The sequence below is a fragment of the Floridaenema fluviatile BLCC-F154 genome (genome assembly GCF_041929135.1).
Taxonomy (GTDB): domain Bacteria; phylum Cyanobacteriota; class Cyanobacteriia; order Cyanobacteriales; family Aerosakkonemataceae; genus Floridanema; species Floridanema fluviatile.
The window spans coordinates 173,015-283,855 of sequence record NZ_JBHFNS010000092.1; the positions used below are offsets into that span (position 1 = coordinate 173,015).

The 110,841-nt window shown below is 39.5% G+C and carries 106 protein-coding genes and 2 pseudogenes (1 of these 108 running past the window's edge); 44 read left to right on the forward strand and 64 right to left on the reverse strand.

The features are described 5' to 3' along the window. Both ACE1B6_RS26425 and ACE1B6_RS26430 read right to left on the reverse strand, forming a co-directional pair. Positions 1-177, reverse strand: partial view of a hypothetical protein gene (locus tag ACE1B6_RS26425; protein WP_413260275.1) — the 5' portion only. The gene continues 60 nt to the left of window position 1, outside the view; the window shows 177 of its 237 coding nt (coding positions 1-177); the start codon lies at positions 175-177; its stop codon lies off the left edge, out of view. Further along, positions 134-1,396, reverse strand: coding sequence for a hypothetical protein (locus ACE1B6_RS26430; protein ID WP_413260276.1), 1,263 nt, complete (start codon positions 1,394-1,396; stop codon positions 134-136). The genes ACE1B6_RS26425 and ACE1B6_RS26430 overlap by 44 nt, the downstream gene beginning before the upstream one ends. 569 nt (positions 1,397-1,965) lie before the next feature. Here ACE1B6_RS26430 and ACE1B6_RS26435 point away from each other — a divergent pair. From ACE1B6_RS26435 to ACE1B6_RS26445, 3 genes are all read left to right on the forward strand, one after another. After that, entirely contained in the window at positions 1,966-2,250 is a 285-nt protein-coding gene (locus ACE1B6_RS26435; RefSeq protein ID WP_413260277.1) for a hypothetical protein, read from the forward strand. A gap of 65 nt (positions 2,251-2,315) precedes the next feature. Continuing rightward, positions 2,316-3,839 (forward strand): carboxypeptidase M32, encoded by a 1,524-nt coding sequence (locus tag ACE1B6_RS26440; protein ID WP_413260278.1) that lies wholly within the window; start codon positions 2,316-2,318, stop codon positions 3,837-3,839. Between the two features lie 120 nt (positions 3,840-3,959). Then, positions 3,960-6,380, forward strand: coding sequence for a sucrose synthase (locus ACE1B6_RS26445; protein ID WP_413260279.1), 2,421 nt, complete (start codon positions 3,960-3,962; stop codon positions 6,378-6,380). Positions 6,381-6,705: 325 nt separating this feature from the next. Here the strand turns inward: ACE1B6_RS26445 and ACE1B6_RS26450 are convergent, their stop codons facing one another. The 6 genes from ACE1B6_RS26450 to cax form a co-directional block, all read right to left on the reverse strand. After that, a complete protein-coding gene (locus ACE1B6_RS26450; protein WP_413260280.1) occupies positions 6,706-6,915 on the reverse strand; it encodes a peptidoglycan-binding domain-containing protein in 210 nt (69 codons plus the stop codon). Between the two features lie 203 nt (positions 6,916-7,118). Further along, on the reverse strand, positions 7,119-7,580 hold the full coding sequence (locus tag ACE1B6_RS26455) for a peptidoglycan-binding domain-containing protein (RefSeq protein WP_413260281.1): 462 nt from the start codon (positions 7,578-7,580) through the stop codon (positions 7,119-7,121). A gap of 199 nt (positions 7,581-7,779) precedes the next feature. Beyond that, the gene (locus ACE1B6_RS26460) at positions 7,780-8,241 is read right to left on the reverse strand and encodes a peptidoglycan-binding domain-containing protein (RefSeq protein ID WP_413260282.1); all 462 of its coding nucleotides are present in this window, start codon (positions 8,239-8,241) and stop codon (positions 7,780-7,782) included. A 225-nt stretch (positions 8,242-8,466) separates the two neighbouring features. Next, positions 8,467-8,730 (reverse strand): peptidoglycan-binding domain-containing protein, encoded by a 264-nt coding sequence (locus ACE1B6_RS26465; RefSeq protein ID WP_413260283.1) that lies wholly within the window; start codon positions 8,728-8,730, stop codon positions 8,467-8,469. A gap of 89 nt (positions 8,731-8,819) precedes the next feature. After that, on the reverse strand, positions 8,820-9,344 hold the full coding sequence (locus tag ACE1B6_RS26470) for a hypothetical protein (protein ID WP_413260284.1): 525 nt from the start codon (positions 9,342-9,344) through the stop codon (positions 8,820-8,822). An 88-nt stretch (positions 9,345-9,432) separates the two neighbouring features. Further along, positions 9,433-10,560: a calcium/proton exchanger gene (gene cax, locus ACE1B6_RS26475; RefSeq protein ID WP_413260285.1), complete on the reverse strand. Its 1,128-nt coding sequence runs from the start codon at positions 10,558-10,560 to the stop codon at positions 9,433-9,435. A 439-nt stretch (positions 10,561-10,999) separates the two neighbouring features. On the opposite strand from cax, the gene ACE1B6_RS26480 reads away from it, so the two are divergent. The 4 genes from ACE1B6_RS26480 (at position 11,000) to ACE1B6_RS26495 (ending at position 17,684) form a co-directional block, all read left to right on the forward strand. Beyond that, on the forward strand, positions 11,000-13,642 hold the full coding sequence (locus tag ACE1B6_RS26480; protein WP_413260286.1) for a DUF3536 domain-containing protein: 2,643 nt from the start codon (positions 11,000-11,002) through the stop codon (positions 13,640-13,642). Positions 13,643-14,159: 517 nt separating this feature from the next. Next, a complete protein-coding gene (locus tag ACE1B6_RS26485; protein WP_413260287.1) occupies positions 14,160-15,395 on the forward strand; it encodes a sedoheptulose 7-phosphate cyclase in 1,236 nt (411 codons plus the stop codon). Continuing rightward, positions 15,392-16,225, forward strand: a complete 834-nt coding sequence (locus tag ACE1B6_RS26490; RefSeq protein ID WP_413260288.1) for an O-methyltransferase — start codon at positions 15,392-15,394, stop codon at positions 16,223-16,225. Before ACE1B6_RS26485 ends, ACE1B6_RS26490 begins: the two co-directional genes overlap by 4 nt. 100 nt (positions 16,226-16,325) lie before the next feature. Continuing rightward, a complete protein-coding gene (locus tag ACE1B6_RS26495) occupies positions 16,326-17,684 on the forward strand; it encodes an ATP-grasp domain-containing protein (RefSeq protein ID WP_413260289.1) in 1,359 nt (452 codons plus the stop codon). Positions 17,685-17,693: 9 nt separating this feature from the next. Here ACE1B6_RS26495 and ACE1B6_RS26500 read toward each other — a convergent pair whose 3' ends face one another. The 7 genes from ACE1B6_RS26500 to ACE1B6_RS26530 form a co-directional block, all read right to left on the reverse strand. After that, entirely contained in the window at positions 17,694-18,716 is a 1,023-nt protein-coding gene (locus ACE1B6_RS26500; protein WP_413260290.1) for a D-alanine--D-alanine ligase family protein, read from the reverse strand. A gap of 108 nt (positions 18,717-18,824) precedes the next feature. Beyond that, positions 18,825-19,265 carry a hypothetical protein gene (locus tag ACE1B6_RS26505; RefSeq protein ID WP_413260291.1) on the reverse strand — a complete coding sequence of 147 codons (441 nt, stop codon included), beginning with the start codon at positions 19,263-19,265 and terminating at the stop codon, positions 18,825-18,827. 183 nt (positions 19,266-19,448) lie between these two features. After that, positions 19,449-20,822, reverse strand: coding sequence for a tRNA (N6-isopentenyl adenosine(37)-C2)-methylthiotransferase MiaB (gene miaB / locus ACE1B6_RS26510; protein ID WP_413260292.1), 1,374 nt, complete (start codon positions 20,820-20,822; stop codon positions 19,449-19,451). Positions 20,823-20,911: 89 nt separating this feature from the next. Beyond that, a complete protein-coding gene (locus ACE1B6_RS26515; protein WP_413260293.1) occupies positions 20,912-21,556 on the reverse strand; it encodes a Uma2 family endonuclease in 645 nt (214 codons plus the stop codon). A 55-nt stretch (positions 21,557-21,611) separates the two neighbouring features. Next, on the reverse strand, positions 21,612-21,839 hold the full coding sequence (locus ACE1B6_RS26520; RefSeq protein WP_413260294.1) for a DUF5678 domain-containing protein: 228 nt from the start codon (positions 21,837-21,839) through the stop codon (positions 21,612-21,614). A 204-nt stretch (positions 21,840-22,043) separates the two neighbouring features. After that, positions 22,044-22,436: a hypothetical protein gene (locus tag ACE1B6_RS26525; protein WP_413260295.1), complete on the reverse strand. Its 393-nt coding sequence runs from the start codon at positions 22,434-22,436 to the stop codon at positions 22,044-22,046. 45 nt (positions 22,437-22,481) lie between these two features. Then, complete coding sequence (locus ACE1B6_RS26530; protein WP_413260296.1) at positions 22,482-22,814, reverse strand: Tse2 family ADP-ribosyltransferase toxin; 333 nt, start codon at positions 22,812-22,814, stop codon at positions 22,482-22,484. A gap of 193 nt (positions 22,815-23,007) precedes the next feature. On the opposite strand from ACE1B6_RS26530, the gene ACE1B6_RS26535 reads away from it, so the two are divergent. Genes ACE1B6_RS26535 through ACE1B6_RS26550 form a run of 4 tightly spaced genes read left to right on the forward strand, consistent with a single transcriptional unit; the run spans position 23,008 to position 25,065 of the window. Continuing rightward, the gene (locus tag ACE1B6_RS26535) at positions 23,008-23,409 is read left to right on the forward strand and encodes a hypothetical protein (protein ID WP_413260297.1); all 402 of its coding nucleotides are present in this window, start codon (positions 23,008-23,010) and stop codon (positions 23,407-23,409) included. Further along, positions 23,406-24,419, forward strand: a complete 1,014-nt coding sequence (locus tag ACE1B6_RS26540; RefSeq protein WP_413260298.1) for a zinc-dependent alcohol dehydrogenase family protein — start codon at positions 23,406-23,408, stop codon at positions 24,417-24,419. Before ACE1B6_RS26535 ends, ACE1B6_RS26540 begins: the two co-directional genes overlap by 4 nt. A 24-nt stretch (positions 24,420-24,443) precedes the next feature. Further along, a complete protein-coding gene (locus ACE1B6_RS26545; protein WP_413260299.1) occupies positions 24,444-24,707 on the forward strand; it encodes a type II toxin-antitoxin system HicA family toxin in 264 nt (87 codons plus the stop codon). After that, the gene (locus ACE1B6_RS26550; protein ID WP_413260300.1) at positions 24,685-25,065 is read left to right on the forward strand and encodes a type II toxin-antitoxin system HicB family antitoxin; all 381 of its coding nucleotides are present in this window, start codon (positions 24,685-24,687) and stop codon (positions 25,063-25,065) included. Before ACE1B6_RS26545 ends, ACE1B6_RS26550 begins: the two co-directional genes overlap by 23 nt. Before the next feature lie 30 nt (positions 25,066-25,095). Here ACE1B6_RS26550 and ACE1B6_RS26555 read toward each other — a convergent pair whose 3' ends face one another. Next, a complete protein-coding gene (locus ACE1B6_RS26555) occupies positions 25,096-26,529 on the reverse strand; it encodes a carotenoid oxygenase family protein (RefSeq protein ID WP_413260301.1) in 1,434 nt (477 codons plus the stop codon). A 179-nt stretch (positions 26,530-26,708) separates the two neighbouring features. On the opposite strand from ACE1B6_RS26555, the gene ACE1B6_RS26560 reads away from it, so the two are divergent. Beyond that, positions 26,709-27,599 (forward strand): mechanosensitive ion channel family protein, encoded by an 891-nt coding sequence (locus tag ACE1B6_RS26560; protein WP_413260302.1) that lies wholly within the window; start codon positions 26,709-26,711, stop codon positions 27,597-27,599. A gap of 16 nt (positions 27,600-27,615) precedes the next feature. Here ACE1B6_RS26560 and ACE1B6_RS26565 read toward each other — a convergent pair whose 3' ends face one another. The 8 genes and pseudogenes from ACE1B6_RS26565 to purE form a co-directional block, all read right to left on the reverse strand. Then, positions 27,616-27,810 (reverse strand): hypothetical protein, encoded by a 195-nt coding sequence (locus ACE1B6_RS26565; RefSeq protein ID WP_413260303.1) that lies wholly within the window; start codon positions 27,808-27,810, stop codon positions 27,616-27,618. 57 nt (positions 27,811-27,867) lie between these two features. Then, positions 27,868-28,673 (reverse strand): annotated as a pseudogene (locus ACE1B6_RS26570) (Rpn family recombination-promoting nuclease/putative transposase). A gap of 141 nt (positions 28,674-28,814) precedes the next feature. Beyond that, entirely contained in the window at positions 28,815-30,020 is a 1,206-nt protein-coding gene (locus ACE1B6_RS26575) for a 4-hydroxy-3-methylbut-2-enyl diphosphate reductase (protein WP_413260304.1), read from the reverse strand. A 105-nt stretch (positions 30,021-30,125) separates the two neighbouring features. Further along, positions 30,126-31,049: a GDSL-type esterase/lipase family protein gene (locus tag ACE1B6_RS26580; RefSeq protein WP_413260305.1), complete on the reverse strand. Its 924-nt coding sequence runs from the start codon at positions 31,047-31,049 to the stop codon at positions 30,126-30,128. Between the two features lie 85 nt (positions 31,050-31,134). Next, positions 31,135-32,655 (reverse strand): ammonium transporter, encoded by a 1,521-nt coding sequence (locus ACE1B6_RS26585; RefSeq protein ID WP_413260306.1) that lies wholly within the window; start codon positions 32,653-32,655, stop codon positions 31,135-31,137. A 243-nt stretch (positions 32,656-32,898) separates the two neighbouring features. Next, complete coding sequence (locus ACE1B6_RS26590; RefSeq protein ID WP_459563109.1) at positions 32,899-34,500, reverse strand: ammonium transporter; 1,602 nt, start codon at positions 34,498-34,500, stop codon at positions 32,899-32,901. Positions 34,501-34,747: 247 nt separating this feature from the next. Beyond that, on the reverse strand, positions 34,748-36,034 hold the full coding sequence (locus tag ACE1B6_RS26595; RefSeq protein ID WP_413260308.1) for an RNA-guided endonuclease InsQ/TnpB family protein: 1,287 nt from the start codon (positions 36,032-36,034) through the stop codon (positions 34,748-34,750). A 508-nt stretch (positions 36,035-36,542) separates the two neighbouring features. Then, positions 36,543-37,067: a 5-(carboxyamino)imidazole ribonucleotide mutase gene (gene purE, locus ACE1B6_RS26600; RefSeq protein ID WP_413260309.1), complete on the reverse strand. Its 525-nt coding sequence runs from the start codon at positions 37,065-37,067 to the stop codon at positions 36,543-36,545. A gap of 49 nt (positions 37,068-37,116) precedes the next feature. Between purE and nagA the strand changes: the two genes are divergently transcribed. Next, entirely contained in the window at positions 37,117-38,316 is a 1,200-nt protein-coding gene (nagA, locus tag ACE1B6_RS26605; RefSeq protein ID WP_413260310.1) for an N-acetylglucosamine-6-phosphate deacetylase, read from the forward strand. On the opposite strand, the gene ACE1B6_RS26610 is transcribed toward nagA, so the two are convergent. Together ACE1B6_RS26610 and ACE1B6_RS26615 are read right to left on the reverse strand one after the other, a co-directional pair. Beyond that, positions 38,308-39,153 carry a GNAT family N-acetyltransferase gene (locus ACE1B6_RS26610; RefSeq protein WP_413260311.1) on the reverse strand — a complete coding sequence of 282 codons (846 nt, stop codon included), beginning with the start codon at positions 39,151-39,153 and terminating at the stop codon, positions 38,308-38,310. The genes nagA and ACE1B6_RS26610 overlap by 9 nt on opposite strands. Positions 39,154-39,171: 18 nt before the next feature. Then, positions 39,172-39,801, reverse strand: coding sequence for a type I restriction endonuclease (locus ACE1B6_RS26615; protein ID WP_413260382.1), 630 nt, complete (start codon positions 39,799-39,801; stop codon positions 39,172-39,174). 73 nt (positions 39,802-39,874) lie between these two features. Here ACE1B6_RS26615 and bchM point away from each other — a divergent pair, with 73 nt between their 5' ends. The 3 genes from bchM (at position 39,875) to ACE1B6_RS26630 (ending at position 41,696) form a co-directional block, all read left to right on the forward strand. Then, complete coding sequence (gene bchM / locus ACE1B6_RS26620; protein ID WP_413260312.1) at positions 39,875-40,567, forward strand: magnesium protoporphyrin IX methyltransferase; 693 nt, start codon at positions 39,875-39,877, stop codon at positions 40,565-40,567. A 73-nt stretch (positions 40,568-40,640) separates the two neighbouring features. Further along, positions 40,641-41,018 carry a DUF423 domain-containing protein gene (locus ACE1B6_RS26625; protein WP_413260383.1) on the forward strand — a complete coding sequence of 126 codons (378 nt, stop codon included), beginning with the start codon at positions 40,641-40,643 and terminating at the stop codon, positions 41,016-41,018. A 54-nt stretch (positions 41,019-41,072) separates the two neighbouring features. Next, positions 41,073-41,696 carry a hypothetical protein gene (locus ACE1B6_RS26630; protein ID WP_413260313.1) on the forward strand — a complete coding sequence of 208 codons (624 nt, stop codon included), beginning with the start codon at positions 41,073-41,075 and terminating at the stop codon, positions 41,694-41,696. A 51-nt stretch (positions 41,697-41,747) separates the two neighbouring features. Here ACE1B6_RS26630 and ACE1B6_RS26635 read toward each other — a convergent pair whose 3' ends face one another. Next, complete coding sequence (locus ACE1B6_RS26635; RefSeq protein WP_413260314.1) at positions 41,748-42,092, reverse strand: DUF6717 family protein; 345 nt, start codon at positions 42,090-42,092, stop codon at positions 41,748-41,750. A gap of 4 nt (positions 42,093-42,096) precedes the next feature. Next, the gene (locus ACE1B6_RS26640) at positions 42,097-42,351 is read right to left on the reverse strand and encodes a hypothetical protein (protein WP_413260315.1); all 255 of its coding nucleotides are present in this window, start codon (positions 42,349-42,351) and stop codon (positions 42,097-42,099) included. A gap of 328 nt (positions 42,352-42,679) precedes the next feature. Between ACE1B6_RS26640 and egtC the strand changes: the two genes are divergently transcribed. The 4 genes from egtC (at position 42,680) to ACE1B6_RS26660 (ending at position 47,073) form a co-directional block, all read left to right on the forward strand. Further along, complete coding sequence (egtC, locus tag ACE1B6_RS26645; protein WP_413260316.1) at positions 42,680-43,474, forward strand: ergothioneine biosynthesis protein EgtC; 795 nt, start codon at positions 42,680-42,682, stop codon at positions 43,472-43,474. Then, positions 43,443-44,732, forward strand: coding sequence for an ergothioneine biosynthesis protein EgtB (gene egtB, locus ACE1B6_RS26650; RefSeq protein WP_459563103.1), 1,290 nt, complete (start codon positions 43,443-43,445; stop codon positions 44,730-44,732). The genes egtC and egtB overlap by 32 nt, the downstream gene beginning before the upstream one ends. A gap of 187 nt (positions 44,733-44,919) precedes the next feature. Beyond that, complete coding sequence (egtD, locus tag ACE1B6_RS26655; protein ID WP_413260317.1) at positions 44,920-45,960, forward strand: L-histidine N(alpha)-methyltransferase; 1,041 nt, start codon at positions 44,920-44,922, stop codon at positions 45,958-45,960. 159 nt (positions 45,961-46,119) lie between these two features. Then, positions 46,120-47,073 carry a CPBP family intramembrane glutamic endopeptidase gene (locus tag ACE1B6_RS26660; protein ID WP_413260318.1) on the forward strand — a complete coding sequence of 318 codons (954 nt, stop codon included), beginning with the start codon at positions 46,120-46,122 and terminating at the stop codon, positions 47,071-47,073. A 24-nt stretch (positions 47,074-47,097) separates the two neighbouring features. Here the strand turns inward: ACE1B6_RS26660 and ACE1B6_RS26665 are convergent, their stop codons facing one another. The 4 genes from ACE1B6_RS26665 to ACE1B6_RS26680 all read right to left on the reverse strand — a co-directional run bounded on the left by ACE1B6_RS26665 (position 47,098) and on the right by ACE1B6_RS26680 (position 50,236). Next, positions 47,098-47,526, reverse strand: a complete 429-nt coding sequence (locus ACE1B6_RS26665; protein ID WP_413260319.1) for a hypothetical protein — start codon at positions 47,524-47,526, stop codon at positions 47,098-47,100. A 291-nt stretch (positions 47,527-47,817) separates the two neighbouring features. Next, on the reverse strand, positions 47,818-48,426 hold the full coding sequence (locus ACE1B6_RS26670) for a hypothetical protein (protein ID WP_413260320.1): 609 nt from the start codon (positions 48,424-48,426) through the stop codon (positions 47,818-47,820). A gap of 171 nt (positions 48,427-48,597) precedes the next feature. After that, positions 48,598-49,176, reverse strand: coding sequence for a thylakoid membrane photosystem I accumulation factor (locus ACE1B6_RS26675; RefSeq protein ID WP_413260321.1), 579 nt, complete (start codon positions 49,174-49,176; stop codon positions 48,598-48,600). A 37-nt stretch (positions 49,177-49,213) separates the two neighbouring features. Further along, positions 49,214-50,236: a M23 family metallopeptidase gene (locus tag ACE1B6_RS26680; RefSeq protein ID WP_413260322.1), complete on the reverse strand. Its 1,023-nt coding sequence runs from the start codon at positions 50,234-50,236 to the stop codon at positions 49,214-49,216. A 233-nt stretch (positions 50,237-50,469) separates the two neighbouring features. On the opposite strand from ACE1B6_RS26680, the gene ACE1B6_RS26685 reads away from it, so the two are divergent. Beyond that, positions 50,470-53,022, forward strand: a complete 2,553-nt coding sequence (locus ACE1B6_RS26685; RefSeq protein WP_413260323.1) for a sigma 54-interacting transcriptional regulator — start codon at positions 50,470-50,472, stop codon at positions 53,020-53,022. Here the strand turns inward: ACE1B6_RS26685 and ACE1B6_RS26690 are convergent. Next, positions 52,999-53,781 (reverse strand): HAD-IIB family hydrolase, encoded by a 783-nt coding sequence (locus ACE1B6_RS26690; protein WP_413260324.1) that lies wholly within the window; start codon positions 53,779-53,781, stop codon positions 52,999-53,001. The genes ACE1B6_RS26685 and ACE1B6_RS26690 overlap by 24 nt on opposite strands. A 33-nt stretch (positions 53,782-53,814) precedes the next feature. Next, the gene (locus ACE1B6_RS26695) at positions 53,815-54,333 is read right to left on the reverse strand and encodes an HPP family protein (protein ID WP_413260325.1); all 519 of its coding nucleotides are present in this window, start codon (positions 54,331-54,333) and stop codon (positions 53,815-53,817) included. 239 nt (positions 54,334-54,572) lie between these two features. Between ACE1B6_RS26695 and ACE1B6_RS26700 the strand changes: the two genes are divergently transcribed. Then, entirely contained in the window at positions 54,573-55,868 is a 1,296-nt protein-coding gene (locus tag ACE1B6_RS26700; RefSeq protein ID WP_413260326.1) for a tetratricopeptide repeat protein, read from the forward strand. Between the two features lie 59 nt (positions 55,869-55,927). On the opposite strand, the gene hcp is transcribed toward ACE1B6_RS26700, so the two are convergent. Beyond that, on the reverse strand, positions 55,928-57,565 hold the full coding sequence (hcp, locus tag ACE1B6_RS26705; RefSeq protein ID WP_413260327.1) for a hydroxylamine reductase: 1,638 nt from the start codon (positions 57,563-57,565) through the stop codon (positions 55,928-55,930). Positions 57,566-57,659: 94 nt separating this feature from the next. On the opposite strand from hcp, the gene ACE1B6_RS26710 reads away from it, so the two are divergent. Next, positions 57,660-58,364 (forward strand): Crp/Fnr family transcriptional regulator, encoded by a 705-nt coding sequence (locus ACE1B6_RS26710; RefSeq protein WP_413260328.1) that lies wholly within the window; start codon positions 57,660-57,662, stop codon positions 58,362-58,364. 104 nt (positions 58,365-58,468) lie between these two features. Here the strand turns inward: ACE1B6_RS26710 and ACE1B6_RS26715 are convergent, their stop codons facing one another. After that, positions 58,469-58,825: an Hpt domain-containing protein gene (locus ACE1B6_RS26715; RefSeq protein WP_413260329.1), complete on the reverse strand. Its 357-nt coding sequence runs from the start codon at positions 58,823-58,825 to the stop codon at positions 58,469-58,471. A gap of 448 nt (positions 58,826-59,273) precedes the next feature. On the opposite strand from ACE1B6_RS26715, the gene ACE1B6_RS26720 reads away from it, so the two are divergent. Beyond that, complete coding sequence (locus ACE1B6_RS26720; RefSeq protein WP_413260330.1) at positions 59,274-59,702, forward strand: response regulator; 429 nt, start codon at positions 59,274-59,276, stop codon at positions 59,700-59,702. Positions 59,703-59,742: 40 nt separating this feature from the next. On the opposite strand, the pseudogene ACE1B6_RS26725 reads toward ACE1B6_RS26720, so the two are convergent. Continuing rightward, positions 59,743-59,841 (reverse strand): annotated as a pseudogene (locus tag ACE1B6_RS26725) (DUF2243 domain-containing protein); the annotation flags it as partial. 69 nt (positions 59,842-59,910) lie between these two features. After that, on the reverse strand, positions 59,911-60,846 hold the full coding sequence (locus ACE1B6_RS26730; RefSeq protein ID WP_413260331.1) for a hypothetical protein: 936 nt from the start codon (positions 60,844-60,846) through the stop codon (positions 59,911-59,913). A 586-nt stretch (positions 60,847-61,432) separates the two neighbouring features. On the opposite strand from ACE1B6_RS26730, the gene ACE1B6_RS26735 reads away from it, so the two are divergent. Continuing rightward, complete coding sequence (locus tag ACE1B6_RS26735) at positions 61,433-62,596, forward strand: baeRF3 domain-containing protein (protein ID WP_413260332.1); 1,164 nt, start codon at positions 61,433-61,435, stop codon at positions 62,594-62,596. A 175-nt stretch (positions 62,597-62,771) separates the two neighbouring features. Continuing rightward, on the forward strand, positions 62,772-63,458 hold the full coding sequence (locus tag ACE1B6_RS26740; RefSeq protein ID WP_413260333.1) for an SRPBCC family protein: 687 nt from the start codon (positions 62,772-62,774) through the stop codon (positions 63,456-63,458). 118 nt (positions 63,459-63,576) lie between these two features. On the opposite strand, the gene ACE1B6_RS26745 is transcribed toward ACE1B6_RS26740, so the two are convergent. The 4 genes from ACE1B6_RS26745 to ACE1B6_RS26760 form a co-directional block, all read right to left on the reverse strand. Next, positions 63,577-63,819, reverse strand: a complete 243-nt coding sequence (locus ACE1B6_RS26745; protein WP_413260334.1) for a ChaB family protein — start codon at positions 63,817-63,819, stop codon at positions 63,577-63,579. 157 nt (positions 63,820-63,976) lie between these two features. Further along, a complete protein-coding gene (locus ACE1B6_RS26750) occupies positions 63,977-64,450 on the reverse strand; it encodes a TspO/MBR family protein (RefSeq protein ID WP_413260335.1) in 474 nt (157 codons plus the stop codon). Between the two features lie 147 nt (positions 64,451-64,597). Continuing rightward, entirely contained in the window at positions 64,598-65,386 is a 789-nt protein-coding gene (gene crtW / locus ACE1B6_RS26755; protein WP_413260336.1) for a beta-carotene ketolase CrtW, read from the reverse strand. 176 nt (positions 65,387-65,562) lie between these two features. Then, on the reverse strand, positions 65,563-68,490 hold the full coding sequence (locus ACE1B6_RS26760; protein ID WP_413260337.1) for a PAS domain-containing protein: 2,928 nt from the start codon (positions 68,488-68,490) through the stop codon (positions 65,563-65,565). Positions 68,491-68,790: 300 nt separating this feature from the next. Here ACE1B6_RS26760 and ACE1B6_RS26765 point away from each other — a divergent pair, with 300 nt between their 5' ends. Next, the gene (locus ACE1B6_RS26765) at positions 68,791-69,060 is read left to right on the forward strand and encodes a GlsB/YeaQ/YmgE family stress response membrane protein (RefSeq protein ID WP_413260338.1); all 270 of its coding nucleotides are present in this window, start codon (positions 68,791-68,793) and stop codon (positions 69,058-69,060) included. Between the two features lie 207 nt (positions 69,061-69,267). Here ACE1B6_RS26765 and ACE1B6_RS26770 read toward each other — a convergent pair whose 3' ends face one another. Continuing rightward, the gene (locus tag ACE1B6_RS26770; protein WP_413260339.1) at positions 69,268-69,486 is read right to left on the reverse strand and encodes a hypothetical protein; all 219 of its coding nucleotides are present in this window, start codon (positions 69,484-69,486) and stop codon (positions 69,268-69,270) included. A gap of 262 nt (positions 69,487-69,748) precedes the next feature. On the opposite strand from ACE1B6_RS26770, the gene ACE1B6_RS26775 reads away from it, so the two are divergent. The 3 genes from ACE1B6_RS26775 to ACE1B6_RS26785 are packed head-to-tail and all read left to right on the forward strand — an operon-like array spanning position 69,749 to position 71,533. Beyond that, positions 69,749-70,390 carry a DUF488 domain-containing protein gene (locus ACE1B6_RS26775; RefSeq protein ID WP_413260340.1) on the forward strand — a complete coding sequence of 214 codons (642 nt, stop codon included), beginning with the start codon at positions 69,749-69,751 and terminating at the stop codon, positions 70,388-70,390. Beyond that, a complete protein-coding gene (locus ACE1B6_RS26780; RefSeq protein WP_413260341.1) occupies positions 70,383-70,829 on the forward strand; it encodes a DUF488 domain-containing protein in 447 nt (148 codons plus the stop codon). The genes ACE1B6_RS26775 and ACE1B6_RS26780 overlap by 8 nt, the downstream gene beginning before the upstream one ends. Continuing rightward, entirely contained in the window at positions 70,817-71,533 is a 717-nt protein-coding gene (locus ACE1B6_RS26785; RefSeq protein ID WP_413260342.1) for a dual OB domain-containing protein, read from the forward strand. The genes ACE1B6_RS26780 and ACE1B6_RS26785 overlap by 13 nt, the downstream gene beginning before the upstream one ends. Before the next feature lie 73 nt (positions 71,534-71,606). Here ACE1B6_RS26785 and ACE1B6_RS26790 read toward each other — a convergent pair whose 3' ends face one another. The 4 genes from ACE1B6_RS26790 to ACE1B6_RS26805 form a co-directional block, all read right to left on the reverse strand. After that, a complete protein-coding gene (locus ACE1B6_RS26790) occupies positions 71,607-72,659 on the reverse strand; it encodes a M28 family peptidase (RefSeq protein ID WP_413260343.1) in 1,053 nt (350 codons plus the stop codon). A 166-nt stretch (positions 72,660-72,825) separates the two neighbouring features. Further along, positions 72,826-74,217: an asparagine--tRNA ligase gene (asnS, locus tag ACE1B6_RS26795; protein ID WP_413260386.1), complete on the reverse strand. Its 1,392-nt coding sequence runs from the start codon at positions 74,215-74,217 to the stop codon at positions 72,826-72,828. A 179-nt stretch (positions 74,218-74,396) separates the two neighbouring features. After that, a complete protein-coding gene (gene ggt, locus ACE1B6_RS26800; RefSeq protein ID WP_413260344.1) occupies positions 74,397-76,145 on the reverse strand; it encodes a gamma-glutamyltransferase in 1,749 nt (582 codons plus the stop codon). A gap of 154 nt (positions 76,146-76,299) precedes the next feature. Then, positions 76,300-76,683 carry a sll0565 family protein gene (locus ACE1B6_RS26805; protein WP_413260345.1) on the reverse strand — a complete coding sequence of 128 codons (384 nt, stop codon included), beginning with the start codon at positions 76,681-76,683 and terminating at the stop codon, positions 76,300-76,302. 30 nt (positions 76,684-76,713) lie between these two features. Between ACE1B6_RS26805 and ACE1B6_RS26810 the strand changes: the two genes are divergently transcribed. Next, on the forward strand, positions 76,714-77,001 hold the full coding sequence (locus ACE1B6_RS26810; protein WP_413260346.1) for a DUF6439 family protein: 288 nt from the start codon (positions 76,714-76,716) through the stop codon (positions 76,999-77,001). Positions 77,002-77,139: 138 nt separating this feature from the next. On the opposite strand, the gene ACE1B6_RS26815 is transcribed toward ACE1B6_RS26810, so the two are convergent. Next, positions 77,140-77,589 (reverse strand): ATP-binding protein, encoded by a 450-nt coding sequence (locus tag ACE1B6_RS26815; RefSeq protein ID WP_413260347.1) that lies wholly within the window; start codon positions 77,587-77,589, stop codon positions 77,140-77,142. Positions 77,590-78,275: 686 nt separating this feature from the next. Between ACE1B6_RS26815 and ACE1B6_RS26820 the strand changes: the two genes are divergently transcribed. Beyond that, positions 78,276-79,586 carry an ATP synthase subunit B family protein gene (locus tag ACE1B6_RS26820; RefSeq protein WP_413260348.1) on the forward strand — a complete coding sequence of 437 codons (1,311 nt, stop codon included), beginning with the start codon at positions 78,276-78,278 and terminating at the stop codon, positions 79,584-79,586. Positions 79,587-79,807: 221 nt separating this feature from the next. Here ACE1B6_RS26820 and ACE1B6_RS26825 read toward each other — a convergent pair whose 3' ends face one another. Then, on the reverse strand, positions 79,808-80,968 hold the full coding sequence (locus ACE1B6_RS26825; RefSeq protein WP_413260387.1) for a SpoIID/LytB domain-containing protein: 1,161 nt from the start codon (positions 80,966-80,968) through the stop codon (positions 79,808-79,810). Between the two features lie 225 nt (positions 80,969-81,193). Between ACE1B6_RS26825 and ACE1B6_RS26830 the strand changes: the two genes are divergently transcribed. Next, on the forward strand, positions 81,194-82,126 hold the full coding sequence (locus ACE1B6_RS26830) for a ribonuclease Z (protein ID WP_413260349.1): 933 nt from the start codon (positions 81,194-81,196) through the stop codon (positions 82,124-82,126). A gap of 116 nt (positions 82,127-82,242) precedes the next feature. Here the strand turns inward: ACE1B6_RS26830 and glgX are convergent, their stop codons facing one another. The 3 genes from glgX to cobU all read right to left on the reverse strand — a co-directional run bounded on the left by glgX (position 82,243) and on the right by cobU (position 85,869). Continuing rightward, positions 82,243-84,357: a glycogen debranching protein GlgX gene (glgX, locus tag ACE1B6_RS26835; protein WP_413260350.1), complete on the reverse strand. Its 2,115-nt coding sequence runs from the start codon at positions 84,355-84,357 to the stop codon at positions 82,243-82,245. Positions 84,358-84,609: 252 nt separating this feature from the next. Continuing rightward, complete coding sequence (locus ACE1B6_RS26840) at positions 84,610-85,080, reverse strand: hypothetical protein (RefSeq protein ID WP_413260351.1); 471 nt, start codon at positions 85,078-85,080, stop codon at positions 84,610-84,612. 228 nt (positions 85,081-85,308) lie between these two features. Beyond that, the gene (gene cobU / locus ACE1B6_RS26845; RefSeq protein ID WP_413260352.1) at positions 85,309-85,869 is read right to left on the reverse strand and encodes a bifunctional adenosylcobinamide kinase/adenosylcobinamide-phosphate guanylyltransferase; all 561 of its coding nucleotides are present in this window, start codon (positions 85,867-85,869) and stop codon (positions 85,309-85,311) included. A 252-nt stretch (positions 85,870-86,121) separates the two neighbouring features. On the opposite strand from cobU, the gene ACE1B6_RS26850 reads away from it, so the two are divergent. The 3 genes from ACE1B6_RS26850 to hpsU all read left to right on the forward strand — a co-directional run bounded on the left by ACE1B6_RS26850 (position 86,122) and on the right by hpsU (position 88,707). Beyond that, positions 86,122-87,039 carry a glycosyltransferase family 2 protein gene (locus ACE1B6_RS26850; RefSeq protein ID WP_413260353.1) on the forward strand — a complete coding sequence of 306 codons (918 nt, stop codon included), beginning with the start codon at positions 86,122-86,124 and terminating at the stop codon, positions 87,037-87,039. Between the two features lie 80 nt (positions 87,040-87,119). Beyond that, positions 87,120-88,103 (forward strand): glycosyltransferase family 2 protein, encoded by a 984-nt coding sequence (locus ACE1B6_RS26855; RefSeq protein WP_413260354.1) that lies wholly within the window; start codon positions 87,120-87,122, stop codon positions 88,101-88,103. A 58-nt stretch (positions 88,104-88,161) separates the two neighbouring features. Beyond that, positions 88,162-88,707: a hormogonium polysaccharide biosynthesis acetyltransferase HpsU gene (gene hpsU, locus ACE1B6_RS26860; protein ID WP_413260388.1), complete on the forward strand. Its 546-nt coding sequence runs from the start codon at positions 88,162-88,164 to the stop codon at positions 88,705-88,707. Positions 88,708-88,805: 98 nt separating this feature from the next. On the opposite strand, the gene ACE1B6_RS26865 is transcribed toward hpsU, so the two are convergent. Next, positions 88,806-89,225, reverse strand: a complete 420-nt coding sequence (locus ACE1B6_RS26865; protein ID WP_413260355.1) for a DUF3011 domain-containing protein — start codon at positions 89,223-89,225, stop codon at positions 88,806-88,808. A gap of 178 nt (positions 89,226-89,403) precedes the next feature. Further along, positions 89,404-89,985 (reverse strand): rhomboid family intramembrane serine protease, encoded by a 582-nt coding sequence (locus ACE1B6_RS26870; RefSeq protein ID WP_413260356.1) that lies wholly within the window; start codon positions 89,983-89,985, stop codon positions 89,404-89,406. A gap of 532 nt (positions 89,986-90,517) precedes the next feature. Here ACE1B6_RS26870 and ACE1B6_RS26875 point away from each other — a divergent pair. Further along, positions 90,518-91,252 (forward strand): DUF4114 domain-containing protein, encoded by a 735-nt coding sequence (locus tag ACE1B6_RS26875; protein ID WP_413260357.1) that lies wholly within the window; start codon positions 90,518-90,520, stop codon positions 91,250-91,252. A gap of 88 nt (positions 91,253-91,340) precedes the next feature. On the opposite strand, the gene truB is transcribed toward ACE1B6_RS26875, so the two are convergent. Then, positions 91,341-92,240, reverse strand: coding sequence for a tRNA pseudouridine(55) synthase TruB (gene truB, locus ACE1B6_RS26880; protein ID WP_413260358.1), 900 nt, complete (start codon positions 92,238-92,240; stop codon positions 91,341-91,343). A 27-nt stretch (positions 92,241-92,267) separates the two neighbouring features. Further along, positions 92,268-93,968 (reverse strand): alpha/beta hydrolase, encoded by a 1,701-nt coding sequence (locus ACE1B6_RS26885; protein ID WP_413260359.1) that lies wholly within the window; start codon positions 93,966-93,968, stop codon positions 92,268-92,270. Positions 93,969-94,331: 363 nt separating this feature from the next. On the opposite strand from ACE1B6_RS26885, the gene guaB reads away from it, so the two are divergent. From guaB to ACE1B6_RS26915, 6 genes are all read left to right on the forward strand, one after another. Then, positions 94,332-95,516 carry an IMP dehydrogenase gene (gene guaB / locus ACE1B6_RS26890; protein ID WP_413260360.1) on the forward strand — a complete coding sequence of 395 codons (1,185 nt, stop codon included), beginning with the start codon at positions 94,332-94,334 and terminating at the stop codon, positions 95,514-95,516. A gap of 105 nt (positions 95,517-95,621) precedes the next feature. Then, positions 95,622-96,089 (forward strand): phosphoribosyltransferase, encoded by a 468-nt coding sequence (locus ACE1B6_RS26895; protein WP_413260361.1) that lies wholly within the window; start codon positions 95,622-95,624, stop codon positions 96,087-96,089. A gap of 5 nt (positions 96,090-96,094) precedes the next feature. After that, the gene (locus tag ACE1B6_RS26900) at positions 96,095-97,291 is read left to right on the forward strand and encodes a UbiD family decarboxylase (protein WP_413260362.1); all 1,197 of its coding nucleotides are present in this window, start codon (positions 96,095-96,097) and stop codon (positions 97,289-97,291) included. A 30-nt stretch (positions 97,292-97,321) separates the two neighbouring features. Then, positions 97,322-97,810 (forward strand): NUDIX hydrolase, encoded by a 489-nt coding sequence (locus ACE1B6_RS26905; protein ID WP_413260363.1) that lies wholly within the window; start codon positions 97,322-97,324, stop codon positions 97,808-97,810. Between the two features lie 94 nt (positions 97,811-97,904). Then, a complete protein-coding gene (locus tag ACE1B6_RS26910) occupies positions 97,905-98,615 on the forward strand; it encodes an HAD family hydrolase (RefSeq protein ID WP_413260364.1) in 711 nt (236 codons plus the stop codon). Between the two features lie 195 nt (positions 98,616-98,810). Further along, positions 98,811-99,341: an AAA family ATPase gene (locus ACE1B6_RS26915; protein ID WP_413260365.1), complete on the forward strand. Its 531-nt coding sequence runs from the start codon at positions 98,811-98,813 to the stop codon at positions 99,339-99,341. 3 nt (positions 99,342-99,344) lie between these two features. Here ACE1B6_RS26915 and ACE1B6_RS26920 read toward each other — a convergent pair whose 3' ends face one another. From ACE1B6_RS26920 to ligA, 6 genes are all read right to left on the reverse strand, one after another. Next, positions 99,345-100,649: a glycosyltransferase family 4 protein gene (locus tag ACE1B6_RS26920; RefSeq protein WP_413260366.1), complete on the reverse strand. Its 1,305-nt coding sequence runs from the start codon at positions 100,647-100,649 to the stop codon at positions 99,345-99,347. A 157-nt stretch (positions 100,650-100,806) separates the two neighbouring features. Next, complete coding sequence (locus ACE1B6_RS26925; RefSeq protein WP_413260367.1) at positions 100,807-102,087, reverse strand: MFS transporter; 1,281 nt, start codon at positions 102,085-102,087, stop codon at positions 100,807-100,809. A 256-nt stretch (positions 102,088-102,343) separates the two neighbouring features. Next, positions 102,344-102,823 carry a 6-carboxytetrahydropterin synthase QueD gene (gene queD, locus ACE1B6_RS26930; RefSeq protein ID WP_413260368.1) on the reverse strand — a complete coding sequence of 160 codons (480 nt, stop codon included), beginning with the start codon at positions 102,821-102,823 and terminating at the stop codon, positions 102,344-102,346. Next, positions 102,820-103,446, reverse strand: a complete 627-nt coding sequence (locus ACE1B6_RS26935; protein WP_413260369.1) for a 7-carboxy-7-deazaguanine synthase QueE — start codon at positions 103,444-103,446, stop codon at positions 102,820-102,822. The genes queD and ACE1B6_RS26935 overlap by 4 nt, the downstream gene beginning before the upstream one ends. Positions 103,447-103,908: 462 nt before the next feature. Further along, positions 103,909-104,835 (reverse strand): DMT family transporter, encoded by a 927-nt coding sequence (locus tag ACE1B6_RS26940; protein ID WP_413260370.1) that lies wholly within the window; start codon positions 104,833-104,835, stop codon positions 103,909-103,911. Positions 104,836-104,864: 29 nt separating this feature from the next. Then, positions 104,865-106,910, reverse strand: a complete 2,046-nt coding sequence (gene ligA, locus ACE1B6_RS26945) for an NAD-dependent DNA ligase LigA (RefSeq protein ID WP_413260371.1) — start codon at positions 106,908-106,910, stop codon at positions 104,865-104,867. Positions 106,911-107,091: 181 nt separating this feature from the next. On the opposite strand from ligA, the gene ACE1B6_RS26950 reads away from it, so the two are divergent. After that, positions 107,092-107,295 (forward strand): hypothetical protein, encoded by a 204-nt coding sequence (locus ACE1B6_RS26950; protein WP_413260372.1) that lies wholly within the window; start codon positions 107,092-107,094, stop codon positions 107,293-107,295. Positions 107,296-107,456: 161 nt separating this feature from the next. Here ACE1B6_RS26950 and ACE1B6_RS26955 read toward each other — a convergent pair whose 3' ends face one another. Together ACE1B6_RS26955 and ACE1B6_RS26960 are read right to left on the reverse strand one after the other, a co-directional pair. Then, on the reverse strand, positions 107,457-108,143 hold the full coding sequence (locus tag ACE1B6_RS26955) for a PEP-CTERM sorting domain-containing protein (RefSeq protein WP_413260373.1): 687 nt from the start codon (positions 108,141-108,143) through the stop codon (positions 107,457-107,459). Positions 108,144-108,245: 102 nt separating this feature from the next. Beyond that, on the reverse strand, positions 108,246-110,841 hold a 2,596-nt coding region (locus tag ACE1B6_RS26960), incomplete at its 5' end, for a cadherin-like domain-containing protein (RefSeq protein WP_413260374.1).

Here is a 110,841-nt window from a genome sequence, read left to right on the forward strand (position 1 = left end):
ATAAGTTTTTGTCTTCTTATATTCTGCGTTTGTTGTTAAGTAGAAGTTAGCGATCGCCCCCAGATCAAACACCCGCATAACTTTTAATTGCTCAATTGCTTCTTGCTCATTTTTTGTTAATTCATCTATGTATCTAATTAATACTGTGCTTAATAAAAGATAGATCGACTCCGCCAAAATTTGTCACCAAAGCCACATTTAAGTTTTCTAAAGACTGCACTAACCAACGCAAATCTTCTACAGTTTGCGATTCATAGTAACTAAATAGAATCGAAAATCTTCTTTCTAAAAGAGGCTTTACTTTGTTGTTAAGCAAAGCTATTTTTAATAATAGTCCAATGGTTCTCCGGGGACCAAGGTTAGCAACCAAATCGAGAAATAGATAATAGTTCGGATGTTCGGGACTTTCTACCAAAAAGTTGAATAGTTCCCCACAAGTCTCCATAATTAAAACTTCATTTAATTTCTGCGAGTCTTTTTCCGGGAATAAGTTTTTTAAGTGTTGATAAAGTCGATTATTAAATTGATGTTTGCCATACTTCGGATCGACTGAATCAATTAGGTATTCGTACAGGTAAGATTTAAATCCTCGGTAGTTTTGATTTTTGCTATTTTGTGAGAGAAAATCTTGGGCCAAGTCTCGATAAGTATAGGAGTCTTTGACATTACCGACGAATTCTTGTAAGGCAAGGTAAAGTTTTTCATCAGTTAATAAGGTAGGATTTTTAACTGGTTTAATCACTTTATCCCCGATTTCTGAATCAATTCTTTTGGCAGTTTTAAGATGCCTTAAAAGATAAAGTGTATATTGAGATAACCCCACCTCGAATTGTTTTCGTCTCTGTTCCTGAATTTCGCGAACGGTTTCTTTTTGTAGAGAAGAGTTTTCACCTTCAAGCAAACAATGATCGTATAAAAAGGGATAGCGACAAATTAATTGTCCTAATGGATATTTGGCTTCTTGGTTAACTGTGGTAATTTTGGGTGCGAACGCGGGAACTAAACGCCGCAAGACTTTATACTCTTCGCTTTGAGTAAAATTATTGGTTAATTCTTGCAACCTTTGGACTACGAGAGAACGGGTTGCTATTCCGGTAAATCTAGTGGATGAGTTTTCAAATAGTTCGATTAATTCGGCGATCGCATTTCTATTTCTCGGCTGTATTTGCCAACGGTTAATTAAAATGTAGCAGCAACGACTAATAATGTAATTAAACTCTTGCTGATTCTCTAAGTTAGCAATTATTTTATATAAAGCAGCTTCGATATCCATTTCAGGATAACCAATACCATCAATAAATAGCTGGTGAAAGCGTTCGATAATTTGTGCTGGTGATTCATGCTGAACGCAGTTAATTAAGTGATCGTATATTACTTCTTCATTGAGGTTTTTCATCTGTTGATTATTCTGGTTTTCTGTTAATTCTAGATTTTGACTTAATTTTTTGGTGCTTGCCCTGAGATAAAACTTCCTAATTCAGCAGATTTTACTGATGTGATTCTAAGATTAAGTAAAGGTTGGACAATTATCTAAGAATCATGACAAATTTCTGGACAATGCTTTAGTTTGTCCCATGCTTCTTAGGTACTAATTATACAACTTTTGCGAAGAATTTGAATAGTTTTGCTTGATTTGCTTAAGCAGAATTATGTAGTTATTGCACCCATAAAATAACCATAACATCTATTGGATTGGTTAGCAAATAAATAATTTAATCATGGCGACAATATCAGTTCTGTCTTAGAGCCACAAGGTTTTGCGCTCATTGTCTACCAATAATACTGCATCTAAGTTAGGCAGAAAGTACGTAAGTATAAAAAAATAGATGGTGTAATTTTTACGTAAAAAACCCTTATCCTTAATTATGAAGAATCTGTAATTTTAAATTAAAAAAGTTGTAAACTTTATCAGATGCCCTGAATAATGAAGATAATTGTTTTTGACAAAGTGAATTAGGAGTAGATATGTCACTGTTAGAACTAATTCTTTTGTTGGTAATTGCGGCGATTTGCGGTAGCGTGGGACAAACCTTAGTTGGTTACTCGGCAGGTGGTTGCTTAATTTCCATAATTGTGGGGATTATCGGTGCTTACATTGGAATATGGGTAGCAAATGAATTTAGTTTACCTGTACTCTATACTTTAAATATTGGGGGCAAACCTTTTCCGATTATTTGGTCAATTATCGGTTCAGCAATTTTTGCAGCTGTGCTGGCGCTAATTAATAAATTGCTTAGAGGAAATAGGTAATTGTAGTTGAAGTATGTTTTGCTAAGTTGCGTCAAACTATATAAATAGTGATAGAAAATCCAACCATGCAAACTCTGGAAAAAACAGAACCTAAACTCCAAGAACTGAAAACTCGCCTGATTGAAATTAAAGATATTGAATCAGCTGCTGCTGTGCTGTACTGGGATCAGGCAACTTATATGCCCCCAGGTGGTGCAGCTGCCAGAGGTCGGCAGATGGCGACTCTCAGACAAATCGCCCATGAAAAGTTTATCGATCCGGCGATCGGGGAACTGTTAGAAAATTTACGTGCTTATGAAGAAAGTCTTCCTGACGACTCGGATGAAGCGAGTTTGATTCGGGTGACTCGGCGTTTGTACGATCGCGCCGTACAAGTGCCCGCCAAATTCATGGCACAATTTTCTTTACATCGTACAGAATCTTATGGTGTATGGGCGAAAGCTAAACCGGAAAATAACTTTTCAGCGGTACAACCATATTTAGAAAAAACCCTGGAATTTTGTCAGGAATATGCTAACTTTTTTCCAGGTTACGAACATATTGCCGATCCGTTAATTGATGAAGTTGATTATGGAATGAAAGCGGCTAGTTTGCGATCGCTTTTTGCCGAACTCCGCCAAGAACTAGTTCCCATTGTCGAAGCGATTACTTGCCAAACTCCCGCTGATGATGCTTGCTTGCATCAACATTTCCCTGAATTAGAACAAATTGCTTTTAGTCACAAAGTAATTGAAAAAATCGGTTACGATCTGCAACGAGGCAGACAAGATAAAACCTTACATCCTTTCATGACTAGTTTTTCCATTAGTGATGTGAGAATTACCACTCGCGTTTATGAAAATCACCTGGGTCAAGCATTATTTAGTGCGATTCATGAAAGTGGTCATGCGATGTACGAACAGGGGATTAATCGAAAATTTGAAGGTTCACCTTTAGCGGATGGAACTTCTTCGGGAGTGCATGAAAGTCAATCGCGATTGTGGGAAAATTTAGTGGGGAGAAGTCGGGGATTTTGGCAATATTTCTATCCGCAATTACAAGAGTTTTTCCCGACTCAATTGGGTAATGTTTCTCTAGAAACATTTTATCGATCGATTAATAAAGTTGAGCGATCGCTAATTCGCACCGACTCCGACGAAGTTACCTATAACCTTCATGTGATGATTCGATTTGATTTAGAATTAGCCATGTTAGAAGGAAAACTAGCAGTTAAAGATTTGCCGGAAGCTTGGAACGATCGCTTCAAAACTGACTTAGGAATAGTGCCTCCTAATCATAGCCAAGGCGTGATGCAAGATGTACATTGGTACACAGGCAGAATTGGTGGAATGTTCCAATGTTACACTTTAGGTAACATTATGAGCGCCCAAATATTTGCTGCCGCACTCAAAGCTATCCCAGAAATTCCCACTCAACTTCAGCAAGGGAATTTTAGCACTCTCCTCAATTGGTTGCAGGAAAACATTTATTATCATGGTTCCAAATACACAACTGCCGACTTAATTCAACGAGTAACTGGTAGCAGCTTGAGCATTAAACCGTTTATTAGTTACATTCGTCAAAAATACGGCGAAATTTATCAATTATAAACCCAGTTAGAGAAAGGGTAAAAATTTATCCTTTCTCTCGGCATTAATCATACTTACGATACAGGCATCTACCGTAAAAATATGTAGGTTAATAAAAGAAGGAATTAAAAGGAAGGTTCTATGTCTGATTTGCTTAATGCTCTAATTAACAGTGAAGAGAAAATTGATTGGCGGCATTTTGTCAGCGATATCCGGCAACAAGAAAAACGATATTTACTCCGCAATGACATTCTCAGTGCTTTTACTAATTATTGTATTAATCACCAAAAATCTTCAGAATTTCCGAAAAAATCAAATTTGAGTAAATTGATATATTATACTCAAGAAATTATCCTTGAAGACGGTAGCTTGTGCTTAATTATTCGCCCAAAAATTGCCTCTCAAGAAGTTTATCGAGTCACGGAAGACCTGAAAATTGAGCCGATGACTGTACAGGAATTGCTAGATGTGCGGGACTTACTTGTTAACCGTTTCCATCCCAATGAAGGGGATATCTTTGAAATTGATTTTGGGCCTTTTTACGACTATTCGCCCACAATTCGCGATCCGAAAAATATTGGCAAGGGAGTGCAATTCCTGAACCGTTTTCTTTCGAGTAAATTATTGCAAGATCCGCAAAAATGGTTAGAGGCATTATACAAATTCCTCAGCTTGCATTCCTACAATAATTTGCAGTTGTTAATTAACGATCGCATCAAATCCCAGCAAGAACTTTCCGATCGTGTCAAGCAAGGATTAAAATTGGTTAGCGATCTTCCAGCTGATGAACCCTACCAAAACTTCCGCTATGAATTACAAACAATGGGATTTGAACCAGGTTGGGGAAACACAGCTAGTCGAGTGCGAGACACTCTTTCCTTACTTGATGAATTAATTGATTCTCCCGATCCCCAAACTTTGGAAGCATTTATTTCTCGCATTCCGATGATTTTTCGGGTGGTTTTAGTTTCAATTCACGGATGGTTTGGACAAGAGGGAGTTTTAGGTCGTCCAGACACAGGCGGACAGGTAGTTTATGTCCTCGATCAAGCAAAAAGTTTAGAACAAGAACTCCAAGAACATATCTGTCTAACTGGGTTAGAAGTGTTGGGTGTGGAATCAAAAGTAATTATTCTCACCCGCTTAATTCCTAACAATGATGGCACTCGTTCTAATCAACGTTTGGAGAAAGTTCACGGTACAGAAAATGCTTGGATTTTGCGCGTTCCTTTCCGGGAATATAATCCTAATATTACTCACAATTGGATTTCTCGGTTTGAAATTTGGCCTTATTTAGAAACCTACGCCATAGATGCCGAAAGAGAACTTTTGGCAGAGTTTCAAGGAAGACCAGATTTTATTGTGGGTAACTATTCTGATGGTAATTTGGTAGCTTTCTTGCTGGCGCGAAGATTGAAAATAACTCAATGTAATGTTGCCCATGCCTTAGAAAAATCTAAGTATTTGTTCAGTAATTTGTATTGGCAAGAATCAGACGATAAATATCATTTTTCTTTGCAATTTACAGCCGATTTAATTGCGATGAATGCGGCAAACTTTTTGATTAGTAGTACTTATCAAGAAATAGTCGGAACGCCGGATAGTGTGGGACAGTATGAGTCTTACAAATGTTTCACAATGCCGGAACTTTATCATGTAGTGAATGGCATTGAATTATTCAGTCCGAAATTTAATGTTGTTCCGCCTGGGGTGAATGAAAATGTTTATTTTCCTTATACTCGTCAGGAAGATAGAATTCCTAACGATCGCGATCGTCTAGAACAAATGTTGTTTACCCAAGAAGACTCAGGACTTATCTTTGGTAAATTGGACGATCCTAGCAAGCGTCCGTTGTTTTCAATGGCGCGTCTCGATCGGATTAAAAATATGACTGGTTTAGCAGAATGCTTTGGTAAAAGTGAGCGATTACAGGAACATTGTAACTTGATTTTAATTGCAGGTAAATTGCGAGTTGAAGAATCGGGCGACAATGAAGAAAGAGACGAAATTGAAAAGCTGTACCGAATTATCGATCAATACAATTTGTATGGCAAAATTCGCTGGTTAGGTGTGCGTTTACCTAAGAATGATTCAGGAGAAATTTATCGGATAATTGCCGATCGCCAAGGGATTTTTGTCCAACCTGCATTGTTTGAAGCATTCGGTTTAACTATTCTCGAATCAATGATTTCGGGATTACCGACTTTTGCCACTCAATTTGGTGGCCCATTGGAGATTATTCAAGACAAAGTGAACGGGTTTTATATTAACCCAACTAACTTAGAAGAAACTGCCGAAAAAATCTGGGAATTTGTCTCTAAGTGTGAGCATAACTCAAACTATTGGCAGGAAGTTTCTCAGCGGGGAATTGAACGAGTTTATAGCACCTACACTTGGAAAATTCACACTAACAAGTTGTTATCTTTGGGTCGGATTTATGGTTTTTGGAACTTTACTTCTAAGGAAAACCGAGAAGACTTGTTACGCTACTTAGAATCATTGTTCTATCTGCTTTATAAACCAAGAGCACAACGTTTGTTAGAACGACATCTCCATTCATAAAAAAAAGCGATCGCTAAGAGGACAGCGAAGCGATCGCTTTTGCAAACAGTAAGTCTCACAAATATAGAGATGCTTCCCAAATAAAGCATGAACAGTCTTTTCCTAATTTCAAGTTAACCTGTGATTGTTCCGGTTAACTTACCCGAAAGGGTGATCGAAGTTTAAATCCCCGACTTCTTGAAGAAGTCGGGGATTTATGGTTTGTAGTAGGGACTTTAGTCCTAAACTTTACCAAAGCATAACCAAGTATATTTAAACGTTCTTGCAAGAAAGTAACATAATAACTTGTGCTACTACAACCTAAACTTGGGAAAGAATTTGCTCATTAAGAAAGCAAAGCATTCCAAGTTGCAGGCCCAACAATTCCGTCTACTGTTAAACGGCGACTCTTTTGAAATTGCTTAACCGCCGCTTCAGTACGGGGCCCAAAATCTCCATCAACTTTTAAAGAATAACCTTTTTTATTGAGGAGTTGTTGTAAGTATTTAACATCGCTACCTTTACTACCAAGGCGGATAATTGTTCTAGCTGGCATTTTCGTTTCCTCCAAAAATTCAATGTTTGTTTCTACATTTCTAAGGTAATTCTTTTATAGTGAAATATGCAGTACCCGCCAGTAGTATTTATCTATTTAGTTAATTTAAAAGCTAGATTATTTCATATAAAAAAAAGAGCGATCGCTAACAGTTAAAAAGCGATCGCTATTGGTGACTATAATCTAGTTAGGAAATGGGTTAATTAGTTAAAATCGATCGAATTCAGTGCTCTCCAAGTCATTGGCCCAACAATTCCATCAACTAACAAACCTTGATCTCTTTGGAAGTTTTTCACGGTAGCTTCAGTTATAGACCCAAAAATCCCATCGACTGCTACAGGATAGCCAAAAATGTTAAGACGCTCTTGTAAAAAAGTAACATAATAACCTCTGCTACCACGACGTAAAGTTGGGAAAGAACTTGGGTTGTTAGGAAGCAAAGCATTCCAAGTATTAATTCCAACTATTCCGTCTACTACTAAACCCCGACTTCTTTGAAATCCTTTGACCGCAGCATCAGTGCGGGAGCCAAAATCTCCATCAACTACTAAAGAATAACCATAAGAATTGAGAAGTTGTTGTAATAATTTAACATCTTCACCTTTGCTACCTAAACGGAGAATTGCTAAAGAACGTTGTGCTTGAATATTAGCGATAGATTGCATTTCGTTTTCTCCAGAAGTTGAATGTTTGTTTCTACATTTATAAGGTAATTGTTCTGATTTTAAATATGCAGTACCCTTGAGGGTAATTTGTTAATTGAAAATCTAGATTATTTCATATAAAAAAATAGCGATCGCTAACAGTTGAAAAGCGATCGCTATTTTTGACTACGATCTAGTTAAGGTATCAATTAATCGAAAATTAGTTAGACATACTGAAGATTGCGTTCCAAGTTTCTGGGCCGACAATACCATCTACTACTAAACCATAAGTTCTTTGTAAGTCTCTAACAGCAGCTTCAGTTATTGACCCAAAGATACCATCGATCACCAAAGCATCAGTAAGAAATAGATTCAGAGATTTTTGTAACTCAGTCACACAATAACCTTTGCTACCACGGCGTAAAATGGGGAAATAACTTATTAGATCGCCATAAAGATCGGAAAGCAAAGCATTCCAAGTTTTAGGCCCAACAATTCCGTCTACTTTTAAGCCTCGGCTTTTTTGAAATCTCTTTACTGCATCTTCAGTAAGTTGCCCAAAAACGCCGTCAACTTTTAAAGAATAACCGTAGGAATTGAGGATTGCTTGTAAGAGTTTAACGTCGTCGCCTTTGCTACCTTTACGCAGAGTTGGTAAGGAACATTCACATTGAGCTTGCATTTTATTTGCTCCAGAAATTAAATGTTTATTTCTATATTTCTAAAGTAATTCTTCTAAACTGAAATATGTAGTACCCACCAGTAGTATTTATTTATTTAGTTAATTAAAAAGCTAGATTATTTCATATAAAAAAATAGCGATCGCTAACAGTTGAAAAGCGATCACTATTTTTAGCTATTATCTAATTAAGGATTCAATAAATTGAAAGTAAATCAACAGCGTGAATTAACTGGCGGCGAGTTTTAAAATAGCGTCGCCTAAAGCACGCCAAGTTTTCTGCCCAACGACACAATCAACTTCCAAGCTATGAGCTTTTTGGAACTTTTCGACAGCTTTTTTAGTCTTATTTCCGAAAACTGCATCAAAGGGAATTGAATATCCAAGAGCAATCAAGACTTGCTGTAAAAAGCGCACTGCTTCACCAGAAGTACCAACTTTTAAAATAGGCATGGACATATTGATTGTTGTAGTTTCATTAGTGGATTGCATTTTGTTTACTCCAGAAATTAAATGTTTGTTTCTACATTTCTAAAGTAAACTTACTTGCTTAACTTTGACAGTACCCTATTAGGGTAAACTTATTTCATAGCTCCTTGTACAGTGATAGTATATAATTGTTCTTGGGGTTTCAAATTACAATCTGAAATCGGACGATCGGCAGGACATTTAGCAGAAGGTGCAGGTTCCCATTCTACATTTACTAACAATAATCCACTGTCTCGGGTCAATCCTATACCCTTACCTGTTGGCCCATCTGCTTGGTAGCGAGAGTCTTCATTCCAACCAATAAAAGTGGATTTAAGTTTATCAACAACATCGGTTGGACTGGCAAATTTAGCTCCCGTTCCTGTTGCTATCATCGTACAACCCATACCTTTATCACCTGATATGGGATCTGCAAAAGAGGTCTTTTTTAAGGAAAAAGTTGTATTAAGAGCTTTCGCTGCATCATCACGTAAAGTTTCACAGATATTTGTAGGAAAAGGTTGATAACTACTTGCTTTTACCAGCCTCGAAATAGAAATACTAGGTTGAGTTGATATGGCGATCGCAGAACTTGTAGTGAGTAAAGCGGTTAGTAATAGTAAAGAATTAAGTTTCATGGTAGTTACCTTTTTCAAGTTTCAAAAGTTAGTTTGTAGTAACGACTAGAATTATTTTATTCATGATTGAAGTCGCTACTACGAATTTTTAACCGATGCCTTCGATTACAGGATGGAAGTAGAAAGCTAACCCTAAAACGACGTAAGCTGCTAATAATAACGTTCCTTCTAACCAGTTCGATCGCCCATCGGAACTAATCGAATTAGTAATTAACACTGCTACTGCTACAGCTACTAACTCAAACGGATTAAAATCTAAATCCATTGGTTGACCTAATACAAAACCAGCTAAAACTAATACTGGTGCGACAAACAAAGCAATTTGTAAACTGGAACCAACTGCCACGGAAACGGAAAGATCCATTTTATTTTTCATCGCCACAGTAACAGCAGTTGCGTGTTCCGCAGCATTACCAACAATGGGAACAATGATTACACCAGTAAACAAAGCTGTTAATCCTAAACTTTTGGTTGCTACTTCCAGAGAATCAACTAAAAGTTCTGATTCCACTGCTACCATCAAAGTGCAAGCTAACAGTATGCCAATCCATAAAGGTAAGTTGACTTTACCACCTGATTCTTCCCCGACCAAATTTGATTCGGCTAACGCTTCTAACTCTCCTGGGTCTATATCTGCTACACCTGCGTCGTAGAGATAGGTGTGGGTACGCATGGAAAACAGCAAAGTCAAGGCGTAAACTACGATCAGGACGATCGCCACCGCACTAGAAAGAGTTTGCATTGTACTTTGGGAAATTCCCTCAGAGGTGTAATTTACCATTGTGGGTAACAACATGGCAATTACAGCTAAATTCATGGAAGAAGCGTTAACACGCGCTACTATTGGCTGAAATTCTTGCTCTTTGTAACGCAGACCTCCTAAAAGCATGGAAAGTCCCATAACTAAAAGCAAGTTACCAATAATTGAACCTGTTAAGCTGGCTTTCACCACATTGATTAGTCCCGCCTTCAGTGCCACCAAACCGATAATTAATTCAGTAGCATTACCAAAGGTGGCGTTTAACAACCCTCCCAAGGAAGGGCCAACAACTACTGCAATTTCTTCTGTAGCAGTTCCCATCCAAGCCGCTAAGGGTAGAATTGCCAAAGCTGAGGTAATAAATATTACTATCTCTCCCCAGTGGAGGAAGTGTGCGGCGATGGAAATCGGAATGAAAATTAAAAGGGCCAGGAAAATTTTATCTTTGCTCAACATTTAGTTTTGCGTATTTTGAGTCATTCTAATTATGCACAGGCTTAAAGAAATATAAAAGTGGCACAGCATAACAAATTTTTCTAAGTGTATAAAGCAAAGTTATAATAGTAAACAATTATTTATTTTATTTACTAAATTGGTTAATTCTTAATTTAAATTTTCAATTGGAGTTAATTTTCGTGAATTAATGTGGAAGAATTCTAAACTTTAGGTTTTAATCAAGAAAGATAAAAGGAATACCTAACTTCGGTATGATGCTTTTATTTCCAAAGTAAAACATAGTTATTGTAGACAAGTTCTAAATCGCTACGGACTCCGGCAACTATTTATTAGTTTTGATCTCCAGGCATAGCCCAAAAATAACCGACCTGGAAGGGCAAAAGCCAGTAACAAGGCGGTTTGGCAAGCTGTTTAACCTTTCAAATTGGACTTAGTACTTATGACTGCTTTCGCAGATTTACCAACTTCCCTCGCTGGGAAAAGTGAGAACATCACGGCATTAACAACTGATAATGAACTGGGGATCGATCCCCAACAAATTACCGGAGTTTTTGTCACGGTTCACGGACATTTCTATCAACCACCAAGGGAAAATCCTTACTTGGATGCGATCGAAAGGCAACCAAGTGCGGCACCATTTCATGATTGGAATGAACGAATTCACCACGAGTGCTACCGTCCCAATGCCTTCTCTAGGGTATTAAATGACAAGGGAGAACTAGTGGGGATCATTAATAACTATGAGTACATGAGTTTTAATATTGGGCCAACACTCATGTCATGGTTAGAAAAGTATGATTTAGAAGTTTATCAGAGAATTTTAGAGGCCGATCGCAAAAGTTGCGATCGTCTAAATGGGCACGGAAATGCGATCGCCCAAGTCTACAACCACATCATCATGCCTTTGGCAAACACCAGAGACAAATACACCCAAATTCGCTGGGGTAAAGAAGACTTTCGTTCCCGGTTTAATCGCGATCCCGAAGGAATGTGGTTAGCAGAAACCGCGGTAGATTATGCTACTTTAGAAGCGGTAATAGCTGAGGGCATTCGCTTCTTAATTCTCGCACCTTCCCAAGCCCAGCGTTGCCGACCTTTACCCACAGAAGACCAACCGGAAACAGAATGGTTAGAAGTGGGAGGAGCACAGATCGATCCCACCAGACCTTACCGTTGTTTTTTGCCCGGAACTGACAAATTTATTGATATTTTCTTCTATGACGGCCCAATCTCCAGAGATATGGGCTTTAACGATGTGCTCAATAGTTCCCATAATTTAGCGGGACGAATTGGCATGGCAATCCAAGGGGATCATCGTCCCGCCCAATTAATTTCCGTTGCTACCGATGGCGAAACCTTTGGACATCACAAGCATGGTACAGAAAAATGCTTGGCTTATGCTTTTACTACTGAGTTTGCTAGCAGAGGTTGGCAAGTTACCAACTTCGCCCATTATTTAAGCTTGAATTCTCCCGCTTGGGAAGTAGAATTAAAACCTGTGACTGCTTGGAGTTGCAGTCATGGGGTCGATCGCTGGCAAGATGATTGCGGTTGCGGTGGTGGTGGGGGATGGCACCAAAAATGGCGGCGACCTTTGCGCGATGCGTTAGATTGGTTGCGCGATCGATTAATTGAAGTTTACGAGGAAGTAGGGCGGAAGTATTTCCTCGATCCTTGGCAAGCTAGGGATGAGTATATTAAGGTAATGCGCGATCGATCTCCTGCCAATGTCGAACACTTTTTAACCAGACATCAATCGCGGAAACTTCAATCCGCAGAAAGAATTGATGCTTTGCGTTTGTTGGAAATGCAGCGTCATGCGTTGTTAATGTACACCAGTTGCGGCTGGTTTTTTGAAGAAATCTCTCGCCCCGAAGGTGTGCAAATTCTCCGTTATGCTTCTCGCGCTTTAGAATTAGCGGGAGAAGTGGCAGGTGTCCAGTTAGAGAAAGAATTTCTCGATCGTCTCGCCCTCGCCCCCAGCAACGTCGATACCTTCCGCAACGGCGAAGAAGTTTACCGTCAGTTGGTAGTTTCTGCACAAGTCAACTTTCAGCAAGTCGCTGCACATTACGCCATTTCTTCCCTATTTACAACTTATCAACCGGAACATCGCGTTTACTGTTACACCGCTAATCAAATTGATTACCAATTACAACGCATGGGCCCGTTAACTTTAGCGGTTGGGCAATTAAAATTAGTCTCGGAAATTACTTGGGAAAGTGCGGATTTAATCTTTGCCGTGTTGCATTTAGGCGGTTGGGATTTCCATTGTTGTATTAAGCGGTTTACTACCCGTCGCACCTATACTAATGTCAAAGAGCAATTATTTGAGATTTTGCAACAAGCAAGTGCGGCGCAAGTAATTTTGGCAATGGGTAAATTGTTTGGCGATCAAAGCTTTAGTTTACAGAATTTGTTTGCTGAAGAACGCCATCGGATTATGCGTTTATTGACTCAGGAAACTTTGGTGCGGTTAGATCAACTTTATACCCAAGTTTATCGGGATAATTTTGGTGTGTTGCGGGCATTTCATCGGGATGAATTGCCAGTACCGCAAGAGTTACAAGTAGCAGCGGAAGTTGCTTTAAGTAATCGGGCAATTACGACAATGCGATCGCTAGAACAAGTAATTAGCGATTCAACTTTTGACGATCCACTAGTGGGATTAGCAGAAATAGGCGAATTGGAAGCAGTGGCGATCGAAGCAAATAGTATGGGCTGTCAGCTGAAAATTCGCGAAGGTAAACAAATGATGGAACGGTTAATTTTGCGATCGCTTTGGCATCTTTTACATGATGCTAATCCGACAACAATGGAAGCGGAAATTCACCGTTTAGAACGGATGGTTGATGTTAGCTACCGTTTGAATCTTGGCTTATCTTTAGATCGGGCGCAGGAAATATTTGCTAGTGCTTTGTCTAAGCAAATTACGCCTAAGTTTGTTTCGGTAAGTGCGGTTTTGCATGGGGGGAAGGGCGATCGATCTCCCGCTTGGGAATTAACCCAAATGCGTCCTTTAATTCGCCTAGCTGAAAAACTCAAAGTTGACATCGACTTTTGGGTGAGTCAGTTAGTATAAGTTCGTAGTGAGGACTTCAGTCCTTCATTTGTAAGGTGCGAAGCGTGACAACGTAACGCACCTTTTCAGTTAATAGTGAACGACTGAAGTCGTCACTACGAACCGGAACGACTGAAGTCGTCAGTACGAACCGGGATAAGCAAACAATTAAAGGGTGATTTAATATACTATTTGGCTTACTTATTAGCCTGTATATTTGGATAGATTTTGGGTGAGTTAGTAAAATAAATGCGATCGAGTTACTAGGAAAATCAGACCTTTGCTTAAGGCTACATTCCCCAAAAAACAAAGATCCTTTAATACGAAAAAGCTTTTTACGTCAATGAGTAATATTACCGGAATATAGATAAATCTGTTATTTTACCTGCTATTTGGACAAAGATACAGTGATGATTATCACATTAACTAATACAAAATTTAATGTTATAACGTAAAAGTAAGAAATGTTTGAAAGTGAACAGCAGCAAGCTGCTGTGTTAATTGGCATCGCAAAAAGTTTTTTAGAAAAATAGCCGTCATGAGTATAGTCGAAACCAAACTCGAAGTAACCGAGACTGCTTTTCATGTAGCTGGTTACGAAAAGATTGAGTACAGTCTCGTTTATGTAAATGGAGTTTTTAATCCGCAAAACTCTGAGATTGCAGACACTTACCAGAAATTTGGACGCTGTTTAGCAGTGGTAGATGCCAATGTAAATCGATTGTATGGACAGAAAATTCAGTCCTATTTTCAATACCACAACATCGATTTAACTGTATTTTCGATCGCCATCCCAGAACTAGATAAAAATCTCAGGACTTTGGAGAAAATTATCGATGCTTTTGCCGAATTTGGCTTATTGCGTAAAGAACCTGTTTTGGTAATTGGCGGTGGTTTAATTACTGATGTGACAGGTTTAGCTTGTGCTGTTTATCGGCGCAGCAGTAATTATATTCGCATTCCAACTACTTTGATTGGCTTAATTGATGCGAGTGTGGCGATCAAAGTCGCAGTGAATCATAAGAAACTAAAAAACCGTTTGGGTGCTTATCATGCTTCCCAAAAAGTGATTTTGGATTTCTCATTTTTGGAGACTTTGCCAACTGCTCAAGTTCGCAACGGTATGGCAGAATTGGTGAAAATCGCTGTGGTTTCTCAGGGAGAAGTTTTTGAATTATTGGAGAAGTACGGCGAAAAATTGCTGCATAGTCATTTCGGCTATCTTGGCGATAATTCCGAACTGCAAGAGATGGGTCAAAAAATTAATCATCTGGCAATTAAACGAATGCTGGAGTTGGAAGTTTCTAACTTGCATGAGTTAGATTTAGATCGAGTGATTGCTTACGGACATACTTGGAGTCCAACTTTAGAATTAACGCCTCGCATACCTTTGTATCACGGTCATGCTGTTAATATTGATATGGCTTTATCAGCTACAATTGCAGCAAATCGGGGTTATATTACGATTGAGGAACGCGATCGCATTCTCCAATTAATGAGTCGTTTAGGTTTAGCATTGGATCATCCTTTGTTAGAAATAGATTTGTTATGGCGTGCAACTGAATCTATTACTTTGACTAGGGATGGACAACTACGCGCCGCTATGCCAAAACCGATCGGTACTTGCTTTTTTGTTAATGATTTGACTCGCGAAGAATTAGAAGCAGCAGTAGCAGATCACAAGCGAATTTGCGCTACTTATCCTCGCGCAGGTGCAGGTGTTGATGCTTATGTGCAAAGCGAAGAACCGGAATTAGTTGGGAGTCGGGGATGAGTGATAGTGTAATTAAAGGCGATCCAGTAAGACCTGTCACACCTTTAGGCATTTTGGTAGAAAAGCTGGAAAAAGTTGTCAAAATGGCGGAAACAGCGACTATTCCCGCTGAAATTAACAACGCACTGCAAGAAGTTTACCAACTAGCAGCGGGGATCGATCCGTACTTGGAAGAAATGACAACCCAAGAATCTCCTGCTTTAGCAGCGTTGGCGAAAAAGACTAGCGAAGAACCTTGGAGTAAACGCTTTAGCGATCGCGCCACTGTGCGACAGTTAGAACAGGAAATGCTTTCGGGACATATTGAAGGGCAAACTTTAAAAATGTTTGTCTACATGACTGGCGCAAAAAACATTTTAGAAATTGGAATGTTTACCGGATATTCGGCGTTAGCAATGGCGGAAGCATTACCGGAAAATGGGCGAGTTGTTGCTTGTGAAGTGGATGAATATGTAGCTAATTTCGCTAAAAATTGCTTTCAAGAATCACCTCACGGCAGTAAAATTTCTGTAGAAGTTGCCCCAGCTTTACAAACTTTGGAGAAATTAGCAGCAGCGGGAGAGTCCTTTGATTTGGTGTTTATTGATGCCGATAAAAAGGAATATGTGGATTATTTCAAGATGCTGCTAGACAAGGGTTTGTTAACAGAAAATGGGTTTATTTGTGTCGATAATACGTTACTGCAAGGGGAACCTTATTTACCTGCGGAAAAACGCAGTCCTAATGGAGAAGCGATCGCCCAATTTAACCAAATTGTTGCCCAAGATCCCAGAGTTGAACAAGTTTTGTTACCTTTGCGAGATGGTGTAACTGTGATTAGGCGAATCTAGAGACTCGGAATAAAAGGTAGGGAGGAGAACCTCCTATATCTTCTCCCTCTTTTCTCTGCGTCCTCTGTGCCTCTGCGGTTCATTGCTTCAATATAGAAAAATGAGTAATGATATGAAAGAGAGAATTTTTGGCGGGTTGCAAAATTTAGGGACTTTGGCGCTTTTAGCGATCGCATTTCCCTTTAATTTAACGATTGTATTAACAGCATTATTGGGGAATTTGATTAGTCAACCTTGGCAAAAGTCGAGAGTGAAAAACCCGAATCCGAAAAATATTATGCTGACTGGTGGAAAGATGACAAAGGCGCTGCAACTGGCGCGATCGTTTCACGCATCTGGACATCGGGTGGTATTAGTTGAAACTCATAAATATTGGTTAGTTGGTCATCGTTTTTCTCATGCAGTCGATCGCTTTTATACCATTCCCGCACCGTCCAAAGATCCCGAAGGTTATACTCAAGCTTTATTGGCAATAGCTAAACAAGAAAACATCGATGTTTATGTTCCGGTTTGTAGTCCGATCCAAAGTTATTATGACTCTTTAGCTAAACCTATTTTATCAGGTTGTTGTGAAGTTTTTCACTGCGATGCTGAGGTGACAAAAATGCTGGATGATAAGTTTGCTTTTGCGGAAAAGGCGCGATCGCTAAATTTATCTGTTCCCAAAACTTTTTTAATTACAAACCCCGAAGAAGTGCTGAATTTCGACTTTTCCCAAGAAAAGCGCAAGTACATTCTTAAAAGTATTGCTTACGATTCGGTACATCGTTTAGACATGACTAAATTCCCAATGGAATCTAGGGAAAAAATGGCGGATCATGTACGCAGTTTACCGATTAGTAAAGACAACCCTTGGATTATGCAAGAGTTCATTCCAGGGAAAGAGTATTGCACACATAGCACTGTGAGAAATGGCGAATTAAGGGTACATTGTTGCTGTGAATCTTCCGCTTTTCAAGTAAATTATGAAAACGTGGATAATCGGAAAATTTTTGAGTGGGTGAGTCATTTTTTCCGGGAATTCAAATTAACCGGACAAATTTCTTTTGATTTTATAGAAGCGGAAGATGGAACGGTTTATGCGATCGAATGTAACCCCCGCACTCACTCAGCAATCACCATGTTTTACAATCATCCAAAATTGGCGGATGCTTATTTAAATGATGAATCAGATCCCGATTATCCCTTGCAACCTTTAGCAAATAGTAAACCAACTTATTGGTTGTACCATGAAATTTGGCGGTTGACTGGGGTAAGGTCGATCGAACAACTAAAAACCAGATTAAACATTATCTTACGTGGTAAAGATGCCATCTTTCAATTTAACGATCCCCTGCCATTTTTGATGGTACCTCACTGGCAAATTACCTTATTGTTACTCAAAAACCTGCAAAAACTTAAAGGTTGGATCAGGATAGATTTCAACATTGGGAAACTTGTGGAAATCGGTGGAGACTAAAGGATTCAATCAAAGTGATAATGTTTGATCGATCGCCAATTTTAATAACTCCTTTACAGAAATTCCTGCTGCTTTTGCCATACAAGAAATCACACTTTTAGTCGCAAAAGAACAATACAAACCCGCTTCTAAAAACCAAGGTTCACCCTTTGGATCGATGCGAAAATCAAATAAACTGTAATGACGACAACCTAAAGCTTGATGACACTTTTTAGCTACTTCTTGAACCTTTTCGGTGAGAGGATCTTTAGGGTCTACAATCCAAGCAGTGATATTATCTTTAGCAGTTAAAAACAAGTTACCATCGTCATTTTTTTGGATTTTATCAGCATAGTTGCGGATGGGTTTTTTCTGGGGATCTACTAAATATTCTTCAAGAGGTAAACCCACTAATTCCCCGTCTTTAACAATAATGCCACATCTAACTTCTCGACCAAGTTCGATAAATTCTTCAACTATGACTTCCGAATCATGTTCAAATGCTTTTTGCAAAGCAGCATCATATTCAGTAAAATCTTTAACTAACACTACTCCTAAAGAGTTGTCCGAACTTGCAGGTTTAACGACTGCTGGAGGTAAAATTGTCGGAACATCTCCTTTACGAAGAACTTCTCCACGAGGTACTTTTACCCCTGCTGCGGCGACAATTGCTTTTGCTCTTGCTTTATGTGCTCCGATCGCCATAACATCAGGAGTATTACCGATATAAGGAATTTTCAGCAAGTCGAATAAACCTCGGTAATGAGTCATTCCCGGAAGACAAAACATTTGTGGTAAAACAACGTCAATGTTTTGCGCTGAGATAAATTCGATCGCCTCAAACAAAGTCATCTGTTTGGCGATCGCAATATCATCTAAACTGAGAGAATCGGGAAATCGCCAATTGCGATCGGGTGTAATATATGCCATCAGAAAGTCATAGCTAGGATCTGCTGTTGCTGTGAGACAATCTTGAGCATAAAGGCGGGAAACATCACAGTAAAAATCACTTTCAGCAGACCCAACTAAATGAAGAATACGTAGCGATCGCATAATTAATCTTTCTATCCAATAACATTACTTATTGTAGGGTGCGTTAGTGATAACGTAACGCACCATCCCACTGTTAAGAGTGAGCGACTGAAGTCGTCACAACGAACCTTAGAAAGAGTATACTCTTCCAGTTTCATCAATATAAACTGACCTGTCTTCGTTGGCAGGATTATCTGCTAAACGAACCCGAACAAAAAGTTGATTTTGTCGAGGATCGGTACTGTAGTCAAATGCCAACTCTTCCGGTGAATAAATATTAACATTAACGATATCTTGAACTTGATTAATGCTTCCAGCCGTAAAATTAGTTGTACCGTTTGGAGGCAAAATCCCCGACGCATTACGACCAAAAGCATAATTAACCCGAACACCAGATTGATTCAAAACTGTAATTTTAATCGGTTCTTTAGGGTTAACCTGTGCTTGGGGTTGCCAAAAACCAGAGGAAAAAGTGTTTGCACCTGTTTTCGGTTGGGAAAAAACAGCACTAGGAATTGTGATAGCGATGCTACTAAGTAGTACCAAAGCGGCTAAAAATCTTATTTTCATTTTTACCTTATCTTTACCCAAATGTGCTTAATATTTGAATCTTGGGTTTTCATTCTAATAGTATGCTTACTGGGAGGAATTTTTAGCTTTTATACTAAAATTTTTACATTTGGAAATTTAAAACCGCAGATGCACGCAGATAAAATTGTAGAGACGTTTCATGAAACGTCTCTACTGTAATTATCAAACGGTTAAGCATTCAACGGGAGAAGATTGAACAATCCTTTCTCCGGTTAAACTAAAGGCGCGAACTTCGGTAATTTTTACTTTAACTATTTGACCTTTCAATTCGCTGATGTTACCAGGGAAAAAGGTGAGACGATTTCCGCGAGTTCTTCCCATGACTTGAGTTGAATCTTTGGAATTTTGGTCTTCGACTAAGACTTCTTCGATGCGGTTTTGGTAGCGTTGCGATCGCTCAGCTGCTTTAATAGAAACCAAGTGATTTAAACGTTGCAATCTATCCGCTTTCACCTCTTCCGAAAGTTGATTCTCCCAAACAGCCGCAGGTGTACCCGGACGGGGAGAATAAGCAGCAGTATTTAATAAATCAAAACCAATTTCTTCAACCAACTTCAAAGTATTTTCAAACTGCACTTCCGTCTCCCCAGGAAAACCGACAATTGCATCTGCACTAATTGCCGCATCTGGCATATAATTGCGAATTGTCTCAATAATTCGGCGGTATTTTTCCTGAGTATAACCCCTAGCCATTGCCTTAAGAATTTCGTTATCTCCCGACTGAAAAGGAATGTGGAAATGTTCGCAAACTTTCGGCAATTCCGCACAAGCTTTAATCAATCTTTCAGTAAAATAACGAGGGTGAGAAGTCGCAAAACGAATCCGTTCAATACCAGGGACATCATGAATAAAATACAGCAAATCCGTCAGAGTATTTTTGTGTCTTCCCTCTGGCGTTACTCCCGGTAAATCTCTACCGTAAGCATCAATATTTTGACCGAGTAAAGTTATCTCTTTATAACCCTGACTTGCTAACTCTTCAATTTCCCGAAGAATCGCTTCCGGTGTGCGAGATTGTTCCACACCACGAACATTAGGAACAACACAATAAGTACAACGTTCATTGCAACCATAAATCACGTTCACCCAAGCAGTAACAGCACTATCACGCCGAGGTTTAGTGATATCTTCCATAATATGAACAGCTTCCGTTGCAACTACTTGATTGCCATTAAAAACCTGTTCCAATAAATCTTCTAAACGGTTAGCGTGTTGCGGCCCCATTACTAAGTCTAATTCAGGCACGCGCCGCAGTAAAGCTTCACCTTCTTGTTGCGCCACACAACCTGCAACAATTAATGTTAAATCCGGTTGTTCTTGTTTGCGTTTCGCCTGTCTTCCCAGATAAGAATAAACTTTGTGTTCGGCATTATCCCGAATTGTACAGGTATTGTAGAGAATCAGATTAGCATCATTAGGATCTTCCGACCACTGAAAACCCATATCTTCGAGAATACCAGCCATGCGTTCCGAGTCGGCTTTATTCATCTGACAGCCGAAGGTGGTAATGTGATAGCGACGGGGAGTAGTGGTCATGGTTAGTTACGCAAAAAGTTAAATATAAATGACAAACTCTTATAAATTATAGATTTTTGTGATTTGTTTTGGTGAGTTTGCACGACAATTTAAGAGTTTTGTAGTTCTGTCAACAACCAATTAACAACTTGAGATTGATCTCCTTGCAGATTGCGTTGTAAAGCTTCGGCTAATAAAGAAATAGGAAAACCTGCCAAAACTTGAGATTCTGTAATTCGCCGACTTCCATGATTAGCAATAGCAAAAGCTGTAACTTCTGCTTGTTGGACATCAACTACCCAGTATTCAGGAATTGCTAAATCTTCGTATAAAATGCGTTTGCGTCCTAAGTCATCTGCGATCGTACTTTTTCCCAATTCAATAGCTAAATCTGGCGCTGGATAGTTGTCCAAATTAATAATATTAGTACCTCTGGGAACCAGTTGAATCCGTTCTCCAATATAGTAAGAAATATCTGGCTGACATTCACGCACACCAGTTTTTCTATAAGTACAATTAGTCAATCCTTTAACCGGAATATTTCTGATAGTGGCAAACAAGCTAATTACAAGAATAGCAATAGTATTATCGCTGGCGTGGTCATGTCCTAAAGATGCCATTTCAATCCTCATTTGACCATTGTGATAATAGCCTTTCGATTGCTCAAAAACTGGGTTTTCAATTGTTTGGATATAATCCTCCCAACTTGCTGTTACCCATTCCTCAGTAATAACTTTTGTTTGTATGTTGCTCATAGTAATTTGCAATTATAACACTTTTAAATATAATAGCAATCTTATTTCATTAAATTTATAAAATTACAATAGAGCCAGTAAAACCTGGAACTAAATAAATTAAATAAATCTCTCCAGAAGCGTCTGCTTTATCAATAACTTCGCGCAAATTTTCACCATGAGTAATAATGCCGTTAGTATTATATGCCACATATTGATGAGCATACTTTTTAAATTGTTGTCGATTTCGATTCAACCATTTTACGATTTCACGGCTTTCTTCGGGAGAGGGTGTTTTGCTCATGGATTTTACCGTTGATGAAGTGATAGTAGCGATCGCACAAATCCCTCGATCGTATAGTTCAAGTTTAGCAATTATTTAATTGCTGTGGAATGTTGCGATCGCTTTTCCACATATACTTCTGAAAATCATAAATAGCAGTATAATCGTTGTTTCAATTTTTCTCGAATTTACAAAAATTACTCTCTGTTAATCCCTCCTATATCTCTAGCTGAAATCTCTCCCTACTGATTGTAAAAAATAATGATTGCTATCTTTTTCATTAGTCCTTCGCATCTTTCCCGCCTTCTTGGTTCGTGAATAAGATACAGTCCCTATTCTGCGTTTTCCAAGTTTCCATACTTTTGCTAAATCTTTCCTTAGAGCTTTTAAAAAAGCGCAATCGTTTCCAATATCTGAAGCTTCATCTTCATCTAAATCTTCCTGATTTTTTAGAATTTCTTGGTAAGCTTCTATCCGATAATCAAGCGCTTCAATAATCATTTTTAAAGGTATTGAGGAATAACTTCTCCTACGTTTCACGCTGCTCGATGGTGCATTATGCTTCCAATAATCAAGCGCTTCACTAATAAACTGTTTATCTTTGAAACTTAACTGCATACCTAGTTTTTTGTCATTTCAAGTGTTATTTTAGAAAGCGAAGGATTAACTCACCTTTTCAAAAGATGTACCAATCAACCGCAATGCTGCTTTGTACTCTTCTAAAGACATATTATAGCGAGGTTTCCATAACCAATGATCATTGTGGTCGTTGATTAACTCTAACTGAGTAGGAATATCAGTATCTTGCAGCAGTTTCCACCAATTTTTACCCGTCTTTAAATTTGCAAAAGTAGAAATTCCGCCCCCTAAAGTAGCATTAACCCAAACTTGCTCTCTCTCCTCGTAGATAGCAATATCTCTGTTAGGTCTGACATTATCCATTCTAGGAGAACTAGCATTTCCCTGTCGGTATAGGTCAATTGGTGTTTTCGCCATTTTATAATGTAATTCATTTTAGTTACTAGGCATAATTAATGTACATTATTCCATCAAAACCGCTAGACTTAACAATCTCCTAATTAAAAAATGGCGATCGCCCTCTTCCCTCTCTTTCTTCTCTTCGTGTCCTTCGCGCCTAAGTGCTACGCACCGCTACGCGAACGCGGTTCAAAAAAATGAGATACTTAAAATGAAACAGATAACAATATTTCTAAGTTTCGCTCTTTTCCTATTAATACCTATAACCTGGCAAATAGAAAACAAAGCTTTAGCTAATCAACCTTTTAGTATTACCCAAGCTGCTAATCCTGAAAGCGAAAAAGTAATGAATTTAGTTTGGCGACTTCCAGAAGTACAGCAGAAAGCGGCAGAAATCAGGAGATTATCAAACGGCAAAGTAAGGGTTAAGTTAATGTTAGAAACTACACCAACTAAAACCGAACCTTACTACACTGTGAGAGTTTTTGAAGATAATCCCGATCGCATTGTCACACTTTATTGGTTTCGCGTTAATATGCCAGAAGAAAAGATTACCGTGCAAGATGCAATTACAGGGGAATACATTTCCTTAGAACAATGGCGGAAAAAATGAAAGTAGTAGAGATACAAAATAACTTTGGTTTAGATTGTTTGCGGTTGTGCGATCGCCAAATCCCCACACCCAGTATAGGACAAGTTTTACTAAAATTAAGCGCCGCTTCCCTAAATTATCGAGACTTATTAGTAGTACAAGGACGTTATAATCCCAAACAAAAATTACCCTTAATTCCCCTTTCCGATGGCGTAGGCGAAATAGTTGCTGTTGGCGAAGGAGTAACGCGAGTTAAAGTAGGCGAAAGAGTTGCTAGTATCTTCTTTCAAAAATGGTTAGCGGGAAACCCTTCAAAAGAAGTATTTCGCTCAACTTTAGGTAGTCCTGTAGATGGTGTATTAGCAGAATATATTGTGTTAGATGAAAATGGAGTAATTCCAGTTCCGCAACATCTTTCCGATGTCGAAGCTGCTACTTTACCTTGTGCTGCTGTTACTGCTTGGAATGCTTTAATAACTGGGGGTAATTTGAAAGCTGGAAACACTGTACTTTTGCAAGGTACTGGTGGTGTTTCCCTGTTTGCTTTGCAGTTTGCGAAAATGTCTGGGGCGCGAGTAATTATCATTTCTAGTAGTGAGGAAAAGTTGGAAAGGGCGCTGAAATTAGGTGCAACTGATGGCATTAATTATAAAACAAATCCTAATTGGGATGAACAGGTTTATCAATTAACAAATAGTGTTGGTGTTGACTATGTGGTAGAAGTTGGAGGTGCAGGAACTTTACCTAAATCTTTGCGTGCTGTTTCTGTGGGTGGATATATTAGTTTAATTGGGGTTCTCACGGGTAACACGGCAGAAGTTAACCCTTTACCTATTTTGAATAAAGCTGTTACTGTTCAAGGGGTTTATGTTGGTTCTCGTGAGATGTTTGAGGAGATGAATCGGGCGATCGAATTACATGGAATTAAACCAATTGTCGATCGCACTTTCCACTTTACAGAAGCAAGGGAAGCTTTAGAATATATGGCAAGTGGAGCGCATTTTGGTAAAATTTGTCTTAAGTTCGACTAGTATGGACATAATACTGTTGCCCCTATGGGTAAATTAAAAAAACTAATAGAGCAATTCCTCAATTATCCACCAGAAGTGAGATTTGAGGATGTCGTATATATTTTGTTGGCTTTTGGTTTTGAAGAAAAAAGATCTAAGGGTAGCCATCACAGTTTTCGAGATTCCCAAGGGAGAAAGATTACTATCCCTAAAAAAGGCGGACAGAAAGTTAAAGGAGTTTACGTACAGCAAATTGTTGAACTATTAAACTTGGAAGAATGGAACGATGAAGACACTGAATCAGAATAATAAGCAGATTGAAAAACAACCATTAGAGTATTATTTAAATCTTCAATATCCAGTCACACTTTACCCCGATCCAGAAGGGGGATATGTGGCACAAATTAAAGATTTGCCTGGATGTTTAACTCAAGGTGAAACTTTAGATGAGACGATCGCTAATATTAATGAAGCAAGGGAATTATGGATCGAAACGGCTTATGAATCTGGAGACGATATTCCTTTACCTAGTAGTGAAGAAAGCTACAATGGTAAGCTACTTCTGCGGATGCCGAAATCTTTGCATCGTCGTTTAGCTGAAGAAGCGGAACGGGAAAATGTCAGCTTGAATCAGTACATTGTGTTTTTACTGAGTAAGGTTAGTTAATTAATTACTGCAAATCCCGTTTTTGAAAGCTTACATTGCTTTCCAAGTACCATGAAATCCTATTGGTACAACGCTAGGTAATCCTAATTTACACGCAGGTTCATCGTCTAATCTTTCACTATCAAATACCCAAACTTCGCTTTGATTGTTGTTGCCATCATAGACAACTGTTAACACCCAACCTTGATGAGGATTTAGGGAATCTGGGGCATAAATTGGTTCGTTAGGATAGCGATTTTCGCCTAAGTTTGCTTCTTGGATGTTGTTTGTTTTGTGGTCGAAACGTGCGATCGCACCATATATTTCCCTAGTAGTATCGGACTCTTTACCATGCAAAGACATAAAGGTATAACGAGAAAATTCACCGACATTTTCCTGCGGTACTATGGGAAATTCGCCATCTCTATCTAACAATTCTTCACTTGATTTTACCTTGCCAGTTTGCGGATCGAGACGTACTTGCCACAAAGTTGATTTCGCAGGAATTTGAATTTCTCCAGTTGGGAATTGTTTGAGACGTTGATTAGTTTGAAAATCTTGATAACGAAAGAAATCGATCGCAATTTCTCCGTCATTATTTACATAACCATTGCTAAAATGCCATTGATACCAGGGTTCAGTTTGACTTTTACTTACTAGGGATAGAGTTGTGCGATCGAAAACTAAAACTTGAGTTCCTAACTGCGGTTTCCATTCCATTACATCGCTATAACTCTGCAAACCAAAAAGTACTGGTAACACATTTATTCGTACTGGTGGAACAAAAAATATTAAATATTTACCTGCCATGACAAAATCATGAATTAAAGGAACTCCATCCACAGTAAAACTAGACTTTCGCCGGATTTTACCAGTTGAATCACTCTGATAAATATTGAGAGTTGAATTCTTTCCTATACCCACGCCAAAATTGAAAATTTCCCCTGTTTTAGGATCGCATTTTGGATGGGCAGAAAAAGTTAAATTTTCACCTAAACCAGATAAATCATCTAATCCTTGAGTTTGCAAAGTTTCTAAATCTAAAGCATGAGGTTTTCCGCCTTCCCACAGTGCCAAAAGTTTATCTGGTAAAGCTAAAACTGAAGTATTAGCAGAGTTTTTTACTGACATAAACCATTGATTCCAAAAAGGCCCAGGCGCAGTCATGCCATAATTACCATAGAGGTATTTGCCTGCTTTTGATTCTGCTAAATATCCAGAAGTTTGCACGTAGCGATAAATTCCTGTAGCGCCATTATCGCTGAATTTTACAGCAAGAATTGCGCCATCGCCATCAAACCAATGCCCCACTTTTTTACCACCACGTTCTAATCTAGCAGGGCCATTACGATAGAGTGTACCACGTAACCCTTCGGGAATTTTCCCGGCGATAATTGGCAAGGGAGTTAATGGGAATTCTTGTGCTGGTGGGGTAATACAATTTGCCCAAGCTTTACGAGTTAAGGGTTTAGTAATTGTTGTCATCTTTCGCAGGTAGGAGAAACTGAGGGTTTATGAGTTTAAATTTGGTTTTTTGTAAAGCCATTATTTAGAAATTGTAGCCAAAAAGTACCCTGAGAGGTATGACTGAGAACCAAACTCATGGTTAAAATATTGACTTATACTATTTTCTCTCAAAAATAGACATTTCAGTTTGTATGTTCATGAAGGCATTGTATCAACAAGTAAAAGAGAGTCTGTTATCATTAATTGGTCATGCGGTAGAAGCATTTCCAGCTTTTATAACGGCGATAATTGTTCTTTGTCTAACTTCTTATCTGGCTAATTTAGTCAGGCAGGTAGTAAAAAGAATTGGGGTACGTGCAGTTAAAAGTTTATCGTTGCGATCGCTCCTAGTCCAAACCAGTTATGTTACAGTTTGGGTACTTGGTATTCTCGTCGCTTCTGTAATTGCTTTTCCTGATTTACGCTTAGGAGATTTAATCGGTTTACTAGGTTTAAGTTCCGTCGCTATTGGTTTTGCTTTTCAAGATATCTTCAAGAACTTCTTAGCCGGAATCATTTTATTATTGCAAGAACCTTTTCGCATTGGCGATCAAATAATTGTCGAAGATTATGAAGGTACAGTCGAAGATATTGCGATTCGTTCTACACAAATTGTCACCTATCAAGGGGAAATAGTAGTAGTACCAAATGCTGTTTTATTTACTAACCCAGTACAAGTATTAACCGCCCAACGTTTCCGGCGAACAGATTTAGAAATCGGCGTTGATTATAATACTCCTTTACGTTTTGCCGTCGATGTTTTGCTACAAGCGGTGTTAGAAGTTGAAGGGGTTTTAGCGGAACCAAAAGCAGAAGTTGATGGCATTGGTTTTGGGGATAGTTCGATCGATTTTGTCGTGCGTTATTGGACTTTACCCCAAAAAATTCACGTTCGCCGCATTAAAACTAAAGTCATAATTGCTTTAAAAGAAGCGTGCGATAAAGCGGATATTAATATTCCCTATCCTATCCGCACAGTTTACTATTATGACCAAGAGAAATACAACGATAACGCCTCTATTTCCAATGGGAGAAAAGCTGGCGAGTGAACAATTACTGAGGACATTAGTTAGTTTGATTCTCAGTTGCTTGCTGCACTTGCTCTACTGTTAATTCAAGTGCTTGGGCGATTTGTTCTACAGTTAAACCCAATGCTAATAAACGCGGAACTGCTGCGAATTTAGCTTCTTCTACACATTCCTCCTTGATGCTTTGGTAGATTCTTGTTTGTTTAAATTCGGTTTCGGTGAAATTAAACATTTGGCGGATTTCCTCCCTGCTTAATTGCTTAAACTTATTTAACAAATGTGAGTAATATTAGTTAGATTGATTCTCCGATGCTTGCTGTACTTGTTCCACAGTTAATTCAAGTGCTTGGGCAATTTGTTCCACAGTTAAACCCAACGCCAAGAAACGTGGAACTGTTTCTAACTTGCTTTCTAGTCCAACCTCTTGCTCAATTTCTTCCTTGATGCTTTGATAGATTCTTGTTTGTTTAAATTCGGTTTCAGTAAAGTTAAACATTTGGCGGATTTCCTCCCTGCTTAATTGAGTGAATTTGTAAACTAAGATTGTTTCTATTAATTCTAGAATTTCTCGCTTGGTTGTGGCATCTGTTATTTGTTCTCGCGCTTGAGAGATTAATTCTCTGGCACTGGTAACGGCTGTTTCCTCCCTTTCAATTATTAATTGTACAATTCTCAATCCGAAAGAGTTGTTTGCTGCTTCTCCTAATTCATCTAAATAGATGCGTTGTACTTGGGGAGTGGAAAGCAAACTTTGATAGGGTATTGTGTCTGCTGTTTCTATACTGCGAGTGGGATAAACTACTACCGCACGCCAAAGATTTACGGTTTCGTTTTGGCGGAGATAAAGGAAGATTTCGGAGAATAAGCGGCGGTAAAATGTTGTATCTGGTTGGAATTGGACTTCGGTGAAATATACTGTTTCTGCGTTGGTGTTGGGAACGGGGATGAATACGCCATCTATTCGGAAAGCGGTTTTTTGATTTCAACTGAGACGAATTGATAGGTGTTGATATCGATGTTTGGTTGTTCGATTAATTCAAAAAAGATGCGGGGAAAGGTTTTGAATAGGCGGTAGAATATGGAGTCTGTTTTCATAGTTATAAATTTTATTAAACCGCAGAGACGCAGAGGACGCAGAGGAAAGAAGGAGAGGGGGTTTTTGTTAGATGAACGCAGATAAAATCAAATATTCATCTGTGTTTATCTGTGTTCATCTGTGGTTTAAATTATGCACTTTTAAACGGCTACGGCAGCTTTTAATTGGAAGATTTTTTCGATCGCGTCTTCCACAACTTTATCCGGTGTTGAAGCACCAGAGGTAATTCCTACCACAATTTTGCCAGCAGGCAGCCAATTTTCTACTACTTCTAAATCGCCATGTAAAATCTTATGTTCGATGCGATTTCCGGGGCCAATTCTCTCGGCACAATCGATATGATAAGAGGGAATCTTTCTATCAATCGCTATTTCTTGTAAGTGTGTAGTGTTGGAAGAATTATACCCGCCAATTACTACCATTAAATCCAATTGTTCATCTACTAATTGGAACATGGCATCTTGCCGTTCTTGTGTGGCATCGCAGATCGTATTAAAGCTTTGGAAATGCTCGTTTAACTGAGCAGGGCCATACTTTTTCATCATCGTATGTTCAAACAATTTCCCAATTTGCTCGGTTTCACTTTTGAGCATGGTAGTTTGGTTAGCAATACCGATACATTCTAAATCTACATCGGGATCGAAACCCTCAGAATAAGCACGGTTGAATTTAGCTAAAAATTCTTCGCGATCGCCACCATTCAAGATATAATTCGCTACATATTCGGCTTGTGCCATGTTCAACACAATCAAATATTTATCAGCAAAAGAACTCGTTGCGATCGTCTCTTCATGATTATATTTGCCATGAATAATTGAGGTGTAACTCTTTTTCTTATGCTTTTCGACAGTGTTCCAAACTTTCGATACCCAAGGACAAGTAGTATCAACAATTGTGCATTTTTTCTCGGAAAGCAATTGCATTTCTTGGACGCTAGCGCCGAAGGCAGGTAGAATTACCACATCACCCATTCCAACGCCAGAAAAATCTTTTTGACCCTGTTCTACAGCAATAAATTCTACCTGCATTTCCCGCAATCTTTGATTCACCGAAGGATTGTGGATAATTTCATTAGTAATCCAAATGCGTTCAGTAGGGAAATGCTGACGAGTTTCATAAGCCATTGCTACCGCACGTTCCACACCCCAGCAAAAGCCAAAAGCCTCAGCTAGCCGAATGGTAACATCTCCCCGTTCCAGGGTATAGTTATTTTCGCGGATTTGCTGAATCAGACTGCTTTGATACTCGGATTTCAGAACTCCAGCGACTTCCTCTTGATGACCGAATCCTTTACGATGGTAGTTTTCTGATTGTTGCAGTGAGCGTTTAAAAGTTTTTGTATCCATTTTTGTCCCTTGTCTGAAAAGTCCAAGTGCAGATGTTTTCAGACTACCGGGAAATTGGCACAATTGTCAGCAATTTTCAGGTAATAGGGAACAGGATAAAAGTTTTCAATAATTTTCTCCCCTGCGCCCCTGCCCCTGTGCCCCTCTGCGCCCCTGCTCTCCCATGACTAACTGAGTATACATTTGCATTCCCGATCGCCAAACAAGATAACCCTGACGGTTAAGATGTAATCCATCAGTGCTTAAATCGGCGCGAAGATAACCTTGAGCATTGGTAAATAAAGGATATAAATTTAAAAATTTGACTTCTTCTTCTTGAGCGATCGTCGCTAGTTCTTGGTTAAGCTGTTGAATGCGAGTGATGGGAATAGTGATTAAACGATCGCGCCCTTCCCAAGTTGCCTGTTCGCCACCATGAGGTAAAATCGACTGAACGACAACTTGAGATTGAGGATGAACTCGGCGCAATCTTCGCAGAATCTTGCGATAATTTTTTAACAAAGTTCGATCGTCAACTCCCCGAATCAGATCGTTAATCCCAATCATCACGTAGATTCTTTCCGGTTGAGTGCGATCGAACAGGCGCAATCTGCGCCACAAACCAAGGGAAACTTCCCCAGAAATTCCTTGATTCAACCAACTTTTGTCTGTGGGTAACAAATCTGGGGGAAACCACAAACTTAAGGAATCACCCAACAAAACATTTAAATGAGTTGGCTGTTTTCTGGCTGCGGCTTCTGCTTCTTGCTGTAAAATATCGATCCACTTTTGATAAGACAATTGATGTCTTTTTCCTAATCCCGGAGTGGAAGTAGGAACTTCTGATGACATACTTTCTCTCACCGCAGCAGCACTAATCTGATAATCAACAGGCCACCAACCATCCCGCAGTAGCCAGCCAACCACCAGTATAAGTAAACCATTAACAGCCAGAGATAGCAAAGCCCAAGTGGGATAATTCCGCACCGAAGTTAATACTCGGCTGGATTTCAATCTGTTTGGTACTGATTTGAAAGTGCGATCGGTCATCTGATTTTAGATTTTAGATTTTAGATTTTAGATTGAGCCGTTTTGTTATCAAAAGCACCAATCTAAGATCCAAAACGGTATTACTTTAGTCATTGCCAAGAGTCAACTGTGAAATAAACTCTTCTCCGTAACCTTCTTCGCCATGTTCGTTGATATCTAAACCTTCATCTTCCGCCACAGGTTTCACCCGTAAAGGCATCACCAATCCCAGAAGTTTCCAGATAATTAGTGTACCAACAGCAGCAAAGATAACTGTAGCTATTACTCCCCCAAATTGGCTAATGATTAATCCAGGATTGCCATATAGTAACCCATCACTTCCAGCACTGTTAACTTCCTTAGTGGCAAAGAAACCCGTAAGAATGGTGCCTATGGTACCGCCTACGCCGAAAATCGAGAAAGTATCCAAAGAATCATCAAATTTCCACTTCACTCGCCAGTTTACCGCCCAGAAACAACCGAAACAGGCGATCGAACCAATCAACAGCGCCCCCATTGGCGTAACATAACCTGCGGCGGGAGTAATACTTACCAATCCTGCCAAGAAACCGCTAGCAATGCCAATGGTAGAGGGTTTACCTTTGAGTACCCATTCCATAATGCTCCAAGTTAAACCTCCCGCTGCTGCGGCTGCGGTGGTGGCGACAATAGCGACAGTGGCTAATTCTCCAGAGGCTAATGCTCTACCGCCATTTAAACCGAGCCAACCGAACCAAAGTAAAGCAATTCCTAGTAAAGCGTAGGGAATATTATGTGGGGCGTTAGTTTGATGGGGGTAAGTTTTTCTTGCGCCCAAAACCCAAGCGGCGACTAGGGCGGAAACACCGGAACTAATATGAATAACTGTTCCGCCAGCGAAGTCTAGTACTCCCATTGTTTCTAACCAACCTTTGCCCCAAACCCAGTGAACTAAAGGTGAGTAAATGAAGGTAGACCAAAGAATGATAAACCAAAAGTAAGCTTTAAAGCTAACTCGTTCGACTATTGCGCCAGAAATTATTGCTGGGGCGATGATAGCGAACATCATTTGGTAAATCATGAAAAGTTGATGGGGAATGGTGGGTGCGTAGCCGATCGGATCTGGTTGATTGAAGGCAACATCCCGCAAAAATGCCCAATTTAAGCTACCCAAGATCGGGCTAGTTTCATAAGGGGGTATGGCTCCTGGTGCGATCGAGTTGGGGGCAAAGGCGAGACTGTAACCCCATAAAATCCAGATAACACCGACGATCGCCATTGTCATGAAACTCATCATCATGGTGTTGAGGACGTTGCGCGATCGGACCAATCCCCCATAAAAAAACGCCAATCCCGGTGTCATCAACAACACTAATGCTGAGCAAATCAACATCCAAGCTGCATTTCCAGAGTCAATTCTCGGCACTTCCGCTGTTCCCTGTCCGCCCACTTCTTGAGGGGTGGGATTGAGTATTGTTGACTCTGGTGGAGTGAATACAGGACTAATGGGACTGGGAGAAACTAAAGGTGTTGGAGAAGTTTCCGGCGTTAGTGTCGGACTAGGAATTGGAGAAGGCGAGGGAGAAGGGGAAGTGTCTTGGGCAAAGGATTGAATTACCATTGGCCCCAATAACACAAAAATCGTCATTATCCAAGTAATCAAAAATTTCTTTAACAATTGCTTTTTCCCTAAAATCACCAACTATTAACAGAATGAGTTTAATGAGGGAATTTTAATACAAGCTTCGCAATTTCAAAAACGAGAAATTAACTTCCCCAATCCCCAATCCCCAATCCCCCATTCGCCATAAATAAAAAAATTTCCCGCCTATTCTCTCAGAGAAAGCTTCTGAGCCTTTGACGGGAAGATTTTGGAGAAATGGATTTTTATCTACAATCCGCTGGTAATTCCACCGGGATTTCCCGAAATTCCTCCGCTTTTTGCTACACCACCAGGGCCAGCTTCTTTGAGGAATCCGCTGTAGGCTTCCATGCCATGTTCGCCAATATCCAAACCGACGATTTCTTCTTCGGGAGTAACACGAATGCCCAAAGTTGCTTTCAGTGCTAACCAGAAAATGGTACTGATTAAGACTGTAAAGCCTCCTACGGAGAGAATTCCGACTACTTGGGGGATAACTTGTGTGAAGCCACCACCGAGTAGTAAGCCTTTAGCTGGGCCGGCGCTGTACCAGGAGTAAATGCCGGGGCCAACAGAAAACAGACCGACACAAAGAGTTCCCCAAATCCCGCAAACTAAGTGAACGGAAGTTGCACCTACTGGGTCATCAATTCCCAGTCTGTCGAAGAAGGTGACAGAGAAAACTACGATGATGCCAGCAATTAAGCCAATAATGAAGGCACTACCCATGTTTACCCAAGCACAAGAGGCAGTGATGGCGACTAAGCCAGCCAAGATGCCGTTGATGATCATGGAGAGGTCGGGTTTACCAAGGTAAAGCCAAGCGGTAACTGTGGCGGCGACTCCCCCGATCGCAGCTGCCATGTTAGTAGTTAGGGCGATGTGGGCGATCGCCGATCCATCAGCTGCCATTGTCGAACCTGGGTTAAATCCAAACCAACCCAACCACAAAATCAAACAGCCCAAAGTAGCAATACTCATGTTGTGACCGGGTAAAGCCACGCTTTGACCATCTTGATATTTACCGATCCTTGGCCCTAAAAATGCCGCACCCATCAGTGCTGCCCAACCACCAACTGAGTGAACTACTGTTGAACCAGCAAAATCCCAGAAACCGAAGTCTGCTAGCCAACCGCCACCCCAAATCCAGTGTCCGGTAATCGGGTAAGCAATTCCAACGAGTAAAACGCTAAAGATTAAGAAGTCAACGAATTTAATTCTTTCTGCCACAGCCCCAGAAACGATCGTAGCTGCGGTTCCGGCGAATACTAATTGGAACAAAAACTTAGCTTCTAGGGGTACACCTGTCCAGTTCAGGGAACTAAAAATGCCTTTGTAAGCGTCTCCTGTAGCTGGACTGTTATCTGCTCCTGTGAGGAACAATCCTCCTAGCGATCCCATGAACTCGTTGCCGTCGCTAAACATGATGCTAAAACCAATTGCCCAGAATGCAATGGTGGAAAGACCAAAGACAATCAGGTTTTTCGCTAAAACGTTAACGGCGTTTTTCTCGCGACAGAAGCCAGTTTCTAACATCCCGAAACCAGCGTTCATGAAGAACACTAAAAAGGCGGCAATTACTACCCATAAGGTATCTAATGCTACTTTTAACTCAGCAGTTGTCGGCCCTGCCGCTGCTGCTGGGCTCACTACTGCTGGGTCAGTAGGTGTAACTGGTACTGGAACCGGAGTTAGTACAGGCGAGGGAATGGCTGTGCCATCTGGTGTAGTTGTGCCTTCTAAGGGGGATGGAGTTGGTGTTGCTTCTTGGACAATGCCCTCTTGTAAAGGTGTGGGCGTGGGGGTGGCATCTTGCGCGATCGCCATGTAACCCCACGACAACACAATCATTAGAGCCAAAGGAATACAAGCTTGCCAACTTGGAGATAATCTCTTCACTCTCGCTGGCAATTTCTGGAAAAACTTTACGCTTAATACTTGGCCGAGCAATCTATTTGCAAATGGTCTTCTAGCTTTTGTTCTCGACCTCTTCTTTCTGAGGGCTAATTTAGGCATGATTACAGCACTATTTTCCGATGTGTAAAACGTCTCAGGTTTTTTTTGACTAATCGTTTGGTGATTTTGACATACTACCCCGTCAAGCGTTGCTGTGACGGGGGATTTTCCCAGAATCACTTCTTGGGATTACTGGTTCAACGAGACGACTTAAATCTTCAACATCTCTGTTAAAAATCCAGAGGCCGGACTCTCCCCAGTCGTTCGGGTCGGTTCCTGTATGCCCTACAGTACCGTTGAGATATTCTCCCAAATATTTCAACCCTTTTTTCAAAATATTAATTGCCGCGTTAAAGTCACGAGCTAAAACTGTTTTACAGTGAGGACAAAGGTGAGTTCTTGTACTTAACGTTTTATAAACTTTTGCCCCACAAACCGAACAATCAATCGTCGTGAATTGCGGTGGTACGGCAATACAAGTTATCTTATGTATCTTGGCGAAATAATTCAGCCATTGCGTGAATTGATACCAAGAAGCATCGCTAATACTTTTGGCTAACTTGTGATTTTTCACTAAATTTGACACCTTTAAAGCTTCGTAGACTACCAAATCGTGAGATTGGACTAACGCCAAAGCATCCTTAATTGCTCTGTCTTTACGTTGTCGAGATACTTTTAGGTGTAATTTAGCTACTTTTTGCCGTTGTTTATGATAGTTATTTGACTGCTTTTGAGCTTTCTTAAAGCGTTTAGATAGCTTTCTTTGAGCTTTTCTTAAACGCCTTACGGTTTTCTTGAGGAAGCGGGGATTTTCTACTGTGTTTCCCTTGGAATCAGTGTAGAAAACATTTAATCCCAAGTCAATTCCAACTACAGATCCAGTAAATTCATGTTTTTCTTGCCGTTCGTAGTCAATTAAAAATTGACAGTAATAACCGTCAGCACGTCTAACTACTCTTAATCGCCTCATTTGTTGAGAAGAGTAGTAGACCAAGGTTTTCTGACTACACCACAGGTCAAAAGTACCTGCCTTGAATCCATCGGTAAAAGTGATTTGTTTCCGATCGTCAGAAAGTTTATAGCCAGTGATTTTGTATTCCACTGACCGACTGTACTTTTTGAATTTAGGAAATCCCTTCTTTTTAATTGATGAATCGTGGCAGTTAAGATAAAACCGAGCGATCGCAGCCCAAGCTCGATCGGCACTTGATTGTCGGGCTTGGGAATTTAATTTGTTTACCCAAGGTGTTGTAGAATCTTTTGCTAAAACAGCACAAAGTTTTTGCAAGTCATTCCTTGTAGTTCCTTTGTTATCCATCCAATATCTAACGCATTTGTTTCTCACAAATTGCGCTGTTTTGATGGCTTCATTTAGCCTTTGATATTGTTCGGAAGTACCGTTTTTTAGCTTGGCTTCTACAACTAACATAAGTTTCCCTCGACCTGGGTTTGGTTTTACTTTAACATAGCTTACCTACGAAAGTTAGAATTAAATCCTTTTCAGGATGCAGTAGGAGGAAATTCTTGTCCTATTCTCTACCCCCACTCCCCACTCCCTAATTTGTTGCTCGGATTTCATCCCCCGCTCTAGCTTAGCTATGCCCAATAGGGCTATAACTTACCTTGTAATGGGGGCATTCATCCGACATTTTAGGTAACTTGAAGGGGAGTAGTTTTAGAGATATTTTTCCCCATTTTTACTTAGGCCAACTATGCGGTTTAGGTTTCAAATCTGACTATAGTCAAACTTTTTGTTCATTAATTCTGTAACAGATTATACTTTTTTCTAAACAAGGGGACAGGGACAGGGTTCATTCGTTGTAGAAAGATAAAATTTTTTCACCAGGCAGGACATCTAGCAAGGTCAGACTCAGATTGGAAAAATCTATCTTGCCTGCTCTCTTTCTCCCCTGCCCCCTGCCACCCTGGTCCCTTGCTTAATTTTCTTGCAGGTATTGCTTGTAACCAACGGTATCTAGCTTGGTTTGCTTATTAAGTACAGATTCTGAGAGATTTTGACGGTATTCTACGACTTTTTCTTGCAATTCTGGCTGATAAGTCGCTAAAATTTGCACGGCTAAAAGTCCAGCATTGGTGGCGTTGCCAATAGCAACAGTTGCTACAGGAATTCCAGAGGGCATTTGCACAATGGAATAAAGGGAGTCAACGCCTTGGAGGTGGCGACTGGAGACGGGTACGCCTATTACTGGCAAAGGAGTTAAGGAGGCTACCATTCCGGGCAAGTGAGCCGCACCACCAGCGCCAGCGATAATAACTTTTAAGCCACGCTGGGCGGCTGTTTGGGCATAATTTACCATGCGTTCGGGGGTGCGATGGGCGGAGACGATCGCAATTTCACAGTTGATGCTAAATGCTTCACAAATAGCGATCGCTCCCTGCATAGTAGGTAAATCGGAATCGCTGCCCATGATAATACCAACTAACGGTTGGTTATTGGTCATTGCACAAAAGTTCGACAGGTCAAAACAACATCAATTATTCTGACAGAGGATGCAGCAAAAAGAACAAATGATTTCCCAGGTGCAGATTATTAACGTGAGATTTCCAGGGTACAAAGGTTTACAAAAAATCTTACTTGACTCCCAAGGTACAATTACCAAAATTCAGCAAATGGGTGTTGTTAATTCCCGAAATTCAGCCACGAATCCACAAATTATCGATGTTTCTGGTGATTGGGTTTCTTTAGGTGGAGTTGACTTACAAATCAATGGGGCGCTAGGTTTAGCGTTTCCTGAATTAAATCAGGAAAATTGCGATAAACTCTCGGCAATTTGTGACTTTCTTTGGCAGCAAGGAGTTGCTAGTTTCCTGCCAACTTTGGTAACTACTTCTCTGGAAAATTTTCACCGCAGTTTAGCAATTTTGGCTGATTTTATCAGTTCCCAATCTCAAACTAAACCGACAGCTAAAATTATCGGAGTTCATTTAGAAGGGCCGTTTTTAAATCCCGAAAAACGTGGGGCTCATCCTGCTGAGTATCTTTTGCCTTTAACGATCGACAATGTACAGCGAGTTTTGGGCGACTACGCGAATATTGTGAAAGTGATTACTTTAGCACCGGAATTAGATCCCACTGAGGAAGCAATTTCTTATTTAAAAGAGTTGGGAATTATCATCAGTTTAGGACATTCGCAAGCGACGTTTCACCAAGGAGAAAAGGCTTTTAATTTGGGCGCTTCAATGGTAACTCATGCTTTTAATGCTATGCCCAGTTTACATCATCGGGAACCTGGATTATTAGCGGCGGCAATTGTCAATTCTCAGGTAAAATGTGGTTTAATTGCTGATGGAAAGCACGTTTCTGTACCGATGATGCAAATATTACTTCGTGCTAGTGATTATGATAAGGGAACTTTTCTAGTTAGTGATGCACTTTCGCCTTTAGGTTTACCTGATGGTGTTTATTCTTGGGATGTTAGAGAAATTGAAGTAATAAATGGTACTGCTAAGTTACCAGATGGAACTCTAGCTGGCACTACTTTACCGTTATTGTCTGGGGTGCAAAATTTAGTTAGGTGGGGAATTTGTGAAGTGGAAAAGGCGATCGCACTAGCCACAATTTCTCCCCGAAAAGCAATGGGAATTAAAGGTATAATTGGGGAATCTGGCTCTCAATTATTACGCTGGAGTAGTAGTCAATCACCTATAACGAAGGAAACTCTCTTAAGTTGGCAAAGACTCTTAACCTAATTCTAAAGTTGTGACTCCAAAAACCCGTGTAATATCCAATTCAGGTATGCCACGGGTGTACATTCTCATACACTCAAATACTGGTTGCATATTATACTTTTGGGCTAGGGCAATTGCTGCGGGATTAGCATCAGGTGTGTCGAGAAAAATTGGTTGATTTTGAGCATGGTTGATTAAAGCCAGAAATAAGGATTCAGCTATTTCTGAATCTTCGGCAAATAAAGGGCCAATTTTAAAACCATTGCGGCATTTTCTTAAGACTCCGTAACCAGATATGTTGCCATTTTTGAGAAATCCATAAGCGGTACTTTCTGGTTGATTAATCCATTTTTGCAGAAATTGAGGGCGAGTTGTGGGGAAGTATTGGCGATCGTAATTAACTAAAGTTTCTCTGGGCAGAGTGGATAAAAATACAATACTTTTATTAATATCTGTAGCCATTCCCAAACCAGCATAACGGATATGACGATAAGCTGGCTGAAAACCAAATTTGCGATAGTTATCTACTTGGGCTAAAACTCCATCAAGAGCAATATTTCTATCTCCTAATAATTTTAATCCAGCATTCCAAGTTTTTAACCCAAAACCTTGACCTCGCCAATTTGGTTTAACAATATACAAACCAATAAAACCAAAAGTGTCATCATATCTAACAGCAGAAATACTGCTAATAAGTTCGCCATTAATTTCACCAATTAAAAAGCCACCTGAATCGGCTGCATAAAATGCTTCTGCATCGTAAATTCCTGGGTTCCAACCTTCTGTTGCTGCCCATTCTAAAGATAATTCTAAATCAGCAAGAGTCATCGGACGAATTTTAAATGCAGTGTGGTTCATAAGTGATATGTGAAATAGTTATTGGTTCAGCAGTTGTCCTAAATTTTTCAATATTCTCAAAACATTATACAACTCATTACCAGGGTTACGAGTGTTAAATAACTTGGATAAAGCATATTGATTGATCTGAGTTTTAACTAATTTAAAGAAGCGAAAACTACCACCATTACTAATCATGCCAAAGGTTGGCTTTTCTGGATTAGGGCTGGCTAACATATAAGCAAGTAATTGCGCTTCTCCTGCTTCTAAAGAAAAAGCTGCTTGTTTGGATTCAATAACCATTAACCAAAGTTTTTCCTTGAATACCAAAACATCTATTCTGCCTCGATAAATTACTCCTTCATCTTCCGCAGAAAGTTCTACGGAATCTTCTGATTTAATCCGAAATGGAGGCAAATAAAAATCTGCCATATCCAGCAAGGGAGACAGCACGACCATTTTGACGGTATTTTCTAGTATTGGTGGATATTCTAATAAATTATTGTACGCAGCTTTTACGCGATCGAGTCTTTGCCTTTCTCCATCAGTAAGTTCTGGTAGATTAACCCGCCATTCAGAAAAAAATTCCTCATCCTCAACTAAATGGAGGTCAAATTTTGTGCGGAGGTCGGAAAGCGTGATATCTTTTACAGAAAGACTTTGCACGATAATTTCACCTGTTTTTACTTACCACAATTATGGTAAATTAATTCCTGGCAACTTGTTAGGCAACCCCAAATTCATGAACGCAGCGGACGACAAAACTATTGTTCAGAACTACTTTAATTCTACTGGCTTTGACAGATGGCGACGCATTTACGGCGACGGTGAAGTTAACAAAGTCCAACTAGACATTCGCAACGGACACCAGCAAACTGTAGATACGGTAATTAGCTGGCTAAAAGCAGATGATAATTTAGCAGGATTGTCTATCTGCGATGCTGGTTGTGGTGTAGGTAGCCTCAGCATTCCTTTAGCACAAGCTGGCGCTAAACTTTATGCTAGCGACATTTCTGAAAAAATGGTAGGAGAAGCTAAAGATAAAGCCCAAGAAGTTCTCGGAAATAATCATAATCTCACCTTTGCTGTTCAGGATTTGGAATCATTAAGCGGCAAATATCACACAGTAATTTGTCTAGATGTATTAATTCATTATCCTCAAGAAAAAGCTGCTGAAATGATTAATCATCTCAGTTCTTTATCAGAATCACGATTAATAATTAGCTTTGCACCAAAAACTCCTTGTTTGAGTTTGTTGAAGAAAATTGGTAGCCTTTTCCCTGGTCCTAGCAAAACCACTCGCGCTTATTTACACCGAGAAGCTGACATTGTGAAAATTTTAGAAAGCTGCGGATTTTCTATTGAAAGAAAAGCGATGACTAAAACTCGTTTTTACTATTCTCGCATCCTAGAAGCAACTCGGAAATCAGCATAAAAGTTCATAGTAACGACTTCAGTCGTGAAAGTTGGTAGTAACGACTTTAGTCGTTTCTTTATAAGGGGAAACGATCGTGCGAATTTTTTTCATGTTTGGGGCAATTTTTGGGGCTTTATCTGTAGGTGCTGGTGCTTTTGCTTCCCATGCTTTAAAGGAAAAACTGACAGAAAAAGCGATCGCAATTTTTGAAGTAGGTGCTCGATACCAAATGTATCATGCTTTGGCTTTGCTGTTGGTGGGGTTGCTGCTAACCCGATTTGAAAAACCCATGCCATTTCTGGTAACATCTGGATGGGCATTTATTTTGGGCGTAATTATTTTCTCTGGTAGCTTGTATGCTTTAAGTTTAACTGGGATCAAGTGGCTGGGAGCAATTACCCCCCTTGGAGGTGCAGCTTTTATAGTAGGATGGAGTTGTCTGGCGATCGCAGCTTGGGCGATGAAGTAGTCAGCCATTAACATCATTATTTTCCCCGATCGTGTTGGATTCGAGGGGGCTGTCATGAAAGAATTTTTAATGATCTCTGGTGGGATTTTCTTAATTTTAATTGCTTTAATTGCAGTAACCGTGTTGGCTATAGTCATCGCCGTATTTATTTTCCTGCCCAGATATCTTAAATCCCTGCCTCAAACATTGGAGATAAACGAGGAAGCACAAGATTATGTGAATACGGCAATTCTAGAAACCGTCAGCGATTGGAATTTTCACAAGCTTTACGACAAAGCCACCCCACAGCTGTTAGAATTATCCCACTCCGAAGAATCAGAAAAAATCATTGATTTCTGCCGTCAACTGGGCAAATTAGAAGCTTATAAAGGTGCGGTGGGAGGATGGCAAAGTTCCACAGAAGGAAGCAAAGAAATCTATCCAAAGGGCGATCGCAAATTTGGCAAAATTACGCTAGGCAACTATGTCGCCGAAGCCGATTTTGAAAAAGCACCAGCCACAATCAAAGTCCAAATTATTCGCCGCGAAAATCAATGGTTAATTAATAGCTTCACCATTAGTACACAGGGAGTAATTACCACTTTAGGAATGCCAACTACTTTAGAAGCATTAGTAGAAACAGATGAAAAGAAAAGCCTCTTAGAAGCTTTAATTAAAGTAGATGAACAGAAAGATTAATCATGCTTTTTGGGGACTAGGGATTGGGGATTGGGGATTGGGGATTGGGATTTAGAGCTTTTCTGCTTTGCAGTAGATTTTTGCTGGTGTTTCTATAAAATATTTGAATAATGCTGGGCATAACCAACCCTCCATATTTTTGGTTTCCCAAACATACCAATTACCACCATATTCCTCTTTTAACCAACTTAATTCTGCTTGATATCCCGGAAAAGGATTAGCAGAAAATAATAGGCGAAACCCTCTTTCAGCCTGGGAAATCTCTTGTACTAAAACATCAATCATTTGAGGTACACCGCTAACGAAAGGTTCTTTTACTAAACCTACTCTTTCGTCATCAAAAACCCATGTATCTTCATATTTATAGGGGAAAATCACCATCATTGCATTAGACATATAATTACCTCTGATTTTTGTGAGTAACAAGATTATTAGGCGAAAAGTTCGGTTTTTCTAGAATTTCTTCTTCTTTGATTTCTACTTCATCACTAATATTTAAAAGTGACTCTGGTTCGATTAGCAATTGTTGCATTAAAATTTTGATTTCTTGTTCAAATTGACGCTTTCCCTGTTGAAAGAAATCTTCCGAACTGGAACGATATAAACCGTTAATTACCCTCTGAGGAACAGTATTTGCTAATAAGCTGTTACGCATTTAAATCACTTATTAACGAGTAGGGTGCGTCAGACGGTAAAGCCTATGTAGAAAGGAAAATATCTAAATCTGACGCACCCTACAATATGACTTTTAAATGCGTAACAGCTTAGAGGCGAACTCAGTAATAAAATCAGTGAAACTCCCCCTAATGTCGCCTTAGCTAGTCGGTAAATTCTCCGATCGAGATTAGTTTTCATTTTTTATCACACAAATAAACTCCCGTCAATCCTATTATAGATAGGAAAATATAATCTGGTAATCACTACTCAAATAAGCTAAATTAACTTAAAATGCTAATTAATTAAGATTGAATATCATTGAATTTATGTGCAGATTACTTGGCTATCTTGGCGAAGAAATAGTATTAGATTATCTCCTGTGCAAGCCTGAAAATTCCTTAATTGAACAGAGTTATCAACCAAGGGAAATGACTGCTGGACTGTTGAATGCTGATGGTTTTGGCATTGGTTGGTATCATCCCCAAAAAGATATAGAACCGTTCACTTATCGGAATATTTTACCTATTTGGAATGATGTCAATCTGCCAAATTTGAGTCGTTATATTGAGTCAAATTGCATAGTTGCTACTGTTCGGAGTGCGACTCTCGGACAACCAGTGGATTTGAGTAATTGTCAACCTTTTAATCACCAAGGTTTGTTATTTTCTCATAATGGCTTTATCCAAAAGTTTCGGGAAAGTTTATATAGACCGATTAGAAATCAGTTAAAGGATGAAATTTACCAAGGAATTAACGGTACTACTGATTCGGAACATATTTTTGCTTTAATAATTAATGAATTACAAGCAAATACTGGTATTAGCTTGGAAAAGGCGCTGCATAAAACCTTGATTAATTTAAAGAATTTGGCGCAGGAATATCAAGTAGAATTTGCGGCTAATTTAGTATTAAGTGATGGCAAACGTTTGGTTGCTTGTCGATGTGCTACTCGATCGCCTGTGCCTTCTTTGTATTGGTTAAGGGACGATCCCACTTTTCCCAATGCAGTAATTATTGCTTCTGAACCTTTGTTTGCTGGGGACTGGAATAGTTTTGCGGAAAATAGCATTATTAGTGTAGGAGAAAACCTTGAAATCGAGATCGATCGCATCTACAACTAAAAATCAACCTCTTGATTTAAATCAAAGACGACAACAATTAAAACAATGGATGGAAAATTGTCGTGCTGGAACATTGGCACTTTTTACAAGTGTAGATCGAGAAACTTTTTGTTGCCAAGCGCACCCAGAATTTAGTCCGATCGGGTGGCATTTAGGGCATATTGGTTATACTGAAGCTTTGTGGTTATTGGAAAAATGTGCTGGCAAACCTCCACAATTTAAACAGTATCATCCCTTGTTAACTGCTGATGGTTTACCAAAAAAAGAAAGGGTTTTTCTACCTTCAATAGCAGAAATTTATTCCTATCTGGAAACCATCAGAAATCAAGTTTTTGCCTATTTAGAAATTGCGCCTTTAGAGGAACAGGAAAGATTATGGCGCTTTATTCTCCAACATGAAAGTCAGCACACAGAAATTATTAGTTTTGTCTTACAATTACAACGTCTTAAAAACCCAATTAGTCATCAGTATTTTGCCACTGACAAAGAACAAATGACTGATGACAAAACCGAGATGATTGAAATTCCGGCTGGGGAATTTGAAATGGGAAATGATTCCCTAGATGCGTTAGATAATGAAAGACCTGTTCGCCGAGTTTATTTGGATAAATATTGGATCGATCGCTACCCCGTAACCATCAAACAATATCGCCAATTTATCAATGTCGGAGGTTATAAAAACTCTGAATTTTGGTCGCCTGAAGGTTGGCAATGGTTACAAGAAAACGGGATTACTCAACCACTTTATTGGCGCGAAGAAACTACCCAAGAAAATCATCCAGTTTGCGGCGTAAGTTGGTATGAAGCTGACGCTTACGCCAGATTTGTGGGCAAAAGATTACCCACAGAAGCCGAATGGGAAAAAGCCGCTAGTTGGGATGCCCAAAATGAGTGTCGCCGCACCTATCCTTGGGGTGAAATAGAACCTAATTCACAACTATGTAATCACAACAATATTCACCAACAAACTACAGCAATAAACACTTATCCAAATGGGCAAAGTGCTTACGGTTTAAGAGATGTTTTAGGCAATGTTTGGGAATGGACTTCCACTTGGTTTGATGGTTATCCAGGTTTCGAGTTTTTCCCCTATCGTGGTTACTCACAAGTTTATTTTGATGGAAAACATCGAGTTTTAAAAGGTGGAAGTTGGGCAACTCGTCCTTGGGGTTTACGCTGTAGCTTTCGCAACTGGTACTATCCAAGTGTGAGGCAGATCATTGCAGGATTTCGCTGTGCAAGTTCTGGAAATTTTTAGATAAATCTGTTCATTTGGTGAGAAAATAGAGAAACAACGCGCAATTGATCGATCGATCTTGCTCAAGCGGGATTTTTTTCTAGATAGTTTTGTGTTTGACTAGCAAAGGTTTTGTAAAAAACTTTTTTGTCAACAGCTTTAGCGTGTTGTTTTGGTAACTCGCATCCAAATAAACGGAGGTTGAAAGTTGATTTCTAACTTAACAACGGGTAAGACACTTTCTGTAGGAACAACAGAAAAACGATTACAGATTGATTATTTACTTACCCCTAGTGAATTATCGACAGAATTGACTGATGGTGGCGATGTGGTTGAGGGGTTAACTCAAACAGTGAAATCTCTTCCTCCACGCTATTTTTATGATGATTTTGGTTCTCAATTGTTTGAGAAAATTTGCGATTTATCGGAGTATTATTTAACCAGAACAGAAACCCTAATTTTGCGAAAATACGCTAGCGAAATTGCGCGGTTAACTGGTGCTTGCGAAATTGTGGAATTGGGTAGTGGTAGTTCGACAAAAACTCGGATTTTGTTGGATGCTTATCAACAATTGGGCTACCCATTGCATTATTCACCAATTGATGTTAGTGCAGGGATTTTAGAAAGTAGCGCACGGGAATTGTTGGCTGATTATTCGTCGTTAGTAGTGCATGGTTTAGTTAGTACTTATGAACAGGCGCTAGCAAATCTTAAACCAAGTCCTTTACCGCGTCGAATGATTTGTTTTATTGGGAGTACGCTGGGTAATTTGACTCCGCAAGAGTGCGATCGCTTTTTCGCCCAAATCACCGATGCACTGAAAATAGGCGAATATTTCCTGTTAGGAATTGACTTACAAAAGCCAACCGAAATTTTAGAAGCAGCTTACAACGATCGCCAAGGCGTAACTGCTGCTTTTAACCTAAATATGTTAGCCCATCTCAACAGGCGTTTCCAAGGCAATTTTGACCTCACTCAATTTGAACACCTGTCTTTTTTCAATTCAGAAAAGTCTCGAATTGAAATGCACTTGCGGAGTTTAACAGATCAAGTTGTGCAACTACGCAGCTTGAACCTGACTATTAAATTAGCAGCAGGTGAAACAATTTTTACCGAAATTTCTCGGAAATTTAATCTGTCAGAAATGCAGCAATATCTATCTACGAAAGGTTTAGCACCTCTGCAAGTTTGGACAGATCCACAACAATGGTACGGTTTAATACTTTGTCAACGACAAAACAGGAAATAATTTAACTTGAATCAGTTAAGTAGGGGCGGATTTTATGAAGAGGTTGTCGGTGCGATATGAGGAGTGAGTAACTAAATCCGTCCCTACCAATAATCTGTGGTAAATTTAGGAAAAAATGCTATTATTTATCCTATTTGAGTGATACATACTATAAAAATTATGGCAGACAAATATTTATTTTTGGCTCGAAGAGGCAAAAACCAATGGTGGCGTTACCTATCAGCAATAACTTTGATTTTAATTTCTTGGCTAGTGATTGGTAATATACCTGCTTTAGCTTTAATTCTTTTAGTATTTTATGATGGTAACGAACAGACAAATTTTAACTCTCAAATTAACCAGTTTGAGGGAATAGATTTATTATGGAATTACTTAGTAATTCATTTTGCTTTTATTGCTTTCGTAGTGGCTTTATATATCGCTGTTCGGTTTATCCATCAGCGATCGTTCATTAGTTTAATTACTCCCAGAAATGAAGTGAGAATTTCTCGAATTATCCAGGGATTTTTGCTTTGGGCAATTTTGTTAGGAATTGCTGGCGCGATCGAATATGCACTATTTCCCCAGACTTACCAGCTTACTTATAACCCGCAGAAATTCTTAATCTTTCTCCCTTTTGCCTTAATTTTAACTCCGATTCAAACTAGCGTTGAGGAGCTTTTTTTTCGAGGCTATTTAATGCAGAGCTTTGGCTTAATTACTCGCATAGCTTCGATTCCAGTTTTGTTTTCATCATTAATATTTGCTGCTGTCCATTTCGGAAATCCCGAAGTCGGAGCAAATTTTTTGATTTTAGCCATTTTTTACTTAGTCTTAGCCTTATTCTTAGCAGTCATTACCTTGAAAGATAATAGTTTAGAACTAGCTTTAGGAGTTCATGCCGCTAATAACTTATTTACAGTTTTGTTAGTTAATCCAACTAATTCAGCTTTACCTGCTTATGCAGTTTTTAGTTATAACTTAAATCCGGTTTATACTTTAGTCAGTTATGCGATCGCAGCGATCGTATTTTACATGATTCTCTGCCGCGGAAAAGCCAAACCGAAAAAAGCTCCAGAAATCCCTAACATACAGGAAACCCAAATTAGAAGGAAACCCCAAAAATCAAATTAGGGGTTTCCCACCTGATTTTATTCATCAAAATCTTAACAACTGAAGTTGCAGGAAATTATCGCCTTGTTTGTAAGTTGGTTGGGATACTACTTGCGCCTCGCCTAATTTAACCAGATAAGATTCGGGCCAAGTTTGTGCTAAATCTGGGCCACCAATACCTATGGGCAAAGTTTCAGTTCTGTAAGCAATAGCACCATAAGCTGGTTGATAAAGACCATAAGTAATCTCTATTTCACTAAATTGGTTAAAGTTGAATTCGTTAATTTCCAAATCCTGTACTACAGTGGGATCGATGATAATTCTGGAAGTTGGGACAACCTGTGCATTAGCAACAAGAGGCGTTCCTGCAATTAAAGCCGAGATTCCCAAAAGGGAAAAGAGTTTAGTGATAGTTTGCATAGCCTTTTTCTCTGGTGTAACTTGGTTGGATTTATTTGTGTTCCAAATAGACATCTCCAATTGAGATTCTTTGTTCGAGAGGTCTAATGAACATTGTTTAACTTAGATAAAGAAACGTTTCGGGAAACGTCTTTACCTCCGTAGCTTTTCCACTCCTCACCAAAGCGAATCAAGTCTTTTTTTTCGCCAGTTCTATTTTTAGAATACCGATTAAAGATGAGTAATTTCGCAATCTAAAGGTAGAAATTTATCAAGTAAAAATATCTATCTCAAGGTTTTTATAAGATGACAGCAAGAAAGATGAAATATGAAGGCTTACACAGCAAGAGTGCGTAAGCCCTATAATTAACAAATCGGACGATGACCGGGTTTTACGGCATGGATATACTCACTACCGGAAGTGGGCCATCCTCGTTTGTAAACGGCTTCCTCTGGGTTTCCCCATCCTAGTTGCAAAAGAATTTCCAGAAAATCTGACTTTTCCCACTTGCAAAGATTAGCCCATTCTGTTCTATGTGCAATTCTACTCACATCAGCGGGAGCGATCGCACGATAATCTTTACCATGATTGACACTCAGATAAAAATCCATTGCGGATGTTACTTCCTGCCAAAATCTCAGAATGGACGATTTAGCAGCTTTTAAAATTTCCAAATCGCCCGGTAAAGCAACTAAGTGAGAGTCAACTTCTGGAAAGCGCAAATATTTGCCATGAATGACAATCTCTCGCCAAACAATACCAGAAACTCCATGTTGTCTTTGGTAATGATGAATAGTAGCTTTAAAATCTTGATAAGCTGTAAACTTTTGTACTCCCTCCGATTTCAAAAATCTATCTATTAAAGGATTTCCCGAAGGTTTCGCACTCAAGCTAAGGCGCTGTCCAGTGAGACAGGCTTGACGCTCGTGCTCCAAAATTGTTATTAGATCCTGGGTGGTGTAAACCTTAGTCATGAGAACACCATTCAGTTGGTTTAAAGCAAGTTTAACCTCTGCACCGATATTTTTTGGTTATGCTTTACTAATATTTTGCTTCCTCCAAGGTTCGTTGTAGGGACTTTAGTCCTACACAGCGGAAGTTGGAGGACTGAAGTCCTCACAACGGACCCTACAACGAACGGGAAGTTAATTGGTTAACTCGGTGCTAAACTCGTTGAAAGCTTTTGGCTTTAACTCCTTAGAGTCGGAACGAGGTAACAAGTTAAACAATTCCCGAAAGGCATCATCGATTTTTTCAAAGGGTACTTGTCCTTTTTCGTTAATTACTTGCTTACCCGACTTGTCAAGTAAGACGACTTGGGGAACGAAACCTTTGTAATAATAACCAACTTCTGTGGGTGGATAGTTGGATTTCGGGGGAATAGAATCGATGCTGACGGGGATAAAATCTGCGGCTCGACCGTAAAATGCTTGTAGTTGGGAAACTACGATCGCATATTGCTTACAATCTTTACTATCGTCGGCGTAAAACACTAACAGAGTCGGTTTATCTCGCTTTAAGGACTCTGCTAACTTTACCTTTGGTGGGACTAAAGAACCATTTCCGCCATAGAGGACAAAAATATTGCCATCATACTTATCGTCGTTGATACCCGCACTTGCTGAGGGGGTTCCCAAGAGAAATAGGCAACTGAAGGTTGCTACTAGTAAAATTAGCCAGCTAAACAGTCGTCGCCCAGAATTGAGAAAAGTAGCGATACTCATTGTTACTCAGAATCCTTACGGTTTTATTATCTCAGTCTCAGCGCAACTGCACTTCTCTAATGCTTTCAATTAATACCTTGTTACCTCTGACTAGGCGATACTCTCCGCGCCAAACGCCGGGAATTAAAGGTTGATTGGCAGAATTTCTCTTCCCAACATAACTCAACCATACGCGATGGGTGGATTTTAGGGGTTGTTTGCGATCGATCGATACTTTACCATCAGGTGTTATCAGCCGAAATTGTTCTTCATCTCCCTGACGCACTCCAAAAGCTTGCACCCAAAACAACAACGCCGGATTATTTTTCCCTAAACTAGTTTCCCCAAACTCTCCTTGCCAAATTTCTCCCATTGTCGGTTGTTTGGGGGCAAAACCTGAACGAATCAAACCTGTAGAAACATATTCTAAAGGTTGTTGCCACAAAGATTGACGCGCCACGTTACAACCTTGAGAACTGCCAGTTCCCACAAAAGGGTCTACAACTTTATTCTGATAGCGAACTGTTAAATGGACATGGGGAAAAGAAGCTAAACCTGATTCTCCCACCATACCTAAAACTGCGCCCGAACTCACTGATGTATTTGGTTTAACGGCGACGCTACCTTTACGAAGATGACAATACTGACTTTGCCAACCGTTACCATGATCTATAATTACGCCGTTACCGCATTCTATACCTTGGACTCTGCCTTTGTCGGTTTGGTCTGCTACCCGAATGTCAGGAACTCCATCCCGTACTCGTAAAACTTTCCCGGAAGCAACTGCTTTGACTGCTACACCTTTTGCCATTGCCCGTTCGTCTGGAATCGCAAAATCTGTACCATTATGAGTGTCGTAGGTCAGCTGACCACAAGCAAAATCAACGGCTGCGGAACTAGGGTCACGGTCTAAATAGTGCATGATAAAACAGTCTTTGCCTAATGTACAATTAATCGGCAAGGCAAGTTTAAAACTGTTTCTTTCTGATTGTGCTGAAGTTAGATTTGGTTGTTTACCTACGGCAAGAATTACTGTGAGGAGAAAAACCAAAATTGCTATGGCTAAAAATGTTTTTTTCATGAGTTTATTGGGGAGTAGGGATTTGGGAGTGGGTAATTTCCGATGTTCAATTTGTAATTGATATTGTCCCTTCTGCCTTCTGCCTTTTATTAACTGCTGCGACTGAAAAAAATTGCCGCTAGAATGATTAGACTTAAAAGTGTTAGGGGAACCCAAAGATCAATTATTTGCTGAGACATAGTTGTTTTATAGGTTTTGGATTAGATTAAAAAGTTTTGTTGGGAGTATGATTTATGGGATATCCAGAGAGAGTGGTATGGTTGGAGGAACGCACGGAATTAGGTGTGTTATCGGAAAATGCGTTAGCGGCAGTTGCGGAAGTTTTAGAAGAAAAGGTTGTTCCGGCACAAACTCGGTTGGTGCAAGAAAATAGTACACCTGATGGTCTTTATATTTTAAAACAAGGGAGGTTAGAGGGCGATCGCATTAATCAAAATAATTCAGTTTGGGCAATCAGTTTACTTCCCGGTGCGATAATTCATTTACAAGAATTACTATTTGGACAGTTAGCTCAAAGGACTATTATAGCCTTGAGTGAATGTGACTTATGGTTTATTCCAGCAGTTAAATTTCAAGAGTTAGTAGCGGCATATCCCGAAATTAGCCAAGCTTTTACCCAAAAGTTAGCGATGGAATTAGTCCAGCTTTCTTCGCAGTTAACCTATCAGCAAGAACGGCAAACAATTTTACGTCCTTATTTAGTTACCAAAGCGAAACGTGGGGTAGTGGGAAAAAGTCGCTACGCGGAAAGGTTGCGTCAACAAATTAAACAAGCGACTAATGATATGGGTTCGGTTTTGATTTTTGGAGAACCTGGTTTAGAAAAAGATAATTTGGCGGCTTTAATTCATTTTGGTTCTGCCCAACGTCGGGAACCAATGATTAAGTTAGATTGTAGCACTTTACAAGCTAGCGGTGTAGAATTGTTTGGGCGTGCTGGTGGTAAACCGGGATTACTTGAATGGTTAGGAACAGGAACTTTACTGTTAAATAATATCCAAGAACTTCCTGAAGAATTAGTTCCGAAAATTGCTCATTTATTGAAAAGTAAAACTTTTACGCCTGTAGGTGTTCAAGAAGTAGAAAATGCCAGCTTAGAAATAGAGTGTCAGGCGAAAATTCTGATGATCTCGGAAAGGACTTTACCTAGTATCGATCGCTTAGCCAAGCATTTAATTAAAGTTCCGCCTTTACGAGTCAGAAAAGCGGATATTAGCGACCAAGTAGAATATTATATGCGGTTATTATGTCGAGCTAAAGGGATTGCAAAACCGCAAATTACAGATGAGGCTTTACGCAGGTTACAAGCTTATGATTTTCCGGGAAATTTGCGGGAATTAGAGAGTTTGGTGGAAAGAGCGATCGTGCAATCTCCCGGCACACAATTATTAACAGAAGAAGTTTTTTGGTCAGCCAAAACTAAGAAGAAAGAATTTCGAGTTAATCTGTTAAATGCCTATCCTTGGTTAAGGCGATTTTTGCGTAGTCCCTGGTGGCCCGATCGGATAAATTATTGGTTTACTTTTAGCTTTTTCGCTGTAGTTGTAGCTATCTTATTTCTTGCCCCACAAAATCGTCAAGAAAACTTTGCATTAAACTTATTTTGGGCTTGGTGGTGGCCTTTAATTTTAATCGGATTTCCCTTTGTCGGACGCTTGTGGTGCGCTGTTTGTCCCTTCATGATTTATGGAGAAATTACCCAAAAATTATCATTATGGCTATGGCCTAGACAGTTAAAACGTTGGCCTCGACAGTCAGCAGAAAAATGGGGAGGTTGGTTTTTATTTGGCTTATTTGCCTTAATTTTCCTTTGGGAAGAACTCTGGAATTTAGAAAATACTGCTTATCTTTCGGCTTGTTTGTTATTATTAATTACTGCCGGAGCAATGATATTTTCTACTATTTTTGAGCGACGGTTTTGGTGTCGCTATCTTTGCCCGATCGGAGGAATGAACGGCTTATTTGCTAAACTTTCAATGACCGAATTACGAGCGCAACAAGGAACTTGTTCGGCTGAATGTACTACTTACCAATGTTATAAAGGTGGGCCGCAAAAAGGAGAAGGTTTAGCTACAAATGGCTGTCCTTTATATTCCCATCCCGCACAGTTGGAAGATAACAAAGATTGTGTTTTGTGCATGACTTGTTTAAAAGCTTGTCCGCATCGTTCTGTAGAATTAAATTTGCGTCCTCCGGGAATTGAACTGTGGACAACTCACACTCCTCATGACTATGAAGTAGCCTTGTTAATGTTGTTATTAGGTGGCGTTTTTCTGCATCGTTTACCCGAAATTAATGCTTGGTTGGGATGGAATTTAGATTTAACTGAATTTTGGCCTCATTTAGGGTTTTCTCTAGCAGCTTTACTCTTGCCAGTATTAGTTACATTTGTGGCTTATGGGTGGATCAGGTTAACGATTTGGTGGAATGTAACTCGGACGAAAAACTTTATTAAACCTCGTTCTTTTGTAGAGTTAGCTTATGGTTATTTACCACTGGTTTTAGGGGCAAATTTGGCTCATTATTTACGTTTAGGTTTAGGGGAAGCTGGACGAATTTTACCTGTGAGTTTAGCAACTTTTGGTTTGAATGGTGAAGGTTTACCAATAGTTGTTGCTCATCCAGCGGTGATTGCTTTTTTACAGGGAGTTACCTTAATATTTTCGGTACTTTTTTCGGTGATATTAACCCAAAAAATTGCCCGTCAATCTTTTAGATGTTTATTTCCTCAACATCTAGCTACGATCGCTTTGTGTGTTGGTTTATGGATGATTATTGTTAAGTAAAACTAATTCTGCTAATTCCCGAAACCCTTCTCCTTCTGCTAAGGATGTGACGTAAGTAGGCAAAAATTTTAATTTGTCTTTGTAATGTAATATATTCGCCACACCGACAGAGAAAGGAAAAATACTTCGATCGAACAAAGTTTCATCATTGGGACTATCGCCAACTGTAATCAAATTTTCTGTGGTTATTTGGGGAAAATAACTATTCAAGACTTGCAGTAAACTTGTGGCTTTAGTTTGATTTTCTGGCTTGATGTGGCATTGTACTGTACTATAAGTAAAACCCCAGTTTTTCCCATGACAAAGTTTTTCTAATTGCTGTAATTCGGTAGTTGTTAAACCTTGGACATCAAATGTCCAGTCTGTGAGGCGGAAAGGGTTATCTGTAGATTCTTGAATTTGGGAAAAGTGAGATTTTAAATAGGCAAAAGTTGCGGCTAGTTGTTGACGGTGAGTAATTAAATCAGGAATAGGTGTTAAAAGTTTTGGTTGGTCGCTGTTGGCGGGAAAAAACACGCCGCCATTTTCTGCGATCGCACCTGTAACAGGCAAATAACTTTTTAAACCTTGTACCCAACCAGCCGATCGACCTGTAACCAATAATACCGAAATTTTAGCCGCTGCTAATGCTTCCAAAGCCTTAAGTAAAGCGGAGGTAAATTTACTATTTCTGGTTAATGTACCATCCATATCACTAGCAATTAAACTAATATTTTTTTCAGCAAAAACGGTTTGCTCGGAAAGAGGAATTAAAGACATAAAAGCTAACAATAAAATTAACTGAATATCGATTTATCTACGATTGTAACTTGCCAGTAACCATAAAGTAAAGCGTTCTAACACGATTAACCAAGCAGTAATTCCCACCGCCAAACTAAACAAGACTAAGTTATTTTCGTTATCAGATTTTAAAGCGAAACTGAGAGAAGTTGCCACTGCTGGAGGATGTACCGCATCCAATAAAATCATGAATAAAATTACGATAATCATGGCACTTCCCATAGATAAGTAACCAGAACCAAAAATTGTAAAAGTTATAAAACCAACAGTTGCGGCAAATATTTGAGACATTACCAAAGTCCGAATACTATTTGTTCCATGTTGGGGATCTAAATAAATTAAAAAGGCGCTAGCTGCCAGAGAAGCAAATAATAAACGTTGTTTGCTGAGTACTTCCACAAAACCAAGCACTATTAATATAGTCGCGGTTGGTAGAAATGCGAGTACTAATTCTCCTTTTAGATGTAATCGTCTTCTGAGAGCCCGTTTAGCTCCCTTGATTGGTTTTAAGCTAGAACGTTTATCACTCATCTAATTGCTCAGTTAACTTAAGCAAATGATAAGTGATATTCAGTTGAATGGGACAAGCAAAGTTAGCTGTTAAAAAACCACTTTTTTGGTCTTAGTAGAGATTAATTTATGTAAATTTATTTACTATTAGTATTGTATGAAATCAAATATTATGGAGTATAATATATTACTTAACAAGTATTATTAGTTATGAGATTTTCTCATCTAATTAACTACAGGATTGAGTAAGGGTGTAAACAATGACTAGTTTGGATAAAAGTATTTTCTCAGAATCAGAACGTGCGATCGAACACTATGAAATTACACTAGATGAGTTTGAGAAAGCCACACCGGAAGCTTCGGCATCACAGGCGTTAAAAGTTCTGTTAGCCCGTGACGCTGTAGCGACAACTATAGAAAAGAAAAATCAGCTATTTGGGTCTAGCTTAGAGAAGGTTTTAGAATTAGATGAAAGATTAAAAAAACTTGGGGAAGCGATCGCTTCTGTAGGCAAACTAGAAGAATGGCGCACCAGTTTTAATCCAGCGGAAATAGCTTGGTGGTGGTTTTTTCAACCCCCGAAAAAAGTGGATCGTTGGGATCGTTATGATGGGATATTTAATGGATTTAGTATTGTATTTTTGACAGCATTTGTTGCCTATATGACCAGCATCATACCGCGATTTGCTGTTGGCGGATTTACTGTACTAGAATCCTTTGGAATAATTGGCCCTAGTGGATTAATGGCGATCGCACTCTCTAGCTTGCAGGGAGGTGTAGGTCAAGAATTTATCCGAAATAACCTGAAAAAACTGAAAATTCCTGAGAATCTCTACAGCGAAGTTACTTTTGGATTATCTGGTTTATTACTAATAACTGCAATTTTGATTCAAATGAATTTGCCCAAAATTGCCGATCGCTATTATCAGCAGGGAAATAATTATTACAAGCGAGGTTTATTGAGAAAAGCTGAAGATAGCTATAAACAGGCGCTCAATCTCGATCCAGACAATCAAAATATCAACATTGGTTTAGGAGAAGTTTACGAATCTTTAGGGGAATTTAAGGAAGCAGAAAAACACTATAGAGAGGCGTTTGAAAGTGGAATTGTTAAGGCTTTTAATAACTTAGGTCGTGTGTATCGACAAAACGGAGATCCAACCAAAGCAGAATCATTATTCCGTATGGGTATCCAGCGTGTCAAAAATGACGATCGGGTAAGATCTCAACTACACAGAAATCTCGGCTGGGCTTTGTTCGATCAAAAACAATATGATACTGCCATTCCAGTACTAAATAAAGCCATTGAATTAGAGCAGAAAATTGGCTCAACTGATGTAGGTAGTGGCATGGCATATTGTATATTAGCCGAAACTTTAGAGTTCAAGAATGAAAAAGAAAAGGCAGCGCAACATTGGAATAATTGTCGGCAAAAAGCTCGTCCAGAAACAATTAAAGAATATCAATGGTTGTTAGATCCCGGAAACCGTAATGTTGCACCTTTTGTGGATACTACCTCTGTAGTTGGAGAGGATGATGAAGCATCAGGTCAATAAATAAAATGTAGGTTGGGTTTACTATTAGCCCAACCTACATTTAAAGATAAGATGAGAGATTAACTTAAACAAGCTGCCAAATCTTCATCCGGGGTAGTAATTGGCTTCAAGTTGTATTTTTCTGAGAGTAACTTGAAGACATTTGGCGAGATAAACGCTGGCAAAGTTGGCCCTAAGCGAATATCTTTAATTCCCAGATAAAGCAGAGTCAGTAAAATCGCTACAGCCTTTTGTTCGTACCAAGAAAGAATCATCGACAAAGGTAACTGATTCACTTCCACATCAAAGGCATTTGCTAACGCTAAAGCAATTTGAATTGCCGAGTAAGCATCATTACATTGACCCACATCCATTAACCGAGGTAAACCGCCAATATTGCCTAAATCTTTGTCAAAGAAACGGAACTTACCACAAGCTAAAGTTAATACCACACAATCATTTGGTACTTTTTCTACTAATTCGCTGTAGTAGTTTCTTCCTGATTTTGCACCATCACAACCACCGACTAAGAAAAAGTGGCGAATTTTCCCTTGTTTCACTGCATCAATTACATCATTAGCTACCCCTAAAACTGCGTTACGGGCAAAACCTGTCATGACTTCTTTAGCAGCAACATCTTCCGTAAATCCAGGCATTGCTAAAGCTTTTTCAATTACTAAATTGAAGTTGCTATTGGTGAGGTGAGTTAATCCAGGCCAACCGACTGGGCCAAGTGTATAAACCCGGTCTTTGTAACTTTCGTGAGGTGGCATGAGACAGTTAGTTGTCATTACAATTGGCCCAGGAAATACGGGAAATTCTTTAGTTTGATTTTGCCAAGCCGTGCCATAATGACCGTACAAATGAGGGTAGTTTTGTTTTAATTTGGGATAGGCATGGGCGGGCAACATTTCGCCATGAGTGTAGATATAAATGCCAGTATTTTCTGTTTGTTTTAGGAGGATTTCTAGTTCTTTGAGGTCGTGACCAGAAACTAAAATTGCTTTGCCTTTTTTCGCACCTAAAGGTACAGAAGTAGGAGTAGGATGTCCATAAGTGTTGGTGTTACCTGCGTCGAGTAGTTCCATTGTTCGCAGGTTAATTTCGCCTAGTTTTAAAGCTATATTTACCCAATCTTCTAAGGTTTTTTCGTTGCTACCAAGGGCGGCTAAAGCTTCATGACAGAAGGCGTAAACGCGATCGTCTTCTTGACCAAGTTCGGCGGCGTGATAGGCGTAAGCAGCAATACCTTTTAGTCCATAAAGAACGGTGAGTTTTAAGGAGAAAATGTCAACGTTTTTGGCGGAAGAACTGATAAATTCATATTCAATATCTTTGCCTTGTTGGACTAATTCACTAACGGTTTTTGCGGGTTGAAATTCGGCAAGAGTTGACCATTCGATATGTTTGCAACTAGTGAAGAAGGTTCGCGCTTTTAATTCGTCGCGCAATGCTACTGCTTTATGAATATAATTAACAAAGTCGTTGGGGTCAAAATTGACGTTTGTCAGGGTAGAAAATAGGGTTTCGCAAGTGAAGAAATCTGCTTCTTTGTCGATAATACCAAAGGTACGAGCAGCGATCGCAACTTCTCCCAATCCCCGCAAACAATGGACTAACAAATCTTGTAGAGCATCAACTTCTGGGTTTTTGCCACAAGCACCCCATTGATAGCATCCTTCTCCTTTGGTGGTTTGTTCACATTGGTTGCAATACATAATCTTGTTCCTGTTTCTCTCATCTACCCTCACAATAGGAGAAGCTAAAAAAGATTACCTTGACTTAAGTCAAAAGATTGAGGATTAAGAAAATATGGCAAGTAAGGACAAGCAGGTAAAGGTTGATTTACAGGAGTTTTTGGGCAATAGTCGCATGTTTTTTGGCTTGCCAAAAGATGAGCTTGATAGTTTGTTAACTATTGCTGAGCAGCAAACTTACCAAAAAGGTGAGACAATTTTCTGGGAAGGTGATGCTGGGACGGGATTTTTTTTAGTAATCTCTGGCAAGGTTAAGGTTTTCAAAATTTCCCCGGAAGGTAAAGAGCAAATTTTACAAGTGTTCGGAGTTCAAGAACATTTTGCTGAAGTACCAGCTTTTGATGGTCAACCTTTTCCGGCTTCTGCTGCGGCTTTAGAAAAAAGTGAATTATTATTTTTTCCTCGCACTGCTTTTTTAGAACTATTAAAAGAGCATCCGAGTTTAGCTGTTAATCTTTTAAAAGTTTTAGCTCTTCATTTACGCAGATTTACTCAAGTTATTGAAAACCTTTCTTTAAGAGAAGTTCCGGGAAGATTGGCGGCTTATTTGTTATATTTGAGCGATCGCACTGGCAACCAAAATGAAGTAGAATTAGATTTAACAAAAGGACAATTAGCGGCTTTGTTAGGAACAATTCCCGAAACTTTATCACGAGTATTTGCTAAACTTAGCCAGGAAGAAATTATTACCTTAAATGGCTCAACTGTTAAATTGTTGGATGTACAACGTTTAAAAATTCTCGGTGGTGCTAGAGAGTAATTGTTAAGAATTTTTAAGCAAAAATTTAGACTGTAATTCTACCTTGGGAAAAGGCACAGAATTTATTGGGGAAATTCCCGTTCAAAGAAAACATTAAAGCTTGCTTAATCCGAGAAATATATTTCTGCAAACTGTCGGGCTTTTTGTAAGTAATTTTCTATTTGATCGACCAATTGATTAGCGTCTATCAGGGTCTTTTGATGAGCTTGTTTTTGTAACTCTGCTGCTATAATAGAAACTTTTGGTATACCTACATTAGCACTAGAGCCTTTTAGCTGATGGGCTTTGTGTTCCATAGTAGGAAAGTCTTGATTAGCGACCGCCTCTTTCAAAGCTGCAACGTCTCCCTCAGCAGCTTGGAAAAAGATTTCTAAAAGGCGCTTTTGCATGGCTACTTTTCCCCTGCTAACTGCTTGCAACCGCTGCAAGTTTACAGGCAATTCTTCATCTTGTGGTAACACTTCTCGAAGCTATATTTTGGAAATTTTTTTAATTTTACCTGATATTAAATATTAGTCCAAATATAGAAAAATAATTATAACTTATTCCAGCTAATAGATTTACTAATATAATTATCCCTGGTAATTTTTGATACAAAATCTTTCATGCAACCATTTTTTGATTCACTGAACTGGCTCAGCATAAATACTTCTGAAATCTTTACCTATCTTATGGTAGAATTTATTACCAATTTTAGTAGTTATTTCTCCAGTAGCATTTTGCGGAATAAACTTGGCAAATAAATTCCTTCCATAATCAAAAAGATCGACAGAGCAGATCGGTTTTTCTCCCCGTATTCCCGAATGAAATGTTATTGAGTATAAAAGAAAATAAAAAATATCTACTAATGCAGCGAATAATGCAGCAAAGACTGTTAGATTATCATTTATCAGATCCGGAGAAATAAGAATGAGCGAACAAACAGAGGATTCATTAATCCTTTCTGCGAATTCCGTAGACCTTGCTGGCTTAAAAGTTTTGGTTGTAGATGACGATCCTGATTCTAGAGATCTAGTGGCATTTTTGTTGCAAGAATACGGTGTGGAAGTTATTGTAGTAGCCTCAGCAGTAGAAGTATTAAAAACTTTAACAACTATACAGCCAGATATTCTTGTATGTGATATTGGAATGCCTGATATGGATGGTTATATGTTAATGCGTCAAATTCGAGCTCTGCCACCCGAACAAGGTGGACAAATTCCGGCGATCGCACTAACTGCTTATGCGGGAGAATCTAATCAAAAACTAGCATTAAATGCTGGATTTCAATGTCATTTAGCTAAACCAGTAGAACCAATGGATGTAATTTCTGTAATTATTGAACTTACCCAAAAATAATTAATGATGTGCTAGTCAAGTTTTACTTTTACTAGTTTGATTAAGGAAATTGTTCTGGTTTGACATGATGAATACCTAAAATTTGGCGATCGATTAGACCTTCAATAAAATCAAAAGCTTCCGCACCAATCAGAGTTGATTATTTGGTTGATTCATGGGATTTTTGTTGGTAAGTGAACGATTTTTTGTTTAGCAAAATGCGATCGCCCTAAGCCATTTCCCTAACTTTATCCTTTGACTCAAGCACTTTCACAGATTGAGAAGATTTTCGAGCCGAACCATATAGCTCAACAAACCTTCTAAATAACCAAGCAGTTTCGTGACTTGAAACCATATTAGCATTAAACAAACGGTCAATATTTCTTTCTGCTAACTTCCGCAAATATGGCATATCTTCAAACAGAGTTAAGCAAGATGCCAAATGTAATAAAACTTGCAACAATGGTTTAGGCCAGTTAAGATTGCTGTAAATGTCAATAAACAACCTGTGTTCTTTATTACTAATAGGTTCGACATTAAACATTACCACAATTCTTTTGTTGCCGTAAACAGGAATGTTCAATTCTACAGTATGGGGATTATGCAAAGCTAGGATTACCTCTACTATTGGTCGTCGCCAAATTCGCAGCGCATTAAAATCAGAATCTAGCATGGTTTGGAATTTAATAATTCCCCCGATAGCTGTCGGTTGAAAATGGGTAACAGAAACAACTCTTAGATTACTGAGACTAAAATTGTGAACTGTTTCCAAATGTTTTAAATTTAACAAGTGATAGATTTGGCAAAGATGAGAAAAGGGTAAAATATACTCCTGACTAATCATGTGTAACTGGCGGAGTTCCAGCATCCTATTTTGCGCTGATTCTGGATTTATTTCGTGAGGAATCAAGCTGACATCTGTAGGATAGTTATCGATTTCTACTCGATCGGGTTTCAAACACAGCCAACTTAAGAAAAAGAAAGAAGCTGTAAATAGTTGCATTAAATCCATTGCCGATAGATAACCATCGGCTAAGGTTGCCATGCTGCGATCGGTAATTCCAAATAACCAAGAGGGAATTCCTAACAGCCAAATACCATTTCTCAGGTTAGTAACGAACTCTGAAATCTTTACTGGAGTTGGCTCAGATGTTAATTTATCCATAATTGCTTAGTTACTCTTAATGGGTATGGGTGAACTGAAAATTTAAGCCACTAAAAATTAAGCCAAGCGAAGACTTGGCTGCATAAAGCTGACGGCTTTATTAGCACATAAAAATTCTTCCGGCAGACCAAAGTTGCCTAATGTTTTCCGGGCTTATTTAGTAGGTTAAACATAATTGTTAAGATTTCTTTCTATCAAAAGATCAGTCTTGCAATCTCTCCCAAGATCTGCTTCAAACTTCTTTGATTTGTAATTAAATTACATAAAAGTTGCTTAATATAAGCAAAAAATATATTACTTTCATCTGCCGTAGGTTAAGTGATTTTAAAATACTACTTAGGGAAGAGATAGATGGCAACTTAATATAAAATACTCAAATAATTACGAGCTTCATAGAGAATAAATAGTACAAACTTAATCCAGAAATTAGCTCTATATAGCTTTGAATACTCTTGTTACTAAAGACAGAAGAGTAGATAAGTTAACAGAGATAGACTGTAAAGAATAGGCAGCAAATGTCGCAGAATTAGCTCTTGCACTAACAGGCAATGAGCAATTGCAGAAAGATTTTAGGAGAAGAGATAGCATGGGTTTATTATCTATAGATGAGTTAAAAAAATTAGCAGAACAACCTACAGGACTGTGTGTTTCAATTTATATGCCTACTTACCGTTTAGGACAAGAAACACAACAAAATCCGATTCGATTTAAAAATCTCATTCGTCAGGCAGAAGAATTATTAGGGGAACATGGTTTAAAGGAATCGGAAGCAGGAAAGTTTTTGCAGCCTGCTAAAGATCTCGATCGCGAAGAATTTTGGGAAAATCAAAATAATGGTTTAGCTATCTTTGTAGCTGAGGGAGTATTTAACTACTACCGCTTACCATTAAACTTTAATGAATTAACTGTTGTTACCGATCGTTTCCATTTAAAACCTCTCTTGCCCCTCTTAACTAATGATGGGTTATTTTACATTTTGAGTTTGAGCCAAGATCAAATAAAATTATTTGAATGTACCCGCTTTGAGGCGAAAGAAATTGAGTTAGAAGATGTCCCCAAAAATATCGATGAAGCTCTCATGTATGATGAGACTGCTAAGGCTGGACAATTCCGCATCAATACATCAAGAGGTGGTACTGATAATTCTTTTCAACGCTCAGGTAGTTATCATGGGCAAGGAAGTCCAGACCGAGATAATATTCAAGTAGATTTATTGCAGTTTTTCCACATAGTCGATCGGGGAATTCACAAATATCTGCAAGGAAAAAACGCACCTTTGGTATTAACTGGAGTAGAATATCTTTTCCCAATTTACCGAGAAGCGAACGGTTATCCGCATTTAGTAGCAGAAGGAATTACGGGGAATACCAAACTAATGACCCCCGAAGAATTACAAACCGAAGCTTGGAAAATTGTCGAACCAATATTTTCCAAAGCACAACAAGAAGCACTGACTTACTACAAAGAATCCGCAGCTGCTCAAAGAGCTTCTAGCGACATCAAAGAAGCTGTTCCCGCAGCATTTTATGGGCGTGTTGAGCAATTATTTGTAGCTCTGGGGTTGCATCAATGGGGTAATTTCGATCCCCAAAATAACACAATTCAACTACACTCAGAACCGGAAACTGGAGATGAAGATTTATTAGATTCAGCGGCAGTTCAAACCATATTAAATGGCGGAATTGTCTATGCTGTGGCACCCGAAAAAGTACCTGACAAAGCTCCTTTAGCAGCTGTTTTCCGGTTTTAATTATCGCAACTTTATGGTTCATTAAATTAGCAATTCTGAACCATAAAATATTAATTTCTAAGGTGCGTCAGACAGGATAATTTTAACTGAGTAACACTAATTTTATAGCTCTGACGCACCCTACTACGGCATATAACCAGCAACTTGCACTATTAGTATCTCAGGAGATAAACAGATGGAGACTGCACAACAAAATACTAGCAATCAATCAGAAAATATGAACGATGCTGAACGCTGGGCATCGTTAATTGGTGGAGGCGCACTTGTACTTTATGGGTTGTCGCGTGGCTCTCTTCGGGGTGCGTTGATGGCTCTTGCAGGTGGGGGTTTAGTGTATCACGGTGTTGGTGGACAAAGTGGCGTACAGGATGCAACAGGAATGAACAAAAATATTAGAGTAGAAAAGACAGTAACTATTAACAAATCCCCGGAACAATTGTATCGTTACTGGCACAATTTTGAGAATTTACCGACTTTTATGAAACATCTCAAATCGGTGCGAGTTCTGGATGCAAAACGTTCTCATTGGATTGCTAATGCGCCGATGGATAACAGCGTTGAGTGGGATGCAGAGATTATTAATGAGCAAGAAAATCATTTAATTGCTTGGGCTTCTTTAGCAGGTGCAGATGTCGATAATTCGGGTTTTGTGCGCTTTCAACCTGCGCCTGGGGGAAGAGGTACTGAAGTAAAAGTTGTCATAGAATATAACCCGCCTGGTGGTGTTTTGGGGGCAGCGATCGCCAAACTTTTTGGTGAAGAACCAGAGCAACAAATCGGAGATGATTTACGCCGCTTTAAGCAACTAATGGAAGCCGGAGAAATTGCCACCACCGCAGGACAATCTGTTGGTTCCAGTTAAATATTTAAGTAATTAGCAATGCTTGCAAAAACACCCTTGATTATCGGCAAATTCCATTACTCAAGGGTGTTTTTTATTTATAAATACTTGCGGCTCGAATAGTCTCTTTTCTTGCTAATTAGTTGCCGCCAGAAGTAACAGGTTTGTAATGAATTCCTGGTTCTTCTGGCTTCTTGTGCCATTTGCCGTCTTGACCTTTTTCAAAGTTTACACCCAAACTATTCCAAGCTACATCCATAGCAGATTGTTCATCCATTCCATTTTCACTGGCGCTATTGTAAGCAGCCAGAAAATATTGCTCAGAACCATCAGCTAATTGTTCTCTAACTTCAGGAGATAAATCTTCGAGTTTCACAGCCATAAATACCATCCACTTTTTATTTTGACTACTGGGATCATCATAAAAAGCAAAGGTTGCAATTTCTTCATCCTTGGAGGTAATTATGCTTTTTAATTCACTACCTCTGAGGTATGATTAGTAAATTAACAGTCACACTCAGCAACTTAGAACTAGCTCATTAAGCTGCTTCTGGATTAAGTTGAATCATTTCCCAAGTAGTATAAGTGCCAATTGGACTCCACAGTAAGTAAGGCATTAATAAAGCAGCAGCTAAGCCAGAAATAGGCCAAATTATTAGCGTTAGTGAAATAGCTAAAACTAATCCCCCTGCTCCTAAGATTAAGCCAACTGTTAGGCTTCTTAGCCTTAGCGTTAGGGGAATATAAGCCACTGTCACTACTTCCAAAAGTAGGTAAAGTGCCATGAGGAGCCAAGTTTTTAAACTACCTGGATCTTTGTCCCAAATTAGAATAGCTGACCCGGTACCACAAATAAAAATGAAAGTCCAAATGAAAGGAATAGCAGGTTCAAAAACTAGCCATTTTGGTCGTCGCAATTCTATTCCCCAAAATGTATCACGCGGTCTCATCAACATAGTACCAAGAGCGACTATTAAACTTATTCCTCCGATTACCATCCAAGAGTTAAGCATTTTCTCACCTCTGATAACGCTATATTTTTTTCATTTTTCGATCATGCTGGCAAGTGAATCAATGAGTTTAATCAACCTTGAGGATGAAATTTCAAAACAGATTATTTCTGTTTTTATTGGCGAGGTTAATGAATCAAAATACCTCAACTATTTTTGGTAAACTTCTGGTAGTTTCCACCAAGGAAGATGAGGATATTCATGATGTTCTTTATGGTAGCCAAAATGGTAACAAGTAATGAATGACCAGAATGGTGAAAGATGATTGCTTGTAGTTCTATGCTCGTTGGTATAGCCTTCTTTTGGCTCTCGGTGAGTAAGGAAAGTTCCAAAATAAAACAATTGTAATGAACTGAGAATTGAGGGAATTATCCAAAATAAAATTAAGTTAATTTTAGCTATATGTAACCCTCCAGCTAATAGACAAAACAGTAATGCAAATCCTAGAAGTTGCTTCCAATTTGAGTAACCTTTCATAAAGTGGAAATACCAACCGAAAAAGCTTTTGTGTACTCGATCGTGATAATCTGGGTCAAACTCAGTCGCCGGATAACGATGATGTAACCAATGTTTTTTCAGTAATTTTGTATAGGAAAATAAACCATATAAAATTACTGTTATTGCTCCAATTAAATGGTTAATTCTAAGATTGGTAGGAAATACTACACCGTGCATGGCATCGTGAGCAGTGATAAATAAACCTGCATAGAGAAAAGTTTGCCAAAATATCGCAGGTATAATCCATAAAAGTTGTAGGTTGCTGATATCAAGGGAAAGTAATATTCCTAAACTAGTTGCCCACAATGAAAGGATAACAGCAGCAATCATAATTCCAGAAAAATTAGCTAGGTTTATCGGAATTGATAAGCCGGAAAATCTGGTTTCTCTGCTTTTACTAGTGTTACTAAAAGCAGATAAATCGGTAATCTCACTCGTCATGTTACATTACTTAACAATTACTTCCATATCCTAACTTTTGGAATTTTTCCTGTTCTCTGTCTACAGTTCTAAAAATACTGCACTTCTTAAGGTATATATTCCAAATGGATATAAAATACAAAACCTCTGTAGTTGTAGGGTGCGTCAGGCAATAAAAAAGAATGAAATTTGTTAACTTAGGAATTATTAACTAAGTTGGCTACTAGGGTAATTAATTCCATTGGTTCAACTGGTTTAGCAAGATGTTTTTGAAATCCGGCTTTTAGGGCTTGTTGCTGATTCAATTCACCAACATAGGCGGTAAGTGCGATCGCCGGAATTTGGCTAATTTTTTGATTAGGGTGATTTCTAATTTCCCTTAATAACATATAACCATCAATTTCTGGCATTCCAATATCACTTAATAAAATATCGATTTCTGATTGAGCTAAAATTTGTAGTGCTTCTTGCGCCGAAGCAACGGGAATGACTTTGGCGCTTGCTTCTTCTAGCAGTGTAATAATTAGCTCTCGTGTATCTGCTTGATCTTCGACAACCAAAGCTCGCACACCATTTAAACTTCTTTGTAACTTAGAATTTTTGGTTTCTAATTTTGTTTCTAAATTACTTAATTTTACTGGTAATTGAACTGTAAAAGTAGATCCTTTGCCTTCACCTAAGCTATCTGCTTGAACAATTCCCCCATGTAATTCTACTAAATGACGTACAATTGCTAAACCTAAACCTAAGCCGCCAAACTGTCGAGTTGTAGTGCTATTTTCCTGACGGAAGTAATCAAAAATATAGGGGATAAAATCGGTTTGAATTCCTTTACCTGTATCGCTGACTCGAATTAATACAAAACCGCCTATTTGCTCTAATTCAATTTCTACTTTTCCGCCATTGGGTGTAAACTTAACTGCATTAGAAAGCAAATTCCAAACTACTTGTTGCAACCGATTTGGATCGCCTGTAATTAAGGAAGTATTTGCTTGAAACAAAGTTTTAATTTGAATTGATTTTGCTTCAGCGGCTAAATGTACTGTTTCAATTGCGGCTTCGATAATTGATTTTAAATCAACCGAGCAAACATTGAGTGTAAGTTTACCTTGAAGAATGCGAGAAACATCTAATAAATCCTCGATTAATTCAGTTTGTAATTTAGCATTGCGTTCAATTGTTTCTAAAGCGCGATCGGTAGTTTTTTGATCGAATTTGCGACTTCGCAGTAATTTTGACCAACCAACAATCGGATTTAAAGGAGAGCGTAATTCATGGGAGAGCACTGCTAAAAATTCATCCTTAATTCTGTTAGCTGATTCTGCTTGATTTCGGGCATTTTGTGCTGCTTCATATAAGCGAGAATTTTCGATCGCCACAGAAGCCATTTGCGCCAACTGCACTAAAATATCTGCATCTGCTTGAGTAAAATCGCTAAACTTTTTATCAGAAAGTTGAATAAGTCCAATATTTACGCCATCTCTCCTAATTAATGGTGCAACTAATAACCCCCGCATTGGTGGAAAATTTTCCATTTCTTGATTTAATTGCATCCATTTAGGGTCTAAAATTAATTCGGTTTGCGTCATCCTTAAAACTTGATTCAGCTGGCAAATTTGTGGATAGATTTGGCAAATATGAAAGTTGGGTTGATAATCTTGCCATTGAGCATATTTATCGGAAAAAGAGACAGCATGAATTGTTTTTTGCCAATTTCCTTCGCTCGCCATAGTTGTAATTGATTGATGAGCACCAATAATTATTCGTGCTTGTTCTGTGACTACTTGCAATACTTGTTCAATTGACAGCACAGAATTCATCGCTAAAGATGCTTCCGTTAATCCTCTTAATTGGCTAGCTCTTTGTTGGACATCAGCTAATAGTTCATTGCGTTCAGTAATGTCAGTAGCAACAGCAGTTACAATCCAACAATTCAACTCTGTTTCATAGCGAGAAGTCATAATATCGGAAATCCAACGCCAAGTTCCATCTTTATTTTGAAATCGATATTCCATTGAATTAGTTCGACCAGCAAAGATATCTTGATAGCGATTAGGAAGCAACAAAGCTAAGTCTTCTGGTAATACTCTGGACATCCAAAGATGAGGATTTTCTGTTAGTTCAGTAACAGTAAAACCAAAGACTTTCTCACAACCTGCGGAAAAATATTCAAATTCCCAACTACCATCAGCAAATACTCGATAACTCATAATAGCAGCGATCGCACTATTCAGAATATCATTAAGCTTAGTTTGCGAACATTGTAAGGCTAATTCTAACTCTTTTTGATTGCTAATATCTGTAGTTGTCCCCACTACCCGCACTGGATTTCCCTGATTATCTTTAATCACAAAACCCTGATCTATGATATACAAATATTGATTATTTTTACAGCGAACTCGATACTCAACTTCATAACGATTTTGATTGATTAACTGAGTAAATACTTTCTCTTTTGCCTTGAGCAAATCTTCGGGATGAATCAAACTTGACCACCAATCTCTTGTTGGCTCTGCTTCTTCGGGTAAGTAACCGAAAATCCTGGTTAACCCATCAGTTCTTTCTACTGAATTTGTTTGTAAGTCCCAGTCATAAATTAAACAATTTACCGCTGCTGCTGCTAATTCAAAACGCTCTTTTTGCGATCGTAAAATAACATTCTGAGTAGTTTCTGTACAAGTAACAAAAATACCAACTACTTCAGTACTTTCATCCCGAATTGGCGCATAAGAAAATGTTAGAAAAATTTCTTCTTGGTAACTATTACGGTGCGTGAATAGCTGCATATTTTCCAATAAAGCAGCTTCACCAGTTTCTCTCACTTTTTTCAGCGTTTCTGCCATTTTTGACCACATTTCCGGGCATACCTCAGCAATAGGTTTTCCTAAAGCTTGGGGGTGTTTATCTGCCAAAAAGGGGATGAAATTGTCATTGTATAACTTGATAAACTCAGAACCCCAACAAATGAAGATTGGACAATGAGAATTGAGCAAAATACTTACCGAGGTACGTAAACTTTGCGACCAGTTTTCCACTACACCTAAAGGAGTACTTCCCCAGTCAAACCTTTGCATTAATGCTTCCATTTCTCTACCAACAGCAAAAGTATCTTCAGGAACATTCATCTTCTACCTCTCTAATTGCTATCCCTGATTGTTTAGGATAATTCACTTATACTGACTAAATTTCTCCCTATTCTATCGCCTGGTTGCTGCTAGGAACTAATTGCTTATTACCTTTCTGTTCTGTCGCGATAAATTACGGGAAAATATAGCAGATATAGTTTTTTTATTTTCTATTTAACGAGTAAATCGAAAGATTTATTCCGATAGAAAACATGAGTTTATATCTGATGGCAGATGGGTTGAACAAATTATTACTGATAAATTGTAATTGTCAAAAGAAGAGGTTAAAAGAAGATTACCATGAATATTCTGGCTTGGATTATTTTAGGATTGATTGCTGGTGCGATCGCTAAAGCTATCTATCCCGGACACCAAGGCGGTGGCATTCTCGGCACAATTTTACTAGGAATCATCGGCGCTTTTGTTGGTGGAAGTTTAGCTACCTTATTCACGACAGGGACTTTAGCTTTCACATCCGCAAATTTAAGTATTGTGGGCATTATTGTCGCTATTTTAGGCGCAATTGTTGCTATCTTTCTGTGGAACCTATTCACTCGCAGTGCTGCATAGGTTTCTTTTGGTTAAAGCCCTTTGACTTTGGCTTCCATGAATTTTTTAGGCGCTCTAAAATTTTGGCTCAAATTGACACTGCTTGCTCAATCCGTGCAGTGCTTTTGAGCCTTGACACCTATTTAAGGTACTACAAATTCACAAGAGCAAAGTCTCAGTTTTACATGACTTCGCCAGATAGTTATTGATACTTTGTTCACCCTGTTATCAACCTGCTGAACGATTAGCTATGATAATTTGCCGATCGCCTAATTTCGCTTCCTCATCAGGATTAAACATCTCTTCAGGATCGTTTCTAGGGTCAATCCCTGCTGCATCATTTTGCTCGTCCACCAAAGAAGCTGGACCTGCATCAGGTTGGATTAAACCGCGATCGGTTGTTTTCCTTCTCGGAACATCAGCACTTCCAGGTTTTTCCGAATTCATTATTTTGCTTTTCTCTGCTCAAAACAGCTATTTACCTTCCTAGTATTCAACTTTTTATTAATAAATACCTCAACCTTTTGATATAAATTCCACTCATCTATAAACTAACGCCTTACCGAAGGTAGATTTTACTTATTGATATAGAAAGTAAACTTAAGAGTCTCAAGAAGCACCTGACAAACTAATATTTTGAGTATTTTGCCAAAAAGTATTATAATTATCAACGTACATTTACCAAAATGTATAAAAATCCTAAATGCTAATGAATCAACTATTTACTATAGGTCATTCAAATCTTAATATTGAAACCTTTATTTCCCTACTTCAACAGCACGGAATTACCGCAGTAGCCGATGTCCGTTCCCACCCGTATAGCCGCCGTTTCCCCCACTTCAGTCAACCCGCCTTAAAAGCATCACTTCTAAACGCCAGAATTAACTATGTTTTTCTAGGTCGAGAACTAGGCGCTAGACCGGAAAATTTAAGTTGTTACGACGCTACAGGAAAAGCTTTGTACGAAAGAATAGCCGCAACTGATTTATTTTTCACAGGAATTCAGCGTTTACTTAAAGGCGCAGAAACTTACAAAATTGCCTTAATGTGTGCCGAAAAAGACCCAATTACTTGTCATCGTACCATTTTAGTTTGTCGCCAACTACGGAAGTTTGACTTACAAATTAATCATATTTTATCAGACGGCAATTTAGAAACACATCAGCAACTAGAAACCAGACTTTTAGGCAAATTTAACAAAACAGAAGATCCAAATCAACCAATTCAATTAACCTTATTTGAATTAGAACCCACCAAACCAGAAAAAATCGACATCGAAGCAGCTTATAATCGTCAAGGCAATGAAATTGCCTATATCAACCCCTCACCAAACAGTAACGAAAATGAGTAAACAAATTGACTTATTTACAATTGGATTTACCCAGAAAAGCGCCGAACAATTTTTTGAAACCTTGCTGAAATCTGGAGTGCGAAAAATCATAGACACCCGCCTAAATAATGTTTCCCAACTAGCAGGTTTTGCCAAGCGCAAAGACCTAGAATATTTTCTGCAAAAAATTGGCAACATCGAATACGTTCACATTTTAGACTTAGCACCCACCAAAGACATATTAGACGCTTACAAAAAGAATGGCGGAGATTGGGAAACTTACGAAAAACAATTCTTAAATTTAATCGAACAAAGACAGATCGAAAAGACAGTTACTCCTGAAATTTTAGACTGTGGGTGTTTGCTTTGTAGCGAACCAAAACCACATCATTGTCATCGCCGCTTAGTTGCCGAATATTTACAGGATAAGTGGGGAAATGTAAAAATATGCCATCTCTAACTAGAATAATTTGCCTTGCTAATTCATGGAAGCGAGGCGAAAGGTGTATCGCCGGAATTACTACTATAAAAGGACAATGGATTCGTCCAGTTTCCGATTTACCTGTTGGTCAAGTTACCAAAGAAATTCGACAAATTGGCGGTACAGAACCAGCATTATTAGATATTTTACAAATTCCTTTAGCGAAAACAGGGCCAGACTACGGTTTTGAAAGCGAAAACCTTTCAATTTTACCGGGAAAATGGCAGCGAGTTGGACAATTTTCCGCAACTTATTTGCTGAAATATTGTAGCAATGAAGAATACATTTTGCACAATGATTTGAGATATGTCGAAGTACCATTTTTGCAATCATTACCATTTCCTCAACGACGGACTTTACAATTATTAAAAGTAGTGGAGTTTCACGTTAGACCTTTGAAAGCAGTATACGAAGGAAGCCAAAAATGGGAAGGAACAATTATCACTGAAAATCAGCAAAGATTGACCACAAGTATTACCGATCCTGTATTTGTGCGGAAATTGGACTTAGGCTATCGTCCGAAAAATGATTGTTTAGTAACAGTTAGTTTAAGTATGCCTTGGCGACCAGAAAATTGGGAAGGTGGCGATCCTTGTTGGAAATTAATCGCTGGTGTAATCGAATTACCTGATTCAGAAAATCAAAAGATAGAGGTAAATGATGTTAATGAAATTCCCTTTTAATACTAAATTTGGCGCTTGATTATTAAACCGCGGAGACATAGAGGACGCAGAGGAAAGAAGAAAAAATATCAGGTTACTGATTTTGCAACAATGTAGCCGTACCATTAGCTACAATTTGCGCTACTCCAGTGAAAAAATTTTGGTCAATTGTATCAGGTTTGTCTGTTGGTTTATGATAGTGAGGAGAGCGAAAATTTCCGGTATCGGTGATTAAAACTGCACCAATTCCTCGCAGCCAAAAAGGTGTATGATCGCTACGTAATAAATCAGGGGTAGCTACACCTTTTAAAGGAACAGGCAAAGTAATTACTGGTGGTAAATCAGAAGAATTTTTGTTACTAAATGCTGCAATTAATTCGGGATTTTCGGCATCACCTATTACTGCTAAAAAGTCTCCTTTATCGCTTGGTGGGGTAATTGGTAAACCGAGAGGATATTGCTGACAACCGGGAGTATGACAAGCAAAACCAACCATGTCTAAAATTATTGTACCTCGTAAATTAGCTAAATTTTCCGGTTGATTGGCAAAAGCGAAACTACCTAATAGTCCTTTTTCTTCTAAGTCAAAAAAGGCGATTTTTAAGGTTTTCGCTGTTGGTAATTTACTCAATAAACGTGCCACTTCTAAAACTATTGCTACACCGCTTGCATTATCATCTGCACCGGGAGAACCAATAACTGTATCATAATGTGCAGCTAATAAAATGCTTCCTGCTTCTGGGTTATTTCCAGGTTTTTCGGCTACTACGTTAATACCAAACTCAAATGTTTGTAGAGTTGGCAACCATCCCGATTTTTTTAAGTTATTGATAATATAATCTCTTGCTTGACTGCGGTTAATGTCTTCATAACGTTCAAAATTTAAAGCTTTAATATGTGACATTAATCGGCGTTTGTTAACATTTGGTGCTGTAATAAACTGAGGGGTTTTCAGTTGTTTAGGTTGCTCAATTTCAGCAGCATAAATTTGCCTTTGTACTACTTCTGCGGTATTATTTACTGTTAATTTAGATGTTAGTAAGTTGAAGTACCAATTCCCAAAAAAGTTGTTATTATATGCGGAGAAAAGTATTGTTGTAGTTGTGACGATCGCCAACAATCCCCCCCAGCAAAACCATTTTTTCATATTAATTTGAATTTGCTAATAGTATAAAGTGCGATCGATTCCTTAAATTTATGCAATTAATCAGTAAAAAACTCATCATTTCCTGCCTGGAACAGATTAACCTTTTCCTCTACCTGTTCCAGACTAATGATGTTTTCTCCAATAGAAATAGTTTTAGCCACTATCATTAAAATTCTACAGTTAATGGCGCACGGGGGAAAGGAATTACATCTCTAATATTAGCCATTCCGGTCATAAATTGCACCAATCTTTCAAAGCCTAAACCAAAACCTGCATGAGGAACTGTTCCAAAGCGGCGTAAATCCAAATACCACCATATAGTTTCGGCATCAATTCCTAATGTTTCAATCCGCTTTTCTAGCACATCTAAGCGTTCTTCCCTTTGGGAACCGCCAATAATTTCGCCAATTTTCGGTGCTAAAATATCCATTGCGCGGACAGTTTGTTCGTCATCATTTAACCGCATATAAAAAGCTTTAATTTTTGCCGGATAATCGGTAACAATCACAGGCTTTTTAAACTTCTCTTCTGCCAAATATCTTTCATGTTCTGACTGTAAATCTAAACCCCAACTAACGGGAAATTCAAACTTCTTATCTGCCTTTTCCAAAAGCTTAATTGCATCAGTATAAGTTAACCGTTCAAACTGATTATTAATGATATTATCTGCCGTTTCCAAAACCGACTTATCAATCCTTTGGTTGAAAAACTCCATATCTTCAGGACAGTTTTCCAATACATAATTAAAGATGTATTTCAAAAACTCTTCTGCCAAATCCATATCACCTTGGAGATCGCAAAAAGCCATTTCTGGTTCTACCATCCAAAACTCTGCTAAATGGCGAGAAGTATTGGAATTTTCAGCGCGAAAAGTCGGCCCAAAAGTGTAAACATTAGAAAAAGCCATCGCCATAATTTCGGCTTCCAACTGACCGCTAACAGTTAGATAAGCCGGACGACCAAAAAAATCTTTAGTGTAATCAATTTCTTGCTTTTCAGTGCGAGGAACCTTATCTAAATTAAAACCCGTAACTGTGAACATTTCCCCAGCACCTTCGCAGTCACTAGCGGTAATAATTGGTGCATGAATCCATAAAAAATCGCGTTCTTGGAAAAACTTATGAATCGCAGTTGCACAAGCATTTCTTACCCGAAAAACTGCACCGAAAGTGTTAGTACGCGATCGCAAATGTCCAATATCCCTTAAAAACTCAAACGAATGGCGTTTCTTCTGCAACGGATAAGTTTCTGGATCAGCTTCCCCAAAAACTTTTGCACTAGAAGCCTTCAACTCAATTCTTTGTCCCTTCGCCGGAGACTCCACCAAAACACCTTCAACTTCCACCGAAGCACCAGTATTTAATTGTTTAATTATTGTCCCATAATCCGCCAAATCAGGATTCAAAACCACCTGTAAATTTGCCATTGAAGAACCATCATTCACCTCAACAAAAGCAAACTCCTTTAACTCCCTTTTCGTGCGAACCCAACCTTGCACCTTAACAGATTCATCAGGTTGACCACTTTTCAGAATATCAGCAATACGTCGAGTCATAATGATTAATTGATTTTAACTAAGACACTTAGAACTTCATTATATTAAACCACAGAAATAAATCATCCCTGTTCATCTGCGGTTAACAAACCCTTACTCCTCTTTCTTCCTCTTCCTTCGTGTCCTTCGTGTCTAAGTGCTACGCACCGCTACGCGAACGTGGTTCAAAAATCTTACCCTTTCTAATCACCAATAGCAACCCCCTCCCGACGCGGATCGGCACCACCGATAAGTTCGCCATTTTTAATTTCAATCCCATGAGAACCGCTATTTAAAGGAATCACAATTACCCGATGACCTCGCCTTTCCAAAACCGCCTTAAAACTAGCATAATGAGTATCAGCTTCCAACTCCGTCGGACCATTGCGACTACCAAAATTAGGTAAAGAAATAGCATCTTGAACATCAAGATTCCAATCTAAAACCCCCACCAAAACCTTAGCTACAAAATTAATAATACCGCTACCACCTGGAGAACCAATAATTAAAATTGGTTTTTTTTCAGCGTTAAAAACTATAGTCGGAGACATCGAACTTCGGGGACGTTTCCAAGCTTCCACACGGTTAACAACAGGTTGACCATTTTCTTCAGGAACAAAGTTGAAATCAGTTAATTGATTATTTAATAAAAACCCCCTTACCATCAACCGAGAACCAAAACCGCTTTCAATAGAACTAGTCATAGAAACAGCATTACCATCTTTATCTACAATAGAAAAGTGAGTTGTAGCTGGTAAATCTAACCAGTTAGTCGATCGCCTTTCCCCAAAAGAAGCCAAAATATTTCCCGGTGCAGCTTTTCCCATTGAACGATTAAGATCGATCGCACTCCCACGCACCCGCAAATACTGCGGATCGAGTAACCTTTGAGTAGGAATCTTCACAAAATCTGCATCAGCTAAAAATTGATTGCGATCGGCATAAGCCAACCTCCCAGCCTCCGAAAATAAATGCACCAAATCAATTGGTTTAGACTTCAAACTAGCCAGATCGAAACTCTCTAAAATTCCCAAAATCTGCAAAATAGTAATTCCGCCAGAACTCGGCGGACCCATGCTACAAACTTGGTAAACTCGATATAAACCACAAACCGGATCGCGTTTTTTTGCCTGATAATTAGCTAAATCAGCGAGTATTAAATCTCCCGGATTAACAGGCGATCGATTCACAGTTTCAACAATATCTTGAGCAATTTCCCCACGATAAAAAGCATCTGCGCCTTGATTAGCGATCGCCTTTAAAACCCCCGCCAAAGGTTTATTTACCAGCTTACTACCAACAGGTTTCGGTTGACCATTTGCCAAATAAAAATAACTTCTACTATTAGGAAAACGTTGTAAATACTTTTCCCTACTCAGCAGTTCATACAGTCTCGGAGAAATCGGAAAACCATTTTCCGCCAACTCGATCGCAGGTTGAAACAACTCCCGCCAAGGAAGTTTCCCCTCCTCCCGGTGTACCATTTCCAGCATCCTGACAACCCCAGGTACACCAACAGACTTACCCCCAACTACCGCTGCAAAAAAATCTAAAGGTTTACCTTCCGAGTTCAAAAACCGATCGCCTCTCGCCTTCCCAGGTGCGGTTTCCCGACCATCATAACTCAGTAATTTTCCCGTTGCGCCATCATACAACAGTAAAAACCCCCCGCCGCCAATACCCGAAGACTGCGGTTCCACCAAAGTTAACACCATTTGGACTGCGATCGCCGCATCCACCGCATTACCCCCCCGCCGCAAAATAGCTATCCCCGCCTGAGAAGCTAGCTGGTTAGCAGTCACTACCATTTGTCTTCTCGCGCGGACAGCTTGCTTTTCCGTCCTTCCCGTATCCCACTCTGGCGCAGGTAAGTCCTGAGTGCGAACCGGGAAAACAAAGTTACAAGAGAATACTAAGGTAGTGAAGATTAATTTAAAGAATTTAACTTGCATTGTGCAATTGCAGAGTCTGGGATCATTTATTCATCAGCGATCCCCACTTTAACCTATATTTTCTCAATCCTGTTTGGGGATCGCATAGCTTCTGTGCAATGATTCGGGTATAGCAGATCGCCAAAGCAATGCACAATAGTAAAAATACAAGTCTTTAACTTGCACAAGACTTCAACAACCAACCGATAACGATCCCGATCCCCGCAAATCTTACCGCCATCCAAAAAGGTTCTTTCAAGCTACTCCAAGAAAACAAGCTACTTTCCAAGTTAATTTCCATAGTTTCCAACTCTTGTTGAATTCGCTTTAACTCGGCTTTCATTTCCTGGGATCGCGCCATTCTGCGGTCTTGGCGGATTTCCTCATAGTGGTGTTTTAACTCTGCTTGTCGCTGGCGATCGCGCTGTACCTGTGCAAAACGCTCCTTTAACGCCGTTAGCGATCGCTCTACCTCCGCCAAAGCTTGCTCAAACTCTTGCTCGCTATTTCCCGATCCCGGAGTATCCCTAGATGCAGATGGTTCTTCTGATGGCTTCATAATAAAGACAAATACTAATCTGATTTCATTATGTCTGAACCTACCCAACTACTTAAAACCGACAGCTTGAACCAACTTACCACCTTAGAACTAGCTCAAGCTTTAATGGAACGTCTTGCCATTACACCGAATGATTGGCATCGCCTCAAATCAAATCGTCAGGCGCGTGCCAGCGAACAAGCCGCTGCCGCACTAGTGTTTCTGCTCAAAAATCAGCCAGAAGAAGCCTTATCCCGCTTTAACCAAGCTTCCGGTTGGTTAGATCGATCGCTCAGTGCCCCACCCTGTCCCACTCACGGACACGATCGCTCTCACTAATCTTCCAATCCCTAACCCTGACAAGTGGCTGCTCGTTCAGCCACCAAACCTCTTGATAACCAGGAACATTAAGATTTATTAGCTGACCAAAAATTGACAATTGGTGAGCTAGAATAAATTACCTAGTGTTTAGTCTCGCTAGCGCACTAAAGGCAACTTATAGCGGCTCTTGACATATTTACACAGGCTTAACTCTCTGGCTTCCGGGTTCCAATGTACTTCGTCGAATACTTTGTATAGGATAAATAGACCTCGGCCACATTCCGACTCTTCCGGTGGCAGGTACTCATTGAGATCGCTAGGGCGACAACAACAAGGTTCATACCCCGTACCTTGGTCTGAGATCACCCACCAGTAGTGATCTGCGATCGCGGCAAATTTCACGGCAACTGTTTTACTAGGATCTAGATTGTTACCATGTTTAGCCGCATTTACCAAAGCCTCCTGTAAACCTAGTCGCAATTCTGCTTGCCAAGAGTCAGGAATCTCAGACACCAGCAAATCGAGAATCGGACAAAGGTAAAGAGTCGAAGCAAAGCTAATCGTAGCCCAGCTGCGCCCAACTGGACGCTTAGATATAGCAATCACTCTGAAGACCCCCTCGCTTTCAGGTGGACAGACTGAAATATCGGCACAGCTTCCATCCCTATGCTCATAACATAATTGTTGGTTATAAACTCTTGCTTAAGTCTAATGGGAACATTTTTAGGTTTTGTTACCTATTTTGCAATTTTATTGAGTCGCATTTTCCTCACAATGCCTAAATTTGGTTAATTCCCATCAGCCCAGCCTTTTCATTGCACGTAACTTTGTGATTGCCCATAGCTTAATAAAAGCCATACAAATACACCTGAAATCGGTGTATGCTTTCGGTAGGGTTTTCACTACCTATATTTATATTGTATCCAAATCTTCTTAAAACACCAGAGCCTTTTGAGTAAATCTGCCCATTTGTTCTGTTCATCCGTTTCATCGGTTACACAATATACAAAAAAGCCTGTCAGTTGGACAGTGTAAACCATAGCAGTCCTCTAGAAACTTAATCGGGCTGTGGCATACTTAGCTAACTAGTAAGTAATGTAAGTTATAGTCGCTCATTTAGGACAGTAATTGCAAGAGAAGTGGACTACAATTTCTCCAGCAATCCCGATCGCCAGAAAAATTTCACCGGGAAGAAAACCCTAAATCAGCTTAAATAAAAGGTTTTCAGCTAAGCAACCTGGATTTGAGAAATCTATACTGGAAATAGGAAGACAAATATCTGAGGGAAGAGCATGGCTCCAAATCCCACCATCATGCAAGCTGTAGAACAGTTGAACTACCGAGTCACAGTAGGCGACATCGCAGCACAAACCGGACTAAATATCAACCAAGCCGAGCAAGCATTGTTAGTCTTAGCTTCTGACGCAGGTGGACATTTACAGGTAGCGGAATCAGGAGAAATTGCCTATCAATTTCCGCGAAATTTTAAAGCAGTGCTACGCAACAAATTTTTTCGGTTGCGACTCCAAGAATGGTGGCAAAAAGTTTGGCAAGCTCTGTTTTATTTAATTCGGATTAGTTTTGGCTTAATTTTAATAGCTTCCATAGCTTTAATATTTATTGCGATCGCCATAATTCTCATCGCCCTGAACTCCAGCCGAGACAACGACAGCGGCGGCGACTTCGGTGGCGACTTTGGCGGCGGTACAATTTTCGCCCCCACATTTTGGGTTGGCGATTGGTGGTTTTGGGTATTTTATCCCAACTACGATAGTCCCCAATACCAATATCGTCGCCGGGAAAAACCCGAACTAAACTTTTTAGAAGCAATCTTCTCCTTTTTATTTGGAGACGGCAACCCCAACGCCAACCTAGAAGAACGACGCTGGCAAGAAATAGCCACAGTAATTCGTAACCACCAAGGCGCAGTAGTAGCCGAACAAATAGCACCCTACTTAGACGAATTAGGCTCAGGCTACTCACAGGAATACGAAGATTATATGCTGCCAGTACTAACGAAATATAATGGTCGTCCAGAAGTTAGTCCCGACGGGCAATTAGTTTATCATTTTCCCGAATTACAAGTAACAGCAACCCAACAGGAAACTCAATCAGTACCGAGCTATTTACGAGAACATTCTTGGCGATTTAGTGCCGCTAGTTCTGGACAAATCCTCTTAGCTTGTGGATTAGGCGCAGCTAATCTAGTTGGTGCATTAGTCTTAGGAAATCTTCTCGCTGCTGGCACTGTCGCTGCTCAAATCGGTGGGTTAGTTGCCTTCGTTCAATCAATTTATTGGCTACTACTCATTTACGGAGTAGCTTTTCTAACAACACCTTTAATCCGTTATTTTTGGCTGCAATGGCGCAATACTAAAATTGCTAAACGCAACCAACAACGCCAACAACGCACCAATTTCTTAAAACAAGCAACTGCCGAATTAAACAAAAAAATTAGCTATGCTCGGCAATTTGCCACCCAAAACATCATTAGCCAAGAAAACTTAGCTTACACCACAGAAACCGACTTAATCGAACAAGAAATTGAACGAAAAGATCAAATCGACGCTGAATGGCAACGTAGATTAGAATCAGGTTCCTGAATTTTTGGGGACTGGGGACTGGGGACTGGGGACTAGGGACTGGGGACTGGGGACTGGGGACTGGGGAAAGTTTTGAGTTGTAGGGGCGGGTTTAGCAGAAAATTCCCTAGTCACAGCAGAGCAGTTCACCACAAAACCCGCCCTTACAGAATTTTGAATTTTCTCCCCTCCCCCCCTGCACCCCTGCCCCCCTGCCCCCCTGCCCCCCTGCCCCCTAAATCTCATCTCACCTTAATTCTGGCTAAACTCGCTCCCCGGTAATAATGCTGGAGGATTTGTTGGTAGTTTGCGCCTTGGCGAGCCATTCCGTAAGCACCCCACTGACTCAAACCGATACCATGACCAAAACCTCGACCATCAAAACGGAAAGAGGATGGTAGAGATTTATTATTACCTTCTGGAGTGACGCTGAACCAAGTACTTCTTAAACCAAAGAGGCGCTGCAATTCTGCACCACTCATAGTTCTCGAACCTTTGTCACCAACAACTTTCATTGTCAGAACTCGCCCGAAGGGAGAAACTCGTTCCGCTGTCAAAGATTGAACTTGTCCGACACCGCTAATCCGGCTACTTAGTTGTTGTGGAGTAAAAGATTTTGTCCACTGATAACCGGGAGTTCCTTGATCGAAGTCTCGGACAGCACGTAGGTAGGGTAAGGCTTGTGGACCCCAAACGTTTTCCACGTTTTCCGTATGTCCTCCAGAGGAGGCGTGATAAGCAGCTAAAATCAGTCTGCCTCTGTAGGTGAGGACTTGTCCGGCGGTAGCATCTACGGCGGTGTAAAAGCTGGGTGATTCAGTTTCTACACCTCGATAAACTTGCCACGCGATCGTATCTCCAACATCAAACAACCGATTTCCTCTAGTTTGCCGTTGGTAAAGGGCATAAGTACGGGCAGCTACAGCTTGAGCTTTTAATGCTTCTTGGGGCCAATTTGTATAAACTTCGCCTCCCAGGACGCTGTAAAGGTATCTTTCCAGGTCTACATAATTGACTGCTGTTAAACCTCGGTTTGTCGGTACAACTAGGGTGCGTCCTCGATACCACTTATCCCCAATCCAGACAAATCCTTTGTTGGTCGGTTCTACCCACAAAGCATTGGATTGCCAACGATTCATTTTCACTCTACCGCTGTCGGTTTCAGCCACAAAAGCGTTGAGTGGGGCAATCTCTCCTACAGGTTTGCCAGTGGCATCACGGACGATCGCTTTCGTCGAACTACCAATTTTGACTTGGTTAGCATTTTCTTCGATCGCCACTCGCAATTCCAACGCCGCTTGAGCAGGCGCAACTAAAAGCATCCAGAACAACAGCGACAACCAAAAATTTTTTCCTGATTGCGGAATTAACTGTTTCTGTTTTGCAGATAAAAACGAGAACATCAAACTTTTGGCTAGCATTTGGTCAAAACCTCCTCACACGGCGGAGAATCGAGGTTACAAACTGTTTTTATGGTTGAATTTGGCAAAAAAATTTCTTTTGGTTTAGCTACGCTAGACAGTCCTCTAGAATACCTTAATCGGGTCAATAGGTAAAGAAAAACTTTTTCCTGGTTAAAATGTCAATAGGATAATCCCTGAAATTTTAGTAGGTTTAGCTTAATTTAAGTGCAGATTACTTTTTTTGGCACAAGTTCCGGTGTCCCAACGCGATCGCGCAATGTTTCTAGTGTTGCTTTGCGCTTACCTCAGCGTGCAGAAGTTTGGCTATTTGACTGCGGTGAAGGTACTCAACATCAGCTGTTACATAGTGATTTGAAAATTAGCCAAGTCACTCGCATTTTTATTACCCATACCCACGGCGACCATATTTTTGGTTTGATGGGTCTATTAGCAACCTATGGTTTGGCTGGCAATCCCACTAGAATAGATGTTTATGGGCCGCCCGGTCTAAATGATTACATTAAAGCTTGCCAACGTTACTCATTTACTCATTTTTCCTATCCCCTAAAAGTCCATACTGTTCAACCGGGAATAGTTTATGAAGATGACGAATATATTGTTAAATGTGGGCTTTTAAAACATCGAGTCACTGCTTTTGGTTATCGAGTCGAAGAAAAAGACCGTGCCGGACGTTTTGATGTGGAAAAAGCCCAAGAATTAGGCATTCCTTCCGGCCCAATTTATGGCAAACTCAAACGAGGCGAAACAGTTACTTTACCCGATGGACAAGTAATTAATGGCGCTGATTTATGCGGCCCTACTCAAATAGGACGTAAATTTGTTTACTGTACAGATACCGTTTTTTGTGAAGGCGCTGTTGAATTAGCCCAAGATGCCGATTTGTTAATTCATGAAGCTACTTTTGCTCATCAAGATGCTGAATTAGCTTTTCAAAGATTACATTCTACTTCGACAATGGCAGCACAAGTGGCTTTAACAGCTGGCGCAAAACATTTAATTATGACTCACTTTAGCCCCCGCTATGCCCCAGGTAATGATATTCAATTAAATGATTTGTTACAGGAAGCAAAAGCCATTTTTCCTAATACAACAATGGCTTATGATTTCTTAGCTTATGAAGTTCCGCGTCGGGAGTAGGGGACTGGGGATTGGGGACTGGGAACTGGGTACTGGGAAAGTCTTGAGTTCTGAGGTTTTTTCTTATCTGCTCTTATTGCCTAGTCCCCAGTCCCCAGTCCCCAGTCCCCAGTCCCTTATTTAGCAACTAAAATTACCACCGATCGATCTCCGACTAAAATCCCGTCTTGTTCCGTTAAAACGGGCTCATTTCCCGGTTGGTAAATATCTTCAGGAAAGTCAAGCCAAGTATTAACAAAAATGTGCCATTGTACTTCTGAGGGTAATTTGGGTAATTCAAACCAGTGGCTTTCCCAGTGCATATTCATTGCTACATAAATTGAGTCGTCTTTGACTGTTCCTCCTTTGGCGTGTTTGCCACAAACCATAAAAGCTAAGGTGCGACAATAGCTTGCCCAATCAGGTTTCCAGGCGTAAACACCATGCCAACTAATATCGGGATAACCGCTTTCCATATAGTCTTTATTGCGGAAGTATTCCCGATTTCTTAATACAGGATGGAGATTACGAAAAGCAAGGCAATTTTTCACGAATTGGAAAAAGTCTTGATTAGTTTCTAATAAATTCCAATTTAGCCAACTTAACTCTGAATCGTGGCAATAGGCGTTATTATTTCCTTGTTGCGATCGCGCCATCTCATCACCCATTAGTAACATCGGTATGCCTTGACTCACTGTTAAAATGGCGATCGCATTCTTCATTTGCCGTCGGCGCAATTTAATTATTTCTCGATCGTCAGTTTCGCCTTCAACTCCACAATTCCAGCTAAAATTATCATTCGATCCATCTCGACTTTCCTCACCATTAGCTTCATTATGTTTTTCGTTATAAGCTACCAAATCTGCTAAAGTGAAACCATCATGGGCAGTAATAAAGTTTACTGAACTATCCACAGTTCTCTCTGTCCAAGCATACAAATCCGGCGAACCTTGAATCCGTTGCACCATTTCTCCGACTAAAGGATCGCCTTTAATAAACTTCCGTACTGCATCCCGATATTTACCATTCCACTCTCCCCAACGGTCATAATTGGGAAAAGAACCAACTTGATAAAGTCCGCCAGCGTCCCAAGCTTCAGCAATTAATTTACACTTAGCTAAAACAGGATCGTAAGCTAAACTTTCTAACAATGGTGGATTAGTTAAAGGTACACCTTTGGTATCCCTTCCTAAAATCGAAGCTAAATCAAATCTAAAACCATCAATGTGATATGTTGATGCCCAAAAACGCAAACAATCTACTACAAATTGTCTCACGATTGGATGATTACAATTGAGCGTGTTACCGCAACCACTAAAGTTATAATAAAGCCCTTCGGGAGTGAGCATATAATAGGTTTTATTATCTAAACCTCGAAAAGAAATAGTTGGGCCATTTTCGTTTCCTTCGGCGGTATGGTTAAACACTACATCTAAAATTACTTCAATGCCATTTCTGTGTAGTTCTTTAACTAAAGTTTTTAGTTCAGTTGCTTGATTTCCATATTTACCTGTGGCAGCATAACCAGCTTTTGGAGCATAAAAACCTACAGTATTATAGCCCCAGTAGTTAAATAATCTTTCATCATTAAAGGGATTATGTCGCGTGTTATCTAACTCGTCAAACTCAAAAATTGGCATTAATTCTACACAGTTAATTCCCAATTCTTTCAGGTAGGGAATTTTTTCTTGTAGTCCGGCAAAAGTACCTTGGTGTTCTGGTTTAACTCCAGAGGAAGGGTGACGAGTAAAACCGCGGACGTGCATTTCGTAAATAATTAAATCTTCGGCGGGAATTTCTAATGGTCGATCGCCTTCCCAATCAAATTCTTTACTAATAATTTGTCCCCGATAAGGGTAAATATCATCCTCTCTTAAAGAATTTCCCCAAACATCTCTACCACCTACACAAGTAGAGTATGGATCTAGAAGAATCTTGTTGCGATCAAATCTGTGACCTGCTTCCGGGTTGTCAGGACCATCTACACGATATCCATATTCTAAGTCTTCGTAATTTGGTAAACCTAAAACAATCATGCTCATCACATTACCTAAGCGAAACTCACTAGGAAAAGGAATTTCAGCATAAGGTTCTGAGGCATCTTTTTTGAATAATACTAATGTTGCTGCTGTGGCGTGACGAGAGTAAAGAGAAAAACTCACTCCTCCTGGTACTGGAGTAGCACCAAAAGGAATAGGTTGTCCTTGTAGTAATTTGAAATTACCGTAAGTGTAACTGTGATAAACTGCCATGTTCTATGTTTACAAACCTCATGAATCCTCTTATTGTCTCAGATTCAATCTAGTTTGGTTCCCCATCAGATCTAATCTTTAGATTGTCTGAATTTTCCAGCTTTTTTTCTGTTACATAAATATCAATTAGATTCTAATTTGATAGAACTAAATTTAAGTATACTTTCCTTAAAATTACTCTATCTATTGTAAAGAAAAGTGGAAAAACTTAAAGGAATATTTTCACACTTAACTCGGAATCGGAATCCAGGTCTATTCTACTTTTTCCTTGAGATTCTCCCTAGAGGATTGTTCTAGATCCTCACTTCTTTCTTTTTTTAGCAAACGGCTAATTAAATCATTTAAATGTACTTGGGTGTCAACTGGCGATCGCGGTAAAGGAGTCTCCAAATTAGGCCAAGTGGGTAAATCAGAGCAAGGACAATTATTAGGTGGTAAACCTAAATTTCTGACTGGAATTGGCATGGAACAACGAGCGCAAGGATTTAAATCCCAAGTAGGTGTCAGCAATTCGGCAATAGTTTCTTGCGTACCTTCGAGATAACAATCGCCAGAATCAGGTGCAATTATTCGCTGCCAACATTCTCCAAATTCGTCGCTGTAGCGATCGCCTTGGATCACTCTTTGAGGCAATAAAGCTTCTCTGCCATTGCGAATCAAAACTCTCTTTCCTAGTTGAAACCAATAGGCAATGTATTGTTTAACTTGTTCTTCAGATGCCATAACTTTTAATTCAATCTCTGGTTAAAACTAGGGACCAAGAGATATTATCTCGAATATCTCACAACTATCTCCTCATCTTAGTTTGTTTTTTGAAATTATGTTTCCAGCTGGCAGAGGATTAACTCAGCTATAAAAAGGAATAAATTTTCCGGCTCAATCAATCATAGCCTTTATGAATCTTCTCCCAAGAGAAAGAAATTATTTATTTCCCCAGTTTGGTAATCGTAATTATTCTTTGTTGTTTAAGGGACTACCCAATTGACTTAAATTTAAAACATGACCTGCTGTGACTAAATAAGTGGGATTGGCGATCGCTCCTACTTCACGTACCAAACTGCCTAAGCGATCGCGAAAAAGTCTACCTGCTGGATATGCCGGAACTACACCCCAGCCTGTTTCCTCTGCTACAAATATGACATCACAATCACAATTCTCAATAATTTCTAACAATTCTTTTAAGATTTCCTGCCATTGAGTTCGATCGTACTCTAATAAATTAGCTACCCATGTTCCCAAAGAATCTACCAGTAAGCAAACACTACTTTTTGCCGACTCAATAGTTGCGGCTAAATCCACAGGTACTTCCCAAGTTTGCCAACTCGCTGGACGGCGTTGAGCGTGTTGCGTAATTCTTTCCATCCACTCGCTATCATCAAGATTTTTGGTCGCAGTAGCTACATAAATCACAGATTTTCCTGATGCTAATGCCAAGGATTCCGCCCACTCACTTTTCCCCGATCGCGCAGGCCCAGCTACTAAAATTACTCGTTTTTTAGATGGTTTAGTCATAAATTAATGATACCTAAACAAACTGGGCAATCAAACCTGAGCTTTTTCCCTACGTAATCAAAGGTACTTAATAATTATACCCGTGTCAAAGATTTCACGGATATCTACCAGGAGTTTTATTTGGTAGCATGAGAAAAGCTCATGGCTAATTTTTTTTAGTTCATCTCCAAAAAGTAATAATTAAAACTTTTGGTGACAAATGTAGCTTTTCGTAAACCAGCGATAAGCTAGTTAACAATTAGGCGGAAGTTTATGCCGAAAATTTCTGCAATTATCTGTACACATAATCGAGAAAAATATTTAGGTGCGGCTATTGATAGTTTGCTAGCACAAGATTTTCCAGATTATGAAATAATTGTTGTAGACAACGCTTCAAGCGATCGCACCCGTGAAATAGTTCAAGCACGCCCTAGCGTGAAATATATATACGAATCAGTCACGGGATTATCAGTAGCTCGCAACACGGGCGCTCAATCAGCAACAAGTCAGATTCTCGCTTATCTAGATGATGATGCCGTAGCTAGCCCCCATTGGCTGAGCGTGCTGTACACAGCTTATCAAAGCAACGAAAAACTAGCGATCGCTGGAGGCAAAGTTACATTAATTTGGCCTGAAGGTATCTTACCCCCAGCTTGGCTGTCCGACGACTTAGCGGGAAATTTGGGTGCTTACGATCTGGGTGACAAAATAGTTTATATCGATCGCCCAGGCTTAACTCCAAGAGGCTTAAACTATTCAATTCGACGCAAGTTTTTAGCAGAAATCGGAGGTTTTGACATTAACCTGGGTCGAGTCGGGAAAAAATTACTATCCAACGAAGAACTACTAATGACAGAACAAGCTTTAAACCGAGGTTGGCAAGTCGCCTATCTCCCGGAAGCTTTAGTACAGCATAACGTTTCCCCAGAAAGAATCAACCCCCAATGGTTTTTCAGCCGGGGTTGGTGGCAAGGCATCAGCGAATATTACCGCGAACAACTAGTCGGAAAAGCTGGAGTCAAGCAACTAGGAAGAGGTGGCGAACGCTTGATGTATGGTGTTTATAAAACAATGAAATATTTTCGCTATCCCGATCGAAGGTTTGAAAATTTAGTCTATAGCTACGGTCAAATTGGATATTTAATGAGCGTAATCATGGGGTTATTTTCTGCCACCAAGCGGGAAAAATAATATCAGGCAATGAGTGACTTTCTCCGAAAGCTAAATTGCTGATTATCTTGAAGTTTATTGCTAAATTAAGCACCACTAACATGACTGCCACAGCCCAAAAAATCCCGGTTTCCGTGCTGATTCCAGCTAAAAACGAAGAAGCTAACTTGCCAGCTTGTTTAGAAAGTGTCGCAGTAGCAGACGAAGTTTTTGTCGTGGATTCCCAAAGCAGCGATGCCAGCGGGGAAATTTCCCAAAAATATGGCGCAAATGTAGTTCAGTTTTACTTTAACGGTCGCTGGCCGAAAAAGAAAAATTGGTCATTAGAAAATTTGCCCTTCCGCAATGAGTGGGTGTTAATTGTTGATTGTGACGAACGCATTACCCCAGAACTGTGGGCAGAAATTGCCGCTGCCATTGAAAACCCAGATTACAACGGTTATTACTTAAATCGGAGAGTCTTTTTCCTGGGAACTTGGATTCGTCACGGTGGAAGATATCCTGATTGGAATTTACGTTTATTCCGTCACCAAAAAGGCCGTTATGAAAACTTAGGAACCGAAGAAATTCGCAACACTGGTGATAATGAAGTTCATGAGCACGTAATTTTAGAGGGCAAGGTTGGATATCTAGAAAATGATATGCTTCACATTGATTTTCGCGATGTTTATCACTGGTTAGAACGACATAATCGTTATTCTAATTGGGAAGCTCGCGTTTATTTGAACTTGTTAACTGGTAGAGGAGATGATGGGACGATCGGCGCTAATATTTTGGGGGATGCCGTTCAACGCAAACGCTTTTTAAAGAAAGTTTGGGTGCGCTTACCTTTTAAACCAACTCTGCGCTTTTTGCTCAGTTATGTGTTTCAATTAGGCTTTTTGGATGGGAGAGCCGGATACACTTATGCTAGACTTTTGAGCCAATACGAATATCAAATTGGGGTAAAACTCTACGAATTACGCCGTTTTGGTGGTCAGTTAAACAATGCCCCACAACCCGCTACTCCCCCAAAAACTCTAACACCCACAACCGATCCGGCTACCCCTAGCGATTCTAAAGCTTATGACTCAGTGGGTTCCTGAACCAGTCGATCCAATTTCTGCATCCAAAAAAGAGTCTTGGTTGGATGCAGAACCTTGGATGGATTTACGGAAGTACGATCAATCAGGTTTCGATCGCGGTCGTTCCGGTTGGGTAATTTTACTGTGGTGGTTGGTGCAAGCGATCGCATTTCCCCTAACACCCCACCAACTCCACGCACCCAGATCTGCTTTACTGCGTTTATTCGGTGCCAAAATCGGCAAAGGAGTCGTGATTCGACCCACCGCCCGCTTCACCTACCCTTGGAAAGTAGAAATCGGCGATTACAGCTGGATTGGTGACGACGTAGTTTTCTACAGTTTGGATGACATTCGTATCGGTTGTCACAGCGTCATTTCCCAAAAATGCTACCTTTGCACCGGAAATCACGACTTTCAAGACTCAACTTTTAGTTTAGTTACTGCGCCGATTGCGATCGGTAACGGCGTTTGGGTAGCCACTGATTGCTTCGTTGGCCCAGGTGTAGAAATTGGTGCAAATACAATAGTCGGCGCACGCAGTAGCGTCTTTCGCTCTTTGCCAGCAGGACAAGTTTGCTGGGGTAGTCCCTGTCGTGCCCATCATCCGCGAACAATGAAAAAGTAAGTTTGGGGATTGGGGATTGGGGATTGGGGACTGGGGACTGGGGAGATGGGGGAGTTTAGAGTTTTCCTCGCCTCTGCCCCCCTGCCCATCTGCCCTCTCTAGGGACAGGGAACTCTTCGGGAGCGACGAACAGGGCGTTTTCGGTTTCCTGTATAGAAAGTTTCTTCTTCGATACAATACTCTTCGCGATCGCGATCGCGATTGCGATCCCAATCCCGATCGCGATCGCCCTCATCCCAGCCACCACTTGACCGAAATTCAGCGCGACATCCGTTTCTTACCCAAACAAAACCTCTGCCGTAATCCCAATCCACACCACGTATGCAAGAAGCGCGAGATAATTGTCTGTCCAGGAATACGCCACGTCTGGTATTAATTGAACATTTTGTAGTTTGAAAATTAACGCTTTGGCAAATAGTAACAGTTTGAGCCGACGCAGACTCAGCAATAATAATAGTAGCTGCAACTGCAACAACAGCAGCACCAGCTAAAGCAACTTTTTGACACAAATTGGTCATCAGATTAAACTCCTCACTTTACAGGGCTTAGGTAGCTTTTGCATCTGCCCCCCGATAGACCAACAGTATCGCTAAGTTAAGTTCCTCTCGTCAACTGTCTTGATTTTTCGGCATTTTTAATTAGCGGATTGGGTAATTGAAATGTGTTAACGGTTACTAGGATTGTTGCTGCTAGAATTCAGCGTTTTGGTTGGGAAAGTAGACGAGCAGCGATCGCACCACCCACAAAGCCAAATAAATGCCCTTGCCAAGAAATTCCCATTTGGTTTGGTAAAACACCCCAAATCATACCACCGTAAATCAACAGAACAATTAATGATAAAAGAATCGATCCGGGACTACGTTGAAAATAGCCTCTAAATAGTAAATAACCCAGATATCCAAACACAACTCCACTAGCACCAATATGAATACTATTAGGTGGTGCAAATAACCAAACACCTAGACCACTAACTAACATTGAAATGGCAGTAACAATGAAAAAATCGCTGGTTTCTCGTAACATAATTAACCAGCCAAGAGTCACGAAGGGAATGGTATTAGCTGCTAGGTGTACGAAGTCTCCATGTAGAAATGGTGCGAATAAGATGCCCCGCAGTCCAATAGCTGAACCGGGAACGATCCCAAAGTAATTCAGTCCACCGCGGAAAACAATTAGGTCGAAAAATTCCATAATCCACATTAGGGCAACAGTTCCACCCAAGATCAACACCTGGGCTTTTAACTCATTGATAATTCCTCTTGCATTATCCCGACTCATTTCTTTTCCTCTGGTATAGTAAGTTGTATTTGTTCTAAGTTAGCAACTTCATAGGGAATTTTTGGTAATCCAGATAGCTTACAGGGCTGTGGGAAAGTTAGGTGGCAAAAACCTGGGTTAGTTTTGGGTGTCTGGAAATCAACATTTTTAGCGATCGTTTTTATTCTATATATTAATCCCAAAGGTAAAATTACAGTATAACTACTTATTAAAATTTGGCTTGGTCAGCATAAATACGTAATAACCGCAGGAAAAAATTTTTTGCAGAATTATTTTTGCAGGAATTAAATTTAAATAAGAATTTTTAGTAAATTCAACCATAAAGTTAAGTAAAACTTTAAATTAAACGATCGACAGCTTCAGGAAATTTATCGCTACATTTTAGCAAATTAACAATACTTTTACATATAACTTGATTACTATGAAGATTTAATTAAACCGGGGCAAAACTATTGCTGCCTACAAAATATTAGAAGAAATTAATAACAGAGCGAAAATTTTTGATCCTTACAGCAATTCGAGGAATAGATAGATGCAATCTAAATTTTTAACTGGATTAATCATTGCTACAGCTTCAGTTACTAGCATTTTTTACACTACAACTGCTCGTGCTTTGCAATTAAGTAATTCAATGTGGGCTGAGTTCAATCAATATGTTCAACAAGAGCGTTTACAACTTCAAGGAGCCGAGCTTTTAGAGCTAGATCCTACTAGTTTAAGATGGGCAAATGGTGTGAATGACGCAGAGATTTACTTTATTAATGAAGGAGCAAGTTTTAGAAACGCTCTTTACTATTCTGTAAATAATGGCCCAGAACAGTTAATTTGGGGTGATATTGCTTCTCCCAATAGCATTATCAAAGAAGCAAATGGGCCAATGAGTTTAGGTCAAGGTTTCAGTTTAGGCAGCTACCAAGGCGATACTCAATTATCTTTATTTCTTGCTCCTAATGGCAGCAACACTCGGCGCTACGGTGCTGTTGCTGAGAACAACCCAGATGGATTACAACACATGGTTGCTTATAATGTGAAGGCTGGTGGCGAAAACTGGGTATTAATCGGTTTTGAAGATTTGTTTGGAGCTAAAGGCGCAACTGGTGGTAGCAACCAAAAATCTGACCGCGATTTTAATGATGTAGTGGTTGCGATTCGTGGTATTGAAGGTACTGCGGTAGGCGTACCTGAACCTTCTGCAATGCTGGCTTTGTTGGGTGTAGGTTCTTTCTTAGGGTTGCGTCGTCGTCACCAAAGCACGAATGAAGCTTGATGAAGACAGACAAGATTGATAATAAAGTTGGTTTGTGGGAAAACGACTGAAGTCGTAACTACAAACTTCATTTGTTCCCTGTCGATGTTTACTCCGGTGCAAATACCATTTGCGGAATTAACAAGAAATTCTCATCGGTGTTCAGTAGTTTACCAATTCCTAAAAAGCGTCGATCTTCATGATAAATCTGTTGGAAATCTCCTAGATGTTCGGGCAGAATATTTGATAGGAGAATTCGTTGACCTTGACACCAAGCTTTAGCTTCCTTTGCTGATAAGTTGATTGTTGCTAAATGTTTTAATGCTGCTGCTGGTGGAATGGGATTAAATGTTCCTTGTTCTATTTGAGTTTCTAACTCTGGAAAAGTCAAACTTTCGGTTAATCGTAATCCACAACTGGCGGTACGAGTTAAGGCGGCGAGTGTTCCCCCTGTTTGTAAAGCTATGCCTAAATCTCGTGCGATCGCTCTAATATAAGTACCAGGCCCACAAGCAATTTCTAAGTCTAGTTCGGGAAATTCTCCGCTACGCCAATCTAAGATTTCTATTTGATGAATTTCCACAGGTCTAGAGGTAACTGTAATAGTTTCTCCGGCACGGGCTAAGTCATACAACCGTTTACCTTGCACTTGAATTGCACTATAATTAGGTGGGATTTGTTGAATAGTTCCTTGAAATTTTTCTAGAGCTATTTTCACCTGTTCTAAAGATAATTTATCTGCCGACTTTTCGGCAATTATTTCTCCTTGTAAATCGTCGGTAGTGGTAGTTATTCCTAATTTAATAGTGGCGCGATATGCCTTATCTTCTCGCAGGTATTGTAACAGGCGAGTTGCTTTGCCTAAAGCTATGGGTAAAACTCCTGTTGCTGCGGGATCTAATGTGCCACCATGTCCGACTTTTTTTTGGCGTAGGAGACGGCGAACTTTAGCTACGCAGTCGTGAGAAGTAATACCAAATGGTTTGTTTAAGTTGAGAAAACCTTGCACGATTTAGTAATTAAGAATTGATGATTTTTAGTTGCGTTTATTAGGTGAGATCACCGTTGCTGGTGAGGGACGTTCTAAAGCTAATTGTAACTCAGCTTCGGTGAGCGATCGCACCAAACCCAAAGATAAAGGTTCTTGACTCAAATATTGAATGTAAGCTGGAGTTAGATAAGCTTGATATTCGGGTCGATCGGCAACATATAATTTAAAGAAAGCCACACTCAAAGCTTTCATGTAATCACGCGCTAACTGAGGATTTGGGCCAATTACTGATAACGGCAAAGGTACACTAGATTCCGACTCAGCTAAAGTGGAAAAGTGCGTTCCGTTATTCATAATTAATAAATATCGGTTGGGGTTATTTAACCAAGTAAAAGGCGCAATTTGTTCTGGCAAAGCGGGTGCAACTGTATCAGCAGTACCCGCAACTATAGCGACGGGAATATTAATATTATTCAATCCATCTTTGCCAAAAACACTACTACCGATCGGATTAATTGCGATCGCTGATTTTATTCTCGGATCTCGTAAGTTATAGTTATAATTTGGTAAAATTAAAGCCCGACATTGCAGTAATAGCGACAAATTCCAAGAAGAATTAATCCTCGCACAATCCTTTTGCAAACTCTTAAAATTGATATCTGCACCCGCCAAAGTTAAAGCAGTATAACCCCCAAAAGATTGACCAATAATTCCCACTTCTTGAGTGTTTAAGCGACCTCGATAAAATACATCAGTTTGGGAAAGTCTTTCTAATTCATCGAGGAGAAACTTCACATCTAAAGGTCGATTAATAAACTCGTAAGGTTGTGCGACTTCTTCCGCTTTACCTTCAAACAAATTTTGTAATTGCTGTGCGTTACTACCCGGATGTTCTAAGACAGCAACCGCGAATCCGTAGGAAGCTAAATGTTGAGCTAAATAAGCATAAGTTTCGCGATCGGAACCTAAACCATGAGAAATTACAATTACTGGTGCTGCGGTTCGTTGCTGATTAATATTATCAGGAATTGGTACATAAATATCGGCTTTCAAACTGCGGTTACGGCGCAAATCTAGAAATTGTTTTGTTTGTTTGTTAACAGTGTAAGATCCGGGTTGACGTAAGTTGGATAATGCAGCTATTTTTACCGGAGTTTGATTAGCAACTAAAGTAGCTGCTTCTTGATTTACAGCTGCGATCGCTTTATTAGATTGTTCAATTAATTTCGATAAATCATCCGCTAGTTGTAAACCTTTTACTAAATCAATTCTGACTCCAGACGCAGGAAATTTGCGTAACACATTTAGTAAGGTAATTCCCTCTGGATCGTTAGCAGCGGAAATTAAAGCTTGTTGAATTGCTTGGGAACCATATTCTCCTGATTCTGTCTGAATAACTTGTCCTAATCTTCGCAGTAAAATTTCTGCTTGGGGAGTGTTGAAGAATTGGGAAACTGCGATCGGTCTAACTTCTAAACGTTTGAGTAAAATCCGGCGCAACTGCTCTTGTTGTTCGAGTTTAATATATTGAATATAAGGTGCTAAATCCTTGTTAACTACACCTCTTTTGGCATAAGCTTCCAAAGAATTGACAGAAATTGTCCGTTCTAATATATCTAAAGAAACTTGCACTCTTTCTGCCGATTTTGCCGGAAAAGTAGATCCCATAGTTGTCAGCAGAGAAATTCCTAGCAAAATTCCTATCCAGTTAAAAGACTTGTGGATGGAGTAATTTAATTGACGCATAATGAGGAGGTTTAACCAAGATAAATTCTGCTATCACAGAAGGGTCGATCGATCGCTAAACTCACAGATAAATATTTATTCAGAAATCGAGTAATGCGAGACTAACCAGAAACTCAATTTGTTGGGTTTTTGGATAAATTATCAGGATGAACGACGATCTATCTCTATACTGACTGAGAATCTCTAAAACGTCGAGAATTATGTGATGTTCGCGCTAGCTAGTGCAGCTTGGCAGAGATAAATATCTTCTGGCACTAGAGGTAAGTATTTCTGCAAGCAATGCAAAATGGCTACAGAACAGAAGTATAATGTTTGCCGATACAGCCTGTAACTAGATAGTAAAAGATCTAAGTAAAAAAGCAGATGATTACACCAGAAACCCAAATACCTCTAGGTTTAACATTCGATGACGTTTTACTTGTACCGCAACGCACGAGTGCCAGAAGTCGAAAAGAAGTGGATGTATCAACCAAGGTAACAAAAGGGATCGACATCAAAACTCCCGTAATTTCAGCAAATACCCCTTGGTGTACGGAAGCAGCGATGGCGATCGCAATGGCTAAACAGGGAGGAATTGGGATCATCCATCGCATGACAACGATGGAAATTCAAGCTGCTTTGGTAGAAAAAGTCAAAAGTGCAGTAATCGATCGAGCTATTTTCCCTAAAGCTTCTGTAGATGCCAACAATCTTCCTCTAGTAGGTGCGGCTATTGGTACTAAAGATGACTATTTAGAACGAGCAAAACAATTAATCGATAAAGGTGTAGATATTTTAGTAGTTGACATAGCTCACGGTCACGCTGATTATGCACTAGATACTATATCCAAACTGAAAGCACTTTATCCTCAGATCGATCTCATCGGTGGCAATGTAGCGACAGCTGAAGCTGTAGCAGACTTTATCGCAGCTGGTGCTGATGCCGTCAAAGTAGGTATTGGCCCTGGTGGAGTTTGCACAACTCGCTTAGTTGCTGGCGCTGGTGTTCCGCAACTAACCGCAATTATAGAATGTGTTAATGAAGCCCGGAAACAAGGAATACCAATTATTGCAGATGGTGGGATTCGCACTTCGGGAGATATTGCTAAAGCGATCGCAGCTGGCGCATCAACAGTAATGTTAGGCAGTATGTTAGCCGGAACAGATGAAAGTGCCGCACAATTAATGGAAATAGATGGAAATCTCTACAAAATCTCCACAGGCTTTCCCAGTTTAGGTGTAGAACTAACCCTGAAAAGAATTAGGAATGAAGAGATTACAGACAAGGAAGTAAAAGAATATGTACCAGAAGGAGTAGACGCAACTTTTGAGTATAAAGGGTCAGTAGCAGATGTCCTAACTCAACTTGTTGGTGGATTACGTTCAGGAATGAGTTACTCTGGTAGTTTGTCAATTGCAGAATTTTGGGAGAAAGCTCGTTTTATTCGCGTTACTCCAGCCGGACAAGCAGAAAATAAACCTCATATCCAAACAAAAACTACTCAAATTCATCCCAACTACCGCAGTTTGGTTGCTCAAAAAAGTTCCGGGCAAAATTCTTTTGACTAAACCATGATTGCGGTTTATTGATAACCTTGCTGATTCAGAGGGCTGAAAAGCCAAATATAACCTGGGTGGAAAAGAGCCGAAAAATGTTCGATATTTTCAGAGAAAATGCACTATATATCTTGGGATGAAATCAATGGTTTGGTTCGCTTGATAGCTGATGAAGTCAAGCAAAAATCAATAGATACAATTGTGGGAATTTCCCGATCGGGACTGATTCCCGCAGTTATGTTATCTCACACTTTAGGCGTGCGAAACTTTGCCGTTCTTGATATTATCCGCACCACTTCAGATGATATCAATGCAGAGAAAACAGGGGCGAACTACAGAGGGATACTGAATGAACAATTCATCAAAGGTAAAAACGTTTTGCTGGTAGATGACATAGTTGGTGAAGGGATGACAATACGTAATGCCAAGCAAATCTTAAAAGATTTGGATGCTAATGTGGTGTCGGCAACTTTGGTGATCAATCAAGATAATTTAGGGACAACTTCTCCCGAAGAAGTAGTTGACATCTGTGGTTGTATTGTTCATGGGTGGGTGATTTTCCCTTGGGAAGGTAAGGAGAATTAACCAAGATGCGGAACGCCCTTAAATTGACGAAATTGTTTATGGTCAATCAACAAATTGACCCCGATCTTGGCATTACTCACTTTATTAGTCAGTGGATCGATCGCTACGGCTACTATCCTACTTTCCAATTCAATCAAATTCAGAATTATCCCTCATTTCGAGTAATCATGAATTTGCTCACCCAGGACTTATTCCGAACTTATTTAAACGTAAAACCGGAAGAGAGTATTGGTGGTGTACTGGCTAATCGTTTGAATAAAAGCCAAGCTAAAGTTATCAGAGAAGCAACTCTAGCAACTGAAGAATTAAACGGACTAGGAAGCTTGCCAATAATGCGTCATCAGCCTAGAGATGTTGGCAAATACATGACTTCATTTATTGGCAGTTTAGTCGATCCTGATACAGGCGCAATTAATTTGGGAATATATCGGATCTTGATCGTTGGAAAAGATCGCGCAGTGATTTTCATGGACCCCCGCACCGACGCTTACAAAATTGCTGCACGTTGGCATTCTCGGGGAAAAGAGGCTTTAATCACTTTATTTAATGGTGGCCCATTGAGTACCTATTTGGCAGCAGCAGCGGCTATTGCACCAGATATTGACAGTTACGAAACAGCCGCCAAGTTAGCAGATCAACCTATAATTATTGACGATAATTCCTATCCACCAGCACCAATAGAATCAGAAATTGTGATTCATGGTAAAGTTCTCCCAGAGTTAGCTAATGAAGCTCCTTTTGGGGAATTTAAAGGATATTATTCCCCAGAGACACAAAGCCCAGTGATCGGCGTTGAAAAAATTACCTGTCGTCCTTCTCCCTATTTTCTAGGGATATTTTGTGGCAAACAAAGTGGATTAACTTTAATGTCTCTCCAGAACGAGTTTTTGATTTTTCAACATTTGCAGAATTTGGGTTTTGCCATTAATGAAGTTAGCTGTCCTCATGAAGCTTTTGGAGAGTTTTTGACCTTGGTTGAAACGCCAAATCCTTCCTCAGAAATCCTTCATGCTACTATGAATTTTGACAAAAGAACTAAAATAGTTGTAGTGGCTGAAAATATTAAATATGCTTTAAAGGAGCTTTCAATATTCGATTTTGACGTTCATAATGAACCATATATTAAAAGGGGTAAACGTCAAGGTGAAAGATTAGGTATTGTAGTTAATCGCACGATCGAATATCAGTGGACTGAATATTAACACTATTTTGGGTCATAATTTGGTGAAGCAATGATTGGAATGCCTAAATTAACTACTCTGATTTACTGTGTGGAAAATGGTAAAGTTTTACTAGCACAACGCATCAAAGAGCCATTTATTGGATACTGGATTGCGCCTGGTGGTAAGCTGGAACCGGGAGAATCACCTTACCAATGTGCCGTTCGGGAACTTATTGAAGAAACTGGTTTATCTGCTCATAATCCTAGACTAAGGGGTATTGTTACCGAAACTTCTGCACTCCCAGATTGGCAGTGGATGATATTTATTTATGTGGTGACTAGCTTTAGCGGAACGTTAATTTCCGATCGGCGGGAAGGTAAACTAAACTGGTGGTCATTGGCAAATCCCGGAGAGTTGTATATGCCAGAAGCCGATCGCATATTCCTGCCCAAAGTGTTAGATTTTAATCAACCAATTTATCAAGCTACATTTTACTATGATGATAATTTGGTAATTAATAAAATTTCTGAACATCCAGCATGGAATTCGGAAATTTAGACTTGGGAAAATTTAGCCAATAAGTTCATTAATTGGAAAATCAGAGACATTAACTTATTCTCAAAAAATCTGCTGCAAAAATAGGGAAAAAAGTATGTTTGACACGATCGCTTTCGATGCTGACGATACATTGTGGCACAATGAAGTAATTTTTCAGGATACACAAAAATTGTTCTACCAAATGTTACAGCCTTATGCTGATGAAGAAACTATACATCAAAACTTATCCAAGGTTGAGATGTCTAACGTTAGACTATTTGGCTATGGAATCACAGGTTTTACTTTATCAATGATTGAAACGGCGCTGGAAATTTCCGCAGGACAGATTCCGCAAACGAAAATTCAATATATTATTGATTGCGGTAAGCAGATGCTAGAAGCACCTCTAGAACTACTTCCCGATGTCAAATCTACTTTAGAACAATTAGTAGATTCATACAATCTAATGCTAATTAGTAAAGGTGATTTAATGCACCAAATGAATAAGGTAGAGCTTTCTGGTTTAGCTGACTTATTTTCTATTATTGAAATTGTCGCTGAAAAAAATAAGTACACTTATCAAAAAATTGTTCACAAACATAAACTAACAGCTTCATCTTTACTGATGGTTGGTAACTCAATGAAATCTGATATTTTGCCAATTTTAGAGATTGGAGGTAGTGCTGTTTATATACCCTATCATGTTACTTCTCATGTAGAAATGATCGCTCATGAAAACACGCCATCCGATCGGTTTTGGGAATTGGAATCTTTGAAAGACTTACCACAACTTTTGAGTAAAATTACGCAAGTTGCTAGTTATTAATTCTTTCGGAGTTCCCCCCTTGAGTAAGGCTAAGGGGGATCTTTAGCTGTGATTAGTAGGTTTAGATTCCCCCAACCCCCCTTAACAAGGGGGGCTAAGAAAGAGCCAGACTTGTAACTAGCAACTTGAGTTAAAATTCCTCACTAAATTCTCCCACGCGCTTTCACAAATTGGCAAAATTCAGCAGATTAACAAATGGTAAAAAAATATGTACTCACAGGGGGGCCAGGTGCCGGAAAAACCAGCCTTTTACTACATTTAGAAATTCTCGGTGAAACAATCATTCGAGAAGCAGCAGAAGACTTAATTCGCTATCAAAAAGCAGTAGGAGTAGCAGCACCCCGACTGGATCTTGATTTTGAAGAAAATGTATTAAAGCTACAACTGTCTAGGGAAGTTAATATTAACCCAAAGCTGCATAGAGTTTTTTTAGATCGAGGCTTATTAGACGTTTTCACCTATTATCGGTTTTTAAACCGAAATCCCAGCCAGTTAATGCAATCAGTAATTCAGCGATTGCAGCAGGAAAAAGTATATGAAAAAATCTTTATTATTGAACATCAGGGAGTCATGGAAAATACTGTTTTTAGAGGCGAAAATCTTGAAGAAGCGTTAATGCTAGAGAAACTTCAAGAGGAAAGTTATAGACAGTTTGGTTATGAAGTAATCCGAGTTCCCTCTGGTTCAATTGAAGAGAGAACAAAGATAATTTTGTCTAACTTATAAGATTCATTTGGATAGTATTTGTAAAATACAATCAGCAATATTCCTGGGCAAACTGTACTTACGCTGCAATTTTTCTTTACCCTTAAGCCAAAAACTTTTCCTCTCTTCCCTGGACATATTTACAGCACGAGTGAGAATTTGAGCAAATTGACTGGTATTTTGCACATCAACTAAAAAGCCATCTTCACCATGTTCAATTAATTCTTGCAAACCATCAACTTTTGAGCAAACTAGAACTGGGCTATTGTCATTACACCAATGTCTAACTTCTAAGGGAATCATCCCAAAAGGTTCTGCCAGGGAGGGTACAACAACTGATTTTACGTTTGGTAATCGGAAAATTGCTCTCAGTTCCTCTTGGGGAATAAATTGATGGATAACTTTACCCCGAACTTGTAGGTCTGCAAATAGTTGGATAATCTCCTGGTAACTGCCTTTAGTTTGAGAAGTGGCAAAACTTGTCACCAGAAGCACGAGTTCCGCTGAATGGTCTGTTTGTGATTCAGCAAATGCTTTGACTAAGTACTCAAAGCCTTTGTATTTTGCTGCCCTACCCGTAGCAAAAACAATATCCCGATCGCATGGTAATCCATATTTCTCAATTACCTCTTGCGGATTAGGGCTAGTTAATTCTTCAAATAAAGGTAAGCCATTAGTTAAAGGAACTAAACTTTCTAAAGAGGCGTGATAGTCAGTCAGCAAATGATTTTTCATAAAATTATTAATATGAGCGACAAAACACTCTTTATGGGTGTTAGCATCAATTACCGCTTGCCTTTCCCAGTTATACCTAATTTCATTGGTGTTTTTCTCATGAATCAATCCGGTACTATGGGGAATCCAAACCACAATGGGTTTATTGCCTTTAAATTTAGCTAATTGTCGAAACAGAAAAGAACTCACCCCACAATAAGGAGGATCGTTAGTAAAAACAATATTCAACTCATGTTTTTGAAAGTAGTTAATGGCGAGGTTTGCTGCTCCAATTGATGTGGCTTTCCACTGCTCCAGATCAACATATTGATCGTCCCCTTCAGTGCCATTCAATTGATAGAGGACATCGCCTGAGAGCGATCGACATATTTCTTTAGTTTCTTGCAACATTTCTGGTCGATACCAGCTACATTCTGGATGATAAAATGGTGTGCCCGCATAGAATACCGTCTCCAAACCATGCTCTTGTAAATACTCAGCAACGACAGGCATTGAGTGAATAAAGTGCCTAATAACAGTACCGACACCACAACACCAGCTAGTGATGCCATCGTAGGAAAAAAGATAAATTGCTATTTGTTTAGTTTGGTTCATTTCTGAATAATTGAATTAAATAAGATGAATTATATCATTTTCAGTCCGATAATTATCCTATCTGCGATCGCTGATAATTATCCATTGAAAACAGACTAACATATCGTTAGTAATTAGTTATTTTTGTACTTATTCATACTCAAATTAAGTAGGTATATCAATTTAGTGACTGTGCTTCCAATTCCTGTTTCCTGAACTGGTCAACGATAAAGGTAATAAAGACAAATATAGTCAACACGCAGCCAGAAAGAATATATACCAATCCATAGTTTGTGTAAATATCGAAATCTAACTTTTGAATTAATGGCTGAGTAAGAACTGGTGACAAAAACTGCCCCAGAAATGTTGCTGCGGTTAGTCCTCCCACTGCACGTCCCCGATAGATAGCGGGTACTGTAGCTGTGAGCCAAGAATCTAAATTAGGTACTAAAAACCCTGCACCTAATCCGCATATTGTTAAACCCAATAAAACCAATCTGTAGTCGTTTACCAAGCCAACTATTTCATAACTCAGACTCACAAGACCAAGGGAAACCACAACTATAGTCATGTAATCTAGTCGCTCTTTTACTTTGGCAAACAATAAGGAACCGATAATGAAAAACAATGTCATTGCCGCGATCGCTATACTATTTTGTTTAGCATTAGCGCCAGTCATAGCTTGCAGGTAAAACGGCAAATGTACAGGAACTAGATATAACATCACTTCTCCCAACATCGCCGTGAAATAAATAAATATTAATATTTTTTTTGGTACATTAACTTGGGTAGATGCAGGCTGAGGTTGTTCCCCACCTGGCTGATTTGCTGCTGCCTGAACAGATTCGCTTGATGCAGATTTCTGCTGATTAACTATTCCTTCTGGTTCCTTAATCACCAATAAAATCAGAGGTAATAATAAAAAAGCAATTAGATGAGTCAGAAAAGGATTCCGCCAATCAAAATCTGCTAAAACACCACCAGTCAGCAATGCAGTTACGGCTCCAATTCCAATAAATGCAGCTTGTAAACCTAACACCTTGACTCTTGCTTGTCCCAGATAATAATCACCTATTAATGTGGTGACAGAAGTAGTAATTCCCGCTGTAGCTAAACCAACAAGGGCACGACTTACCAAAATCCAGAATAGGGAAGGTATAAAAAATCCTAAAGTTCCAAACAAGCCAAAGAGAATAATTGAAATTACTAGGATTGATTTTCGTCCTATATAATCAACTCCAATTCCAACTACTGGCGCTCCTAAAAGTATAAACAAAGAAGGAATAGCAACCACCAATTTTACCCACAAGCCAACATTGTTTAACCCGGCAAAGTATTCTTGCATTGCTGGCAGAGCAGGTGTCAGGCTTGCAGCTGCGAATACAATTAGCGTACTCGACAAAAGCAAGGTTGATTTAACGATCAAGGAATCGGGATTGTATTGATTTTGACTTATCATTGCTGCTATTGGTGAACCCTTAAAGCTATTACTTAAGAAAGGCTGTCTTCGCTAAAGAAAGGCGAAGACAGGGCAACAACATACCTAAAAAATTCTTATTAGTATTGTGACACTCGCGTAAGTCCTAATTTGGTCTTATAACAGTTTGAATAGGTGAGCGAATCTTCCCTAATCCAGTAGCTTTGTGAGGAGTTAGAACTTGCGAGGGCAACCTAACAATAGAAAATCAGGTGTTGCCGATTTGGGAGTCTAGCTTCTACATAATACTTGTTAAGTTAATTCCTACGCCATCTTCATCTTGACGATAATGGTGTACATTCAAACTTTCCCCAGAATTCAACCAGCCAGCTATCCGGGTTTTAGAATACAAACAGATTGAAGTGCAAGTTTCCTCAATTCTGACCGCCGTTAGCCCTGGTAATCCTGCTTCTTCTAATTTTTCATAGATCCAAGCCGCAATTTGTTCGCTAGTTGGTGATTCCAAACCTGTTGATTCATTTAAATAATAGTGGTCTAAATAATTTTCCACCAAGGGTTTGAGATATTTTTTGATATCTGAATAGTCGATCACCATGCCTTGTTTAGCACCGTTTTCCACCAAGGCATCACCAGACACATAGACAACCCCACGCCAACTATGCCCATGCAAGCGAGCACACTTACCATCATGGTGGGGTAACTTATGTGCTGCTTCAAACCGAAATTCTTTAGCCAATAACCACTGATTCGTTGTCATTGTACCCCTATGTATTTATGTGTTTGTAGAGAAAGTTTGTAATCAGGTTTTTCTTGTAACATCTGCAAGATCAGAGACAGTGACTTAGACCATCTGTTCCACTCAGGTTGTAGGTAGACATAGAGATCGGGGTGAGCAGATAGATGTTCCTTATATAACTCTATTTCTCTACCCGTTTCTATCACTATTTTCACCTCATTACTGCGGCTCCAAAATTGCGGCTGTACTGGGTATTTAGGGTTAATATGTTGTTTGGGAGATAGGGTGATCCAAGCTTCGGGAGAAACTTCTTGCCAAAAAGATCCTGACGTTTCAATATGAACTTTTTTCCCTGCGTCTAACAAAGCTTGCACTAATTCAGGTAAATGCTTTTGAATGAATGGTTCTCCCCCACTAATCACTACTCTAGGAGATTTGAGTTCCCCTAAAAGCTCATCAATGGGACGTTCCACTCGCGGTAAATTTTTCCCCCCATCAGCATAACCTGTATCACACCAAGGACAGCCCACTGGACAACCAGACAAGCGAATAAAGTCTACTAAGGTGCCACTCCAGTATCCCTCACCCTGAACCGTACTTTGAAAAGTTTCGTGAATTGGTAACTTGATTTCTAAAATCGACATCTCTCAGCCCTATTTTTTATTCGTTAACATAGCCTAATTTCCTCAATATTGATTCTCTAGCGGACACCACACACTAATTTTTGGTTGAATAGTTATGTTATTTAATCAAGAGTTAGTGTGATTGGCGTTTTTTGTCTTTATGAGCATAACATTTACTCAACAGTATACTCAACGGCAAATTTACCAAAGCTTAAAAAAAAATTAATTTTCTTGAAGCAATATTTAAGATTATTTTAAATTTTTTATGTTTAGCTGAAATTATGAACCTTATGATAATAGATTCCGTAGGGTGTGTCAGAACCGGAAAATTATTTTGATTTGCCAAAATTTCCCTGTATAATGCACCCTACAAACCACAAATTTAGCCAAAATTAATCACTAGCAACTTGAGTTAATAATAAACCGGGTTTTCTCGGAAAAATCGATCGGCAAAAGCCTGGTTTACGATCGGGGTGAAACATCTCAGTTAGGTTTTTTACCCAAAGCGATCGTCATCGAACCAATAACAACTAAACTAGCTCCCAACACTCCTACAATTGTTAGGTTATTGGTAACAATCCAAGTCGGAAACAAAAATGCTACTAACCAAACGGAAAGTAAAGTAACAATCGGAGCAGTAGCTAATACAGCACTAACCCTTGACGCTTCCCAATGTTCTAAAGATTCGGCAAAAGCACCATAAGCAATAATGGTATTCAACCCACAAAAAATCAGCATAGTGAACTGCAAAGGAGTTAATTTAAGTATATCTTGGGGTTGAGCAAAAGGAGCAAACAACATTGCACAAATGCCATAAATTAATAACATGACATTTGCTGAAGTTAACTGTTGTAAAAGTTGTTTTTGTGCTAAACCATAAATTGCCCAAACGATCGCAGCTACAACAATTAAAGCTGAACCAAACAAGTATTTTCCTTGAGCAGTAATCAAGGTTCTCAATTGTTCATTAAAAAACAAAAGAAATCCTAACGTTAATACTCCTAAACCTGTCCATTGGAGCAGAGTATAACGTTCTTTAAAAATATAGATTCCTCCTAATCCCATTAACACGGGAGCAAGTTGAATTAAAACTTGAGCATTGGCGGGAGTTGTGTAGGATAAACCTAACAGATAAAGGATATAATTCATTGCTAAAAATATACTAGCAATTGCCAACAAACTTAAGGGTAGAGAACGTAATTTTTCCCCAGAAGGTAGTTGTTTTCTAGTAGCTAAATAGACACCAAGTAAGCCAAAAGACATTAAAAACCTAAACCAAGTAACGGTGTAGGCATCTAATCCTTGAAGTGTTACTTTTAAGGCAATTGGTAGCACTCCCCATAACAAAACAGTTAATAATGATAGTGCTAAACCTAAACGCCATTTTCCCGAAGTTTGATGCAATAACATTGGTAATTTTAGATTTCAGATTTAAGACTTTAATTTTCCAACATTTGCAAAAGTTCCGCTTCCGACAATCGGGTGATTCCTAATTCTTCGGCTTTTTGCAGTTTAGAACCTGCATCTTCTCCGACTACTACAAAGTTAGTTTTAGCACTTACTGAATTTGTGACTTTTCCGCCAGCTTTTTGAATCAAATCTTTAGCTTCATCGCGTTTTAAGGTGGGTAAAGTTCCGGTAAGGACAAAAGTTTTGCCGTTAAATTTGTGACTTTGAGTTGTCGAACTTGGAGCGATTTCTTGATTTGCGAGTTGTAAATTCGCTGCTTTTAATCTTTCGATTAAGGTTTGATTTGCGGGAACTTGGAACCATTGAAACACACTTTGGGCAATTTCTGCGCCTATGCCATAAACTGCCTCAATAGATGTTGCTGAAGCTGATTCTAATTGTTCGACGCTGGTAAATTTTTGGGTTAAAGTTTGGGCGTTGACGCTACCGACTAAACGAATACCTAAACCATATAATACTCTTGCCCAAGGTTGAGCTTTTGATTGATTAATTGCGTCGATTAATTTTGTAGCTAATTTTTGCCCCATTCTATCTAAATTCATCAATTTTTCCGGGGTTAAATCGTACAAATCTGCAACGGAATGCACGAGGTTTTTTTCTACCATTTGATGCACTAGTTTTTCGCCTAATCCATTAATATCTAAAGCGTCACGACTTCCCCAATGTACCAATGCACCTTTTAAAATTGCTGGACAGGAAGCATTTACGCAGCGGGTAACAGCTTCATCGGGTAACTTTACCACAGGTTGATTGCAAACTGGGCAACAAGTTGGCATTTCAAAAGGTTTAGTATTGGGGGGGCGAAGTTCAGTTAAAACTTTGACGACTTCGGGGATAATTTCGCCAGCTTTGTGAATAATTACGGTGTCGCCTACACGAATGTCTAGCGATCGCACATAATCAATATTATGCAATGTTGCCCGTGAAACCGTAGTTCCCGCCAATTGTACCGGAGTTAGTTCCGCCAAAGGTGTAATTGCGCCCGTTCTTCCCACATTTACACTAATAGTTTCGACGCGAGTTGGTGCTTCTTCGGCAGCATATTTTAAAGCTACCGCCCACCGGGGAAATTTTTGGGTAAAACCAAGTTGTTCTTGTAATTTGAAAGAGTTTAATTTCGCCACTACCCCATCAGTCATGTAGGGCAAATTTAACCTTTTTTGATCCCAAGCATTATAGTAATCTGCGACATCTGCTAAACTTCGACAAAGTTGCCGATTCGGATTGACTCGGAAACCGATTTTTTGCAATAATTCCAAAGATTCCCATTGAGTTTGGGTAATTTCCGCATCATCTTTTCCGGGAATATGTAAAGTATAAGCAAAGAAATCTAACCTGCGTTTTGCCACAATGCGCGAATCTAATTGGCGTAAAGTTCCCGCAGCAGCATTACGAGGATTGGCAAATAAAGTATCTCCTGCTTTTTCCCGTTCCTGATTAATCTGTTTAAAAGTATCTAATGCTAAAAATGCCTCTCCTCTTACTTCGACGCGAAAAGGTGGATTTTCTAAGTTTAATTTCAGAGGAATGGAACGAATTGTTTTCACATTTTGGGTGATATCTTCCCCGGTAATTCCATCACCCCTAGTCGCACCTCTAACTAATACTCCATTTTCATAAGTTAGCGCCAAAGCTGAACCATCAATTTTCAATTCACAAACATATTCAAAAGTATCTTTTTCTGTTTCCTGTTCTTTCGCATAACGCCGCCAACGTTCCTGCCAAGCAGCAAACTCTTCTATATTAAAAGCATTTTCCAAACTGTAAAGCGGAATATTGTGCCGCACTGCGGTAAACTGTGTTGCAGGACGTTCGCCGACTCGCTGGGTGGGACTATCTGAAGTAATTACTTCTGGATATTGAGTTTCTAAATCTTGTAATTCCCGGTACAAGCGATCGTATACGGCATCCTCCATAATTGGATTATCGAGAGCATAATAGGCATAGCTTGCTTCCTGAAGCTTTTGCCGTAATTGTTCTACTCGCTGCTTGACTTCTGGCGTTAATAGTGACACAGAACCTCTCTCGGCGCGAAAATCAGACTAAGCACAAATACTAGTGTAACGTTTTGTATCAAATTCGCAATCCGATTTAAGTTATAAATCCTCCCTCTCCTCCCTCTGCGTTCTCTGTGTCTGGAGCAATTCAAAAAACATTTAAACTTTAAAATTATAGAACATGGTTTGAGGTGAAAAAATGAGAGTTTGGTTTGCTAGTTTTCTACTATTGTTTGCTTTAGCACAACTGTTTAACTGGATGAAACAGCTAACTTTACCATTACCAGTATTCATTTTAGGTGGATTGTTGTTAGCGATCGCATCTAATTATGATAAGCGATCGGGCTGGCCTTTTCGCAATCAAATCACCGAATCCAAACCCAACACCCCACCCCAAGAATAAAAGTTCATAATCTTCGTTCGTAGTAGCGACTTCAGTCGTAATCTTTCCTCAACAGTAATTGGATTATTTGCTGATAGTTTACAACCTTTGAATCAATATTTAGAGAATGAATTTGTAGCTGCTTGTTGGGCGATCGCACCTACCCAACAAGCTACAATATTTTAAAGATGTAAGAATCGCCGAATTGCGCCCAAAGAACCAAGCACTAAAACCCCCAATACAGTAGAAGGTTCAGGAACGGAACTCGCAGGTTTAGACAAGGCAACATTATCAATTAATAACCCCGAATTTTTACCAGCATCATACACATCCACAACCCCAAAACCTAAAGTATAAGTACCAGAATTTTGGAACTTATAGGATTTTGATTTAAATCCAGTTTCTTTTTCAAACGGTGTAGCGGAACTAGAAAATTCCGAGAATGTATCGCCTAGTTTAACAGGATTCCCATTGATTGTAAAGAATGCAAAATCATTAAAATCAGTACTTTCGGCTGGTTCATTTGTTAAAAAATTCCAGTTAAAAGTCAAAACTTCTCCTGCTTCGGCTGTAATTATTTGTTTGAGAGCAGAACCTTGAAAAACTTCTCCATTTCCTACTTGATCGAGTCCTCCAGCAGGGGAATTTAAAAACTGTTCGAGTGCTGCATAGTTATCATTTACAGTATCAGTTTTGAGCAATGCCTGTGAATTCTGAACTCCCACATCTCCTAAAGAAGTCCATCCATCCAAATTCGGATCGAAATTACCATTGAGGATAGCAGCGGAGGAAGGATTAGTGTCCAGAATAAGGGACAGACTAACTAAACTAGTTAAAGTGAAAAATTTCAAAACAGTAGTAGTTGACATAGATAGAACTCCAAGAAACACTTCAGGTTAAAATTATTTGGTGATGCTGAGCTAAAAAGTTCTAATACTAAGCAGGTTGATTCACCTACTTAGCATTAGTATTTAGAATTGGAAACTATTAGCATTCAAATCACTAGATAAGACATTTTGCAGCGTAACCAGTGTTTTGAACGTAGCGAAACCTGCGCCATCTGGGTCGATTTGAACGAGAGTATTTGAGCCGCTTTGAACTAGCTGCATATAGCCGTCATCGATCGGATTTGTACCGCTATAATCAGGAAGATTAGTAAATACTTCCGTCAAAACGAGGAGGTCTTTGCCAGGGGTAAAATCGATAATTTGGTCAGTGCGATCGCTAAAATTACGATAAACAAATTGGTCATTACCATCACCACCTGTCAGCGTATCGCCACCCAAACCTCCAATTAAAATATCATCACCATCGCCGCCAAAAATCGCATCCCGACCTTTAGCACCATCAATAGTGTCGTTACCACCTTTCCCCGTCAAAGTGTCATCGCCATCTCCCCCGATTAAATTTAATGGCGGGTCAATCACAGGATTTACAGTAACAGTAACTTGGGCAGTATCAGTGCCGTTTTTGTTGTCAGCGATCGTATAATCAAAAATCGCTTTTCCCAAAAAGTCAGTAGCAGGGGTAAAAACGACATTACCTTCTTCGTCAAGTTCAACACTACCATTCGTCGCGTTGCCCACACTGCTGAGAGTGAGTATATCCCCGTCTTCATCAGTATCATTGCTCAACAGAGTAGCTGCTGTAATAGTAATGGGAGTGTTTTGATAGGTAGTAGCAGTATCGTTTTGAGCAACAGGAGGTTGATTATCTGGCTGTGCAAAAACAAAGTAATCAGCTTCCAGATTTAGATCGGTTACACCTTGAATAATAGCGATCAATTCATCCGGTTCATTACTTGGTTTATCAATTAATAGCTTGGTGTCAGAATCGGATACTTCTAGAATGTACTTGTTAGGAGAACCTTGAAGCTGAATAATATCTTCAGTTAGGTTAAAATCAGCGATCGTTACATAATCATTGCTTCCATCAGTTGCCGTGTCGTTATCGTCGTAGGTAAGCCAGATAACATCTCCCAGGATAAAGCGATCGCTCCCCATACCACCATGAAGAAAATCTTTTTCTCCAACTCCAGGAGTAAGACCAGTAACATTACCTCCAGTTAAAGTATCGTCGCCCTCTCCACCCCAAAGACTGTCATTACCTAAATCTCCAAAAAGCTGATCATTTTCAGCACCGCCAAAAACGGCATCATCATCTTTACCACCGCGAATGATATCGTTACCTTGATCGCCGTAGATAGAATCTGTTCCCTGATTACCATTCAATACATCATCGCCTTCTCCACCTTCTAGGGTATCGTTACCCGCTTGGCCCCAAAGTTCATCATTACCCGCTTCTCCAAAAAGCAAATCATCCCCTTCGCCACCAAATAAACCACCAAAATCCCCAATTTTGCGGTCATCCCCCTCTCCACCGCGAAGGGTATCGTTTCCGCCTACACCATCAAGATGGTCGCTTCCTGCTCCGCCTAAGATTAAATCATTACCTGCATCTCCATAGACAACATCATTACCTCCACCAGCATCAATGTAATCCCCTTCATCAGAAGGTGCGTCACCAGGGCCCCAACCTTCGATGACATCATTGCCTTCTCCACCAATGAGGGTATCGCTACCAAAACCACCTTCTAAGTAATCATTCCCCGCACCACCAAGGAAAGAATCATTCCCCTCACTACCGCGAAACTCAGCATAATTAGCTGCTGACAGGTCAGCAGTATCATTACCTGTACCACTCTTGAAAATCACCCATTCGATTTCTGAGAAACTGGATTCATCAGAAATGGTGCCATTGTTAGGGTCAGTGTAATTAATTGTCAGGTTGTTAATTTCGGTTGAGTAGTCCAGGTCAAGAAGGTCAAATCCTGTACCACCAATTACAACATTAATGCCTGTACCAGGATTGAGGTAGTCATCACCTTCACCACCATTTAAGGTGTCGTTGCCTTCACTACCATAAAGTAAATCATTAGCTCCTAAACCAAAAATTTGGTCATTACCACCTAAGCCATCAATTGTGTCATTTTCTGGTGTTCCGTAGAGAATATCATCTCCTTCGGTTGGTTGAGGAGGATTAACTGTGACGATAACTTGGGCAGTATCAGTATTATTGTTGTTGTCTGCGATCGTATAATCAAAACTCGCTTCTCCCAAAAAATCAGCAGCAGGAGTAAAAACAACAGTACCGTTTTCGCCAAGTTCAACACTACCGTTCGTCGCGCCGCTCACACTGCTGAGAGTGAGTGTATCTCCATCTTCATCAGTATCATTACTCAACAGAGTAGCTACTGGAATAGTTAGTGGAACGTTTCTACTAGTAGTAGTAGTGTCATCAACAGCAACAGGTGCATGATTAGCATCATTATCAACAATGGTTAAAATCGCCGTATTTTGATTTCCAAGAGTTGCGCCACCTGTGGGGTTACTCAAAGACAAATTAATCGTTTCATTGCCTTCTAACAAAGAGTCATCCACGATCGGAATATTGACAGTTTGATTTGCCTCACCACTGGCAAAACTAACCAGAATCGGCGTATTGTCGTAATCATTAGGAGCAGTAGCTGTACCGTCAGTGGGATTCACATTCACGCTGACAGCGCCA

Coding starts and splice junctions, on each gene's coding strand:
- ACE1B6_RS26430 (WP_413260276.1), bottom strand. CDS start 1,396: ATGAAAAACCTCAATGAAGAAGTAATATACGATCACTTAATTAACTGC.
- ACE1B6_RS26435 (WP_413260277.1), top strand. CDS start 1,966: ATGTCACTGTTAGAACTAATTCTTTTGTTGGTAATTGCGGCGATTTGC.
- ACE1B6_RS26440 (WP_413260278.1), top strand. CDS start 2,316: ATGCAAACTCTGGAAAAAACAGAACCTAAACTCCAAGAACTGAAAACT.
- ACE1B6_RS26445 (WP_413260279.1), top strand. CDS start 3,960: ATGTCTGATTTGCTTAATGCTCTAATTAACAGTGAAGAGAAAATTGAT.
- ACE1B6_RS26450 (WP_413260280.1), bottom strand. CDS start 6,915: ATGCCAGCTAGAACAATTATCCGCCTTGGTAGTAAAGGTAGCGATGTT.
- ACE1B6_RS26455 (WP_413260281.1), bottom strand. CDS start 7,580: ATGCAATCTATCGCTAATATTCAAGCACAACGTTCTTTAGCAATTCTC.
- ACE1B6_RS26460 (WP_413260282.1), bottom strand. CDS start 8,241: ATGCAAGCTCAATGTGAATGTTCCTTACCAACTCTGCGTAAAGGTAGC.
- ACE1B6_RS26465 (WP_413260283.1), bottom strand. CDS start 8,730: ATGCAATCCACTAATGAAACTACAACAATCAATATGTCCATGCCTATT.
- ACE1B6_RS26470 (WP_413260284.1), bottom strand. CDS start 9,344: ATGAAACTTAATTCTTTACTATTACTAACCGCTTTACTCACTACAAGT.
- cax (WP_413260285.1), bottom strand. CDS start 10,560: ATGTTGAGCAAAGATAAAATTTTCCTGGCCCTTTTAATTTTCATTCCG.
- ACE1B6_RS26480 (WP_413260286.1), top strand. CDS start 11,000: ATGACTGCTTTCGCAGATTTACCAACTTCCCTCGCTGGGAAAAGTGAG.
- ACE1B6_RS26485 (WP_413260287.1), top strand. CDS start 14,160: ATGAGTATAGTCGAAACCAAACTCGAAGTAACCGAGACTGCTTTTCAT.
- ACE1B6_RS26490 (WP_413260288.1), top strand. CDS start 15,392: ATGAGTGATAGTGTAATTAAAGGCGATCCAGTAAGACCTGTCACACCT.
- ACE1B6_RS26495 (WP_413260289.1), top strand. CDS start 16,326: ATGAGTAATGATATGAAAGAGAGAATTTTTGGCGGGTTGCAAAATTTA.
- ACE1B6_RS26500 (WP_413260290.1), bottom strand. CDS start 18,716: ATGCGATCGCTACGTATTCTTCATTTAGTTGGGTCTGCTGAAAGTGAT.
- ACE1B6_RS26505 (WP_413260291.1), bottom strand. CDS start 19,265: ATGAAAATAAGATTTTTAGCCGCTTTGGTACTACTTAGTAGCATCGCT.
- miaB (WP_413260292.1), bottom strand. CDS start 20,822: ATGACCACTACTCCCCGTCGCTATCACATTACCACCTTCGGCTGTCAG.
- ACE1B6_RS26515 (WP_413260293.1), bottom strand. CDS start 21,556: ATGAGCAACATACAAACAAAAGTTATTACTGAGGAATGGGTAACAGCA.
- ACE1B6_RS26520 (WP_413260294.1), bottom strand. CDS start 21,839: ATGAGCAAAACACCCTCTCCCGAAGAAAGCCGTGAAATCGTAAAATGG.
- ACE1B6_RS26525 (WP_413260295.1), bottom strand. CDS start 22,436: ATGCAGTTAAGTTTCAAAGATAAACAGTTTATTAGTGAAGCGCTTGAT.
- ACE1B6_RS26530 (WP_413260296.1), bottom strand. CDS start 22,814: ATGGCGAAAACACCAATTGACCTATACCGACAGGGAAATGCTAGTTCT.
- ACE1B6_RS26535 (WP_413260297.1), top strand. CDS start 23,008: ATGAAACAGATAACAATATTTCTAAGTTTCGCTCTTTTCCTATTAATA.
- ACE1B6_RS26540 (WP_413260298.1), top strand. CDS start 23,406: ATGAAAGTAGTAGAGATACAAAATAACTTTGGTTTAGATTGTTTGCGG.
- ACE1B6_RS26545 (WP_413260299.1), top strand. CDS start 24,444: ATGGGTAAATTAAAAAAACTAATAGAGCAATTCCTCAATTATCCACCA.
- ACE1B6_RS26550 (WP_413260300.1), top strand. CDS start 24,685: ATGAAGACACTGAATCAGAATAATAAGCAGATTGAAAAACAACCATTA.
- ACE1B6_RS26555 (WP_413260301.1), bottom strand. CDS start 26,529: ATGACAACAATTACTAAACCCTTAACTCGTAAAGCTTGGGCAAATTGT.
- ACE1B6_RS26560 (WP_413260302.1), top strand. CDS start 26,709: ATGAAGGCATTGTATCAACAAGTAAAAGAGAGTCTGTTATCATTAATT.
- ACE1B6_RS26565 (WP_413260303.1), bottom strand. CDS start 27,810: ATGTTTAATTTCACCGAAACCGAATTTAAACAAACAAGAATCTACCAA.
- ACE1B6_RS26575 (WP_413260304.1), bottom strand. CDS start 30,020: ATGGATACAAAAACTTTTAAACGCTCACTGCAACAATCAGAAAACTAC.
- ACE1B6_RS26580 (WP_413260305.1), bottom strand. CDS start 31,049: ATGACCGATCGCACTTTCAAATCAGTACCAAACAGATTGAAATCCAGC.
- ACE1B6_RS26585 (WP_413260306.1), bottom strand. CDS start 32,655: ATGACGATTTTTGTGTTATTGGGGCCAATGGTAATTCAATCCTTTGCC.
- ACE1B6_RS26590 (WP_459563109.1), bottom strand. CDS start 34,500: ATGATTGTGTTGTCGTGGGGTTACATGGCGATCGCGCAAGATGCCACC.
- ACE1B6_RS26595 (WP_413260308.1), bottom strand. CDS start 36,034: ATGTTAGTTGTAGAAGCCAAGCTAAAAAACGGTACTTCCGAACAATAT.
- purE (WP_413260309.1), bottom strand. CDS start 37,067: ATGACCAATAACCAACCGTTAGTTGGTATTATCATGGGCAGCGATTCC.
- nagA (WP_413260310.1), top strand. CDS start 37,117: ATGCAGCAAAAAGAACAAATGATTTCCCAGGTGCAGATTATTAACGTG.
- ACE1B6_RS26610 (WP_413260311.1), bottom strand. CDS start 39,153: ATGAACCACACTGCATTTAAAATTCGTCCGATGACTCTTGCTGATTTA.
- bchM (WP_413260312.1), top strand. CDS start 39,875: ATGAACGCAGCGGACGACAAAACTATTGTTCAGAACTACTTTAATTCT.
- ACE1B6_RS26630 (WP_413260313.1), top strand. CDS start 41,073: ATGAAAGAATTTTTAATGATCTCTGGTGGGATTTTCTTAATTTTAATT.
- ACE1B6_RS26635 (WP_413260314.1), bottom strand. CDS start 42,092: ATGTCTAATGCAATGATGGTGATTTTCCCCTATAAATATGAAGATACA.
- ACE1B6_RS26640 (WP_413260315.1), bottom strand. CDS start 42,351: ATGCGTAACAGCTTATTAGCAAATACTGTTCCTCAGAGGGTAATTAAC.
- egtC (WP_413260316.1), top strand. CDS start 42,680: ATGTGCAGATTACTTGGCTATCTTGGCGAAGAAATAGTATTAGATTAT.
- ACE1B6_RS26660 (WP_413260318.1), top strand. CDS start 46,120: ATGGCAGACAAATATTTATTTTTGGCTCGAAGAGGCAAAAACCAATGG.
- ACE1B6_RS26665 (WP_413260319.1), bottom strand. CDS start 47,526: ATGTCTATTTGGAACACAAATAAATCCAACCAAGTTACACCAGAGAAA.
- ACE1B6_RS26670 (WP_413260320.1), bottom strand. CDS start 48,426: ATGACTAAGGTTTACACCACCCAGGATCTAATAACAATTTTGGAGCAC.
- ACE1B6_RS26675 (WP_413260321.1), bottom strand. CDS start 49,176: ATGAGTATCGCTACTTTTCTCAATTCTGGGCGACGACTGTTTAGCTGG.
- ACE1B6_RS26680 (WP_413260322.1), bottom strand. CDS start 50,236: ATGAAAAAAACATTTTTAGCCATAGCAATTTTGGTTTTTCTCCTCACA.
- ACE1B6_RS26685 (WP_413260323.1), top strand. CDS start 50,470: ATGGGATATCCAGAGAGAGTGGTATGGTTGGAGGAACGCACGGAATTA.
- ACE1B6_RS26690 (WP_413260324.1), bottom strand. CDS start 53,781: ATGTCTTTAATTCCTCTTTCCGAGCAAACCGTTTTTGCTGAAAAAAAT.
- ACE1B6_RS26695 (WP_413260325.1), bottom strand. CDS start 54,333: ATGAGTGATAAACGTTCTAGCTTAAAACCAATCAAGGGAGCTAAACGG.
- ACE1B6_RS26700 (WP_413260326.1), top strand. CDS start 54,573: ATGACTAGTTTGGATAAAAGTATTTTCTCAGAATCAGAACGTGCGATC.
- hcp (WP_413260327.1), bottom strand. CDS start 57,565: ATGTATTGCAACCAATGTGAACAAACCACCAAAGGAGAAGGATGCTAT.
- ACE1B6_RS26710 (WP_413260328.1), top strand. CDS start 57,660: ATGGCAAGTAAGGACAAGCAGGTAAAGGTTGATTTACAGGAGTTTTTG.
- ACE1B6_RS26720 (WP_413260330.1), top strand. CDS start 59,274: ATGAGCGAACAAACAGAGGATTCATTAATCCTTTCTGCGAATTCCGTA.
- ACE1B6_RS26730 (WP_413260331.1), bottom strand. CDS start 60,846: ATGGATAAATTAACATCTGAGCCAACTCCAGTAAAGATTTCAGAGTTC.
- ACE1B6_RS26735 (WP_413260332.1), top strand. CDS start 61,433: ATGGGTTTATTATCTATAGATGAGTTAAAAAAATTAGCAGAACAACCT.
- ACE1B6_RS26740 (WP_413260333.1), top strand. CDS start 62,772: ATGGAGACTGCACAACAAAATACTAGCAATCAATCAGAAAATATGAAC.
- ACE1B6_RS26745 (WP_413260334.1), bottom strand. CDS start 63,819: ATGGCTGTGAAACTCGAAGATTTATCTCCTGAAGTTAGAGAACAATTA.
- ACE1B6_RS26750 (WP_413260335.1), bottom strand. CDS start 64,450: ATGCTTAACTCTTGGATGGTAATCGGAGGAATAAGTTTAATAGTCGCT.
- crtW (WP_413260336.1), bottom strand. CDS start 65,386: ATGACGAGTGAGATTACCGATTTATCTGCTTTTAGTAACACTAGTAAA.
- ACE1B6_RS26760 (WP_413260337.1), bottom strand. CDS start 68,490: ATGAATGTTCCTGAAGATACTTTTGCTGTTGGTAGAGAAATGGAAGCA.
- ACE1B6_RS26765 (WP_413260338.1), top strand. CDS start 68,791: ATGAATATTCTGGCTTGGATTATTTTAGGATTGATTGCTGGTGCGATC.
- ACE1B6_RS26770 (WP_413260339.1), bottom strand. CDS start 69,486: ATGAATTCGGAAAAACCTGGAAGTGCTGATGTTCCGAGAAGGAAAACA.
- ACE1B6_RS26775 (WP_413260340.1), top strand. CDS start 69,749: ATGAATCAACTATTTACTATAGGTCATTCAAATCTTAATATTGAAACC.
- ACE1B6_RS26780 (WP_413260341.1), top strand. CDS start 70,383: ATGAGTAAACAAATTGACTTATTTACAATTGGATTTACCCAGAAAAGC.
- ACE1B6_RS26785 (WP_413260342.1), top strand. CDS start 70,817: ATGCCATCTCTAACTAGAATAATTTGCCTTGCTAATTCATGGAAGCGA.
- ACE1B6_RS26790 (WP_413260343.1), bottom strand. CDS start 72,659: ATGAAAAAATGGTTTTGCTGGGGGGGATTGTTGGCGATCGTCACAACT.
- ggt (WP_413260344.1), bottom strand. CDS start 76,145: ATGCAAGTTAAATTCTTTAAATTAATCTTCACTACCTTAGTATTCTCT.
- ACE1B6_RS26805 (WP_413260345.1), bottom strand. CDS start 76,683: ATGAAGCCATCAGAAGAACCATCTGCATCTAGGGATACTCCGGGATCG.
- ACE1B6_RS26810 (WP_413260346.1), top strand. CDS start 76,714: ATGTCTGAACCTACCCAACTACTTAAAACCGACAGCTTGAACCAACTT.
- ACE1B6_RS26820 (WP_413260348.1), top strand. CDS start 78,276: ATGGCTCCAAATCCCACCATCATGCAAGCTGTAGAACAGTTGAACTAC.
- ACE1B6_RS26825 (WP_413260387.1), bottom strand. CDS start 80,968: ATGTTCTCGTTTTTATCTGCAAAACAGAAACAGTTAATTCCGCAATCA.
- glgX (WP_413260350.1), bottom strand. CDS start 84,357: ATGGCAGTTTATCACAGTTACACTTACGGTAATTTCAAATTACTACAA.
- ACE1B6_RS26840 (WP_413260351.1), bottom strand. CDS start 85,080: ATGGCATCTGAAGAACAAGTTAAACAATACATTGCCTATTGGTTTCAA.
- cobU (WP_413260352.1), bottom strand. CDS start 85,869: ATGACTAAACCATCTAAAAAACGAGTAATTTTAGTAGCTGGGCCTGCG.
- ACE1B6_RS26850 (WP_413260353.1), top strand. CDS start 86,122: ATGCCGAAAATTTCTGCAATTATCTGTACACATAATCGAGAAAAATAT.
- ACE1B6_RS26855 (WP_413260354.1), top strand. CDS start 87,120: ATGACTGCCACAGCCCAAAAAATCCCGGTTTCCGTGCTGATTCCAGCT.
- hpsU (WP_413260388.1), top strand. CDS start 88,162: ATGGATTTACGGAAGTACGATCAATCAGGTTTCGATCGCGGTCGTTCC.
- ACE1B6_RS26865 (WP_413260355.1), bottom strand. CDS start 89,225: ATGACCAATTTGTGTCAAAAAGTTGCTTTAGCTGGTGCTGCTGTTGTT.
- ACE1B6_RS26870 (WP_413260356.1), bottom strand. CDS start 89,985: ATGAGTCGGGATAATGCAAGAGGAATTATCAATGAGTTAAAAGCCCAG.
- ACE1B6_RS26875 (WP_413260357.1), top strand. CDS start 90,518: ATGCAATCTAAATTTTTAACTGGATTAATCATTGCTACAGCTTCAGTT.
- ACE1B6_RS26885 (WP_413260359.1), bottom strand. CDS start 93,968: ATGCGTCAATTAAATTACTCCATCCACAAGTCTTTTAACTGGATAGGA.
- guaB (WP_413260360.1), top strand. CDS start 94,332: ATGATTACACCAGAAACCCAAATACCTCTAGGTTTAACATTCGATGAC.
- ACE1B6_RS26895 (WP_413260361.1), top strand. CDS start 95,622: ATGCACTATATATCTTGGGATGAAATCAATGGTTTGGTTCGCTTGATA.
- ACE1B6_RS26900 (WP_413260362.1), top strand. CDS start 96,095: ATGCGGAACGCCCTTAAATTGACGAAATTGTTTATGGTCAATCAACAA.
- ACE1B6_RS26905 (WP_413260363.1), top strand. CDS start 97,322: ATGATTGGAATGCCTAAATTAACTACTCTGATTTACTGTGTGGAAAAT.
- ACE1B6_RS26910 (WP_413260364.1), top strand. CDS start 97,905: ATGTTTGACACGATCGCTTTCGATGCTGACGATACATTGTGGCACAAT.
- ACE1B6_RS26915 (WP_413260365.1), top strand. CDS start 98,811: ATGGTAAAAAAATATGTACTCACAGGGGGGCCAGGTGCCGGAAAAACC.
- ACE1B6_RS26920 (WP_413260366.1), bottom strand. CDS start 100,649: ATGAACCAAACTAAACAAATAGCAATTTATCTTTTTTCCTACGATGGC.
- ACE1B6_RS26925 (WP_413260367.1), bottom strand. CDS start 102,087: ATGATAAGTCAAAATCAATACAATCCCGATTCCTTGATCGTTAAATCA.
- queD (WP_413260368.1), bottom strand. CDS start 102,823: ATGACAACGAATCAGTGGTTATTGGCTAAAGAATTTCGGTTTGAAGCA.
- ACE1B6_RS26935 (WP_413260369.1), bottom strand. CDS start 103,446: ATGTCGATTTTAGAAATCAAGTTACCAATTCACGAAACTTTTCAAAGT.
- ACE1B6_RS26940 (WP_413260370.1), bottom strand. CDS start 104,835: ATGTTATTGCATCAAACTTCGGGAAAATGGCGTTTAGGTTTAGCACTA.
- ACE1B6_RS26950 (WP_413260372.1), top strand. CDS start 107,092: ATGAGAGTTTGGTTTGCTAGTTTTCTACTATTGTTTGCTTTAGCACAA.
- ACE1B6_RS26955 (WP_413260373.1), bottom strand. CDS start 108,143: ATGTCAACTACTACTGTTTTGAAATTTTTCACTTTAACTAGTTTAGTT.